This window comes from Constrictibacter sp. MBR-5, from assembly GCF_040549485.1.
Classification (GTDB): Bacteria; Pseudomonadota; Alphaproteobacteria; order JAJUGE01; family JAJUGE01; genus Constrictibacter.
Window position 1 is genome coordinate 1 of record NZ_JBEPTK010000020.1, and the last position, 80789, is coordinate 80789.

Genomic DNA, 80789 nt, shown 5'->3' on the forward strand with positions numbered 1-80789 from the left:
GGGCAGGAGATGTTCCGGCTGGCCGCGATCAACCCGCTGAAGAACGCGCTGTTCGGCACCAACGCGCCGACGCTCGACAGCATCGGCGGCATTCTTGGGAGCGCCATCGGCGGCATGTTCGGCGGCGGCGGTGCGGCAGCGTCCCAGCCGTCCACCTACGCGAACATGGACCTGAGCTACTTCTTCGCCAAGGGCGGAGCCTTCAGCAACGGGCGCGAGATTGTGCCGTTCGCCACGGGTGCCATCGTCACGGGGCCGACGCTGTTCCCGATGGCCGACGGTCGGACCGGTCTGATGGGTGAGGACGGCGAAGAGGGCATCATGCCTCTGGCACGGACGCCGTCCGGTCATCTCGGCGTGCGCGCGATCTCGGCGCCGCGGTCGGCAGCTCCGGAAGCCGCGCCGGCGGGACCGTCCTACTACATCGACGCGCGCGGCTCGTCGGATCCCGGCGCGGTCGAAGCCGCGGTCGACCGTGCGATGGCGCGCCGGCTGCCCGCGGCGATGAAGGCGACGAAGGCCGGAGCTGTGGCGGAGGTGCGTGACCAGTTCAGCCGCGGCAACTGGCGGAGGGGCATGTGATCAGCGACGCGCCGAAGCCGAGCGCCACCATCGCCCTACTGGCCGGCTACCGCGAGCAGGCCGACCGCGTCCACGAAATGCTGCGGATCGGGACGTTCGACAAGATGCCGAAGAAGGCCCGGCGCGAGCTGGTGCGCCATCTGGCCACCTCGCTCGACATCGTGGCCAGCAACGCCGCCGAGCAGCATGCGGCGACGCTGGAGCACCTCGCCGCCCGCGAACGTCGGATGGCCGACGGGATATCGGCGGCAACGTCCGTCCTGGGGCTGAGGGACAGCATCACGGCCTTCCTCGCCGAGATCCGGGATTGCCACGCCATCGGGCCGGAGCGGATCGACGCATGCGTGGCCGCCGTCGAACGCCACTTCGCCGCGGTCCCGGCTCCGGCGCCGGTGGACGCGATCGGCGAGACCAGCGGCAGCGCGTGACGTCGGCGACACCGATGCCACCGCGAAGGTACTGACCGATCTGTCGGTACCCTGGGGCCGAAAGGGGGTGGCAGAAGTGTCATCCCCTTTGGCGCTGAGAGGGGGTATTGCGGCCATATCCCCCAAGGGGCGACCACCACGGCATCCCCTTCGCCCTCAATGCCGGGAAATCCGGCGATGACGTACGCGAAGGGAGGGCCACCACGGCCCGCCCTTGGCCGTGTCCGTCACCAACACGGCCGAAGGCATCCGCGTGACACGGACACCTCCGCACTGAACGGCCCGTTCAGTGGGCGCCGTTGGAAGTGGGAATCTCCCACTTCGATGCGCCGAGCCGCAAATATGCCCCTCGGGCACATTTCGGCGGGGCGGGCTTCCGAAGTGGACAATTCCCACTCCGCATATCGTGGGGAAATCCCACATTAACCTGAGCCTCGCACAGGTTCTGCGGCGTCGGCACGGCCTGGGGCAACGTTGCGTCAGCCTGACGCGAAACCCGACCATTGTCCCAGTCTGGCGCAATGGTCGATAACCTGCCGCACGGTCAGGTTTCGGCCGTCGCCCGCTACGTCTTTGGCGGAGTGCCCGGCTTCAGCCGATCGGGAATCGGCTTTTCCGCATCCTCGACCGCGCTGATGAAGTTCGGGGAGGTGACGTTGACGATCTCGCCCGGGGTCGTGCTGGCCGAGAAATACTTATCCGCATCGAAGTGCTCGGTGGCGAACTTGACCATCGGATGCTCATACTTCTCGACGGTGCGCCACATGGCGGTTTCGTCGCCGCCGATGATCATCCGTATTTCGTACCGCTTCCCGATCTCGAACATCGTCTTCCCCATGTTGGTCTTTGGTTGTGATGGGATGCTGCCGCAGGAAGGGCGCAACGATAGAGGCGCGCCTTAGAGGATCATCACGGTAGGATCGGGCGGCTCCCGCTGGTCCTCGCCTTCCGCGATCACGGCGTCGATCGCCTCAATCGCGAGGTGGACCTGACCAGCCTTTTCGATCCCCTCGTCGTGCTGCGCGCTCCCGATCCGATACGCTTCCTCGCGTCGGCGCTCGACCAGTTCTGCGCGTAACGTCTTAAGGTCGTCGATCGTCTTCAGCATGTGCTCACCTCCTACTTCCTCAACCGCACCCCCGGCCCGCCGCCGTTCTCGGCGATGAACTCAACGCCGGCCGATTCCAGAGCGGCGCGGACGGCGGCCGACTAAGATCCTGAGTAATTGTAGTTGTCCTCTTCGCCAAAACCGGGGAGCGGTTTAGCTGGCCGTTCTCGGGTGGCGGGAAGAGATACGGGTACTGCAAAGCGCACCCGACTAATCGCCTCAGTGGCAACCTCCTTTACGGCACTTCCGCCGAATGATAGCGAGACCACCCTTAAGCTGGCCTTGCCAGAGCCGCCAATCTTATCCCGAACCGTTACCGCGACGTCGAAGTCGACGTTAATACATCCTGTGTGCGCCTGGTACTCGCCGAATGGATTTACGCGAGCCGTCTCATGTCCGGCGAACACTCTACCGGCTTCTTCAACCCCTTGGATGATTTGGGTCAGGGTATCAGAGACGAATGTTCTGAGCTCCATGCCATCGTCAGCCATGACTCACCCTTTCAAGTGTCCGTTCGCCCGCAGCCACTCGACCAGGATCTTCTCGACCAGCGACGACACCGAGCGCATGTCGTCCTTCGCAGCTCGCTCCAGCGCGGCTTTCACTTCCGGGTCTAGCCGCATACTCGTCGGCGCCGTTCGGGCCATTGCGCTGCCTTCCGTAATCCGCATTGACGACACCTCCAGTGTAGTGCAACGTAGTCGGCGGCGCTACAGCGCAGACGGCCGAGCGGGTGTTTGCCGCACCGCGCCCGGCCTGACCACAATCCAAGCTGGATAGGAGCCCGGATCATGGCTGATTCCGACAATACCCGAACCTTGCCCACGCGCCGCGCAGTATTGCTCGGCGCCGGTGCGGCGCTTGTGACCGGCATCACGGCGGCCGGCGCGGCAGTCCCGCTCGATGCCGACATGACCCGCCCGCTGGTCGCCGACGACGACGCCGAGCTGCTGGAGCTGGAGCGCGAATGGCTGGCGCCGCAGCCGGAGATCCGCCGGCTTGATGACGCCTATGGCGTCGCGATGGAAGCCGCCATCGACCGCATCGGCGACCGGAGCATCGACGCCAACGTCGACCTGTTCCGGCAGTTCATCCGCGATGCCGGCTACAGCGACGCGGATAGCGCCCGGCACGACGCCTTGCAGGACCGGACCTGCGAGATCGAGTCCCGCCTGATGGAAATGCCGGCCCACGGCGCGGCCGGGCTGGCCGTCAAGCTGCGCATGCTGGCGCGCAACTCCTGGCAGCGGGTGCCGAGCCCCGGCGGCCTGATCCTCGACATCCCGTTCGATGACCTGGATTGGCCGCATAAGTGGACCGTGCTGATTCTGCGCGAGGCGGAGCGCATGGCAGGCGAGGTGCAGTCATGACCGGCAAGCTGCGCGACGTTCTCGATGAGATGGAGCGGCCGCTCCGTGATCTGCAAAACCTCAACGTCCTGATGTTCATGCTGACGGACGGGATGGACAGTCGCAGCGGAAAGGCCCTGCACGTCATCGCAGATACGATGGAGCGGCATCTCGCGAACCTGGAAACCCGCTTCGATGAAGCGATGGAGCAGTTCGCCGATGATACGCCCGCCGCCGGACAGGTGACGTCATGAGCGCGCCCGTTCCCGAGCCGATGACCTGCGACCTTACGGCCCTGTCCGAGGGCGAGCTACTGGACCTCGCGGACTGGCTAAGCGACCAGTCGCTCGACCTCCTCATCACCGATCCGGAGTGGCAACCGATGCTCGACCGCTTCGGCGCGGCGGAAGCCGAAATCAAGCGGCGCCCGTCCCGGACCTATCGCGGCATCCGGCGGAAGATCGAGATGCTGGTGACGGGCTGGCCGCCGATTCCGGACGATCCGGAGTTCGCCGCCTTCAACGCGGCGATGGCCGACCTGCATGCCGTGTGCGAGGGGGAGCCCGCCGGCTGATCTATCTGTTCACGGTGAACAGATGCCGAGGCCCCGCTGGCGATGCTGGCGGGGCCTTCCCCCAAACAACGTGCGGCGTCATTTCGCTTGCCATCCCCCAAACCACTCTCTACGTTGTTTGCGGTATGGGAGGCGCCCGACGTGCTTGATCGAGACAAAGTCCTCAACTGGTGGACCGGCCGGATTTCAGACGCCGAACTCGCCGAGTGGTCCGGCATGGCCCCGCGCGCGGTCGCCATTGTGCTGGGGCTCCCCAGCATGCGCGGCCACGTTACCGGCGGTGGGCGAGGTAGCCGTCATACGCGGCGCATCGCAAAAAAAGCCAAGGGCGCCGTTGCGATCATCCACGCGCTCAGTGAAGCGGGCCTCTCGCTCGAACTGGCTTCCAATATCGTCGACACCACATCGGTTATCGCCAGCCAAGTAATCGAAGCGGTCGATTACATACCGGATTTTGGGGGCTTTCGCTCCCTGTGTTTGACTGAGCCGGACGGCCGTTGGCTTCCGACTGATGTTGTCCATGCCCGCCTTTGGGGGCGCTTCGTTATTCCGTGCCGTCGGATCGATGATCCGAACCCGTCACCCGGCAGCATCATTCCGATTCCGGAGGAGGAATTTTCCCCGAACGAACGCGGCACGATGATCATCCATTCGGTCGAATTGGTTCCGCTTACAGACAAACCGGTCTACGCCGGCGAGTACGATCCGATCGGACTTTACGAGCGCGCCAACAGCCGCCCCGAAGCCATCCCAGCCCTCGACGAGCATCTGCTCATTGTTGATGGGCGGTGGATCTTCTCGCGGTCGCCGGACCCGAGCCCTTTAGAAACCCTGTATCGGATCCACAACGATGGCGAGGTGCCAAAGCCGACGTTTCACTTAGAGCCAGTCTCCCTGATCGAGCCGGACAAGAAGACCGTCCGCGTTATTGCCTGGGGGAGGGACCCCAAGGCGCAGGATCAGGCACGGCGCCGACTGGAGAACTACGAGAGCCTGCTCGACGTCAACTTGACCTTGCCGGTGCGGCGAATGAAGCGGCGCGCCTACGGGCTCCCCGTCGAGGTGGATTGATACCCTATGGCCAAGCGGCCCGCGCCAGTTGCACAGGCTGACGTGACCCGCGCCCTCAAGGGCGTGCTGGCCGCTGGAATGCCGCTGGAGCGCATCACGGGCGTCCGCGCGACCAAGGACGGAGTAGAGATCCTATTCGGCGAGCCCGGCCGCGCCGAGAATGCCTCTCTCAACGAATGGGACGAGGCCTCCAGATGACACCGCGCCGGCTACCCAAGTACGTCTCCGAGTTCGCCGACCGACACGGCAAGATCCGCGTCCGCTTCCGCCGCAAAGGGCAGGAGGCCTATTACTTCACGGCCGCGCCCTGGACGCCGGCCTTCATGGCCGAGTACGAGCGGTGCCTCTCCCGCGAGGCTGCGCCCGCCGTGCAGCCTGGAGCGGACCGGAGCAAGGCCGGCACCATGTCGGCGCTGATCGCCTCCTACTACCGCACGGCCGAGTTCACCGGCCTGGAGCGCAGCACGCAAGCGGCATACCGCAACGCGATCGAGAGGTTCCGCGAGAGGCACGGCGAGAAGCGGGTGGCGATGCTCGAGCGCCGGCACGTGAAGGCGATAGTGGGCGGCATGCACGCGACGCCGGCCGCCGCGAACAATCTCCTGAAGCGGCTTCGCACGCTGATGAGGCTGGCGGTGGACCTGGGGCTCCGGCCGGACGATCCGACGCACGGCGTCCGCGGCTTCCGCACCGCTGGCGACGGCTTCCACACCTGGACGGAAGCGGAGATCACCAAGTTCGAGGAGCGGCACCCCGTGGGATCTAAGGCCCGTCTGGCGCTTGCTCTGATGCTCTGCACCGGGCAGCGGCGATCCGACGTTGTGCGGATGGGCTGGCAGCACGTCGAGGGTGACAAGATCCGCGTTCGGCAGGTGAAGACCGACGCGCACCTGATCCTGCCCATGCACGCCGACCTGCTGGCCGTGCTGGCGGAGGCGCCGCGGGGCAACATGACCTTCATGGTCACCGCCTACGGCAAGCCATTCACGCCCGCCGGCTTCGGGAATTGGTTCCGCGAACAGTGTGACGCCGCCGAGCTCCCGCACTGCTCGGCGCACGGGCTGCGGAAGGCGGCTTCCCGGCGGCTGGCGGAGGCGGGATGCAGCCATGAGCAGATCAAGGCCGTGACCGGGCACCGGACCGACGCCGAGGTGACCCGCTACGTCCGTGCAGCCGACCAGTCGCGGCTTGCCGAGCAGGCGTTCGAGCGCATGCGCGGGGCAGACCGGGAACAGCCGATGTCTAACCACGCGGGCGGGTTAGACAGTTCTGTCTCTAACGTCTTGAAGATGAAGGGGAAATAAATGCGCATGGTGATCCCACCGGGATTCGAACCCGGGTCGCCGCCGTGAAAGGGCGGTGTCCTAACCGCTAGACGATGGGACCAGCGCGGGACACGAAATAGTCGGAAGGAGCCGGAAAAGCAACCCGTTGCGTGGCCTTCCGGGCAATCTCAGGAAGGATGGGCGGCGTCCGTCACGATCAGCTGCACGCCGCGGTTTCCATTCCAGTGATCAGCGCGCAACAGGCCGGCCACATGTAGGGGAGCGCCACGGGCGGCGAGCAGCGCATCGCCCATCGGCGTGCCGACGCAGCGGAAGGCAATTGCCTTGAGCGCGCCGCCGCCGGCGTCCGCGAGGCGCAGGCGTACATGCCGCTCGCCGACGATGTCGGCTCGCGCGATGCGTGCGGCGGACAGGGCAAAGCGCGGTTCGTCATGGCCGCTGCCGTAGGGGCCGATGCGGTCGAGCAGGTCGAGCAGATCGGGGGTAGCGGCGCGCGGCGTCACGAGACCGTCCAGATCCAGCGGACGGGCCACTGCGGCGCTCGCTGGAAGCTCCCGCTGCAGTCGCTCGGCCAGAAAGGCACGCAGATCGTCCAGCCTCTCCTCCCGGATGGTGAAGCCCGCCGCCATGGCGTGGCCTCCGCCAGCCTCCAGCAGTCCCGCCTGCCGCGCCGCGACGATCGCGGGACCGAGAGCGAACCCCGGAACGGAGCGGCCGGAACCCTTGCCGACGCCGTCCGTAAGCGACACGACGCACGCCGGATGGTGCAGCCGCTCCACCAGACGTGCTGCGACGATTCCGATGACACCGGGATGCCAGTCCGTGCCGGCGACCAGAGTGATCGGCGCGTCGCCATGGGCTGCGGCCTGCTCGAGCGCGGCCTCCACGACGTCGGCCTCCAAGGCGCGTCGGTCGCTATTGTAGACATCCAGGCGCTCGGCGATGCGCCGCGCTTCTTCGGGATCGTCGGTCGTCAGGAGACGGGCGCCCAGGTCCGCCTGGCCGACGCGGCCACCGGCGTTGATGCGGGGGCCGAGGAAGAAGCCGAGCTGGTCCGCGCTGGGGAGGCCGTTCAGGCGGGCGACGTCCGCGAGTGCCGAGAGGCCGGCGTTCCGACGCGCCCCCATGATCTTGAGCCCCTGCGCGACGAACGCCCGGTTGAGGCCGGTGAGGGGAGCGACGTCGCACAGTGTGCCGAGTGCGACGAGGTCCAGCCACTGCATCAGGTCGGGTGCGCCGGTGGCGCGCTCCGCGAACCAGCCGTCGTCGCGCAGCAGGCGATTGACTGCGACCGCGAGCAGGAAGGCGACGCCCACGGCGGCCAGATGCCCGAGGCCGGGCATCTCGTCCAGGCGGTTCGGGTTCACGACGGCGTGGGCGTGGGGCAGGCCGACCTCGGCGACATGATGATCGACCACGATCACGTCGAGCCCTACCGCAGCGGCGGCATCGAGTGCCTCGAACGCGGTGGTCCCGCAGTCGAGCGCGACGACGAGGGTCGCGCCCTGCTGCTGGAGCTGGCGCATCGCCGCTGCGTTCGGACCGTAGCCCTCGTCGATGCGGTCCGGAATGTAGATGGCGGTTTCGAGGCCCGTCGCCGACAGGAACCGCCGCAGCAAGGCGACCGAGGAAGCGCCGTCGACGTCGTAGTCGCCGAACAGCACCACTCGCTCGCCCGCCTTTACGGCAGCCGCCAGCCGTGTCGCAGCCTTGTCCATGTCCCGCAGGCACGATGGATCCGGGAGCAGACTGCGCAGGCGCGGCGCCAGGAAATCTTCCGCATCCTCGACCCCGACGCACCGTCCCGCCAGCACCCGGCCGACGATGTCCGGCACTGCGAGCCGTTGGGTCAGTGCGAGCGCCAGACGCTCGTCACAAGGTCGCGCGCGCCACGCTCGCCCGGTCAGCGAGCGCTCGACACCCAGGAACGCGCCCCCCGCCGAAGAGCCGGCAGGGGGCGGTACGTGGGAAAGCAGGGTGTCCTGCATTCCGGCCCTAGCGGTCGACCGGATCGAAGCCCGTCTTGCGCGTGAAGTTGTGTTCCGCCTCGATCACCCGGACGGTCCCGCTCTTGGAGCGCATCACCATGGAGTGGGTGACGGCGCCACCGGCGAAACGGCGCACGCCCTGGAGCATTGTGCCGGTGGTGACGCCGGTGGCAGCGAACATGACATCCCCGTGCGCCAGGTCGAGCATGCTGTACTTGCGGTCGAAATCGGTGATGCCCATCCGGCGTGCGCGGCCGCGCTCGTCGTCGTTGCGGAAAAGCAGTCGGCCCTGCATCTGGCCGCCGATGCAGCGTAGCGCCGCTGCCGCCAGCACGCCTTCGGGCGCGCCGCCGCTGCCGATATACATGTCGACGCCGCTACCGGGGCGGGCCGTGGCGATCACGCCGGAGACGTCGCCGTCCGAGATCAGCATGATGCGGGCGCCGGCGTCGCGGATCTTCGCGATCAGTTCTGCGTGGCGCGGCCGATCGAGGATGCACACGACGAGATCTGAGGGCTTGGCTCCCTTGGCCTTCGCCAGTTCGCGAAGGTTCTCTTCGGGTGCCCGGTCGAGGTCGACCACGCCCTCCGGAAGGCCGGGACCGACGGCGATCTTGTCCATGTAGGTGTCGGGGGCGTTCAGGAACCCGCCGGCTTCCGCCATGGCGATGACCGCGAGGGCGTTCGGGCCGCCCTTCGCGGTGATCGTCGTACCCTCCAGCGGATCGAGGGCGATGTCGATCTTGGGACCGTTCCCCGCGCCGACCTTTTCGCCGATGTAGAGCATCGGCGCCTCGTCGCGCTCGCCTTCGCCGATCACGACGGTGCCCTCGATCGCGAGGCTGTTCAGCGCCCGCCGCATCGCGTCGACCGCCGCCTGATCTGCCGCCTTCTCGTCACCGCGCCCCATCCAGAGGGAGGCGGACAGTGCCGCCGCTTCGGTCACGCGGACAACCTCCAGCGCGAGGTTGCGGTCCATTGCGGCCGTCTGCTCGTCCGCTGCCATTTCGGGTGTCTCCTAGAGCGTTTCGATTCGAATGAGCCGTGGCGGTTCGACCACCGCGTCGTGTTCCCCGATGCGCGCCACGGCGCGCAGCATCGCGGCTTCCTCGGTATCGTGGGTCACCAGCACCAGAGGAACGATTTCCTCCGGATCGCGACCGCGTTGCAATACGGACTCGATGGAGACCGCCTCCTCGCCGAGCACGCGGGCCACCGAAGCCAGGACGCCGGGCCGGTCGATCACCATGAGGCGCAGGTAATAGGCGCCGACATGCATCGAGAGCGGTGAATCGGTCAGCGGTTCCAGCGCATCCGCGGGTAGGCCGAACATCGGCGTGATGCGCCCGCGCGCGATGTCGATGATGTCCGCCACGACGGCGGACGCAGTCGGTCCGGCGCCGGCGCCGGCGCCGACCAGGACCGTCGACGGCATGAAGTCGCCCTCGGCGACGACCGCATTCAGGACCCCTTCCACCCCGCCGATCGGACTGGCGCTGCGCACCATGCAGGGATGAACGCGCTGCTCGATGCCGTGGCGTGTGCGACGGGCGATCGCGAGAAGCTTGATGCGATAGCCGAGTTCCTCGGCGAAAGCGATATCGAGGGCGGATACGTGCCGGATGCCTTCCGCCTGCACCGCGTCGGATTCGACGCGCGTACCGAAGGCCAGGCTCGTGAGGATGGCGAGCTTGTGTGCCGCGTCGATGCCGTCGATGTCGAAGGTCGGGTCGGCCTCGGCATAGCCGAGCCGCTGCGCCTCGGTGAGGACATCCTCGAACGGGCGCCCCGACTCGCGCATGGTAGAGAGGATGTAGTTGCAGGTACCGTTCAAGATGCCGTACACGCGCGACAGTCGGTTGGCCGCCAGTCCCTCGCGCAACGTCTTGATTACAGGAATGCCGCCGGCGACCGCGGCCTCGTAAGCGAGGGTGAAGCCGGCCGCCTCGGCGCGCTGCGCCAGGGCAACACCGTGCCGCGCGATCAGCGCCTTGTTGGCGGTAACGACGTGGCGGCCGGCGTCCAGGGCCGCTTCGCACACGGCTTTCGCCGGGCCGTCGGCGCCGCCGATCAGTTCGACGACGATGTCGACCTCGGCGGTGCGCGCCATGGCGACGGCGTCATCGTGCCAGTTCAGCCCGGTAAGCGGAATACCGCGGTCGCGCGTCCGGTCGCGCGCCGAGACATCGGTGACCACCACCGGGCGTCCGCAGCGCCGCTCGAGCAGGTCGGCCTGCGTCGCAACCAGCTTGAGCGCGCCGGTGCCGACGGTTCCGAGGCCCGCCAGGGCTATTCGTAATGGTGTCGCGTTCGGTCGTGTCATCGGTTCAGCGGCCAAGGGCGTCGGGCGATCCAGGCGATTGTACCGGCCGCAACGCCACGAAAGCGTTGCCGCCGGAAGGGCCGATGAACTTATAGCGGCTTTCGGGCCGGGGGCGAGACGCTTTCAGACAGATCGCATGCTGACGGCCGATGTCCGGGGCATCGGCGTCGGCCGTCACCCGGCAGCGCGCTGCGATAGCGGCTGCGGCGGCTGCACCGGTGGCCGGGGCGCCAACGGCGTCCCGGGGGTGAAGCCCGCGGCTCGCGTCGTGGACGGTCGCGCTGCCGGAGGCTCCTGGGCTGCCGGCTGCGCCGCTGCGGGCCCAGGCACCGGCGTCTCGCGCGGTGCCGTCGTGGCGGCTGGCGCGGGCTGAGGCCTTTCCGGCTGCGCGCCAGCCGGTGCAGGCGCCCGCGCAGACGGCGCTGCCGCATCGGGCGGCAGTGCGAGCGATGCCGTCGGCCGTTCCACCGGCACTGCGCCGGGCCGGGGCTGCGGCAGGGAGGGCGGCTGCTGCGTAACCATAGGCTGCTCGCGCCGCGCCACCTCGGCCTCGGCACGCCGATCGAGAGCTGCGGCGTCTGCCTGCGCTTCGCCCGACTCACGGCGCAGTGACGCCACCATGTCGCGCCGCGCCGCAGGATCCAAGGTCGGCGCCGGGCGGTCTGGGACGCTGGCCAGGTTGGGGAACGTGTCGGCACGTTCGGCCGGCAGCGGCGTACCGACGACGCTCGGTGCGGCTTCACCGGAAGTCGGTGCGGGGTCGCTCGACAGCCATGAACTGGCCGAGCGGTACCATTCGGCGGGATTGACCTCGTCCGGCACGGAGGAGCAGCCGGACGCGCCCAGCAGGAGCAGGGCGGTAGCAGCCCTTATCGTCGCCGATCTGACACCAGCTTTTCGCATGAAACCACCCCACCGGATTAGAAATCAGCGTGTTGCGGCTGTAGTATCACAAGGACGCCGGATCGCGGAACGCCGCAGACCCGCTTGCCGGTGAGAACAGTTCAGGGAGCCTCAGATGGCCGAACCGCAGAGCCCGAGCACCCAGGCGGACCCGGCCGAGTTGGCCGCCAACTTCGCCAAGATCGCCGAGCAGAGTCAGCGGATCATGACCGAGTTCCTCAGCCGCAATGCCGAGGAAGTGCAGGCGACCGGCACGGATCCGCTCGGCGTCGGGCGCGCCTTCATGGAGTTGACGGGGCATATGCTCTCCAACCCGATCCGGCTGGCGGAGGCGCAGACGCAGCTCTGGCAGGACTATATGAAGGTCTGGCACAGCGCCGCCCGCCGCATGATGGGAGAATCCGTCGAGCCGGCGGCCGCCCCGCGCAAGGGCGATTCCCGCTTCAAGGACGCGGCGTGGGAGGAGAACTTCCTCTTCGACTACATCAAGCAGTCCTATCTCGTCACGTCGCGCTGGCTGCAGTCCACCGTTCACGACATGGACGATGGACTGGATGACAAGACGCGGCGCAAGGTCGAGTTCTACACGCGTCAGTTCGTCGACGCGATGGCGCCCTCCAACTTCGTGATGACCAACCCGGCCGTGCTGCGTGCCACCGTGGAAAGCCGCGGCGAGAACCTCGTCAAGGGGCTGAACAACCTGCTGCGCGACCTGGAGGCCGGCAAGGGACAGCTGAAGATCAGCCAGACCGATACGGCGGCGTTCCAGTTGGGCCGCAACATCGCCGTTACGCCGGGGAAGGTGGTCTATCAGAACCAGCTGATGCAGCTCCTCCAGTATGAGCCGACGACCGAGGAGGTGCACAAGCGACCGCTGGTGATCATCCCGCCGTGGATCAACAAGTTCTACATCCTCGATCTCCGCCCGCAGAACTCGTTCATCAAATGGGCGACCGACCAGGGTCACACGGTCTTCGTGATCTCCTGGGTGAACCCGGATGGCGACCTCTCCGCCAAGAGCTTCGCCGACTACATGCACCAGGGGCCTCTCGCAGCCCTCGATGCCGTCGAGAAGGCGACGGGGGAGCGGGACGTCAACGCCATCGGTTATTGCCTCGGCGGTACCCTGCTCGCGTCCACGCTGGCGTGGATGGCGGCGAAGGGCGACGACCGCATCAAGAGCGCGACCTACTTCGCCGCGATGGTCGATTTCGGCGAACCCGGCGAACTCGAGGTCTTCATCGACGAGGACCAGCTGCGCGCGCTCGAGGACAAGATGAACGAGCGCGGCTATCTCGAAGGCTCGGAGATGGCGACGACCTTCAACATGCTGCGCGCCAACGACCTGATCTGGTCGTTCGTCGTGAACAATTACCTACTGGGAAAGGATCCGTTTCCGTTCGACCTGCTGTACTGGAATTCCGACTCGACCCGGATGCCGGCGGCGATGCACAGCTTTTACCTGCGCAACATGTACCAGAAGAACGCGCTGTCGCAGCCGGGAGGCGTCGAACTCGACGGGGTGCCCATCGACCTCGGCACGGTGAAGACCCCGACCTTCCTGCTGGCCAGCCGGGAAGACCACATCGCACCATGGCACGGCGTCTACCGCGGCACCCAGATCTATGGCGGCCCGGTGAAGTTCGTCCTCGCCGCTTCGGGGCACATCGCGGGCGTGATCAACCCGCCGGCGGCAAACAAGTATGCCCACTGGACCAACGCCAAGACGCCGGCGGACCCGGAGGCATGGTTCGCGGGTGCGACCGAGCATCCGGGGTCCTGGTGGCCCGAGTGGCAGAAATGGGTCTCGCGCTACGCCGGCAGCAAGGTTCCGGCCCGCAAGCCCGGCGACGGCGAGCTTAAGGCCCTGGAGGACGCGCCTGGGAGCTATGTGGCGGTAAAGTCCGGGTGAGGGTAGAGGCGGATCCCACCACCCGATTCGGGACATCGGCTGCACCCCTCCACGCGCGGGGTCGCAGCGGGTGTCGCCGGATGGAATGGCCGGCGACACCCGCTGTGAGTGGAAAGGGTGGCTGGCGTCGCACCCGAGTCGCATAGGGGAGCGACGACGCGGTCTTCCCGTCGACTCACACGGGAGATTTCGAGAGCCGCGGACGGATGCCCGATGCTCGATCGTCGGTTCCTATCGCCGGCCGTTCGCGCCGACCCGACATGAAACCGGGACGGCGCGAACCGGAGCGCAGCGGTGCGTTTCCGCGGCAGGTTACTCAGGCATTCAGGCGCGCGGCCTGCGCCATCACTTCGACGGCTTCGTCCTGCTTGGTCCGAACGGTCAGAGACGTTGCGCCCGAATCGGCCCAGGCGCCGTAGCGCTGCCTGATGCGTGCGGCAGGGCCGACGAGCGATTTCTGGTCGACCCACTCGTCGGGCACCGCATTCGTCGCCTCATCTTTGCGTCCGGCCAGATAGAGTTCCTGGATCCGGTTGGCGGCGTCGCCGAAACCGCGGCGGATCATCATCTCCTTGTGGAAATTCTTGTCCTTGTGGCCCATGCCGCCGACGTAGAGCGCCACCTCGGGCTTCAGCTTGTGCAGGGCCGTCTTAACGTCATCGTTCACTTCGACGTGCACCGAAGCTGCGATCTCGAAGTTCGCGAGCGACTTGCCGCCGCCGGCCCGGGCGAAGCCTTCCTCCAGCCACGGCAAATACTCGTGCAGGCTCCCGGGCACGAAGCCGAGCGGCAGCCAGCCGTCGGCGATTTCCCCCGTCAGCCGGACGGTGGCGGCGTTGCCGGTCCCCAAATAGATCGGGATGTCGGGGTTCATGTGGAGAATCGACTTCAGCGGCTTGCCGACCCCGAGGGCGCCTTCGCCGGTGTAGGGCAGGGATATCTCCGCACCCTCGTGCGTCACCGGTTCCTCGCGACGGAACACCTTCCGCATGATCGCGACATAGTCCTTGATCCGGTGGTAGGGCCGGCCCCACGGCTGGCCGTACCAGCCTTCGACGATCTGCGGGCCGGAGACCCCCAGGCCGACCACGAATCGCCCACCGCCCGCCATGGCGTCGACGGTGGCGGCGGACATGGCGGCGTTTGCCGGCGTCCGCGCCGCCAACTGCATGATCCCAGTGCCGAGCCGGATGCGCTGTGTCTTTGCGGCGAGATAGGCGAGGGGAGTGACGGCGTCTGACCCGTAGGCTTCGGCCGTCCAGACGATGTCGTAGCCGAGTTCTTCGGCGCGCTGCACCCGTTCCACGGGAAGCGCCATTTCGGCACCCGAATAGCCGATGGACAGTCCGAGCTTCATCGTTCCTCCTCCTTCGCCGTCTGTCGCGGCAGGGTCACTTTGCGACAATAGCCGCCGCCGGGTGCGGCCGGCTATGGGGTGCCGGGGATAGAGCCGGGGGAAGAGGCCGTGGCTCCCGTCCAGTGGATGCGGGCATCGGCGAGCACATCCTGGCCGGCGAGATAACGTGCCGCCGCCGCGCCGGCGCCGATCGTCAAAGCGATCTCCAAACCGTGGATCAGGTCGTAGGGATGGTGCGGCAGCGCCGACGCCTTCAGCGCGCGATCGAGAGCCGCGCTGAGCATGACGGCACTGAGCCGCGTACCCTCCGGTCGCGGGATCTGGCTCGGCGTGACCGTTTCGGGTGACTCGAAGGCGTGGGTGCACGCGTCGAGGTCCCGACTCGCATAGCCACGGCAGCCGAACGGCCGGTCCTCGTAGATCGTACAGAGCCTGTCTTCGCCGAGCAGCGGGCAGGGCTGCTGCAGGAGCCAGCGTTGCATGGGATCGCGGCCGCGCGTCGCGGCGAGAGCGTGGCGAATTGCGGCACGGCGCCTGCCACGCGCCGGCGGCTTCAGCGCTGCGACTCGTGCCGCGATGACGAGGATCTCGGCCGCAGTGGCCGATACCTGCTGATGGCAGCAGAAGGCGCATCCGGCGGCGCAGGCGGCAGGCTCCGCCGCCGCGGCGATTCGCCGGTCGGCCTCGTCGTGAGCGGCCCGGACGATCGCGGGGAGCGCCGTACGGCCGCCGCGACGGAACATCGCAGCCAGCCCGTCGCCGATTCGCACCGCGACGTCGAATGCAGTGGGGCGGCTGCCCCGGGGCGTGTCTGCCATCTCTTCATCCGGTTTCGGGCGCGGCGTTCGGCAGCGTACGGCACGTGGCGGTGGGCAATTCGTCCGTCCAGCCTATCCTAGGCGGGGGTCGCCCTGCTGTGAACCGCGGGGTCCGGCATGGCCATGTCATGACGTTCTGTTCGGCGCGTCATGAAAGGATCATGTTGACACGCCGAACGGCTCCGATTACGTCATGCCCCGCCCTGCCCCGGAGCCCAGGTGGCGGAATTGGTAGACGCGCAGGTTTCAGGTACCTGTGGCCGCAAGGTCGTGGAAGTTCGAGTCTTCTCCTGGGCACCACTGCCGATCCCTGATGGGACGGCATTCGAGCAGGGCGGTTTTTCCGAATGACGGTCTATCTCCATAGCGGCGACCTGCCGGCCGACGTCGCGGCGGCGCTCGCCGCTGGCGGCAGTGTTGCGGTCGATTCGGAAACCATGGGGCTGCGGCCCGATCGAGATCGGCTTTGCGTGGTCCAGCTCTCCGGCGGTGACGGCAACGCGCACCTCGTGCAGTTCCCGGCCCCTGGAGCAGGTACGTCGCCGAACTATGCGGCGCCGAACCTCAGGCGGCTTCTCGCTGACCCTGCAGTTCTCAAGCTGTTCCATTTCGGCCGCTTCGACATCGCGGTGATCCAGCGATATCTGGAAACCGTCTGTGCACCGGTGTGGTGCACGAAGATCGCGTCCAAGCTGGTGCGGACCTATACCGACCGTCACGGCCTCAAGGATCTCTGCCGGGAGCTGCTGGAGATCGACCTCTCGAAGCAGCAGCAGTCGTCGGACTGGGGCGGGCCGGTGCTCTCGCAGGCGCAGCAGGATTATGCCGCCTCCGACGTGCTCCACCTGCATGCGCTCCAGGCTGAACTGCGGCGCCGGCTCGAGCGGGAGAACCGCCTCGCCTTGGCCGAGGCCTGTTTCGCTTTCCTTCCGACGCGTGCGCAGCTCGATCTCGCGGGCTGGCCGGAAGAGGATATCTTCGCGCACTGACGGGGGCCGGCGGGCGGCCCGCGTTGACGGTGCCGAGCGCGACGACCATATACCGCCTCCATAACGCAACACTGCCGCGTCGGATATGAGCCCGGACCAGACCGCGCCCGAAGCGGCGTCCGCGCCGACGGACGCCGGAGATTCAGCTTTGGAATCGGCACGCCGTGTCCTGCGCCTGCAGGCACAGGGGGTGACTGCGCTCGCCGATCGCCTCGATGGCGATTTTCTGGCCGCCCTCGAACTGCTGTTCGACGTGGAAGGGCGGGTGATCGTCAGCGGGATGGGCAAGAGCGGGCATATCGCGCGGAAGATCGCAGCGACCCTGGCTTCGACGGGAACGCCGGCCCAGTACGTGCACCCGGGCGAGGCGAGCCACGGCGATCTCGGCATGATCACGCGGCGCGATGCGGTGCTGGCGCTGTCCAACTCGGGCGGTACCGCCGAACTTGCCGACATGATCGCCCATACCGCCCGCATCGGCATTCCGCTGATCGGCATGACAGCGCGTGCCGGCAGTCCCCTGGCAGGGGCGTCCACTGTCGCCCTGATCCTGCCGTCCGTGGAGGAGGGGTGCCCGATGGGATTGGCGCCGACGACCTCGACGACGATGATGCTCGCGCTTGGCGATGCGCTGGCCGTAGCGTTACTCGATCGCCGCGGCTTCTCGACCCGGGACTTCCAGCTGCTGCATCCCGGCGGCTCGTTGGGGCACAAGCTGAAGCGCGTGCGCCAGATCATGCACACCGGCGACAAGCTGCCGCTCACGGGACCGGAAGCGGCGATGTCCGACGCGATTGTCGTCATGTCGGCCTGCAGCTTCGGCTGCGTGGGCGTGGTGGATCCGCACGGTGCGCTGATCGGGATATTGACCGACGGCGATCTCCGCCGGCACATGGGTCCCGACCTGCTCGGCCGCACCGTCGGCGCCGTCATGACGCCGCGTCCGAAGGTGATCCGCCCCGATGCGCTGGTGGAGGAAGCCGTCGCCACGATGAACGCCGGCAAGATCACGAGCCTCTTCGTCGTCGCGGACGACCGTCCCGTCGGCATCGTGCACGTCCACGACTGCCTGCGGGCAGGAGTGACGTGAGATGGCGGACGAGTCGCCGACACCCGAGACGACCGAAGCGCGCCGACCTGTGGATTTCGACTACGAGGCGGCACCGCGGGCGCTCGACCGCACCTACTCGCGTTACGTCCGCGGCCTGAAGGTCATCCTGCCGGCCACCGCGGCCCTGATCGTCATCGTCGTGTTCGCCTGGCCCCAGGTCCAGCTTCGGGAACAGTTGCCGGACCCGGACGCGCTGCGCATCAAGCCGGAGGACACTGCCGACCTGACGGTGCTGGGCGTTCGCTATGTCGGGGTCGATACCCATGACAGACCCTATACGGTGACCGCCGCCTCGACCCGCCAGACGACCACCGCTTCCGACGAGGTGGTGCTGGAAATGCCGGAGGCCGACATGCGCCTGCGCGACGGCCGCAGGGTGGAGCTCAAGGCCCAGAGCGGCGTCTTCGACCGCGAGCATCGCGCACTGACCCTGAGCGGCAAGGTCCGGTTCACCCACGATGGCGGATTCGAGATCGCCACCGACCGCGCGTCGGTCGACTTCAGGCAAGGCGAGGCCGCGGGTGACGAGCGAGTGTCGCTGCGCGCGCCCGACGGCACGGGCAGCGGCGACGGCTTCCGGATACTCGAAGACGGAAGCCGCGTGCTGTTGACCGGCAAATCGTCGCTGCAGCTGAACGGGCGGCCGCACGGGGACGGGACATGAACGCATCCATGCGGCGGACCCTCGCAGGGGCGCTGCTTCTGGCGACCGTCGCAGCGGGCCCCGTGATTGCGTCCGATTTCGCTTCTCTGGACGAGTCGGCGCCCCTGAACGTCGAGGCGAGCCAAGGCATCGAGTGGCGCCGGGAGGAGGGCGTATTCATTGCGCGTGGCGATGCCCGCGCCGTGCAGGGCGCGACCGACGTTCGGGCACAGACGCTGACGGCGCACTATCGCGACACGCCCGCGGGCGGCAGCCGCATCTATCGGTTCGAGGCGGAGGGAAACGTCCGTGCCGCACGGGGCGACACGCGTCTCTTCGGACCAAGGATCGTCTATGATCTGGAGAAGTCGCTCTTCACCGTTTCCGGCGGGGAGACAAGGCTGGAGACGCCCGACGAGACGATTATAGCGCAGTCCGGAATGGAGTTTCGCGAGCGCGAACGCGTGGCCGTCGCGCAAGGCGATGTAATCGTGATACGCGACGGCCGTAAGTTGCAGGGCGACCGGGTGACCGCGTATTTTCAGGACCGGAAGGGCGGAGGCATGCGCATCGCGCGCCTCGAAGCGAGCGGAAACGTTCTTATTGCGACCGCGAAGGAGGTGGTGCGCGCCGACAAGGCGGTCTACGATCCGTCGCGAGAAGTCATCGAACTCGATGGTGATGTGCGGATCACCAGGGGGCGTAGTGAGCTCGCGGGTGCGCATGCCTTTCTCGACCTTCGAAGCGGCGTCAGCCGTCTTGAGGCGGGGCGAAGCGCCACGGCCAACGGGCGAGCGCGGGCGCTATTCGTTCCGGAGAGCCGTGGCCGATAGCCTCCGGCATAGACGCAGTCAGGAAAGCGGACGGTCTTGAATAAGGGCGCTCAACCCCCCGGCGATGGGCTCGATACGGCACCTCGACCGCGCCTCGTGGCCGACAACAAGGGGCTGGTGGCGGAGAACATCGGCAAGCGCTTCAAGAAGCGGCCGGTGCTTCGTGGGGTGTCGCTGTCGCTCAACCGCGGAGAGATCGTCGGCCTGCTCGGCCCGAACGGTGCCGGCAAGACCACCTGCTTCTACATCGTGACCGGCCTGATCGCCGCGGACCACGGTCGTATCGTTCTCGACGGCGAGGATATCACGGAACTTCCGATGTATCGCCGCGCGCGCCTGGGCATCGGCTATCTTCCCCAGGAACCGTCGATTTTCCGTGGTCTCAACGTCGAGGCGAACATCCGCGCCGTCCTCGAAGTCAGCGAGCGCGATGCGGGCAAACGCCGCCGCATGCTCGACGAACTGCTCGCGGAATTTTCGATCGAGCACCTGCGGCGCACGCCAGCGCTCGCACTGTCGGGTGGCGAACGCCGCCGCGTCGAGATTGCGCGGGCCCTGGCGGCGAAGCCTGCCTTCATCCTTCTCGACGAACCCTTCGCGGGTATCGATCCCATCGCAGTGTCCGACATACGCGAACTGGTTCTGCACCTGCGCGATCGCGGTATCGGGGTCTTGATCACGGACCATAACGTGCGTGAGACGCTCGAACTCGTCGATCGCGCGTACATCCTGCACGACGGAATCGTGCTCAGGGAGGGCTCACCTGCCGACATCGTTGCCGACGAAGCCGTCAGGCGGGTTTACTTGGGCGAAAGGTTTAGCCTCTAAGGCTTTAACCATGATCGCACGGGACCGTTGATGGCTCTTTTCCAGCGTCAGGAGATTCGCCAGACTCAGGGGCAGAGTCTGGTCATGACCCCGCAGTTGCAGCAGGCGATAAAACTGCTGCAGCTGTCGACGATGGAGCTTGCCGCATTCGTCGAACAGCAGCTTGAGCAGAACCCTCTGCTCCAGCGGGCAGACGGCGCAGGTGAGGTCGGGACCAATGAACCCGTGGAAGCGCCGCAGCCGGAGATCGTCTCGGCACCGGCTGCGGAAGATCTCGCCGGCCTCACCGAAGCGATCGACGCGGATTTCGGCAACGTATGGGATGCGGAAGGGCCGACCCTGCCCAGCTTCTCGTCGGAATCGGGGCGGGCAGGCGGGTCGTTCGACGGCGACGAGGCGAGCCTCGAGCAGGTTCTTGGCGAGATGCCCACGCTCCGCGACCATCTGGTCGCGCAGCTGCAGTTGGACATCCTCGATCCCGCCGACAGGATCGTCGCCCTCTACCTGATCGACATGCTCGACGCCGCCGGCTACCTGTCCGGTGCCCTCGACGAGGTCGTGGCGGCGCTCGGCTGCACTGTCGAACGCGCAACCAGCGTGCTCGAGCGGCTACAGCGCTTCGACCCTCCGGGCATCTTCGCCCGGAACCTGTCCGAGTGCCTGGCGTTGCAGTTACGTGACCGCAACCGGTTGGATCCGGCGATGCAGGCGTTGCTGGACAATCTCGATCTCCTCGCGCGTCGGGATTTCGCCGAACTCCGGCGCGTGTGCGGTGTCGACGACGAAGATCTCGCGGAGATGGCGCGGGAGATCCGGCGGTTGGACCCGAAGCCGGCGCTCCGGTTCGAGTCAGAGCCCGTTCAGACGCTCATTCCCGACATCTACATGCGAATGCACCCGGAGGGCGGGTGGATCATCGAGTTGAACACCGAGGCACTCCCACGCGTCCTCGTGGATTCGCACTATTACGCGCGCATCCGGAAGTCATGTCATTCGCGACAGGACAAGGATTACGTCGCAGAACAGTACAATGCGGCGAATTGGCTGGTTAAGTCGCTGCATCAGCGTGCGACGACGGTGCTGAAGGTCGCCACCGAGATCGTGCGACAACAGGACGCGTTCTTCGTGCATGGCATCGAGCACCTGCGGCCTCTTACCTTGCGCGACATCGCGGAAGCGATCGACATGCACGAGAGCACCGTCAGCCGCGTGACCGCGAACAAGCACATCGCGACACCGAGGGGCTTGTTCGAACTGAAATATTTCTTTACGTCCGCCATCGCCAGCGCGACGGGAGGAGAGGCGCATTCGGCGGAGGCTGTACGCCATCGCATCAAGATCCTGATCGACAACGAACCTCCGGCAGAAGTTCTGTCCGACGACCGCATAGTGGAGATTCTACGTCGATCGGGCATCGACATCGCCCGGCGAACGGTGGCGAAGTACCGCGAGGCGATGCGTATCCCGTCCTCAGTGCAGAGGCGCCGAGAGAAAGTCGCCGGTTTGGCGGCCAATTGAGAGCGCTTGTACGATGATACGATGACGACCCGTTCCCAACCCGAAAACCCGAGTGCCGCACCAAGCGGCCGAAAGGATGCTGTTAGAGCGATGCACGTCACCGTAACAGGCAAGCAGATCGACGTCGGCGACGCCCTGCGGACCCGCGTGATCGACGAGCTGAGCGCGGCCGTGGAGAAGTACTTCAGCCGCGCCATCGAGGCCCAGGTGAGTTTCTCCCGCGATGGGGCGGCGTTCTACCGCTCGGATATCGCGGTGCATGTGGGACGTGGGATCGACCTCTATGGCCATGCGACGGCGAACGACCCCGTCGTCGCGTTCGAACTGGCGCAGGAGCGCATTGCAAAGCGCCTGCGTCGGCACAAGCGGCGGCTGCGCGATCATAAGGGCGCGAACGGGGAGGCGGCCGAGACGCCCGATCAGGCCGACGGCGCGGTGTTCTCGCAGTACGTCATCCAGGCCCAGGACGATGTGGATGACGAGGGCCATGAAGACGAGGAGGTCCGCGAGGACGGCGGCGAAGCGAGCGACCAGCCGGTGATCATCGCGGAGACATCGACCTCTGTACCGCGCCTCGCCGTGGGTGAGGCCGTGATGCGTATGGACCTGGCGGATGCTCCCGTCCTAGTGTTCCGGAACGGCGGCCATGGGGGGCTGAACGTCGTGTATCGGCGCGAGGATGGGAACATAGGTTGGATCGATTCCGGCCCCCCCGGGAAGTCCTGACGGCGGGCGGGGACAAGATGGAAATCACCGAGATCCTGAAGCCCGAGCAGGTTCTGCTCGGCGTGCGGGCGGCCAGCAAAAAGCAGGTCCTCGAGGCGTTGGCTGAACATGCCGCTGAAATGACAGGCGAGTCCGAGCGGGCGATATTCAACGTCCTGCTCGAGCGTGAGCGGCTGGGAAGCACGGGTGTGGGGCGTGGTATCGCGATCCCGCACGGCAAGCTCACGGGCATCGATCACCTCTTCGGCCTGCTGTTCCGCCTGCAGGCACCGGTTCCGTTCGACGCCGTCGATGAGGCGCCGGTCGACATCGTCGTTCTGTTGCTGGCACCGGAAAGTGCCGGCGCGGACCACCTTAAGGCGCTGTCGCGTGTGTCCCGCATCCTGCGGGACCGTGCCGTTTGCGACCGTATCCGGGCGGCGGCGACACCGGAGGATGTCATGGTCGCCGTGCGTGGCGCGCCCGCGGCCAGCCACGCGGCCTAGTCTCCTACAGGAACGCCTACCCGTTCGGCCGCCGCGCGGCAAAGAAGGCCCGAAGCAGATCCGCCGACTCCCGCTCGGAAATCCCACCATAGACTTCCGGGCGGTGGTGGCAGCTGGTCTGGGCGAAGATGCGGGCGCCGTTGTCGATGCCGCCGCCTTTCGGATCCTCCGCCCCGTAGTAGACGCGGCGGATCCGCGCGAACGCCAGGGCCTGGGCGCACATGGGGCAGGGCTCGAGGGTTACATAAAGGTCGCACTCTGTCAGGCGGGGGCTCCCGAGCATCGATGCAGCACGGCGAACAGCCAGCATTTCCGCATGTGCGGTAGGATCCGGCGTCGTTTCGACCTCATTGTGCGTCCGCACCAGTATGCGGCCGGTGGGTGCATGAACCAGGACGGCGCCTACGGGGACTTCATCGCTAGCCGCGGCGGCGCGCGCCTCGTCGAGCGCCGCTCGCATGAAGCGACCTAGGAGCAGTGGGTCGTCTCGTCTGAATTCCATGCGCCCGATCATTCGGCTAGACTGCGCGCAACGCAAAAAGCACCCGGGAGACCGTCATGACCGTCGACAGCCAGCATCCTGAGACGATCGTCCTGCATGCGGGCTATCGCGCGGACCCTGCGACGGGTTCGGTCGCGGTTCCGATCTACCAGACGACATCCTACCAGTTCCGCGACACTCAGCATGCCGCCGATCTGTTCGCCCTCAAGGAACTCGGGAACATCTACACCCGGATCATGAACCCGACCTGTGACGTGCTCGAAAAGCGCGTCGCGGCACTGGAGGGCGGCGTCGCCGGTCTGGCGCTCGCGTCCGGCCAGTCGGCATCGGCGATGGCGCTGCAGAACATCGCGCACGCGGGCGACAATGTCGTAAGTTCTACAGACCTTTACGGGGGAACGTGGAACCTCTTTGCGAACACGCTGAAGGATCAGGGGATAGAGGTTCGCTTCGTCGATCCGAGCGACCCCGAGAACTTCAGGCGTGCGACAGACGACCGGACGCGCGCCTACTATGCCGAGACGCTCCCCAATCCGAAGCTAGCCGTCTTCCCGATCAAGGAGGTCGCGGATATCGGGCGGCCCCTCGGTATCCCGCTGATCATGGACAACACGGCAGCGCCGATCCTCTGCCGCCCGCTCGATCACGGCGCGGCGGTGGTCGTCTATTCGACGACCAAGTATATCGGCGGCCACGGGACCTCGATCGGCGGCCTGATCGTCGACGGCGGCAAGTTCGATTGGGAGGCCGTGCCGACACGCCAGCCCTATCTTAACCAGCCCGACCCCAGCTATCACGGCGCCGTCTGGACCCAGGCGGTCAAGGGCATCGGCCCGGTCGCCTACATCATCAAGGCCCGGACCACGCTGTTGCGTGACCTGGGCGCCTGCATGAGCCCGTTCAACGCCTTCGCTTCCATCCAGGGGCTCGAGACGCTGCCGCTGCGGATGCGCGAACACTGCCGCAACGGCATGGCGGTGGCGGAGTTCCTGAAGGGCCACCCGGCCGTATCACGGGTGATCTATCCCGGCCTGATGGACGGCGAGGCACGCCGCAGGGCTGACACCTACCTGAAGGGCGGCTTCGGCGGACTCGTCGGCTTCGAGCTGTCGGGGGGCCGCGATGCCGGCCGGGATTTCATCGATGCGCTGAAGCTGCTGTATCACGTCGCGAACATAGGCGATGCGCGCAGCCTCGCCATCCATCCGGCCTCGACGACCCATTCGCAGCTCGAACCCGAGGAATTGGCCGCGACCGGCGTGTCCGACGGCTATGTTCGCCTCTCGATCGGCCTGGAACATATCGACGATATCCTGGCCGACCTCGGCCAGGCGTTGCACGCGGCGACCGGCATGCGCGCCGCCGCGGAATAGGAGATGGGTATGGGCATAGCCGCGCGGCTCTCCGCCGCTTTGATTGTGTCGGCGGTGGCGATTTCGGGCGCGGCTCCCGCCATGGCGGGTGTGCCGGAGGGCAAGGCTGCGCTCGATCGGTTCGATTATCGCGCTGCCATGTCGGAGTTTTCCGACGCGGCAGCGATGGGCGATGCCGAAGGCCAGTATCAGCTGGGGCTGCTGTACATGCTCGGCCATGGCGGTATTCAGCAGGACTACGGTCGCGCGGCGCAGTGGTTTCAACGCGCGGCCGCCACGGGTCATCCCCGCGCGATGTATATGCTCGGCAACCTCTATGCGACCGGCAACGGCGTCGAGCGCAACTACGAGGAGGCCCGCAAGCTGATGCTGACGGCGGAGCCGGGCCTGCGGGACGCGACGCGGCTGTCTGCCCGTGCGACCGCGGTCATGATCGGCGAACTGCTGGAGGCGCGGCGTCGCGGCGTTACCGTGACGCCCGTGGCTGCGACGCCCGGTATCGCCAAGCCCCAAAGCCAGCCGCGTCCGCGGCGCTAGCGCACAGGCACCGCCGCGCGTGCGACTTCGATAAGATCGACCATTCGCGCCACATATTGGTCGCGGATGACGAACGCGCTGTCGCCGGAGCCGGTCAGTTCGCGTTCCAGCGCATCGACCAGCCGGTTCAGCCTGCGTTGGTGCATCCCGAGGTGCACCTGCAGCGGGTCCGTGATGACGCCGGCAAACGATGCCGCCAGCGCCGGAATCAGCAGCAGCCCGCCGGTTATCCCCGCCGCGAGGAGGGGCGACGCCGCGGCCGGTGCTGCGGCGAACCAGACCCTGGCGCCCGTCCCGAGCGGCAGCGCCAGTCCTGCAGCCCGCTGCGCCACGACCCGCGCGATCATCGGCCCCAGGGTCAGCGCCCCCGGCGTCCATTGCCGGAAAGCGAGGGCCCCCACGCCGGCGTGGAGTAGGGTGCTCGCCATCTCGACCGCGGCAGCGCGGGTGGATGCATATGCCTCCATCGTCTCGGTCAGCCAGCGGCGGTAGCGCTCGTCTCCCGCCCGTCGTCCCACCTCCGCCAGGGCGGCCAGCAGAACTGGCCCCACGGCTGGATCCGCCAGGATCTCTTCGGCGAGCGCATCGTGCGCGCTTCGCCGAGGCGGCTTGGCATGGGGCTGCTCGTATGGCAGCTCCAGCAGGTCGGTCAGGAGGCGCCACTCGACCTCGCGTGCGACGTCGGTGGCGATCGCCAGTCGTGGCGCACCCAGCCGCTGCGCGGCGGCGCGATATCCGGCAGCCCGAGCTCCCTGCGCTGCGGCATAGCGCATCATGGCGGGGACGGCCGCCAGCGCGTTCGCCGGTGCCCTTACGAGATCCCAGCCGACGGCCGTGCGATGCAGCGACAGGGCGCCCCGCCAGCCGAAGGTTCGGCGCGCGAAGGGGCCTATGCGCTGGCGCCTCGCAGCAATGTAGCGGCCGATGGCGGCGTCGGCCGCCCGCACCACGGCAGCGCGTTCGGGGGCGGGAATCGGCGTGCCCGCTGTCACGCCGACGGCCGACGGTGAGGATCCTGGTTCGCTGTCCATGCTGCGTGAACGTCCGGGTGCCTCCATAGTGGCGCGGTCTCCGGGCATCCGATGCAGATGTTTTTCGGGTGGCGGGGTGGCCGTCGGATCCGTTTGCGGCCATCATCCCGGCCTGGCAAGCGCATACGTAACCGGGAGATCCGGTGCCCATGAAAAAAGTCGCTATCGGTATCGGCGCGTTGATCGTCGTCATCGTCGTGGCACTGTTCGCCGTCCCGGCCCTGATCGACTGGAACGGCTACAAGCCGCAGATCGCCGCGGCCGTGAAGGACGCGACCGGCCGCGAGTTGGTGATAGAGGGCGACCTCGCGATCTCTGTCTTGCCGAGCGTGCGGTTCAGCGCCGCCGGCGTGAAGTTCGCAAACGCCACCGGCATGGAGCCGGCCTACATGGCGAGCGTGCAGCGGATCGAGGGCGAGGTAGCGCTACTGCCTCTGCTCGGCCGCACCATCGTCGTGAAGCGGCTGCTGGTCGAGCAGCCCGAAGCCGATCTCCGCGTCGATGCCGCGGGCAATCCGAACTGGGTCTTTTCGGGTTCGCCCGCAGATGCGCAGGATCGTCCCGAGCCGCAGGGCGAGGAGGCGGGCTTCGGCGGGGAAGTGCGCATCGAGAACGCGCGTATCGTCGGTGGCCGCATCGGGTTCGCCGACGCGCGCACCGGCCAGAGGATCGACGCGGTCGACGTCGGTGTCGACCTGTCGGTGCCTGGGCTGTCGGATGTCGCCACTTTCGACGCGCGCATGACGCTGAACGGCGATCCCGTCACGGCGCGCTTCTCCTTGGACACGCCGCGCCGGGTGATCGACGGTGAGAAGGCGCAGGCCGTTGTTGCGCTGGAGTCGCCGAAAGCCCGCGCCGGCTACACGGGCGGCGTCCAGAACCAACCGGTCCCCGGTCTCGATGGGACCTTCGACCTCGATATCCCGTCGGTCGGGTCTCTGGTGGGATGGCTGGGCCGGCCCTTGCCTGCGGGCCAGCCGGATCCGGGACCGGTGAAGGCGCACGCGGTCTTCGCCGCTGACGGTCCGCGCATGGCGCTGACCGAGGCAGTGCTCCAGGGACGAGACCTGGACGCGAAGGCGTCCGGCAGCGTCGATCTGTCGGGTCCTGCGCCGAAGGTGGCACTCACCGTGGAGAGTGGCGTCATCAACGTCGACCGTTATCTGCCACCCCCGCCGAAGGAGACGCTGAAGGCTCCGCCGTCGAAGGCCGGGCCCCGGGACGGCCCGATTGCAAGCCTGCCGGACGAGGCGCTCGATCTCGAAACGCTGCGGCAGGGCGAGGCGGACATTCGCGTGCGCATCGCCGGTATCAGAGTGATGGGCTTCACCGTCGGGCAGACGGATTTCACCGCGACGTTGAAGGACGGCAAGCTCGCTGCGGACCTCGATCAGCTGCAGATCTACGGCGGCACCGTCCAAGCGCGCACGACCCTGGATGCGTCCGGTCCGGCGCTGGCACTCGCCGCGAGCGGCAAGGTCGACAAGGTCGACGTCGGTGCGCTCGCCCGCGCGGCATCGCCGAAAGAGCAGCCACCGGTCGCGGGCGTCGTGTCCGCGACGCTCGAAGCCGATGGGCATGGTGAAAGTGTCCGCAAACTGGCCGAGAGCCTCAAGGGTCGGCTGACCGCGGACCTGGGCGGGATGAATGTCGCCAACGCAGCCGCTGGGGCACTCTCCGGACTGACGCTGGACCTGACCCTGCCCGGATTGGACAGGGAGCCGACGCTGGCGGCGACGTTCGTCTACAACCGGGAGAAGGTCTCGGTTCAGGCGCAGACCTCGCCGCTGCCGCAAATCGTGTCCGGCGACCGCTTCGATCTCGATGCATCCGTGAAATCGGCCGTAGTCACAGCGGGCTACGACGGTGCGGTGATCAAGGCGCCGGTCGCCGGCCTCGACGGGACCTTCACCTTCTATGCGCCCTCTGCCGCGCGCATGGCTGCCTGGCTCGGCCGGCCGATCGAAGGTCAGGATCCCGGACCGATCAAGGCGCGCGCCGTGTTCGCCGGCGACGGTGCAAAGATCGTCCTGCGCGAGGCGACTATCGCCTCGGCCGGTCTCGACGCGACCGCAAAGGGTTCGTGGGAGCAGAAAGGCGCCGTCACGCAGCTTGCGCTGGACGTGAAGGGCGGTGTCCTCGACGTCGACCGCTATGTGGGGCCTGCTGCACCGGCCGCGTCGCCAGCGGGGACCGGACCGGCAGGGAATCCCTTCGCCACATTACCCAACGAGCCCGTCGACCTCTCCGCGCTCCGCAATCTCGATGCCGACGTGAAGGTGGACCTGGCGGGCGTGAAGGCGGCAGGACAAAGGCTTGGCCGCGTGGCGTTGACCGCTCGGGTCGATCGGGGCATCGCGACGATGAAGGTCGACGAACTCGCACTGTACGGCGGGCGGGTCGGCGGCACGGTGAAGGCCGATGCATCCGGCAAGGTGCTCGCTCTCGATGCGGACTTGAAGGCGTCCGGCGTGCGGGTCGACGAGCTGCTTCAGGCGTCGGGTGGACCACCGGTACTCGGTGGGACCGCTGCCCTCGACCTGACGGCACAGAGCCGCGGCGCATCTGCACGCGCCCTCGCCGACGCGCTTTCCGGACGGCTGACAACCCGCCTCGCTGGCGGCGGACAGGGGCAGATCCCCCTGTCGGACCTCGACCTGAGCCTCGACCTGCCGGGAATGGCCAAGCAGGCCTCGCTCCAGGTCGCGGCGACCTACAACGGGGAGAAGGTGACGGCCACCGCTACTGTGAAGGATCCGCGCGCAGCCCTCGGCGGCAACCGTTTTCCGGCGTCCTTATCGCTTTCCGCGGCACCCGTTACGGCCGGCTTCGACGGTACGGTGCAGCAAGCCCCCCTGCCGGGACTGGACGGGAAGGTCGATCTCGACGTTGCGTCGGTCGCCCGCCTCGCCGCTTGGCTGGGGCAGCCACTCGACCAGCCGGACCCGGGCCCCCTGAAGGTGACGGCGACGTTGGCCGCCGATGGCCCGCGGATCGCACTCAAACAGGCGACGATCGACGGCAAGGCGCTCAAGGCCACTGCCGAAGGCAGCATCGACACGACATCGATGCCCCGACGATTCGACGCGAAGGTCGTCGTTCGCGAGGCCGACCTCGACGCCTATCTGCCGCCGTCCGTCACCGCTGCGCCGCAGAAACCGACGCCCGGACAACCGACCGCCACGACCGGCTGGAACGAGGAGCCGATCGACCTCGCAGCATTGCGCGAGAACACCGGCAAGGTTGATGTGACGCTCAATGCCGTCCGCTATCGCGGCCTCGTCGTCGAGACGGGGCGGATGACGGCGACCCTGGCGGGAGGAACATTGACCACGGCGTTATCAGACGTCCGGACCGCGGGGGGCAGCATCGCCGGAAAGGCTTCGCTCGCCGACACCGGGCGCGGGGTCAAACTCGATTACGACGCCTCGGCTTCGGGTCTCGCGGCACGCCCCCTTCTGACCGCCTTCGCCGGTACCGACCGGCTCGCCGGCACCGCCAGCTTCGCCGCGCAGGGGACGGGCACGGGCCGAAGCCAGAAGGACCTCATGTCCAGCCTCGACGGCGCCGGCTCGTTCAAGTTCCTCGACGGCGCGGTCTACGGCATCAACATCGCGGCGGCGTTGCGCAAGGTCGGTGCCGCTGGCCTGGACCAGGCGGCAGGAGCCGAGCAGAAGACAGACTTCGCCGAACTCTCCGGCACCTATGTGATCCGCGACGGGATCGTGGAGAACAAGGACCTGAAGATGCTGGCGCCGCTGCTGCGTCTCGGCGGCGGCGGCACGGTCGACCTGCCACGGCAGACCGTCGACTACACGGTCGATGCGACGCTGGTGGCGAGCCTGAAGGGGCAGGGCGGGAATGAGGATCTCGCCGGGATCCCGGTGCCGATCCGCATCACCGGCCCCTGGTCGGCGCCGCGATACGACGTGCAGTGGGACCGGATGCTGCAGAATCTCGCCAAGGATCCCGAAAAGCTCAAGAACCTGCCGGGGTCGTTGAAGGATCTCGCTGCCGGAAGCGGCGTCAAGCTCCCCATCCCCGGCCTCGGAACCGGAGACGGTACTGGATCCGGCGCGGGCGGGATCGGAGGGCTGCTGCAGGGCCTCACCGGCCAGAGGGCGGCCCCGAGTGCGCCTGACGGTGCCCCGACCGGCGGCACGTCGGCTCCCGCCGCACCGACGCCGCCCAAATCGCCGACGGCACCCCAGGCACCGACGACGCAGTCCGCACCGTCGAGCACTCCTCAGGCCGGGCAGCCGAAGCCGCGGCAGGAAAGCGAGCCCGAGAAGCTGTTGCGCGGGCTGTTCAACCGATGAACTGAGGGGGCGGTCGCCGGCCTTCGCCGCCGGTGGCCGCCTGCCGTCGTGCTCGTCGCGGCCTCAGGCGCGCGCCGGGCGCTCGACGGCGTCCCGGCCGAGTGCCATCAGTGCGGTCGCGACGATGCCTGCAGCGTCGAGGCCGGCGATCTCGTACTGCCGTTCCGGCTTGTCGTGATCGACGAAAATGTCCGGCATGACCATCGGCCGGACCTTCAGGCCGGCGTCGAGCAGGCCCTGGTGGGCGAGAAGGTGGAGAACCTGCGTCGCGAAGCCGCCGATCGAGCCCTCCTCGATGGTGATCAGGACCTCGTGCTCGCGGGCGAGCCGGCGCAGCATGTCTTCGTCGAGCGGCTTGGCGAAGCGTGCGTCGGCGACTGTGGTGGAAAGGCCGCGTGCCTGGAGCTGGTCGGCCGCGGCGAGGCATTCCTGGAGGCGCCCGCCGTAGCTGACGATCGCGACAGTGGTGCCCTCGCGCAGGATCCTGCCCTTGCCGATTTCCAGTGGTGCGCCGATGGCTGGCAGTTCGAGACCGATGCCTTCGCCACGCGGATAGCGGAGGGCGGAGGGGCGGTCGTCGATGCGCGCGGCAGTGGCCACCATGTGCCGCAGTTCGACCTCGTCGGCCGCCGCCATCAGGACGAAGCCGGGCAGGCATCCGAGATAGGCGACGTCGAACGAGCCGTGATGCGTGGCACCGTCGGCGCCGACATAGCCGGCGCGATCGATGGCGAAGCGAACCGGCAGTTGCTGGATCGCGACGTCGTGCACGACCTGGTCGTAACCGCGCTGCAGGAAGGTCGAGTAGATCGCGGCGAACGGCCGGAACCCTTCCGAAGCCAAACCGGCCGCGAACGTCACGGCGTGCTGCTCCGCGATACCGACGTCGAAGGCGCGGTCTGGGAAGCGCTTGGCGAAGGCGTCGACACCTGTGCCTCCCGGCATCGCCCCGGTGATCGCCACGATGCGCTCGTCCCGCTCCGCCTCGGCGATGAGGCTTTCCGCGAAAACCTTCGTATAGGCGGGCGCCTTGGCGGTCGACTTGGCCTGGACCCCGGTGACGACGTCGAACTTGGCCACGCCGTGATACTTGTCGGCGGATGCTTCGGCCGGTGCGTAGCCCTTGCCCTTCTGGGTAACGGCATGCACCAGGACCGGCCGCGTCTCCCGGCTGTCGCGCACGTTGCGCAGGACCGGCAGCAGGTGCGAGAGATTATGCCCGTCGACCGGCCCGATATAGTAGAAGCCCATCTCCTCGAACAGGGTGCCGCCGGTGAGTAGCCCGCGGGCATATTCCTCGGCCCGGTGAGCCGCCTTCTTGAACGGATCCGGGAAATGCTCCGCCATCTGCTTGGCCACGTGGCGGAACGAGCGGTACGACTTCGACGAGATCAGGCGCGACAGATAGGCGCTCATGGCGCCGACCGGCGGCGCGATCGACATGTCGTTGTCGTTCAGGATGACGATCAGGCGCTTGTTCATCGACCCGGCATTGTTCATGGCCTCGTAAGCCATGCCGGCGCTCATCGCGCCATCGCCGATCACCGCGATCACGTCGTTGTCGGCACCTTGCAGGTCACGCGCCACCGCCATGCCCAGCCCGGCGGAGATAGAGGTCGAACTGTGCGCCGTGCCGAAGGGGTCGTATTCGCTTTCGGCGCGCCTGGTGAAGCCGGACAGGCCGCCGGCCTGGCGAAGCGTACGGATGCGGTCGCGGCGCCCGGTCAGGATCTTGTGGGGGTAGGCCTGGTGCCCGACATCCCAGATCAGCCGATCGCGCGGCGTATCGAACACGCTGTGAATCGCCACGGTCAGTTCCACCACGCCCAGACTGGCCCCGAGGTGACCACCCGTCAGCGAGACGGCGTCAATCGTCTCCTGCCGCAGTTCGTCGGCCAGCAGCGCCAACTGCTCATCGTCCAGGCGGCGAAGGTCCTCGGGCCACGTCACGCCGTCCAGAAGGGGGGTCTTCGTGTTGGGAATCGTCACGGTAGCTTGGCCCTCCCTTTATGACCTTCGCTCGACCACGAACCTGGCGGCGGCCCGGAAAGGATCGGCGCCACTGCCCAGGCCGTCGAGATGCGCGACCGCCTGGTTGGCGAGCATGACAGCGTGCTGACGTGCCGCCTCCACGCCCAGCAGGGCGACCACCGTCGCCTTGCCGGCGCCCGCATCCTTGCCGACCCGCTTGCCGGTTTCCGCTTCGCTTCCTTCGGCATCCAGCAGATCGTCGGCGATCTGGAAAGCGAACCCGAGGTCGTGGGCATAGGCTGCGAGAGCCGCCCGGACTTGGCTTCCGGCATTGCCGAGCACCGCGCCGGCCGAACAGGAGAATGCGATGAGCGCGCCCGTCTTCAAGCGCTCGAGCCGGGCGACCGCACCGATGTCGAAATTCTCTTCTGCCGCACGCAGGTCCAGCATCTGGCCGCCGACCATGCCGCGTCCGCCAGCCGCAGCGGCGAGGTCGCGCACAAGGTCGCAGCGAACCTGCGGATCCCAGTGCGTGTCCGTATCCGCGAGGACCTCGAACGCCAGGGTCTGCAGCGCATCGCCGGCAAGGATCGCGGTGGCCTCGTCGAAGCGACGGTGCACCGTCGGGCGCCCGCGTCGCACGTCGTCGTCGTCCATCGCCGGCAGGTCGTCATGCACCAGCGAGTAGGCATGGACGAACTCCACCGCAGCCGCCACCCGCAGCGCGCTCTGTTCCTTGACGCCGAACATGCGCGCCCCCGTGAGAACGAAGAACGGGCGCATCCGCTTGCCTGGCCCCAGGACGGCGTAGCGCATCGCTTCGAACAGAGGGGCCTCCGGTCCGGTCGGCTCAGGCAGGAGCCTGTCGATCACCGCGTCCACGGACGCAGCTGCGTCCGAGAGAGCGGACCTGAAGATCGCGGAGGTGTTCATGCTGGGCTCGGTCGGGTCGTCAGAACGGAATGTCGGACGGCTCGGCCCGCACGGTTCCGTCCGGTGACAGCGAAATACGCTCGACCCGTTCCTGTGCCTCGCGCAGCTTGGCCTCGCACTGCCGCTTCAGTGCGACGCCGCGCTCATACGATTCGATGGCCTGGTCCAGCGTGACCTGACCGCGCTCGAGGCTCGTGACGATGGCTTCCAGCTCCTTCAGCGCGGCCTCGAAGCTCAGGCTTTCCGGAGCAGCTCCTACCGTCTCTTCCTGCATACGCTCGTCCAACTCGCTCGATGCCGCACGATCCGCGGCGCGATGGATAGACATAATGCCCTTTGAACGCCATCGCGACCCCGGTGTTGCCAATCTCGGGCTTTAGGCGCGATTCGGACCTATGCGGCCATCAATACGCGGACGTGAGCGGCTGCGCTCGCGGCGAGGGATTCGAGATCGTAGCCACCTTCGAGCGTCGAGACGATGCGTCCCGCGCAGTGGCGCGACGCCAGTTCAACCAGCTTTTCGGTCACCCAGGCGAAGTCGTCGGCGACGAGGTGCAACTGGGCGAGGGGATCGGCCGCATGCGCATCGAACCCGGCCGATATCATCAGCAGATCGGGGCGAAACTGCTCGAGTTCCGGCAGGATCCGCTCCGCAAAGACCAGGCGGAACGTCTCGCCAGCCGCGCCCGGAGGCAGGGGTGCATTGAAGATGTTGCCGACGCCGCGCTCCGCTGCTCGTCCCGTTCCTGGGTAGAGCGGCATCTGGTGGGTGGATCCGAAGAACAGGCGCGCATCGTTCTCGAATGCGGCCTGCGTGCCGTTGCCGTGGTGGACGTCGAAATCGACGACAGCGACCCGGTCCAGCCCGTGGACAGCGAGCGCATGAAACGCGCCGACGGCGATGTTGTTGAAGAAGCAGAAACCCATCGCCCGGTTAGGCTCGGCATGGTGGCCGGGCGGGCGAACGGCACAGAAGGCGTTCGTTGCTTCTCCGCCCATGACGGCATCCACGGCAGCGCGGACGGCCCCGGCGGCTCGCACCACCGCGTCGCGCGAACCAGGCGACGCGATGGTGTCGTCGTCGAATCGAACGTAGCCGTCGGTCGGCATTCCGGCGAGCACGGCCGCTACATACTCCGCGCCGTGCACGCGCGCGAGTTCCGCAGGCGTCGCCTCCGGCGCTTCGCGCAACGCCAGCGCCTCGAATTCCGGGCCGGAGAGGGCTGTCAGAACCGCCTGCAGCCTGGCCGGCCGCTCTGGATGTCCGAGCGCGGTATCATGGCCGAGGCATGCCTGATGAGTGATCAGAAGCGTGGTCATGTCCGCTCCCCGCTGCCGCACCTGGTCCGAAGGCGATCCCGGCCGGGACGCGGCGCACCGTCAGTTGATCCTGGTATAGGTGAAGGGTCCGAGTTCCATGTAGCCGAGCTCCGGTTGGCCGACGACGGCCATCGTCTCGAGCAACTGGTCGCCGTCCCGATCGTAGAAGCAGATCCCCTTGGCAGTGGGAATCGACAGCCGCGGATTGCCCGTGAAGGCGCACCAGGCCGTCGGTGAGCCCGTGCCGGAAGCGGTCAGCTCGAGCCCGTCATCGATCTCGACGCGCCCCATATCGCCGAACGACCGATAAAGACGGCCGTGGAGGCGGACCGATTGCGGCTGAACCACGGCGGGGGCCGCCATCGCTGGGGTGGCAGCGGATGCGCCGCTGTCGGTTGGGGCCGGCGAGAGCGTCGTAGCGACGACCACGGGTCCCGTTGTCGAGACTGCCGCCGGGCGAGCAGGGGGGGGCGCAAGGTTGACCGGCTCACGCTCCAGCAGGGGCTCCGCGACGGCAGTCGCATTCTGCCGGGGAGTAGCGGCCGCTGGGGCGAGGGGTGTCGCGGCATCCTGGCTTGGCGGCGGCGGCGGCGGCGGTGGCGCCGGACGAGGGGAAGGGGCAATCGCAGGCACCGCTGCGCTTCCATACCAGGTGGATGAGCCGTCCCAGGCGCTGACGCCCCCAGGACGGGAGAAATCGCATCCCGCGACCGCGGTGGCAGCAAGCCAGACAGGTAGGAGATGAGCCCATCTCAGCCTTGCCCGGAGCGCTGTTGTCTTATGCGGCATGTATGGCCTGCCCTTTCGTCCCGATCCAACAGGGGTAGTCAAAAACGAGCCGAAAAGCCACAGGATCAGCGTGCTTCAACTTTCGTCATCCGTCTCAATTCCGCCGCATATGGACGATGATGTTGGTCGGTAGACGCAGGGCGGCCACCACCTATATCCGGTTAGGGCGGTATGTGGGTCCCGTCACCGCGAGCGGTACGACTTAGAGAAATTTTGGACCTGACACGGCTCTTTGGGCGTTGCTGCGGAAGAGAGGCTTGTTCTCTCATTTTGAGAATACGATAGTATGTCCGAGGACATGCGGCATTTACATGTGGGTTGGTGGCTTCGATGGTCACACACTATGGGATCACCCTTCCAGGCGTTCACTCGCCGCGTCATCCGGGCGACCTGCGGTGGCCGGCACGGCACGTCGCCCTCGCGCTGATGCTGTATCTGGCTCTCGCGTGGTCGGCGCTCAGCCTGATCGTGATGTTGCTGGTGTGAGTGGCTGGGCCCTGGGGCTGATCGCAGCGTACGGCGCCTTGTCCAGCGTGGTGACGTTGGTGGGATACCGGTTTGGCCGTCAGCCGTTCTTTCGCGCATGCCTGCTCGGTGCGGCATGGCCGCTATTGGCGGCTGGCGCCTTTATTTCGGTCAGTGACGATGCCCGCTCCTGAGGATCGGAGACGATGAAGAATGGATCGGCCGGGGCCGGTTCGGGAGGCCCCTCCGGGAACGACGGCGAGGACGCCCGACGCGAGGCGAGCCGGACCTATCATCGGGAGTACAATCGGCGGAGGTTTGCCGAGGATCCCGAGTTCCGTGAACGCAAGAACCGGAACAATCGCGACTATTACCGTCGCCGCTGGGAAGCCGATCCCGCGTTCCGCGAGCGCAAGCGCGAGGCGAACCGCAAGTCGCAGGAACGGCGGCAGTCGAGCCGCGAGGGCGAGCCCAGGCTCGGGCGGCGGCGCGGGCCGACGGAGATCGACCGTCATGTCGGGAGCAGGGTGCGCGACCGCAGACGGGCACTGCGGATCCCCATCGACGAGGTGTCGGATCTGCTCGGGGTGAAGCGCCGTCAGGTCGCGCTCTACGAGCGCGGCGAGACGACCCTCACGTCCAGCCAGCTCCACCAACTGGCACAGCGTTTCGCGGTTGCCGTGGACTGGTTCTTCGCCGAACTCGACGACGATGCCCCCGCCGGCAGCGCGGCCAGTGAGGTGTTGCCGCCGGAGTCCCCGGAGACGGAGGAGGTCGCCCGAGCGTTCGCCGCGATTACCGACGAGGTTTCGCGGTTACGAATGCTCAGCCTCGTCCAGAGCCTGTCCGAAATCCGGAACTGACGCCCCGATCGGTCAAAGCGTGAACAGGTGGCCTCTGTGACCTAGGCGCCGTGGGTCGACGCCGGCGGCAGTCAATGCTCCCCACATCGAGGTGGCGATGCTATCGAACATCATGATGCCGGTGCGCGCCTCCAGGGCGGGGGTGGACGTCGCCGCATCCATGTTTGTGCACAGGACGGTGATCCCCTGCGGTCCCGTTTCTGCGACTTCCGCAACCATCCGTTCGATCCGGGGCGCCGTTACGTCGGCAAAATGGAAGTTCCGGCTTTCGCCGGCGTGCCGTTCACCGGTACAGACGAAGCCTTCCTTGGCCATCGTCTCGACGATTCGTGCCTGCACGTCCGAGGTGTAAGGCGATACCAGACCGAATCGCTGGACCGCAGCCCGTCTGAAGAGTTCGACGAGTGACAAAACCGCTGACGTTGCCGGAATCCCGGTGCGTTCGGTGATGGCTGCGCACAGTCGTCTATCGCTGTCGAGCCCCATCCAGCCCGCAGAGGTTCCGTTCCAGCAGATGGCGTCTACCTTCGCATCCGCGAGCAATTCCGCGGCCCCCAGCATCGGCGCCATGTCGAACTGCCCCAGCGCCGCGTCGCGTAGCGAGATCTCCACCACGCGGAATCGCCCGAAGTGAACGGATACCTCGGGCAAGTCGGCGACAAGGGCGGCACACACTGGTTCGAGCACGGTGTTCGACGACGGCGTGAGCATCCCGAGACGGATACGGTCGGGCACGGCAATAGCCTCCGGATCTGCGGATCAGTCGATCGGGACGGTTCGTCCGGTCGGATCGTATCGCACGAGGGCGCCGTTCTGCACCGTCTGTCCCGTGAGCGCGCGGATTACGCCCCAATGCGTCACGACTGCGACCCGTCGCCAGTCTTCACGCTCGACCATACGGTCGCGGAAGGTCGTGCATCGCGCTTCGAGCAGGGCCTCGGGCTCGTCCTCGTGATGCCACCAGCGTTCGTCGAGATGATCGAACGCATGCGCCGGCCATAGCGCCGCCAGCTCGGATCTCGCCGTCCCGATGTCGCAGGCGAAGCCCATGCGCTCACGGATCAACGGTTCCACGCGGATTGGCAGGTCCAGCTCCGCTGCAATGATCGCCGCCGTCTCGAGCGTGCGCCGATAGGGGCTGACGACCAGCTCCACGACGTCCTCTCCTGCCAGCGCCGCCGCCGCAGCAGCAGCCTGGGTGCGCCCGATATGCGTCAGGCCCGGATCCTCTATCCCTGGATCCTGCCGCGTCGCACCGAAATGAAGGTTGAAAAGAGTCTGGCCGTGGCGGATCAGGATCATGGCCGCGTCGGTCTCGCCCATCTGCACGGCGGGAAGAAGTCGCTAAGTTAGCACGGCCCCTCAGGTCGCCAAAGCATCGCGACTCTCGGAGCCGCGATGGCCGGCGTCCGGTACTTGCGGCAGCCTGAGCGTCACGCAGGTTCCCTCGTCGGGGCGGCTCTCGATATCCAGCGTCGCACCGATCATGCGGGCCAGCCGGTCGGCGATAGCCAGGCCGATCCCCATTCCTGAACCCGAACGTGAGGTCAGCCCGCCGAATCCGTGAAACGCCTCGCGTACATGCGGCAGCCGGCTGGTGTCGATGCCAGGCCCGTTATCGGTGATGCGCACCCAGACCTCCTCGCGGCCGTGATCCGGCTCCCGACTGCACAGCGCCTCCAGTTGGACTGCTCTTCCCGGAGGGGTGTAGTTCACAGCGTTGTCGAGAAGGTTCGTCAGAAGCTGTCGTAGTGCGCCCGCGTCACTCACCACCCGACCTGCATCGGGGCAGATCCGGCGCGAAAACACGAGCCGCTTCTGCTCGATTCGTCCGGCGAAGCTGTCCGCGACGTCTGCCGTCACTGCGTTGAGGTCCACCGGCTCTGCCGTGACGGCACTGCCTTCGATGCGTGACAGTTCCAGCAGGCCGGTCAGAATGCCGAGCAGATGCCGGCTGCTCCCGGCGATGTCGCGGACATAGCCCTGGTTTCGCCCGCCGATCGGGCCGAACATCTCACTGTCGACCATGTCCGCGAAACCGATGATCGCGTTCAGCGGCGTCCGCAACTCATGGCTCATATGAGCCAGGAACGCCGTCTTCGCCTGACTAGCCCGCTCAGCCCGCGCCATCGCCTCTTGAAGAAGCGTTTCCGAGCGCCGGCGTTCGATGGCTATGCCCGCTACCTGGGCCGCATTCTCGATGAAGTCGAGGTCGTCCTGAGAAGGCGCCCGCGGGGTCGCATAATACGTCCCGAAAGAGCCCAGGCAGGTGCCGTCGCTCGCGAATACCGGCTCGGACCAGCATGCCCCAAGCCCGGCCCGCGCCGCGAGATCGCGAAAGTTCTTCCAGAGCGGGTCGGCCTGGATATCGATCACGACGACGCGCTGCCGCAAATGGGCGGCGGTACCGCAGGAGCCGACGGCGGGACCGATCTCGGTCCCATCAATCGCCCGACAGTACCAGTCGGGAAGACTGGGGGCCGCTCCGTGTTTCAGGCGGCCGTCCTGGACCAGGAGGATGGAGGCGATCATGCCGGGCGCTGCACTCTCGGCACCGCGAACGAGCGTCTCTAGGACCTCTTCAAGGGCTCCGCCTCGGGCGAGCAGCCGCAATGCGCGGTTCTGCCCATGGAGTAGCCGGTCGTGCGCCGGATGCCTGTCATGCCGCGGCTTGCCGAGGTCGTCGGGCCGGCAGCCGGGGGTAAGCGAAACCTTGCTGTCGACCGTGGTCATCTGCTGCGATGTACCGATCTCGTTCTGCACGTGCAGGCATGCTCAATGAGGGTATTGCACCACGGTCCGATTAAGAACCCTTCAATAGAGGGATCAAGTCAAAGCAGCAGCACCAGGATGCCGCCGATGACGAGGAGGATTCCGACGATCTCCGTTGGATTGGTTCGTTCCCGAAAGACCATGACGGAGGCGATGAAGGTGAAGACGAGCTCGATCTGACCCAGCGCCCGCACGTGGGCCGCATTCTCGATCGTCATGGCGGTGAACCAACCGGCAGAGGCCGCCATACCCGATACGCCGACCCAGATCGAAACCCGCCACGAGCGGGCAACGGCGGTCAGTTGCCCCGGCTCGCGGATGCGCATGTAGACGGCCATCACCACCGTCTGCAGGATCAGTACGAAAGCCAGCGTGAAGGCGGCGCGGATGGCGAAGTTGCCGCTGTCGAGCGACAGCGATGCAGCCCGGTACGAAACAGCCGACACGCCGAAGAAAGCGCCCGACGCCAGACCGATGAGGGCGGGCTTGTCGAGCCAACTCGTCAACAGGCGCCGCGCCGTGAGTTCGGTTCGCGCCACCGACAGGGCGATCACGCCCGCCAGGCTGATCAGGATCGCCGCCAAGGCCTGCGTCGAGACGGCATCGCCAATGACCAGTGCGCCGATGAGCGCCGTCTGCACCGTCTCGGTCTTGGAATAGGTGGTGCCGACCGTGAAATTACGGAACGAGAAGAGGTAGACGAGCAGCGCGGTCGCTGCGATCTGCGCGAGACCGCCGACCGCAGCATAGCCGGCGAAGGTCCAGTGCAGATCGGGCAGCGGATCGCCGCTCACCTGCGCCACGCCGGCCAGATAGAGCCATGCGAACGGCACGGCATAGACGAAGCGGGAGAAGGTGGCGCCGGAGGTGCTGAGCCTGCCTTTGAGGTGCTTCTGGAGCGCCGACCGCAGGTTCTGGCAGAACGCGGCGAAGACGGTGATCGGGATCCAGAGTTCCATTAGGGCAATCCCTAGCTGATCGGCCGCGGACACGGCCGGGGCGTGGCGGCCACGATGGGCCGCTGACGATGTTGGAGACGGATTGGAGGCTTAGGGCTTGCCGCCGCCGACCCGAAGCTGCGCGCCGGCCACATAGGAGGCGGCATCCGAGAGCAGCCAGACGACGGCCTCGGCGATCTCTTCCGGTCGGGCGGCGCGGCCCATCGGCACGCCGGCGCCGACGCGGCGCGCGCGATCCGGCCCCGGCATGTCGGTTTCGGTTATGCCCGGCAGCACGCCGTTCACCCGAATGCCTTCGCCTGCGACTTCCTGCGACAGGCCGATGGTGAGACTGTTCAGGGCGCCCTTCGACAGGGCATAGAGCACCCCGTCGCCGGGGTTGCCGATATAGGCAGACCCCGACGACACGTTCACGATGGCCCCGCCCTTGCCGCCGTGCCGCGTCGACATGCGCGCGATCGCCTCCTGCGCACACCAGATGCAGCCTTCGACATTGACCGCCAGCACCTGCCGGACATCGGCCGGGTCGAGTGCATCCAGCCGGCCGCGCGGGCCGTGGATCCCGGCATTGTTCACCAACGCCGTCGCCACGCCGAGGTCGCGGTCCACGGTCTCGAACATGCGGCGAACGGCATCCCGGTCACCCGTGTCCGCCTGCACCGGGAAGCCGCGCCCGCCGGCGGCGTCGACGTCGCGGGCGACCGCCTCCGCCTCTGCCCTGCCGCTGCGATAGTTGACGGCGACGCTCCAGCCGCGCGCCCCGAGCAGTCGGCAGACCGCCGCACCGATGCCTCGGCTGCCTCCTGTGACGATCGCTGTTCCAGTCATGATTCCCCCCGCGCATCGTGTCGTCGTGGTGCCCGCTCATGCACGCGCCGAGCCGGCGGGTGCCACGGGCTGCATCCGGCGGCTCGCCGCCTGCGCTCGTCCCATGATCCAGGCCGGGAGCACGGCGAAGATCGCGAGGCCGGCGGCCGCCAGGAACGTGTCTTGAAAGGCGAGGGCGCTCGCCTGCGCGTACACCACCTGTCCCAGATAGTGCAGCGCACCGGGCATCTGCTGCGTTTCCGCAACACCCGTCTGCGCCAGGATTTCCTCCACTGAATGGAGCAGGGCGCGGCTCGTCGCGTTGGCGTAGTTCTGCGTCGCGGTCAGCGCCTCCGCATGGAATCGCGTCCGCATCTCGAGGAAGACGACCAGCAGGTTCACGCCGCACGCGCCGCCCAGCATCCGGACGAAATTGATGGCTCCCGATCCCTGGCTCACCTGGTCCGGGCGCAGCGAGCGCAGCGCGGCCGTGTTGAGCGGCGGCATCGTCATGGCGAGGCCGAACCGGTTGACCAGGGTGAAGACGACGAACGTCCAGAACGCCGTGTTGGCGTCTGCTCCCGCCATCATGATGAAGCCGAGCCCGAAGAGCGATTGCCCGATCATGATCGGGATGTAGGCGGGGATGGTGTCGACGATCCGCCCCGCCAGCGGAAAGATCATCGCCATCATCAGGCCGCCAGGCATCAGCAGGAGGCCGGCGCGCGTCGGCGTGTAGCCCTGCACGGTCTGCACGAACAGCGCCGTGATGAAGATCGAGCCGAACATCCCGAAGCCGAAGATGAAGCCGACGACGGCAGCCGAGGCAAACTGCGCATTCTTGAACAGGTTCAGATCGAGCAGCGGCGAGCGCGCGTGGAACTGCCAGGCGATGAAGCCGAGGACGGCGAGCGCACCGGCGGTCAGCTGCAGGACGATGATGTCCGAGGACCAGCCTTCGCGCTGGCCGCTGGCGAAGCCATTGAGGAGGCAGGTCAGCGCCGTGACCATCAGCAGGAAGCCGAGATAGTCGAACGGACGCGCCGCGGTCCCCGGCGTCTTCATCGGCATGAAGATCGAACCGAGGGCCAGTGCGATCCCGCAGAGCGGCAGCGGCAGGTAGAAGACTGCGCGCCAGCTGAACGTGTCGATGACCAGCCCGCCGAGCGTCGGTCCGAAGGCGGGCGCCAGGACGACGCCGAGGCCGAACAGTCCCATGGCCGTTCCGCGGCGTTCCGGCGGAAAGACCGTGAAGATGGTCATCATGGAGAGCGGCTGGATGATCCCCGCACAGCCGCCCTGCAGGACGCGGGCCAGGATCACCGTCTCCAGATTCTGGGCGAGGCCGCCGATGAAGCAGGACACGATCGCGACGGCCAGCGTCCCGATGAAGGTCGCGCGCTGGCCGAACACCGACACGAGCCAGGCGTTCAGCAGCATGGTCGCGACCTGGCTGGCGAAGAAGGCCGTTGCGATCCACTGTGCCTTGTCCTGGCCGACGCCGAAGGCCCCCATGACGTTGGGCACGGCCACGGCGACGCTGGTCGACGAGAGCACCATCGAGACCATGGCCAGCAGCACCGCGCCGGTCACCAGCCACCGATAGGCGGGTCCGTAGCGGGCTGTCAGAACGTCGACGGTCTCGGCGGTCAAAGCGTGTCCCCGGAAGCGCGGCCGATCCCGCGCCGCCGCGATGCTCGCAGGAGCGGCGCCGGGCGGCAATGGCCGGAAGCGCGGGCCCGCCATGCGTGCTGGGCTGGGTCCTCCTGTCGGCGCCACGGCCGTGTTAGGTTAGCCTGGACATTTAGAACGAGGATGAAGCGTGACGATGGACAAACCGGTGGCGCCGGCACGGCTGGCTTCGACGATCCTGCTGGTGCGCGACGGCGGCCGCGGCCTGGAGGTCTTCATGGTCGTGCGCCACCACGAGATCGACTTCGCCTCGGGGGCACTGGTGTTTCCGGGCGGATCGGTCGATGCGGCGGACCGTGATCCCCGCGTCAGGACCATGACCTCGGGCTGCGAGGGATTCGACGACGACGATCTCGCCTTCCGGGTGGCGGCCATTCGCGAGGCGTTCGAGGAGTGCGGCGTGCTGCTCGCCCGGCCGCGCGGCGCTCCGGCGCTCGTCGATGCCGGACGACTGAAGCACCTGGAGGACATGTATCGCGCGGCACTCGAGCGCGGCGATGTCGGTATCGCCGACATGCTGGAGCGCGAGGACCTCGAACTTGCCTGCGAATTGCTGGTGCCGTATGCGCGCTGGATCACGCCGGTCCAGCTTCCCAAGCGCTTCGACACGATGTTCTTCGTCGCAAGGGCACCCGAGGATCATGTCGCCATCCATGACGGCCGCGAATCGGTCGATTCCGTCTGGATCCATCCCGACGAGGCGTGCCGGCAGGCGGACGCGGGCGAGCGCACGGTGATCTTCCCCACGCGACTGAACCTGGAGAAGCTTTCCCGGACTGGCGCCTCGGTCGAGGCCGTGTGTGCCGCCGCCGCCGCCGCCCCGGTCGTCACGGTGCTGCCGCGCATCGAGAAGATCGAGGGCGGCCGGATCATGCACATTCCGATCGAGGCCGGTTACGGCGACTCCCGTTTCCCCATCGAAGGCAGCCCGGGAGCCGGCAGCGCGCGCCGCATGCAACTCGCACAACCCCTTGGAGATACGAATGCCGGCTGATGCCGCACGCCCTGCCGCCGTCCCCACGCGCCAGGTGGACAACGACCGCGTCTGCGTCACCGAATGGCGCTTCGCCCCGAACGCCGCGACCGGATGGCACCGCCACGCGCACGACTACGTCGTCGTGCCCCTGATGGACGGAAAGCTCCTCCTGAAGCACCCCGACGGCAGCGAGACGACGGCCGACCTGAAGGCCGGGGTCTCCTATTTCCGCGAGACCGGCGTCGAGCACGACGTCATAAACGCGAGCGGCCACGAGTTCGCCTTCGTCGAGATCGAGATGAAATAGCGCCGGCGCCGATGCACTTTCGGTCGGGCTTCAAGGGAACGACGGCCCCGGTTCGCGCTTTTCCTGGCGGGCAGGGGAGGGTACACCGGGCGTTCCGGCAACTGGAGCAGATGGCATGGCTGACGTAACGCAGGATCGACGGCGCATCGCCGACACGACGGCGGGTATCCTGCTGGAAATCGGGGCCATCCTGGCGAATACGGACGAACCCTTCACCTTCACGTCCGGCAGCCGCAGCCCCGTCTACGTCGATATCCGCAAGCTGATCGGCTACCCGCGTGCCCGCGCCAAGATCATGGACATGGCCGTCGAGGTCATCGGTCAGGAGATCGGCTACGAGTCGATCGACGCGATCGCCGGAGGGGAGACGGCCGGCATTCCGTTTGCCGCATGGATCGCCGAACGGATGGGGCTGCCCATGGTTTATGTCCGCAAGAAACCCAAGGGGTTCGGGCGGATGGCTCAGATCGAAGGTGAGCTCCGTGAGGGGCAGCGCGTGCTTCTCGTCGAGGATCTGGCCAGCGAAGGCGGCAGCAAGATCGCCTTCTGCAACGCCTTGCGGCAGGCCGGGGCGGTCGTCGGTCACACGTTCGTGGTCTTCCACTACGGCATTTTCCCCGAGAGCATCGACCGCCTGCGGGAGATGGGCGTTCGGCTGCATGGTCTCGCGACCTGGGCCGATGCCATCGACACGGCCGAGAAGCGCGGCTACTTCCCGCCGCCCGTCGCCGCAGATGTGCGCCGCTTTCTCGACGATCCCCGCGGCTGGGCCGCTTCCCGGGGCCTCTGAAACCAGGATCCGAAGCCATGACGCGCTTCAGTGCGAACATCTCGATGATGTTCACCGAGCGGCCGCTGCGGGAGCGGTTCGCGGCGGCGGGCGCTGCGGGATTTCCCGGTGTGGAGATCCAGTTTCCATACGAACTGGCCGCCGACGATATGGCTCGGCTTGCCCGGCTCGCCGGTGTCGAGATCGCCAGCTTCAACACGCCGATCGGCAACCGTGCCGCCGGCGAGGTCGGCATCGCGTCGTTGCCCCGTCGCGAGGCGGATTTTCGCCAGCATGTCGTGCTGGCACGGGACTACGCGACGGCCGTGCGCTGCCGGAACGTCAACGTGCTGGTCGGAGTCTGCTTGGACGGCGGCAATAAAGACCGCTGCATCAATGTCTTGTACGACAATCTCTACTACGCCGCTTCGGAACTGCAGGCCGCCGGCATCCGGCTCACGATCGAGCCCATGAACACGACCGACCGTCCAGGCTACCTGATCAACACGCTGGACGAAGCGTCGGCCGTGATCGACCGCATCGGCCACCCCAACCTGAAGATCGAGGCCGATCTCTATCACATGGCGATGATGGAGGAGGACATCCCGGCCTCGTTGCGCCGCAACCTGCACAACATCGGGCACGTGCAGTTCGCCGACTGGCCGGGTCGCCACGAACCGGGCACCGGCGCGTTGGACCTCCCGGCGATCGTCGCTCTTCTGGAGGCGGGAGGGTACGGTAGCTGGTTCAGTGCCGAATATGTCCCGAGCGAGACGACGGAGAGGACCCTGTCTTGGTACGAGCCCTGGCGATCCGCCGCGACATGACCGGGCGCGCGGCGCGAAGGCTTTTGGCTTTCGGGCTGATGCTGGTCATTGCCTGCATGTGGGGCCGCAGCGCCGATGCCCGGGACCGACTGGTGGTCGGCATCACGCAGTACCCGTCGACGTTTCACCCCAACATCGATTCGATGCTCGCCAAGAGCTACGTTCTCGGCCTGGCCCGCCGGCCGGTCACCGTCTACGACCCGTCCTGGGAACTGGTCTGCATGCTGTGCACGACCCTTCCGACGATCGAGAACGGCGGCGCGAAACGCGAGCAGCGTGCCGACGGCGGGGAGGGAATCGCGGTCACCTATACGCTTCAGCCGGAGGCGCGCTGGGGCGACGGCACGCCCGTTTCGACGAAGGACGTGCTATTCACCTGGGAAGTCGGACGCCATCCCAAGGCTGGGATCGCGAACGCCGAACTCTACCGGCGGATCCTGTCGATCGACGTGCAGGACGAAAAGACCTTCACGCTGCATCTCGACAGGATCGAGTTCGAATACAACGCCATCAACGATTTCGGCCTCTTGCCGGCGCACCTTGAGAGACCGGTTTTCGAGAAGGATCCCGCGACCTACCGCAATCGCACCCTCTACGACACGAAGACGGACGAGCCTGGGCTGTATTTCGGCCCCTATCGCATCGTTGAGGCCGTGGCCGGCTCGCATGTGGCGCTGGAACGCAATCCGACATGGTGGGGCAAGAAGCCGGCGTTCGACCGTGTCGTCGTGCGGATCCTCGAGAACACTGCGGCGCTCGAAGCCAACCTGCTGTCCGGGTCGATCGACTATATCGCCGGCGAGTTGGGTCTGGCATTGGACCAGGCACTGGCGCTGGAGAGGCGACGGGGCGGGGACTTCCAGGTCGTCTACAAGCCCAGCCTCGTCTATGAGCATGTCGACCTCAACCTGGAGAATCCGGTGCTGGCGGATCGTCGGGTGAGGCAGGCACTGCTCTACGCGCTGGATCGGAAGATGCTCACCGAGCGGCTGTTTGCGGGGAAGCAAGCGGTCGCGGACAGCTTCGTGAACCCGCTCGACTGGGTTCATTCCGGCGATCTTCCCACCTATCCGCACGATCCCGGCCGCGCCGCGGCGCTTCTTGATGCGGCCGGCTGGACGGAGATGCGACAGGGCATAAGGCACGATGCCGAGGGCAAGCCGCTGTCGCTGGAGCTGATGACGACAGCCGGCAACCGAACCCGGGAGCTGGTTCAACAGGTGCTGCAGAGCCAGTGGAAGGCCGTCGGCGTCGATGTCCGCATCAACAACCAGCCCGCTCGTGTCTTCTTCGGCGAGACGATGTCCAAGCGGCGATTCTCCAGCATGGGGATGTACGCCTGGATGTCCGCGCCGGAGAACGTGCCGCGGACGACCCAGCATTCCAGCATGATCCCGTCCGACGACAACGGGTGGTCGGGCCAGAACTACCCGGGCTACGTCAATGCGGAAGCCGATCGGCTGATCGACGCGATCGAGGTCGAGTTGGATCGGGACAAGCGCGCCGGCATGTGGGCCGAACTCCAGCGCCTCTACATGCAGGAATTGCCGGCCCTCCCGCTCTACTTCCGCTCGGAGGCGCACGTGATGCCGAAATGGCTGCGCGGGGTCGTCCCGACCGGTCACCAGTATCCGGTGACGCTCTGGGCGGAGGACTGGCGTGCCGAGTGAGGGCGAGGGGGGATCGCAGGGGCACTCCCTTGCGGTCGTCCCCACTGGGAAGATCGCGGCGGTGGTGACGCATCTCGAGATGCTGGCGCCGCCACTCGCTCTGTCCGCGCCGGCAGCGCACGCGAACCTGGCCGTCGAGCGCGTGGCGATGCCCGACATCGACTGGTACCGGGGCATCTATCGCGCCGTCGGCGAGGACTGGCTCTGGTATACGCGGCTGGCGATGGACGATGCCGAACTGGCGGCGAGCATCCGACAGCCCGGCATCGAGATCTATCGGCTCGTGCGAGAAAACGCCGATATCGGTTTGCTGGAACTGGATTTTCGCTTCCGACCGGACGTCGAATTGGTGTTCTTCGGGGTGGTTGCCGACGCGATCGGGACGGGAGCCGCCCACATCCTCATGCGGCACGCGATCCACCGCGCATGGCGCGACGCGCCGAGGCGCTTCTGGGTCCACACCTGCACGCTGGACCATCCGCGTGCGCTGCGCTTCTACGAGCGAAGCGGCTTCCGCGCCTATAAACGCGAGATCGAGATCGACGACGACCCGCGACTGACCGGCGTCCTGCCGCGGTCGGCCGCCCCGTGGTACCCGATCGTCGAATAGAACGAGCCCCTCAGGTGGCGGCGCTTTCCCGGCGCTTGGCCTCCTCCCAGAGCGTCTCGAGTTCGTCGAGCGAGCAGGCATCGGCGCTCTTTCCCTGCGTGCCGAGCATCTCCTCGATCATCCGGAATCGTCGTTCGAACTTCGCATTCGCCCGCCGCAGCGCAGCTTCGCCATCGATCTTCAAGTGACGCGCCAGATTGGCGGTGGCGAACAGCAGGTCGCCGACCTCGTCTTCGAACCTGTCGGCTCCGGCCCCGGCATCGATTTCCGCGCGCACTTCGGCGATTTCTTCCTCGATCTTGTCGAGGACGCGGCGGGGCTCCGCCCAGTCGAAGCCGACGCGCGCCGCGCGCTTCTGGAGCTTCTCGGCCCGTATCAGGGCGGGCAGGGCGAGGGCGATCCCGTCCAGGATACTCGCGCGCCGGCCGGAGGCCGCAGCCTTGGCGGCACGTTCCTCCGCCTTGCGTGCTTCCCACGCCTGGGTCTGGGCGGCTGCGCCGCGGATCTCGGTATCGCCGAACACATGCGGATGCCGGGCGACCATCTTGTCGGCGATGGCCCGGGCTACCGCGGCGAAATCGAACTGGCCCATCTCGGCCGCGATCTGCGCGTGATAGACGACCTGAAGCAGCAGATCGCCCAGTTCCTCGCGCAGTGCCGGCATGTCGGAACCGGCGATCGCGTCGGCGACCTCATAGGCCTCTTCGATCGTGTAGGGCGCGATCGTCTCGAACGTTTGCTCGATGTCCCAGGGGCAACCGTTCTGCGGATCCCGAAGCCTCCGCATGACATCCAGGAGGCGGGTCATCTCATCCGCGGGGGGGCGTTCCTGATCCGGCATTTCTAAGTCGGATAATATATATTCTTGCGATACTGCGGAACCGTATGTTCTAGGCATGTTCGCGTCGGCTATTTACTGCGTCGGACGCATCGTTCGATCTTGTCAATTCCGCAATTACTATGCTCTCGATCTTTTCGATTACTGCAATCGCCTTCTGCTCTTTGTCGCGCGTGAGAAGCCAGCGCATTCGATGCAGTAGCACAAGCTCGGGAGGAAGTCCCAAAAGTTGAGCAATGCGAAGGGCAATGGCGGCGCTAGGGAAAATCTGGCTGCGGCGATAGTCCGATACCGCCTGACGCCTAACGCCTAGCAGTTGCGCTAAGGCGTAATCCGACGTGATGCCGTGCTGGCGCATTACGCGGTCAAGGTAGCCGTTCGGCGTGTCCATTGTCGTCTCCGTGGGGGGCGGAACTGCTTGACGTACAGTAAACGGCGAGTGTCCCATCAGGTTAGGCTTTTGTTAGTGACGCAACTCACATGGTCGATGGAACTTGACGGATGCCAGATATAGCCGGCGTCATGGGCGTGCGCTTCGGCGCGGTCGTCGGGGGGCGGCCTGGGGAACCGGCCGCGAGTCGGTTCCCCAACCCCCCGCGAGTTCACCCCCCGGTGTTTCCTCACCCGTTCACTAGGGGGGCGTTGGCGGCGGAGCCGCGCCGGCCTCGGGCTCTTATCCCGCCCGGCGCGGCACGCACCCCCAAAGGGCGCATCCGCCGCTAACCCGCAAAACGGGTGGTAAGCGAGCGCAGCGAGCGCGGAAAGCGGAGCCACATGGAAGTCGGAAAGCTAGTCGAACATCTGCACGAGCGGGCCGGACAGTTCTTCCGGGGCGCGGTGAGCCTGGACGCGGTGCCGGGAAAAATCCTGATCCTGCCCACGGCGAAGCACGGCGAGCGGTCGCCGGATTTCGTCGTCAAGATGGAACGCCACAATCCGACGACGGGCGAGGTGATCGAGCCGGTCGTGGCCGGCGCGGCGTGGTGGCAGGTGGGGCAGCGCGACGGGCTCAAATACCTGTCGGTGAAGTTCCAGCGGCCGGAACAGCCGAAGCCGATCCGGTGCGCGGCGTTCTTCCGAACCGAAGGCGCGAGCAAGGGGCTCGACCTTCCGCCGGTCGAGGGACGCGAATGGCGCCTCGTGTGGCGTCCGCCGGGTGTGCGGCCGGTCGCGGACGGCGCCGAGGCGTCGCCGGATCTGGATGACGATATTCCGTTCTGACGATGGAAGCCGGCGACCTGCACAACCCGCTGTCCGTCCTGTTCGCGACGAACGGGGCGGAGGCAACGCGGCGGTGGGTCGGCCTCGCCTATGACTGCGGCCTATTCGTGCGCCTCGGTAGCTTCGATGAGGTGGCGGACTGGTCGCAGCAATGGGCGGCGGGCTTCGCGGACGGAACCGTTGACTTTCTCACAATCGAGCCGGTGACACGCGCCACGGCGGCGCGGGTCGAGGAATGGGCGGCGACCTGTCGAAAGACGGGCGGGCCGATCCTCGCGCCGGATTGGAGGTCGGGCAGATATGGCGAGAGCTTTGGAGACGTTGGAGCGGGAACCTCTGACGGTGGTGGAGGAGACGGGCGGGGTGCCGCTCTCGGCGCAGATCGTGGCGGCGGGCGTGATGATCGAGGAGGCGGAGGCGCGCTATCGAGCGGCGCGAGGATGGGAGCGGGAACCGGCCTGGAAGGTTCTCCAGACGCTGCGGAGCATCAACCGGACGCTCCGGGAAGTGGCGGACAGACGCGGCATGCGCTTGCACTGATCTGAGGGGAGAGGGGGGTAATTCGTAGCACCCCCCTCTAGGTCTACAGGGGACAGGTGGAACGGTTGGAAACGCTCTATTGCGGCTTTGACGGGCTCGACGTGGCTTTCGAGGGTTGGCTACCGGATGCGGCGCTGGCGATGCTGGCGGATCGCAAGGAAGCGGCGCAACTCGACGGGAAGCCGGTGCCGCACGACCTGGGCGGCGTGCGCGGCTTCGTCGGCGCGACGGGGCGGCCGGGCTTCGCCTATCGTTTCGAGACGGGCGACGACGGCGAAATCTGGTGGTTCCAGCGGAACACGTCGAAAAATACGTGGCGGATATTCGTCTCTGTCCGTTCGCTGGCGCTGGCGGTGCACGGCCTGGACCGGGTGCGTGACCGGCTTTATCAGCGGCTTGAAGCGTTTGGCGCCACGGTCCTAAAGGAAAGCATTAACCGCGCGGACCTCGCGATTGACTTTCGCGCCGAAGGCTTTGGGCCGGACCCGGCGGCGATCATCGCGCATAGCCATGCGACCAAGGCGGCGGAGTGCGACGCGGACGTTCCTTCGGTGCACTGGACGGGGCGGCGCGTCTCGTCGGTGACGGTCGGCCGGATGCCCGGCCGTCAAGTCATCCTGTATGACAAGCGGCGCGAGGCGGTGCAGACGAAGAAATTCCACTGGTTCGACTTCTGGGGCGTGCCGGATTGGCGCGCGGATCGCCGGCCGGTGTGGCGGATCGAGGTGCGCGCCGGCAAACAGGCGTTGAAGAAGTATGACGCGACGACGTGGGCCGGGCTGGCGGCATCGTTCGCCGATTTCACGGCGGATATTATGGGCGCGGTGCGGCTGACGGTGCCGGCGCGCGACCTGAACCATTCCAGGTGGCCGGTTCATCCCGTATGGGCGGCTGCATTAGACGGGCTCCTATCATACCTCGCCGGGGCGGATATGACGCGCTCGGGCGTGGTGCCGGTCCGCAAGGTGGTCGGCCGGCGGGCGGTTCTGCGGGATATGTACGGCGGCTTGATTGCCGGGCTGGCGGCGAGCCTGGAAGCGGTCGAGGACCGCGACGGCCGCGGCGGGCTCGATATTCCCGGCGCCGTGGCGGATCTGCTGCGGCGCGCGGCGACGGAGCAACCGGCCGAATGGGCGGCCAAGGTAGGGCGGGCGCGGTCGCGTCTCTGGATCACGGAGGAGAGTCACAGTGTCGAAAGAGAACCTCGCGGAGTTCGGGGCGTCGCTCCAGGCGTTGGCGGACGCGAGCATGATCGGGAAGGCGGCGGCGGCGGAACGGTGCCTCGCGTCGCTGCTCAACACGCTGCAGGGTTTCAATGACCGCCTGGAACGGATCGAGGCGGCCGAGGTCGAACGTAGCGGCGGCGCCGGTCTCGCGGTGATGCGCGATGGCTGAACGCGAGATCAAATGGCGGCAGGCGTGCGAAAACTGCAAGCTGCCGGTGGCGGTGCGGCTGACGATCAACGGTCGGGCCTATTACCGTTGCCACGGCGAGCTATCGGACAACGGCGCCCATTGCGGGCACCGTGTCACGTTCGGCAAGCGCGCGACGGATGAGCGGTTGGCGCGCATTGCGCCAGCCAAGGAACAGAAACCGGCCGATCCCCCCGCGGCCAAGTCGGACGACGGGGGCAAGAGTGACGGTAGCACCATTTCTGACCGACGAGCCGGCACCGGCGGATGGGGGCTCGGCTCCTGGTGACGAGGGCGCGTTTCTCGATGCGCTGAATGTCGAGGACGACGGGCAGGGCGGCGGCCCGGCCGAGGATGCGGCGCCGGTCGATCCTGGCGCACCGGCGGACGGCTTCATCGGCACGGATGCGTTCTTTGCCGGGTTCAAGGTGACGCACCAACTCGCGGGCCTGGGGACCGGCCTGCGATCCCTGCAAGAGGGACCGGACGCGCCGGGGGCGCGCGAGGCGTCTGACGCGATTTATGCCTGCCTGTACGATACACCGTCGCTGCACTTCCTGATCCAGCCGGGCTCGCTTTGGATGCAACGGGCGGCGGTGATCGCGGCCTATGCGGTGCCGCTCGGCATGTCGTGCAAGGTCGAACTGGCGCAGCGGCGCGCGGCGCGGGCAAAGGCGGCGGCGGAGCGGCAGGCGACCGCTCGGGCGGCGGCGGCGTCGCGGCCGGGCGCGGCGGCACCGGCGGCGACGGGCGAACGGCCGGTGCACTGGCAAGAGCCTATTCCGTGATCGGCAAGGATGCGCGCTGCATCGCAGTGTTCGGCCGGCGCGGCGCGGGGAAATCGACCCTGGTTAAGTCCCTAGTGGCCGGCGCCGGGCGGCTCGTCGTGTTCGACCCGATGGGCGAATATGCGCGGATGCCCGGATACCGGCGCGCGGCGAGCGTCGGCGAGGTCCGCAAGATCCTGCGGGCGTCCTGGGGGCGCGGGTTTCGCGTCGCGTTCGTGCCGGAGCGCGAGCACGTCAAGGCGCTGCACAGTCTCTCGGCGCTGTTGTGGGGGGCGCAGATCGCCTATGACGACGGCCGCGATACGCGGAAGCTGCTGCTCGTGGTCGAGGAAGCGAACCTAGGCTTTCCCAATCGGCCGATGCGTCCGGGCGAAGATGCGTTCCTGCGGCTGATCCTACAGGGGCGTCACCGCGGTATCGAGATTATCGCGGTGACGCAGCGGCCGGCGCTGGTCTCGCCGAATTTCCGCAGCAATGCAGCGGAGACATACTGCTTTGCGCTGTCGGATGAAATCGACCTATCGACAATGCGGCGGATGGTGGGCAAGGCGCGCGAGGCGGAATTGCGCGCGATGCCGGTGCACCATTATTTCCGGGTGTCGAACGGCACGGTCGAGCGCGGCGTGAACCGCCTGCCGCGTATTACAGAAACCTCTATGAAAGCCGGCGGCGCGCAGTCGAAAAAACCGCTTGCAACATCGCGCGGTGCGGCTCGATCTTCGGAGAGCAACAGGGCATCGGGGCGCGCGTGAGGCTGAAAACAGACATGCTGGTAACGGCAGTTGTAGCGGGGCTGATCGTGGCGTTTCTGTCGCGGGTCATCTTCAAGGGGGAAGAAGTCACATGAACGTCAATGGTCTCGTTAAGTCGGTGGTGCCGGTCATCATCGGCGTGTTTCTCGCCGGCTACATCATGAACGCGCTCCGCGACAATTCCATTGTCGCCAGCGCAATCGACGGGTTCGACGGCTGATCTAGCCGGCGGCTTCACCTTCGGCCGGCGTCCCCCCGCGCATGGCCTCAACCGTTCGACAATCGGGGGCACCCGTGCAGATCCAAGTCAAGCTCCCCTCTTTCGAGGGTATCGGCGCGGGCCAGACCGCGACCTGTCGCCTGCCCATCGGCCGGCGCTACCATGAACTCCAGCTCGTCTATTCCGGTGTCACCCTGGCGCAGATGACGGAAATCCGCATCATCGCGAACCAGAAGGTGATCCATCGCTATTCGGCGACGGAACGCGACGTGATGAACCAGTTCTTCGGCCTCACGGCCGCGGCGGGCATCCTGCGACTGCCGTTCGACCGGCTGTTTCTGAAACAGCGGCAGGCCGAGGAAGTCACGGCGCTGAATACCGGGAGCAAGGACAAGAACGGCCGTTTCATCGGCTCGCTGCACGTCGAAATCGACGTTGCGGCGGCGGCGGTGGGCACGGCGCTCGCGCTGTACGCCACACAGTCCAACGCGGTGGCCGGCGGGCCGGGCGTCGTGGGGCATATCCGCAAGTACAGCCGCACGGCGGCCGGTGCGGGCGAGTACGAGGTCTCCGACCTGCATTTCAACACCCCCACGGCGCAGGCGATCAATTCGCTGTTCATCAACGATGCCGGGAACCTCAACGGGCTGGTGATCGAGCGCGGGCTCTACAAGGTGTTTGAGCGCGATACGGCGCTCAACGAACTGATCCAGTCGGATCATGGGCGCGTGCCGCAGACGAATTGGTGGGTCTATGACCCGGCCGAAAAGGGCTATGGCGGCGAACCGCTCGATCTCGTCGGCTATTCGGATTTCCGGCTGCGGCTCGATATGGCGGCCGGGGCGACCATGCCGATCATCGTGGAATATCTGGGCCAGTTGGGCGACTGACCGGCAGGGGGCGCCCGCGCGGGCGCCCCCATCATTCCGCGAGAGGTGGGGGCAGGCATGGCAACAGAAAACGATCCGCTCTGGTATCTGAGCGACCCGCTCGGCGCGGTCGGCGCTTTCGAGACGGGCAAGGATGCCGACGCGGGCGGCGGCTGGTGGTCGAGCGGGTGGGACTGGCTCGATGGGGTGGCCGGGACGGTCGGCGACACGATCGGCAACCTCGCCGACAGTGCCGCGAAACTCTGGTCGGTGGACTATCTCACGGACAAGTTCGGCGACGGCAAGGCGCGGCCGGAACTGGTCTGGGACGGGCGGCAGGTGGTGCCAGCGACGGGAACGCCCCTCACCGGCTACAGCAGCGGCAGCAATAACCTGCTGATCGTCGGCGGGCTGGCGGCGGTCGGGCTGGCGCTGGTTTTCATGGGGCGCAAGTAATGCCGGTGCCGCTGCTATGGGTGGCGGCCGGTGCGGCGGGCATGTGGGCCTTCGGCAATGTGGCTGAGGAAGTCGCAAAGCCGGTGAAATGGGCCGCGCTCGCCGGTGCCGCCTATGTCGCCTGGAAGGCGCTGAAATGACGCCACAGGGTGCACCCCCGCTGCAAATCGCGGGCGGGCCGGCGCAGTCGCGGGCGAGCGGCGGCGCGGTCGAGAGCATCTTTTCGAGCGCGCCGGCCGTGTTCAATTTCGGGCCGGGTTCGACATCGGCGGCCGGCGGATGGGCGATCTACGCGGCCATAGCGGCGCTCGGCGTGGTCGCCTGGATGGGGCTACGCAAGTGAGCCGCGAGCCGGTGGCGCGGCGCTGGTCGGACCATGCCGCGGCGATCCTGGCGCCGGCCTTGGGCGAGGATGCGCCGCTGGTCGCGGCCGACGTGGCGGCGGGCAGGGCGTTCCTTTGGGAGCATCCCGGCGCCGGCTATGTCGTCACGCGATGGGACCGGGCGGCCGGCGGCCGGGAACTGGTCATCGTCGCGGGCGCCGGCTGCGATCTCGCCGGATGCGTGCCGCACTGGCAGGCGCATGGGCGGCTGTATGGCGCGGTGGCGGTGCGCGCCCATGCGACGCGGCCGGGGATTGCGCGGATGCTCGGCGGGCTCGGCTTCGTGCCGGTGGAAACCGTTTGTCGCTGGAAGGTGGAATAATGGGCGGCAAGTCTGAATCGAAGTCGAGCCAAGCGACGACGAACACCAACGAGGAATATTACCTAAACGTCGTGGACTATGGCGAGGGCGAGGCGCCGAAGTCTCAGACGGCGGCGATGATTACCGACAATTCGGGTACGGTGTCGATAGTCGCGACCGATCAAGGCGCAATCCAGACCGGGCGCGATATCGCTCTGGCTGGAATAGATTTCGGCCGCGGTGCGCTTGAAGAAACACTTTCGACCTTCGGCACGCAAACGTCGGCCGTTATCGAGGGCGCGTTGGCGGCCAATCGCGACGCGACCGAAGAACTCATGGGCCAATTCATGAGCACGGTCTCAACGGTGGCGCTCGGCGGCGCTGCGTTGTTCGCGCTCTCAAAGGTGATGAAATGACGGCACCGCGTGACTTTCCGCTTTCGCTCGATGCGGGCGTGCCGCAGACCTTGCGCGTCGCCGGCTATTATTTCGGCGTGATCTCGGCGCCGGCCGGGCCGGTGCAACTGGCGTTCGACGGCGGACCCTTTATCGAGCGGTCGGCCGGCATGGGCGGCGGCGGCCGTTTCTCGGAAATCATCATCAAAAGCGTCCTGGCGCAGACGGTCGTGCTGGCCGTCGTCATGGATGAGGGCGGCACGCTGTATGACAGTCGGGCGACCGTCAACGCGGCGATCACGGCGCCCATTGAGGTGTCGAATACGATCCTGGCGCTTGCCGATGTGACGGTGCCGGCCGGTGCAACGGCGGCGCTGGTGGCGGCCGACACGGCGCGCAAGGAACTGATCGTCAAGCTCCCATCGACGGCGGCGGCGGCGGTGCGGCTCGGGGCCCCCGCCAATGTCGCGGCCGGCGTCGGTTTCCGCCTGGAACCGGGCGAGAGCATCGTTCTGCCGACGACGGCGGCCGTGACGGCCTATTGCGAGGGCGTCGCCGACGAAACGGTGAGCCTGACCGAAACGAGGTTCGTCTAATGGCCTTCGGTACGAGCGTAGGCGTTCCACATCATAAGCCGCGCACGGATGCGCTTGCGGCGACCATCGCGGCCAATGCGCTGGCGGATGCTTCGGCGCTGGCGGACCTGACCGCGCGGCTCGATGCCGAGGGGGTGGTTAATCTCAAATGGGCGGGGGCCGCGGCAGACGGCGTGACCGACGATACGGCCGTTCTGATCGACGCGCTGGCGACTGGCAAACGGGTCTACGCGCCGGCCGGAACCTACCGGCTGACGGCCGGGATCAGCCTGCCGGATGGTGCGGTGATCGAGGGCGACGGGCCGCGGCGAACGCTGTTCGACTTCGGCGACGCGCCGGCTTCAAGCTATTTCGTTGCGACCGGCGCGAGCGTGCTGGCGCCGTTGCGCGGCCTGCGGCTGGCCGACTTCGGCACGGTGCAGGGCACGCGGACGGGCGTGGGCGTCATGGCGGCCGTTGAGTTCCGTTTTGTCGCGGCAAGTGCGGTCGAGCGGCTGCATATCGACGGGGCCGAGGATATCGGCCTCTGGTGGATCGACTGCGACGGATGCGTTGCGCGCGACGTGCTGGCCGAAAATGTCGCCTATGTCGTCAACTGGGACGGCTGTTCGGCCTGCTATGGCGAGCGGCTACGCGGGCTGGACATTTCGCTACATGCCTTCGCGATCCTGGCGGACGACGGGTTGGCGCCGGCGCCGAGTAACGAATCCTCGAGCGTGCGGGCGCGCGAGGACGCGGGCGGCAACGTGCTTATGGCCTGTTCGGTGGATCGTTTCGAGGGGCACGCGGTCACGCTGAACGCCTGCGACGGGAACGCGGTGATCGGTATGCAGGCGCGCCACTATGTCGGCGCGGAAGCGGATCGCCCGGCCTTCCAGAACAAGCACACGACGAACGACGAGAGCCGGCGCAACAAGTTCATCGGCTGCGACGGCTACGATCTCGGCGGCGGCTTCTACAGTCAGGACGGCGCCGGGATGATCGTCGTCGGCGGCACGCTCGACACGGTGAGCGGCAACGGCTGTTGGGCGAACAGCGCGCCGGGCACAGTGTTTTCCGACGTGACGATGCGCGGCATTGGCGGCGACGTGCTGCGGCTTGAGGCATCGCCATACAGCCGCGCACGCGGCATCGCGTCGGCGGCGCCGGGCGCCGCGGCGCGCGGCCTGATCCTGATCAATTCGAGTTATTGCCGGGTTGACGATTTCGAGTTGACGGACCTGCACGCGACCGGCGCGAGCATCGACAGTCTGTCGGGCAGCACGACCCTGGGGGGCGGCGTGCGGCTCGGTTCCTCGCCGCTGGCGGACGCCAGCACGACGACGAAATACCCGTTGGTCTATCAGGCGGTGGTCGATACCGGCGCCATCGGGCAGACGGTGCTCGGCGTGCCGCCGCGCGGAATGTGGGTCGGTCGGGCGCGGGCGATGGTGGCGGAGGCGCCGACGAGCGGCGATCCGGCGATAAGGGTGGGGTCGGTCCTCTCAACGGGCATGATCGCGGCGCAACAGACGTTGGGATCGCTGGCGCTCGGCGCGGTGAACCTGCTGACACTGGCGGCGGCCGATGCGGGCACGGCGCCGGTCCTGTCCTGCAATGTCGGCGTCGCGGCGACGGGCGGAAAACTGGTCGTGTCCGTCGAAGGGCTGCACAGGATCTAGGGGGCGGGCATGGCGATGAGTCGCGAGGCGGTGGTGGGCGGCCTGTTCCTGGCCGGCGCGGCATGGTTCGCCTTGCGGCGCTCGCCGGCACAGGTGGCGGCCTATGGCGGGCAGGCGGGTTTCGATCTCGACGTGTTCGGCCGCGTCGCCGATTGGGGGGCAAGCCTGCTCGGCGCCGATTTCTGGGAGCCGCGCGGCGACGTCATCATCGGCGAGCCGATCTTGCACGGCATGGATGGAGAGACGGTATTGGAGGGCAGCAACGGCGGCGACAACCTGTCGGGCTGGAACCCGCCGGTCGCGGCGGCGCCGTATATGGCGGCGATCACGCTGGCGGAGCGGGTGCACGGTATCCCGCACATGCTCTTGGCGCGGCTGCTCTATCAGGAGAGCAAGTTCCGGCCGGAGGTGATCTCCGGCGCGAAGTCGTCGGCGGCCGGCGCCAAGGGCATTGCGCAGATCGTGCCGCGCTGGCATCCGGGCGTCGATCCGCTCGACCCGGCGGCGGCCATCGACTACGCGGCGCAATATCTGCGGGCGCTTTACGACCGTTTCGGCACATGGTCGCTGGCGCTCGCCGCGTACAACTGGGGGCCAACGGCGCTCGCCAGCAACGGGTTTGCGGCGGCGCCGAAGGAAACCCGCAACTACGTGGCGCAGATCACGGCCGATGTACCGGTGGTGTGACCATGCAAGACGAGATCGGCGCCGGGCTGGCGCTGCTGCAAACCGCCGTGCTGATCGGCATTTTTTTCAGGCTCGGCAAGCTGACCGAGGCGGGCGAGGCGATCCGCGCGCGGGTGCGGCGCCTGGAGGAATGGGCCGAGGCGCATGTTCTCGGCTTTCACAAAGGAGGGTGACTTGTCGAAATGGATGCGCGGGCGGTTCGCGGAGCCGTCCACCTATGCCGGGCTCGGCGCGGTGGTCGCCGGTGTCGGGCAGATCGCCGGGGCGCCGGAACTCGGCGCCGTGGCGCAGATCGTGGCGGGCGAAAGCTCGCCGTGGGGGCTGCTGGCGGCGGCGATGGGCCTCGGGGCCATGTTTCTGAGGGAGAAGGGGGAGCGATGAATGGCGAAGGGCAGAACATCATCGGGACGGCTGAAGAAGGGCTACCGGATGACGAAGGGCGGGCGCGTCGTGAAAGCGAAGTCCAAGCGGCGGCGCCGGTAGAGCCGGCGGCCGGCCGCGACGCGCGGGCCGCGCGGCTGCGGCGCCGGGCACGGTAGCCGGCACGCGGACGAAGTAACGGCGCCTCTCGGGGCGCCGTTTTTCGTGGTATTCGCGCGACCAGGCGGCGACCAGGCGTCGCACCCGGGCCAGTCGCGGGCAAGTCATCGCGGCGCCTGGCGCACAGTAACGGCCGGGCGCCTGGCGCGACGGGGACTTGCGCGACGACTAGGCGCCGATCTTGCGGCCGGCGGCGGCTGCTTTCACTTCACTTCGGACGATCTTGCCGACCTGATAGCCGGACAGGCCGACGAGCCGGCCAATGGCGGCGTTCGACAGGCCGGCGCGGGCGTGGCGCATGATCTCGCGGTTGCGCTCGGCGCGCTCGGCGGCGGCGGCGGCGCGGGCGTGCCGGTCGAGGTATGCCGCGACGGTGCCGGCCGGAACGTGCATCTCGGCGGCGATCCTGTCGGCGGCGGCGTCGTGCGCGGTGCCGGCGGCGACCAGGGCGGCATGCCGGGCCGGGATCTCCCGCGACCAATAGGCGACGCCGCGCACGGCCGCGGTCTCGCGGCTGGCGCGGCTGGCGGCGAGGCTTTCCAGGTGGTGCGCGAGGCGCCGGTAATAGCTGGCGAGTCGGTCGAGGTCGGCGGGGTCGAGTCGCTCAATCGAGCTCATGAATAGCGATTGATCGGGCATCATCGGCCGGCGCTCCTGCGGTCAACCTGTCCGGCGCCGCTTGCCGGGCGCTCCAAACCGGCAGTTTTCCACAGGTTTCTTGCAAATTGGTCAATCAGAGTGTCGGATAATATATATTATGGGAAATAGCGCATGTGCCGACGTCGGTCATTCCGGCACCTCCAGTACCAGACCGTCATAGCCCGGCTCGACCCCGTCCGGCAGTCGGTCCCGCAAAGTCCGGTAATCCATCAGATGGTTCATGTGCGTCAGCACCGTTCGGCGCGGCTTCAGCCGGTCGACCCACTCCAGAACCCGATCCAGGTGCGCATGGCATGGATGCGGCTCCTCGCGCAGGCAGCCGACGATCCAGACCTCGATCCCCGCGAGTTCCGCGAAAGCTGCCTCGTCCAGATGCACCACGTCCGTCGAATAGCCGAAGGCGCCGAAGCGAAATCCGGTCGTTCGGCACACCATGTGGTCCTGGTCGAATGGCGTGACCGCCACCGGGCCGACCGTGAACGGACCCGAGATCGTGTGCGCCCTGAGCTGCGGCCGGTACATCTCCGAGCCTTCCGGCAGCAGCTCGAAGACATAGCCGAACCGCTTGCGGATCGGTGCCAGAGTGGCTTCGGTACCCCAGGCGTCGATCGGCCGGCCCGTGCGGTAATTGAAGGCTCGCAGATCGTCGATGCCGTGAATGTGGTCGGCGTGAGCGTGCGTGAAGAGGATGCCGTCGAGTGCATCGCATCCTGCATCGATGAGCTGGTCCCGCATATCGGGGCCCGTGTCCACGAGGATGCGCGTTCCCGCGCTTTCGACGAGGATGGACGGCCGCCGTCGACGATTGCGCGGCTCTCTCGGATCGCAGTTGCCCCAGGTGCCGTCGGACAGTGGCACGCCGCCGGAACTGCCGCAGCCGAGGAGCGTGACCCGCATCATGCCGCCGCCGGCCTCGCGACCTTGCTGAAGATCCGAAAAAAGTTGTCGGTGGAAGCCTTTGCGAACGCTTCCTCGGACATGCCCTTGAGCTGTGCCGCAGCCGCCGCGGTATGCCGGACCAGCGCCGGTTCGTTGCGCTTGCCGCGCTTCGGTACCGGCGCCAGGAATGGCGCGTCCGTTTCGACCAGAAGCCGGTCGACCGGGACCACGTCACGGACGGCGTCTCGGATGGTCTCCGCCGTCCGGAATGTCAGGATGCCGGAGAGCGAAACGTACATTCCCAATTTGACGGCGATCTCAGCAAGATGCGCCGACGCACTGAAGCAGTGCAGCAGGCCCGGGACCGGCCCGTCGGCCATCGCCTCCGTGAGAACCGCCGCGGTGTCCTCTTCGGCATCGCGCGTATGAACGATGAACGGTAGCCCGGTCCGCCGCGCCGCCTCGATATGGACCCGGAAGCTCTCCTTCTGCTGCTCGCGCGGGCTCCGATCGTAGAAATAGTCGAGGCCGGTCTCGCCGATGCCGACGACGCGTGGGTGCGACGCGATCTCGACGAGGCGCTCGACGGTCGGCACGCCCTGCTCCGCCACGTTGTGCGGATGGATGCCGACGGCACACCAGACACTCGGATAGCGCTCCGAAATGGCGAGAACGTTGTCCAATGCCGTCAGGCGGGTGCAGATCGTGACCATGACCCCGACGCCGGCGGCGTTCGCCCGCGCCACGACCTCGTCGAGTTCCCCTGAGAACTCGTCGAAATCCAGATGGCAGTGACTGTCGACCAGCATCATGCGCCCGCGTCCGCCTCCTCGACGAAGCGCGGAAACACGCCGGCGGGCTTCGGCAGCGCCGCGCCGGGTACCAATCGCCCGCCCTGCCCCACGGCCGCGAAACTGCGCTGCTCCTGGTCGACCCCGACCTGATCCAGGATCGCATCCGAGGCGGTGGGCATGACCGGCAGCGTATAGAGGGCGAGATTGCGGATGGTCTCCGCGAGGACATAGAGAACGGTGCGCATGCGGGGCTCGTCGGTCTTGCGCAGCGTCCAGGGCGCCTGGCGATCGACATAGCCGTTCGCCGCGCGCACCACGACCCAGACGGCCTCGAGAGCCTCGTGGAACAGCTGAGCGTCCATGATGGTACGCAGCTTCGGCAGCAGGTCCGCCACGGCGCCGAGCAGTTCTTCGTCTTCGCCGGTCAGCGGCCCCGGCTCCGGTACCAGGCCGCTGCAGTTGCGTGCGATCATGGACAGCACGCGCTGGACCAGGTTGCCGTAGTCGTTCGCCAGTTCGCTGTTCATGCGCTGCACCATCGAGCGGTGCGAGAAGTCCCCGTCATTGCCGAAGGGAACCTCGCGCAGCATGAAGTAGCGCACCTGGTCGAGACCGTAGCGGCGGACGAGGTCGTACGGATCGATCACATTGCCGAGCGACTTCGAGATCTTCTGGCCTTCGTTGGTCCACCAGCCGTGCGCGAACACGCGCTTCGGCGGCTCCAGCCCAGCGCCCATCAGAAAGGCCGGCCAGTAGACGGCGTGAAAGCGCAGGATGTCCTTGCCGACCATGTGAAGATCGGCCGGCCACAGCTTCGTGTAGTCCGCCGAAGCGATATCGGGATAGCCGACGGCGGTGATGTAGTTGGTGAGGGCGTCGAGCCACACGTACATCACGTGCTTCTCGTCCCCGGGCACCGGAATGCCCCAGGAGAAACTGGTCCGCGAGACGGACAGATCCTGCAGGCCGCCGCGGACGAAGCTCATCACCTCGTTGCGCCGGCTCTGCGGTGCGATGAAGTCGGGGTTGTCCTCGTAGAGTTTCAGCAGGCGATCCTGCCAGGCCGAGAGGCGGAAGAAATAGCTCGGCTCTTCCACCCATTCGACCTCGGCGCCGCTCGGGGCGATCTTCTTGCCCGCCGGGCCGTCGCGCAGTTCGCTCTCGCCATAGAAGGCCTCGTCGCGCACCGCGTACCAGCCCGCATAGGTGTCGAGATAGATCTCGCCGCGCTCGACGAGCGTCGTCCACAGCGCCTGCGCCGCGCGGACGTGCCGTTCCTCGGTGGTCCGGATGAAATCGTCGTTCGTGAAGCCCCACGCCTTGGCCAGGGCGCGGAAGTTCCCCGACACGCGGTCCGTGAAGGACTGCGGGTCGACGCCGGCCTTCTCCGCCGCCTTCTCCACTTTCTGGCCGTGCTCGTCGGTCCCCGTCAGAAAGCGCACGTCGTAACCGTCGAGGCGCTTGAAGCGCGCCAGCACGTCGCAGGCGAGCGTCGTGTAGGCGTGCCCGATGTGCGGATCGTCGTTCACATAGTAGATCGGGGTCGTGATGTAGTAGGGCTTTGCCCCGGGCATCGACGCATCCTCATGCCACGTTCGCAGCTGCCACCTCAGCGTACAGCAACGGCTCTGGGCGGACGAACGGCGGTCCGAAGGGCCAGTAGGGCGTTGAGCACCACCTGCCTGCGGTCGAGATTCAGAGCGTCGCCGCGATCGAAGAGGCGGCCGGTCTTCTCCCATAGCTCGAGCCAGCGATCAAGGTTGGCGGCCGAACCCAGTCGGGCGACGAGGGCCGCCTCGCCGGCAACCAGGTCCAGCGGCTCACCGGGGTGCGCCGGCGCTTCGGCGCCACCGACCCTGACCAGCCGGGCCAGCCACCAGCGGAAGAGCGCCTGGAATACCTCGAAAGCCCCTGCCCCGTTCGGCCCCGCGAAGCGCTCCGCCATGGCGTGCGCCTTCGGGATGTCGAGATCGGGAAGCGTGCCGCAGAGCGCGATCAGATCGCGAAACAGCTGAAGACCGCCCTGTTCGGCGAGAGCCAGTGCGTAACCCGGCCGCCCTTCGGAGATCCGCGCCAGTGTCGCGGCGTCATCCACTCCGATGTCCGGACGATGGGTGCCGATCACGGCGCAGGTCGCCTCCGCGTCCAGCGGCTGCAGCGTCAGCCGCCGACAGCGGGATCGTATGGTCGGCGGCAGCGTTCCGGGACTGTGGCAGACCAGCAGAAGCATAGCGTTGCGCGGCGGCTCCTCGAGAATCTTGAGGAGCGCGTTCGCGCCGTTCCGGTTGAGATCATCGGCGCAATCGACGATGACCACGCGCCATCCGCCCTCGAAGGCGGTCCGATGGAGGAATTCGGTGATCCGCCGTACATCCTCGACCGCGATCCCCGACCGCACCTTGCCCTTCGCATCGACCCCGCGCTCGACGGTGAGCAGGTCGGAATGGCCGCCGGCAGCAATGCGGTTGAACAGGGCAGAGTCCGCGGTGACAGCCAGCGTCTCCGGTACATCGGCACCGGCCGGTTTGGGATTGGAAAGCAGGAACCGTGCGAAGCGATAGGCGAGCGTGGCCTTGCCGATGCCGCGAGGGCCCGAGATCAGCCAGGCGTGATGCGGACGCCCGCCTGCCCAAGCCTGGAGCAGGGTCGCCTCCGCCGCGCCGTGGCCGATGAGGACGGCGGTGCGCCGGGGCGACCACTTCTCCTCGGTGCCGTCAGCCATTCGCGATCGGTCCCAGCCGCGCCTCGATTGCGGCGCGGAGCCGAGCCTGGACCGTCCAGACGTCGGCGTCGGCCGAGATGACGATACATCGCTCCGGCGCGCCTTCGGCGATCGTCCGGAAGCCCTCGTGCACCCGACGATGAAAGGCCCGGTCCATCTCCTCGTAGCGCCCGCCGTCTCCGGTCCGTGCGGCGATCCGGGCGAAGCCGAGTTCCGGATCCAGATCGAGAACCAGCGTCAGGGCCGGCCCCTCCGACCCGACCACCGTGTCATACAGCCCCTCGATGAAGTCGGCTGCGACGCCCTGGCCGAAATGCTGGTAGGCCATCGTGGAGTCGGCGAACCGATCGCACACGACCCACCTGCCCTGCGCCAGCGCCGGACGGATGGTTGCGCGCAAATGCTCTCGCCGTGCAGCGAAATGCAGGAGCGTCTCCGAGATCGGGTCCCAGCGCTCCGCGGCACCGGTGATCAGGAGGCTGCGCAGTGCCTCGCCCTGTGCAGAACCGCCGGGCTCTCGGGTCACCAGCGTCCGGCGGCCACTGGCCTCCAGCCATTCCTTCAGCAGGAGCGCCTGCGTCGATTTGCCGGCCCCCTCCCCGCCTTCGAGCGTGACGAAGAAACCGCGCGTCTCTCCGGCGTCCGATACGGCGCCCCGCGTCAACTGTCGATTCCGACCACGAGATAGCGCACGGCGGCAAACAGTCGCCCGAACATGCCGAGTTGGTCGACATCGGTTCCGGCGACGAGCGGGCGCTCGATCGGCGTCAAGCCGGGCGCCGTCACGCGCAGCGTCCCGACCGGCGTGCCCTTCTTGATGGGCGTGGTGATCGGGCTCGAGTAGCTGACGGAGACCTTCATGTCGTCGCGCAGGTGGCGCTTCAGCGAAACCGACAGGTCGCTCTCGAGCACCAACGGCACCGTCGGCACCTCGCCGAGCCAGGCGGGCGCCGCTTCGACGGTTTCACCGGCCTTGAAGAGATCGAAGGCGCCGAACTCGCGGAAGCCCCACTGCAGGAGCCGCTCGGTTTCGCGCGATCGTTCGTTGACGCTCTTCAGGCCGTTGACGACCAGCACCAGGCGCCGCCCGTCACGCTCGGCCGATGCGGTGAGGCCGTAGCCGGAATCCTCGGTGTGGCCGGTCTTCAGACCGTCGACGCCCATGTCCTTGTAGAGCAGTGGATTCCGGTTGCCCTGCTTGATGTTGTTATAGGTGAACTCCTGTTCGGAGTAGAAATGATAATACTCAGGAAAATCCTCGATCAGGTGCTGCGCGAGCGTCGCGAGATCCCGCACCGTCGTCAGATGTTCAGGATTGGGCCAGCCGGATGCGTTCCGGATGGTCGTGTTGGTCATGCCGAGTTCTTTCGCCCTGCGGGTCGCGGCACTGGCAAACGCCTCCTCCGTCCCGTAGAGACCTTCGGCGACGACGACGCAGGCATCGTTGCCCGACTGGATGACGATCCCGCGGATGAGATCTTCGACCTTCACCCGGCTGTTCACCTCGACGAACATCTTCGACCCACCCATCCGCCAAGCCTTTTCGCTGACGGTGAAGGTGTCCTCCATCGACAGACGCCCTTGCTTGATGCGGTCGAAGAGCATGTAGGCCGTCATCAGCTTGCTCATCGACGCCGGTGGCGTGAGTTCGTCCGCCGCCTTTTCGAACAGGACCGTGTGCGTCTTCAGGTCGATCAGAATGGCGTGCTTGGCAATCGTCTCCATCGCCACCTCGCCGTAGGCGAAGGATGCATGGACGACGACCAGAAGGGCGGCAATGGCGCCGCGAAAGAAACGAACCATGGAAGCTTCCCGGCTGACGGATCCCAGCCCGCGCATCCGGAGTGGGACGCAGGCCCTACTCGACCACAATCTGCGCCAACGAGTAGCCGTTCCGCTGCAATGACGAAAGCGTAGAATCTGCTGCTGCGACATCGGACAGTGGCCCCAGCCTCACCCGATGCAGATTGCGTCCGCCTGCCGCCACGGTGTCGATGCGGGTCTTGCCGAATCGTGAGAGCGCCGCGCTGAGGCGGACCGCATTGTCGCGCTGCACGAACGCGCCCGCCTGGATGTAGAGGTTCGAATCCTGGACGGCCGGCGCATAGCTGGCTGCGCGAATCACCGCATCGTCGCTCGCCACCGTCGAGACCGCGCCGCGTTGCTGCCCACGCACCGCGTCGCCGAGCGCCGCCATCTGCGTCTCGACATCGGCGCCGTCGCGCGCGAGTTCAGCCACTTTGCGGCTTTCCTCGGGCATCACGTCGATCCGGACCTGCGTCGTTCCCTGTCGGGCGAAGCCGAGCGCTTCCGCTGCGGCATAGGAGAGGTCGATCGCACGGCTGTTCGCAAAGGGGCCACGGTCGTTGATCCTGACGACCACGGCGCGACCGTTCTCCAGGTTGGTCACCCTGGCGATGCTCGGAAGCTGCAGCGTCGGGTGGGCTGCGGTCAGCGCGTACATGTCGTACTTCTCGCCGTTCGCAGTGGGCATCCCGTTGAAGTCGGCGCCATACCAGGAGGCGACCCCGACCTCGGAATGGGCGAAATTCTCTTTCGGCGTGTACCAGACCCCGAACACGCGGTAGGGCCGCCCGACCTTGTAGGACCCGCGTTCCTCGTAAGATGACGTCGCGATGGACGAGCCGGAATTCCAGGCGCCGCCGTTCGCTCCCGATCGCGGGCCGCCGGCCCCGCTGCACCCGACCAGCAACGCCATCGCAGCGACACCGGGGAGAATGGCCACGCGCATACCGCTCATCCCGCCCTCATCTCAAGACGCTCTCGAAGTCCCGAGCCGGCCGTCCGTAGGCTCGGCATTCTCAAGCCCCCATTGCTCCTCCGGCGAACGGCGCGGTGGAATCGCGCCGCCTGCCGCACCCTCCATAAGGGAGGGGCTGGAGTCTTCTGCCATACGAGCCCGACTCCGGCAATATCGTGTTACGGCGAATCCCGCCGTCACGGCGCCGCCGGGACCGGCAGCCGATCACTGTCCCGTGAACTTCGGCTCGCGCTTTTCGGAGAACGCCCGCATGGCTTCCTGGGAATCGGCGTGTCCGCCGAGTTCCACCGTCATGTTCTGCTCGTAGCGATAGCCGTCGCGCAGGCTCATCTCCTCGATCGTGTTCAGCGCCTGCTTTGCCAGACGGACGGCCACCGGGCTCTTCGACGCGATCTCCCGCGCAAAGCCCATCGCCGTCTCGATCAACTGGTCCGGCGGCACGCACGCCTCGGCGACGCCCAACCGGTAGAGTTCGGGTCCCGGCACCCGATAGCCGGTGAGCATCATGCGCCGCGTGCGCGAGTGCCCGAACAGCCGCATCGCATGCCGGCCGCCGCCGAGAAGCCCGACATCGATCTCGGGCAGACCCAAGAGTGCCGTCTCGGACACCACAAGGATATCGCAGGAGGCCGCAACCGCCAGGCCGGCCCCGAGTGCCGGACCGTTGACGGCCGCGATGACCGGCTTCTTGCATTCCATGATCGAATGGAAGCACTCGCGGGCACGGCGGTTGTGCGCCCACGCCTCGCCCGGCTCCATGGTCTTGCCGGCGCGGCCCTTGATGTCGGCCCCCGCGGAGAAGCACTTGCCGGCTCCGGTCAGGACGGCGACCCGCACATCTGCCCGATCACTGATCTCGTCGAAGACGGCCATCATGTCTTCGTGGAACTGCCGGTTCTGCGCGTTGACGGGCGGCTGGTTCATGGTGACGAGCGCGATGTGATCACGGACGTCGCAGAGCACGGTTTCGCGGTTCATGCAGATCTCCGGTTGGTCTTTCGGTCGCGGCGATCATGGTCAGGACGGGACCGCTCGGCAACCCGGCGTCAGCGGACCCGCACCACCGTCTCGCCGGTGCGTCGCAGCTCTGCACCGGCTCCCGCACGGACCAACTCAGCGCGCGCGACATAATCCCCCGGCGGCCAGGGACTGCGCGCCCTGTCTCCAACGAAGCTGAAGTAGAAGATCTGCGTCCGACGCAGCCTGTCCTCCTTGGACACGACTACGCTGCCGTCCGGGGCCGTCAGCGAGAGACGCAGGATGTCTCCCTCCCTCACGCCGACCAGCGTCGCCCATGCCGCCAGTAGCGGCGAACCCGCCGGCAGAGCCGAGGCCGCGAGCGTGCCCGCCTTCGCCTTCTCTGCGGACGGCATCGTCCCGGTCACGCCGACCGCGAGGATATCGACGGGCGAATAGTCGAGCGCAGCCCGGGCCCCCGCGTTCCACAGCGACTTCGCGTTCGATCCGCATCCGGTCGCGGGTACTGGACCGGTGAATGGATCGATCGCCTTGCCCTCGTGCCGGACCACCAGTTCCACATGCGGAAACTGCGTGCGGCCGGACAGGCCGACCGTTCCGAGCGTGTCGCCGGCATCGACCGCCTGCCCCGGCCTGACGCGAATGCTCCCCCGGCGCAGATGGCAGTACTGCGTTTCCCAGCCGCCGCCATGCGTGACGGCGACCCCGTTGCCGCAATCCTTGCCCTTCAGGGCCGCGCTGTCGCCGGGCTCGAAGAGCCGGTCGGCCATGCCGTCGCGCACCGCCCGCACGGTGCCCGGCGCCGCGGCGACTACCCGCACCCCCTTCTCGATCTGGGCTGCATCCCGCAGGGCGAAATCGGTGCCCGTATGTCCGTCGTAGCTCCTTGCGCCGCAGGCATAGTCCCGCGCGCCAGGGCTCGGATCGTGGTCGAAATACTGGAAGGCCCAGCAGTCGTCGCCAATCGCGCATGCGATCGGAATCGACAATGACGGTCCGCCGCTGCCGTCGGCGGCTTGGGCGCCGCCGCGCGTCCCCAGGAGGGCTGCCGCCAAGACGGCCGCGGCTGCCACTCGAACTCCCCAGGCCGCCACCGGCTCAGTCCTCCCGCATCGCCCGGCCGAAGCTGGTGGTGAGCGGGCGCATGATGTAGGACAGCGCGGTCCGCTCGCCGGCGATGATCATCACCTCGGCCGGCATGCCGGGATAGAGCTCGAGCCCACCGAGCCGCTCGCGCTCCTTCTGGTCGAACACGATGCGGGCTGTGTAATAGGTCATGCCGGTCCGTTCATCGACGAGCGAATCGGCCGAGACGCGTTCCACATGCCCCTCGATCATCTCGACGTTCCGAGCCGTGAAGGCGCTGAACTTGACGTTGGCGCGCAGGCCGGGATGGACGCTGTCGATGTTGCTGGGGTCCACCCGCGCCTCGACGACCAGGTCGTCGTCGACCGGCACGATCTCCATCAGCGGCTCGCGCGGCGCGATCACGCCGCCGGCGGTGAATATCTTCAGGTTCACCACGGTACCGGATACGGGCGAGCGGATGACGGTGCGGGTCATGATGTCTTCGGCCGCGCGGTTTCGCTCCCAGAGGTCGGCCACCTCCGCCTGAACCTCCCGCAGCTCCTCGTTGACCTCGCGGTTCATGTTCGTGGAGAGGTCGATGATCCGCAGTTCGGTCTCGCCGATGCTCTGTTTGGCCCGGGCGACGAGAGCCCTGTTGCGAGCACGGCTTCCCTCGATGTCTGCCGCCTGACGCTGCAGCTGCAGGAGCCGCGAGCGCCGCTCGAGGCCGCGGTTCACGAGGAACTCCACATCCTTCACCTCGTCGGCGATCAGCCGGAGCTGTTCGGTCTCCGCCTTGATCTCGGAGTTCAGCCCCGAGATCTCCTCGCGATACTGCGCCACACGCTGCTCGAGGATGGAGGTCTGGCTCTCGATCGAACTCTTCCGGCTTTCGAAGATGCGCCGTTGAGAGGCGACGATTTCCGCCACCTCCGGATTTGTTCTGCCCTCGGCGACCAGCCAGTCCGGAAACGTGATCGTCTCGTGCTTTTCGCGCTCGGCGATCAGCCTCGCCTCGCGCGCCGCAGCGTGGTGGAGCCGCACGCGGACCATGCCGAGCGTGGACTCCGGCTGCGTCTCCTCGAGTTCGACCAACGGGTCGCCCGCCTCCACCTGACTGCCCTCGCGCACCAGAATCTGCCGCACGATTCCGCCTTCGAGATGCTGAACGACCTTCCGATTGCTGCCGACGACGACATGGCCGCCGGCGATGGCCGCGGTTTCGAGATCGGCAGAGGCCGCCCAGATGCCGAAGACGCCGAAGAAGATCGCGACCACGACGAGCCCGAACGTCGCGGTGCCGTGCAGCCCCATCGCCCGCATCGAGACGGTCGGGGTATCGCCCTGGCCGGCTTCGTCCTCATCGAGCTCGTACTCCGCGGGCCGCCGGCGCGCCAGGGCACCGCGAACGCGGTCTTTGAATGCGCCGATCATGCGGGCCGTCCAGGCGTTTCGGTCGCGGTCGCGACGAGGCTGGGGCGAGGCGGCGAGCGCAGTCCGGGCGCGACCTTGGCCATGACCTCGTCGCGCGGACCGAACGTTTCGACACCGCCCTGACGCAGGACGAGGAGCTTGTCGACCTGAGCGAGGATCGAAGGCCGGTGCGCCACGATGACGATCGTCGTGCCACTCGCCTGCAGCCTGCGGATCGCGTTGGTCAGGGCCTGTTCGCCGTCGCTGTCGAGGTTCGAGTTGGGCTCGTCCAGGACGAGGAGGCGCGGCGAGCCGTATGCCGCCCGGGCGAGCGCGACGCGCTGGCGCTGTCCGCCCGAGAGCTTGAGGCCGCCGTCGCCGATCTGGGTATCGTAGCCCTGCGGCAGCCGGAGGATCATTTCGTGCACGCCGGCGAGCTCGGCCGCCGCCACCACGTCTTCGTCGGAACCCTCCTGAAGGCGCGCGATGTTCTCGCGCACCGTGCCTTCGAAGAGTTCGACATCCTGCGGCAGGTAGCCGACGTGCCTGCCGCGATCGACCGCCTCCCATACGGCGACGTCGGCACCGTCCAGCCGAACGTGGCCCGCGGTTGGCGCCCAGCTGCCGACCAGCAGTCGAGAGAGCGTCGTCTTCCCGGCCGCGGAAGCACCGATCAGGCCGAGCACCTCGCCGGCTTCGAGCTGGAAGGAGACGCCGCGCAGGACCGGCTCCCGCGTACCGGGCGGGACGAAGCTGACGCCCTCCACCGACAGTCTCCCGGTCGGACGAGGCAGGCTCATCCCCTCCCCGGTTGCCGGCGTCCGCTCGAGCAGCGTGCAGATCGAGCGGAAGGCGTTGCGCGCGGCGACCAGCCCGCGCCAGGCGCCGATCGACTGCTCGATCGGCGCCATCGCCCGGCCGAGGATGATCGACGCGGCGATCATGCCGCCACCGGTGAGTTCGTGCCCGGTCACCAGCCACGCCCCGTAGCCGAGCATGCCGATCTGGATCAGCATGCGCGCGAGCTTCGCCATCGAGGTGATCATGCTGCCGCGGTCGCTGGCCTCGACCTGCTTGACCAGTCCACCTTCATTGTCCCTGGACCAACGCCGGATCAGATCGGGCATCATGCCCATGGCGGCCACGACATCGGCATTCCGCACGACGGCGTCGGCCTTGTAGAGCGAACGGGCGCTGACCGCGTTGGCTTCCTTGAGCGGAGTCCGCGTCGTGATGTCGTTCATCACGGCGCAGGCGAAGACGACGATGCCTCCCACGACCGCGATGACGCCCAGGTGCCAGTGCAACAGGAAGATGATGAACACGAAGATCGGCACCCACGGCGCGTCGAAGAGCGGGAAAAGGCCCCCGCCCGTCAGGACGGACCGGACGCTGGCGAGTTCGCGCAGTGGCTGCGCCCCCCGCAATCCTCCAGCGCGCAGCGAATCGTTGAAGGCGCCGGCGAGGATCGGCCCGCTGAGTTCGCGGTCGAACCAACTCGCCAGTCGAACCATGAGCCTGCCGCGGACGCCCTCCAGGGTCGCCATCACGGCCAGCGAGACGATGGCGATGAGCGACACCCAGAGCAGCGTGTCGACATTGCGCGTCGGTACGACGCGATCGAACATCTGCATCATGTAGAGCGGGACGGTGAGCATCAGCAGGTTGATGCCGAGGCTGAACACGGCCACGAACCAGAAAGCCCGCCGCGTCCCCGCTATCGCCCGCGCCAGTGCCTGCTTAGGCTGCATCCGAAGCTCCCCTAAGGTCTCACGCTTCGCGTCATTCAGCCCGTTCACGTCGCGCAACGGGGTTGGCGCGATGCAGTGAGCCGATGTTTTTGACAGCGAGCGGCCGTCGGCTGCCGCCGCTAATACCGGACCGCGAACGCGTCCGCTGAAACTTAGTCAATTCCAACCTGTTTCGACAGTACCTGCGACCGCAGCCACGACCGTAACGCCGTCACGTTAAGATCCTGTTAGGGCCGTTGCGATCGCTCGCGGCGCAGGCGTCCGAGGGCGACCGCAGCGGAGAGGCCCAACGCAGCGCCGCCGATCACCCCGGCGATGGTCAGGAGCGCAGTGCGGTGATCCGGCTCGTCCGTCGCTGCTGGCGTTTCGATCTCGGGCCGTTCCAACCCCGCGAGGCCGGAGGTAGCGCCCGATTCATCCCGCACGCCTTCCGCCTGTCGCACGGCGGGCGGCGGGGGCGGCTTTGTGCCCGGCCGGTTGCACAGGCTCGCCGCCGTATAGAGGATCCATGGCGTCGCCTCGTAGGTTAGCATTCGGGGATCGTTCAGAACGGTCTTGGACAGTGCCTCGTGCAATCCGGCGGCACCGGTCGCGTCGACGCACTCGCGATAGGCGTCGTCACGCGCCGTATCGTGAGCGAAAAGCTCCACGAAGCCCGTCAGGTAGGCGCCGCGTTCCCGGTCGGACAACTCCAGGAAATAGGTTTCGAGCGTGATCGCGACGGCCGGCGAAGCGGTCGCCGCCAAGGCGACGCACAGGACGGTGACCCGTGCGGCATCGCGAAACGAAATGAGACGATGGGCCGCGCGCATACACAATCCGTCAACCATTTGCCGTCAGTATCGCTTCATTGTGGGGCCGAACGATGGCCTGGATTGAACGCACGGAGCGGAAAAGGTGCTGGTGCTGGGCTGGCAGCTCCTGATCGGAGCATTCTGCATACTCGGCGTCGAGACGTTCGCCTTGGGCGAACTCGGCGGTTCCCCGCCCATTACGGTGGAAACGCTCCTGGAGGCAATGGGCGTCGGTCACCTCGGCGAGTTGGCATCCTACTACTCCGATATCCCCTTCTGGCTGATGACCAGCCCGCTCTGGCCCCTGCTCTGCCTGCTCGGCGGCTGCTTCGCCGCCGTGGGCCACCTCCGCCTCTGCCGTGGCTACGCCGCCTGATCGATAATCCACCGGCGGCGTCATCGCATTCGGGCGCCTTGCCTCGCCGGACCTGACACGGTCGCTGCAACGGCTCAAGCCTTCGCCTCGGCCCGTCCGGAAACGAGACGCCAAGCCAGCACGCCTCCGCCGCAGAGGTAGGGCAGACCGCCGACGACCGTCATCAGCACCCCGCCGAACTGCTGATCCTCGAGGGGATCAAAACCGAACGCGCCCCGGCAGATGTCCGCCGCGTACAGCGGCTCCCGCGCCAGCGTCAGCAGGATGCCCAGCATCGTCATGTGCATGAAGGTCGTGAGCATCGCCAGCAGGCCAGCCCCTGCGGCGGCGCGCGAGCGGTCCGCGAACCCCACTCCCCAGACGGCGAGACCGGCGACGAGGAAACTCGCCTGCTGCACAGCAAAGTAGGCGGGCTGGCGGGCCGCCAACGCGTGCAGCCCGGGCGCGTGCCAGCCCCACACGACGACGAACTCCAGCAGCGAGGCGGCGACGGCCCAACCGACGGTGACGCCCCGGTGCGGCAGAAGGCGGGCGCGGATCAGTCCGAAGGCGAGCAACGGCGCGGCGGCGCCCACGACGCCCAGATGCAGGATCATGTGCGGCGAGAAGGCGATGCGGCTCATCGCCGGCAACGGCCCGCACCAGAGCGCGGCGAGCAGCAGCACCGCCGCCATGAGAGGCCACCAGCACACGAGGCTTGCACGACGGACCGCCACGCGAGCGGAATCCGTATTCGGCGCAACGGTCTCATAGTGCGGTCTGGTCAATGCGGCTCCCCGACCCCGGACACCGTCCCGTACGGTGGGGCGATGCACAGGTTCCGTCCGGCTCTTGCGGGTGCCCGCCTCGCGTGAAAGCATCTTCGCAACGAACAAGCAGAAACGATCCAGGAGACGCCGCCATGGACGTCGGCATGATGATGGTCTTCGCCAGCTACGGCTGGGACGACTGTCCCGACCATCGCGTGTGGGACGAAGAGATCCGGCTGGCGCGGATCGCCGCCGATTCCGGTTTCGACTGCCTCTGGTCGGCTGAGCATCACTTCAACGACTACTCCTTCGTCCCCGACAACATCCACCTGATGACCCATCTGGCCGCGCTGTGCCCGAACGTCGACGTGGGTACGGCCGCGGTCATCCTGCCCTGGCACGATCCGCTGCGCATCGCGGAGAACGCGGCGGTGCTCGACATGCTGAGCAAGGGCCGACTGCGCCTGGGCATGGGCCGCGGCCTTGCGCGGCGCGAGTTCGACACGTTCCGGATCAGCATGGACGAATCGCGCGGCCGCTTCGACGAGGCGGCGCCGATGATCATCGAGGCGCTGAGGACGGGCTTCATCGAAGGCGACGGGCCCTACTACAAGCAGCCGCGCACCGAGTTGCGGCCACGGCCGCAACATTCCTTCGACGGCCGCATCTATGCGGTGGCGTCCAGCGAGGATTCTATCGACTCCGCGGCAAAGCTCGGCGCCCACATGGTGATGTTCGCCGACCGGCCCTGGGAGATGCGCGCACCCGGCATCGAGCGTGGCCGGGAACTGCACCGCAAGTACCACGGCACCGAGCCGCCCTGCCCCATGCTGACCGATTTCGGCGTCTGCGGCACCGACCTGGCAATGACCGAGGAAGAGGCTCGCCGTTACCAGGGGAAGTTCGTCGAGAGCAACTTCTACCACTACGAATTCCTGGGCGAGCACTTCAAGTCGGTGAAGGGCTACGACTCCTATCAGCAGAAGGCGGAGATCGCCCGCAGCGGCGGCCTCGAAGGCGCTACGGCCGGCTTTATGAAGGCCGCGAGTTGGGGCACGCCGGAAAAGATCCTGCGTGACCTGGAACAGCGCCGGAAGGTGGTCGGCGACTTCGAACTGAACATCGCCTTCCGCTTCGGCGGCACGCCGTACGAGGTGGCGGAGCGCGGCCTGAGGCTGTTCGCCAAGGAGGTCCTGCCCGTGCTCAAGACATGGGGACCGACGAAGGCGGCGCATGCCGCCGAATAAGGGTCTTCGTTCGCCTCGCCCGGAACCAACCGATCAATCAGGAAGAGAAGAGGGTGCGTCCATGGCTACCGTTACAGCAGCCTCCCCGGAACCGAGCCTCGCCAAGCACGCCGAGGGCATGGCCGCCTATCGCCAGGAGGGGATGCGGCGTGCCGCCGAAATCGGAAACCGTGGTCCCGTGCGCTTCGACGCCGAGGGCCGCCTGCATCCCGACATCCTCGCCGCCTACTGGAAGCACGGCTTCTATATCTTCGAGGGCGTCGTCGGCGCCGACGAGATCGCCGAGCTTCGCCGCGAGGCGACGGACATGCTGGAGCGCGCCCCCGTCGCCCCCGGCGCCACGCTCGACGCGAAAGGCCGCGAGGCGCTCGGGCTCGATGCGAAGCGCAACCCCTACAACCTGATCCGTCCCCTGTCGGATCCCGTCGGCGGTACCGAGCTTCTCGGCGGGCGGCACCCCAGCCGCATGGCGGAGCCGACGCCGGAAAGCGACGCGCCCGCCTACGTCGTGCACCAGATGCGCGGCATGTGCCAGTACATGCCCGCCGGTCTGCGCCTCTACGGACACCCGCAGCTTCTGACCATCGCCGAATCCATCAACGGCGAGGACTTCGTGCCCTTCAACGACGTGATCTTCGTCAAGCAGCCCGGCCTCGGCGGCTCGGTCGCCTGGCACCAGGACGGCGTCACGCACTGGAACGCGCCGAACTGGGACGAAGGCATCCACGGCTTCAACTTCCAGGTCCAGCTCTACCCCACGACGGCCGGGAACGCCCTCTGGGTCATGCCGGGCACGCACAAGCTGGGCCGCGCCGACATCAAGCGTATGGTGGCGGAGAACGGTGGCAGCGAGCAGCTTCCCGGTGCCGTGCCGCTGATCTGTGCCGCCGGCGACGTCACCATCGTGAACCGCCAGACGCTGCACGGATCGTTCGCCAACACTTCGCCCGACATGCGTATCTCGATCACCTTCGGCTTCCACCGCCGCAGTTCGGTGCTAGGCGCCAAGGCGGCGCTCAGCATGCAGCAGTACGGCGAGGCGACCTACGACGAGCAGCGCATCGCCGACCGGGCGGCGGTCATCGCCGTCGCCATCGACGCGCGGCGGCAAAAGCATCCCGAAGAGACTCCGTTCCTCTATCGTCCCTTCGCCGACCGTATCGACGAATTCCGCTTCAACGACGAGACGTTCGGCAGGGTGCTTCGCGACTACTGCCTGAAGGACCTGGCCATCTGACGGTCGGTAACCGCTGCCGGCCGTCAGATATCCGGGAGCGCCTCGACGAGTATGCCCCGCCGTTCGTCAATGTGCAGGGTCACAGGGGTTCCGCCGCGTGTGGCCGGCAGGGAAGCGGTACGCCCGGCGCGCGTGACGGAGCCAAGATCGCCATAACCCCGGGCGCGGAGCCGCTGGTCCAGTGCCGGCGGGCCGCCGTCCGGAAGCCATTCCCCGGCAAGCCGAACCGCGACGTCCTCGCGCTCGCCCGCTGCGGTGAACTGCCGACCGTCGATCGCGATCCCCTTCACCCGCTCGAACCCGAGCGCCGCCAGGGCCCCCGCCACCGCCTGTTCGCTCCGTTCCCGATCGTGCATGGCAGCGCTCAGACCCGGGCTGTCCACCGTCCCGGTGGTCGAACGGCTGGCACCGGAGAGCGCGGTCACGGCCGTCGTTCCCGTACCCACGAGCGCTGACGCCCCGCCGTTTCCGGCGTTCGGGCCGCAGCCCGCACAGATGAGCGCAACCAACAACGACGTCGTTTGGCGAAGCATTTGAACTTCCATGAATCGAGAACCGGGCCAGCATGATGCTGTCAGGCAGCTGAAACTCGCCCCTTTTGGGTGGGTTCCGTCCTCACCGGGCGACCCGGCTTCTCCCGAATGCACTGGCTGGATCGCCGCGCGTCCAAACGGGCCGGCCCGAGCGAACATCTTCGCGGCTGACACGTTGGAAATCCTCATACCCACCCCGAGGCGCCACGCGTGGCGCGGATTTTCCGAAGAAGGCGGTCGGCAGGGATGACGGGAAGAGGTTGGTTCGCGCGCAGGTTCGATGCGCTCAGGCGCATGGCGCGGGTTCTCGGCCGCCCGGTCCGTCGTGCCGCGCGCGGCGGCGGGGGTGTCGCCGTTCTCGTCTATCGCGGGTACGGTTCGGCGACGGAGATTTTCCTGATCGGCCGCGTATTGCACCAGTATGGCGGGCCGCCCAGCGGCGCCGCCTTCGCCGACCTCGTGCGCCGGACGCTGCAGCGCGGGGTGTCCGGCGCCGACCTCACCGCCCGGTTCGGCAGGGACGAAGCACGCATATCGACCGATCGCGACGGCTATTTCCGCATCCACCTCCGTCTTGAGCGACCGCCGCCCGCGGCTTGTTGCTGGCACACCGTGGAGGTGACGCTGGAGGGCCGGGAGCCCGTCGTCGCGCAGGGCGAGGTGTTCATACCGCCGCCGACCTGCCGGCTCGTCACCATCAGCGACATCGACGACACCGTCGTCTACACCGGGGTCGCCAACAAGGCGAAGATGCTGTGGCGCCTGTTCATGCAGGATCCGGCCGACCGGGTCGCCTTCCCCGGCACCGCCGCGCTGCTGAGTGCACTGCATCGCGGCCGCACCGGCGACGAGATGAACCCGATGCTCTACGTCTCGCGCGGGCCCTGGAGCATCTACGAACTCCTCGACGAGTTCTTCAATCGCCACGAGATCCCCGTCGGGCCGATCCTGTTCCTGCGCGAGTGGGGACTGACGCTGGCCAACCCCCTGCCCCGCCGCGCCAAGGGCCACAAGCTGGCACTCATCCGGAACATGCTGGAGCTGTACGACACGCTCCCCTTCGTCCTCATCGGCGACAGCGGCCAGAGGGATCCGGAGATCTACGCCCAGATCGTGGAAGAACATCCCGGGCGGGTCGAGGCGATCTACATCCGCGACGTCACCCGGAGCGCCGAACGGGACGAGGGCATCGCGGAACTCGGTCGCCAGGTCGAAGCGGCGGGCAGCACCCTGCTCGTCGCCGCCGACAGCATGGTGATGGCCCGCCATGCGGCGGCGCGCGGGCTGATTGCGCCCGCATTCGAGGCGGAGGTTGCCGAGGAACGAGCCGAAGCGGCCTCATCATAGGGGCGGATGCTTCCGGCGCCGGCCATCCGGACGGTGGTGAGACGCTGCGCCGCAAGAAACTGCCGCGATCCGGGCGCCACACGGGGCGGTAACCGGCGGCCTCTCGACCGATGTACGCTCCGATGATACGCGTTGAGACAAGACGAAAAACATCGGAGGAAACACAATGCGCTCACGTCTTTCTCTGTTGCTCGGTGCGGCCCTGATGGCGTCGGCTCTGCCGGCGGCGGCCGATGTGTCCGGGGACGTCGTGCGGATCGGTGTCCTGAACGACCAGTCTGGCCTGTATGCCGACAATACCGGTCCCGGATCGGTGATCGCCGCGCGCATGGCCGTGGAGGATTATGGCGGCAAGGTGCTCGGCAAACCGGTCGAGGTCGTCTTCGCCGACCACCAGAACAAGGCGGATATCGGCTCCAACATCACGCGCCAGTGGGTAGACCAGGAGGGTGTCGACGCGATCGCCGACGTCGGCAACTCCGCAGTTGCGCTGGCCGTCCAGGCGATCACGCGCGAGAAGAACCGCATCCACCTGAACACCGGCGCCGCCTCGTCCGACCTGACCGGCAAGGAGTGCTCACCGACCGGCTTCTCCTGGGCCTACGACACGTATGCGCTCGCCTCGGGAACCGGCAAGGCACTGGTGAAGCAGGGCGGCGACACCTGGTTCTTCCTCTCCGCCGACTATTCCTTCGGTCAGGCTCTGGAGCGCGACACGTCGAAGTTCGTCAAGGAGGCGGGTGGCACCGTCCTCGGCTCCGTGCGCGTGCCGCTGAACACGTCGGATTTCTCCTCCTTCCTGCTGCAGGCCCAGGGCTCCGGCGCAAAGGTCATCGGCCTTGCGAACGCCGGCGGCGACACGATCAACTCGATCAAGCAGGCCTCCGAGTTCGGCATCGTCGAAGCCGGCCAGCGGCTCGCCGGCCTGCTCGTGTTCCTGCCGGACATCCACTCCCTCGGTCTCAAGACGGCGCAGGGGCTGGTCATTACGACGGCCTTCTATTGGGACCAGAACGACGAAACACGTACCTGGAACAAGCGCTTCCAGGAGAGGCACGGCAAGCCCGCGACCTACATCCAGGCCGGCACCTACAGTGCCGTCGCCCACTATCTGAAGGCCATCGAAGCGGCGGGCACGGACGAGGCCAAGGCGGTTTCGGCCAAGATGAAGGAGATGCCGGTCAACGACTTCATGACCAAGAACGCGAAGGTTCGCGAAGACGGCCGCGTGGTCCGGGACATGTATCTGGTCCAGGTGAAGACACCGGCGGAGTCGAAGGGTCCGTGGGACTATTACAAGATCCTGACGACGATTCCGGGCGACGAGGCCTTCCGGCCGCTCGCCGACGGCGGTTGCCCGTTCGTCAAGAAGTGATGCGGCGCGGGGGGGGGGGGGGCCCCCCCCCCCCCCCCAAACAATCGAGTGTAGGGTGCGGGGGCGGGTCGCCCCAACACCGCCGCAAAACCGGCACTCA

General features: G+C 67.2%; 90 protein-coding genes and 2 tRNA genes. 52 read left to right on the plus strand and 40 right to left on the minus strand.

Features of this window, described 5'->3' with window-relative positions; genetic code table 11:
- Together ABIE65_RS24700 and ABIE65_RS24705 are read left to right on the plus strand one after the other, a co-directional pair.
- The coding region (locus tag ABIE65_RS24700) for a phage tail tape measure family protein (protein ID WP_354081455.1) at positions 1 to 582 on the plus strand (582 nt) is incomplete at its 5' end.
- Positions 579 to 1010 (plus strand): hypothetical protein, encoded by a 432-nt coding sequence (locus ABIE65_RS24705; RefSeq protein WP_354081456.1) that lies wholly within the window; start codon positions 579 to 581, stop codon positions 1008 to 1010. The genes ABIE65_RS24700 and ABIE65_RS24705, both read left to right, overlap by 4 nt.
- A gap of 565 nt (positions 1011 to 1575) precedes the next feature.
- Here the strand turns inward: ABIE65_RS24705 and ABIE65_RS24710 are convergent.
- The 4 genes from ABIE65_RS24710 to ABIE65_RS24730 all read right to left on the minus strand — a co-directional run bounded on the left by ABIE65_RS24710 (position 1576) and on the right by ABIE65_RS24730 (position 2789).
- Positions 1576 to 1803, minus strand: a complete 228-nt coding sequence (locus ABIE65_RS24710) for a hypothetical protein (protein ID WP_354081457.1) — start codon at positions 1801 to 1803, stop codon at positions 1576 to 1578.
- Between the two features lie 105 nt (positions 1804 to 1908).
- Entirely contained in the window at positions 1909 to 2118 is a 210-nt protein-coding gene (locus tag ABIE65_RS24715; protein WP_354081458.1) for a hypothetical protein, read from the minus strand.
- 101 nt (positions 2119 to 2219) lie between these two features.
- Positions 2220 to 2609, minus strand: a complete 390-nt coding sequence (locus ABIE65_RS24725) for a PH domain-containing protein (RefSeq protein ID WP_354081459.1) — start codon at positions 2607 to 2609, stop codon at positions 2220 to 2222.
- Positions 2610 to 2612: 3 nt separating this feature from the next.
- Positions 2613 to 2789, minus strand: a complete 177-nt coding sequence (locus ABIE65_RS24730; RefSeq protein ID WP_354081460.1) for a type II toxin-antitoxin system antitoxin — start codon at positions 2787 to 2789, stop codon at positions 2613 to 2615.
- 120 nt (positions 2790 to 2909) lie between these two features.
- Between ABIE65_RS24730 and ABIE65_RS24735 the strand changes: the two genes are divergently transcribed.
- From ABIE65_RS24735 to ABIE65_RS24760, 6 genes are all read left to right on the plus strand, one after another.
- The gene (locus ABIE65_RS24735) at positions 2910 to 3488 is read left to right on the plus strand and encodes a hypothetical protein (RefSeq protein WP_354081461.1); all 579 of its coding nucleotides are present in this window, start codon (positions 2910 to 2912) and stop codon (positions 3486 to 3488) included.
- Positions 3485 to 3721: a hypothetical protein gene (locus tag ABIE65_RS24740; protein ID WP_354081462.1), complete on the plus strand. Its 237-nt coding sequence runs from the start codon at positions 3485 to 3487 to the stop codon at positions 3719 to 3721. Before ABIE65_RS24735 ends, ABIE65_RS24740 begins: the two co-directional genes overlap by 4 nt.
- Positions 3718 to 4041 carry a hypothetical protein gene (locus ABIE65_RS24745; RefSeq protein ID WP_354081463.1) on the plus strand — a complete coding sequence of 108 codons (324 nt, stop codon included), beginning with the start codon at positions 3718 to 3720 and terminating at the stop codon, positions 4039 to 4041. The genes ABIE65_RS24740 and ABIE65_RS24745 overlap by 4 nt, the downstream gene beginning before the upstream one ends.
- A 141-nt stretch (positions 4042 to 4182) precedes the next feature.
- Positions 4183 to 5112, plus strand: a complete 930-nt coding sequence (locus tag ABIE65_RS24750; protein WP_354081464.1) for a hypothetical protein — start codon at positions 4183 to 4185, stop codon at positions 5110 to 5112.
- A 6-nt stretch (positions 5113 to 5118) separates the two neighbouring features.
- Positions 5119 to 5310: a hypothetical protein gene (locus ABIE65_RS24755; RefSeq protein WP_354081465.1), complete on the plus strand. Its 192-nt coding sequence runs from the start codon at positions 5119 to 5121 to the stop codon at positions 5308 to 5310.
- Entirely contained in the window at positions 5307 to 6416 is a 1110-nt protein-coding gene (locus ABIE65_RS24760) for a tyrosine-type recombinase/integrase (protein WP_354081466.1), read from the plus strand. Before ABIE65_RS24755 ends, ABIE65_RS24760 begins: the two co-directional genes overlap by 4 nt.
- A gap of 7 nt (positions 6417 to 6423) precedes the next feature.
- Here the strand turns inward: ABIE65_RS24760 and ABIE65_RS24765 are convergent.
- The 4 genes from ABIE65_RS24765 to ABIE65_RS24780 all read right to left on the minus strand — a co-directional run bounded on the left by ABIE65_RS24765 (position 6424) and on the right by ABIE65_RS24780 (position 10709).
- Positions 6424 to 6498 (minus strand) — tRNA-Glu (locus ABIE65_RS24765).
- A 67-nt stretch (positions 6499 to 6565) separates the two neighbouring features.
- Entirely contained in the window at positions 6566 to 8386 is a 1821-nt protein-coding gene (recJ, locus tag ABIE65_RS24770) for a single-stranded-DNA-specific exonuclease RecJ (RefSeq protein ID WP_354081467.1), read from the minus strand.
- A gap of 7 nt (positions 8387 to 8393) precedes the next feature.
- Positions 8394 to 9365 (minus strand): class II fructose-bisphosphatase, encoded by a 972-nt coding sequence (glpX, locus tag ABIE65_RS24775; protein ID WP_354081541.1) that lies wholly within the window; start codon positions 9363 to 9365, stop codon positions 8394 to 8396.
- 39 nt (positions 9366 to 9404) lie between these two features.
- The gene (locus tag ABIE65_RS24780) at positions 9405 to 10709 is read right to left on the minus strand and encodes a homoserine dehydrogenase (protein ID WP_354081468.1); all 1305 of its coding nucleotides are present in this window, start codon (positions 10707 to 10709) and stop codon (positions 9405 to 9407) included.
- Between the two features lie 1018 nt (positions 10710 to 11727).
- Between ABIE65_RS24780 and phaC the strand changes: the two genes are divergently transcribed.
- Positions 11728 to 13524: a class I poly(R)-hydroxyalkanoic acid synthase gene (gene phaC / locus ABIE65_RS24785; protein WP_354081469.1), complete on the plus strand. Its 1797-nt coding sequence runs from the start codon at positions 11728 to 11730 to the stop codon at positions 13522 to 13524.
- A gap of 316 nt (positions 13525 to 13840) precedes the next feature.
- On the opposite strand, the gene ABIE65_RS24790 is transcribed toward phaC, so the two are convergent.
- The gene (locus tag ABIE65_RS24790; protein ID WP_354081470.1) at positions 13841 to 14881 is read right to left on the minus strand and encodes an LLM class F420-dependent oxidoreductase; all 1041 of its coding nucleotides are present in this window, start codon (positions 14879 to 14881) and stop codon (positions 13841 to 13843) included.
- A 71-nt stretch (positions 14882 to 14952) separates the two neighbouring features.
- On the minus strand, positions 14953 to 15699 hold the full coding sequence (locus tag ABIE65_RS24795; RefSeq protein ID WP_354081471.1) for a YkgJ family cysteine cluster protein: 747 nt from the start codon (positions 15697 to 15699) through the stop codon (positions 14953 to 14955).
- 213 nt (positions 15700 to 15912) lie between these two features.
- On the opposite strand from ABIE65_RS24795, the gene ABIE65_RS24800 reads away from it, so the two are divergent.
- From ABIE65_RS24800 to ptsN, 9 genes are all read left to right on the plus strand, one after another.
- Positions 15913 to 15999: transfer RNA gene (locus ABIE65_RS24800), tRNA-Leu, on the plus strand.
- A 47-nt stretch (positions 16000 to 16046) separates the two neighbouring features.
- Positions 16047 to 16688, plus strand: coding sequence for a ribonuclease D (locus ABIE65_RS24805; RefSeq protein ID WP_354081472.1), 642 nt, complete (start codon positions 16047 to 16049; stop codon positions 16686 to 16688).
- An 85-nt stretch (positions 16689 to 16773) separates the two neighbouring features.
- Positions 16774 to 17778 carry a KpsF/GutQ family sugar-phosphate isomerase gene (locus tag ABIE65_RS24810; protein WP_354081473.1) on the plus strand — a complete coding sequence of 335 codons (1005 nt, stop codon included), beginning with the start codon at positions 16774 to 16776 and terminating at the stop codon, positions 17776 to 17778.
- 1 nt (position 17779) lies between these two features.
- Positions 17780 to 18463, plus strand: coding sequence for an LPS export ABC transporter periplasmic protein LptC (lptC, locus tag ABIE65_RS24815; RefSeq protein WP_354081474.1), 684 nt, complete (start codon positions 17780 to 17782; stop codon positions 18461 to 18463).
- Positions 18460 to 19275, plus strand: a complete 816-nt coding sequence (locus ABIE65_RS24820) for an LptA/OstA family protein (RefSeq protein WP_354081475.1) — start codon at positions 18460 to 18462, stop codon at positions 19273 to 19275. Before lptC ends, ABIE65_RS24820 begins: the two co-directional genes overlap by 4 nt.
- 36 nt (positions 19276 to 19311) lie before the next feature.
- Positions 19312 to 20103: an LPS export ABC transporter ATP-binding protein gene (lptB, locus tag ABIE65_RS24825; RefSeq protein WP_502918571.1), complete on the plus strand. Its 792-nt coding sequence runs from the start codon at positions 19312 to 19314 to the stop codon at positions 20101 to 20103.
- A 30-nt stretch (positions 20104 to 20133) separates the two neighbouring features.
- Positions 20134 to 21621: an RNA polymerase factor sigma-54 gene (gene rpoN / locus ABIE65_RS24830; RefSeq protein ID WP_354081477.1), complete on the plus strand. Its 1488-nt coding sequence runs from the start codon at positions 20134 to 20136 to the stop codon at positions 21619 to 21621.
- A 21-nt stretch (positions 21622 to 21642) separates the two neighbouring features.
- The gene (hpf, locus tag ABIE65_RS24835) at positions 21643 to 22347 is read left to right on the plus strand and encodes a ribosome hibernation-promoting factor, HPF/YfiA family (RefSeq protein ID WP_354081478.1); all 705 of its coding nucleotides are present in this window, start codon (positions 21643 to 21645) and stop codon (positions 22345 to 22347) included.
- Positions 22348 to 22364: 17 nt separating this feature from the next.
- Entirely contained in the window at positions 22365 to 22832 is a 468-nt protein-coding gene (gene ptsN, locus ABIE65_RS24840; RefSeq protein ID WP_354081479.1) for a PTS IIA-like nitrogen regulatory protein PtsN, read from the plus strand.
- A gap of 16 nt (positions 22833 to 22848) precedes the next feature.
- Here the strand turns inward: ptsN and ABIE65_RS24845 are convergent, their stop codons facing one another.
- On the minus strand, positions 22849 to 23346 hold the full coding sequence (locus ABIE65_RS24845) for a nucleoside deaminase (RefSeq protein WP_354081480.1): 498 nt from the start codon (positions 23344 to 23346) through the stop codon (positions 22849 to 22851).
- A gap of 44 nt (positions 23347 to 23390) precedes the next feature.
- Between ABIE65_RS24845 and ABIE65_RS24850 the strand changes: the two genes are divergently transcribed.
- Positions 23391 to 24707: an O-acetylhomoserine aminocarboxypropyltransferase/cysteine synthase family protein gene (locus ABIE65_RS24850; protein WP_354081481.1), complete on the plus strand. Its 1317-nt coding sequence runs from the start codon at positions 23391 to 23393 to the stop codon at positions 24705 to 24707.
- A 9-nt stretch (positions 24708 to 24716) separates the two neighbouring features.
- A complete protein-coding gene (locus ABIE65_RS24855; RefSeq protein ID WP_354081482.1) occupies positions 24717 to 25244 on the plus strand; it encodes a tetratricopeptide repeat protein in 528 nt (175 codons plus the stop codon).
- Here ABIE65_RS24855 and ABIE65_RS24860 read toward each other — a convergent pair.
- Positions 25241 to 26275, minus strand: coding sequence for a DUF6635 family protein (locus tag ABIE65_RS24860; protein ID WP_354081483.1), 1035 nt, complete (start codon positions 26273 to 26275; stop codon positions 25241 to 25243). The two genes, ABIE65_RS24855 and ABIE65_RS24860, sit on opposite strands and share 4 nt — an antisense overlap.
- A 149-nt stretch (positions 26276 to 26424) precedes the next feature.
- Between ABIE65_RS24860 and ABIE65_RS24865 the strand changes: the two genes are divergently transcribed.
- Positions 26425 to 30594, plus strand: a complete 4170-nt coding sequence (locus tag ABIE65_RS24865) for an AsmA family protein (protein WP_354081484.1) — start codon at positions 26425 to 26427, stop codon at positions 30592 to 30594.
- Positions 30595 to 30657: 63 nt separating this feature from the next.
- Here the strand turns inward: ABIE65_RS24865 and dxs are convergent, their stop codons facing one another.
- From dxs to ABIE65_RS24890, 5 genes are all read right to left on the minus strand, one after another.
- Positions 30658 to 32577: a 1-deoxy-D-xylulose-5-phosphate synthase gene (dxs, locus tag ABIE65_RS24870; RefSeq protein WP_354081542.1), complete on the minus strand. Its 1920-nt coding sequence runs from the start codon at positions 32575 to 32577 to the stop codon at positions 30658 to 30660.
- Between the two features lie 24 nt (positions 32578 to 32601).
- A complete protein-coding gene (locus ABIE65_RS24875) occupies positions 32602 to 33498 on the minus strand; it encodes a polyprenyl synthetase family protein (protein WP_354081485.1) in 897 nt (298 codons plus the stop codon).
- A 19-nt stretch (positions 33499 to 33517) separates the two neighbouring features.
- Positions 33518 to 33772 carry an exodeoxyribonuclease VII small subunit gene (locus ABIE65_RS24880; RefSeq protein WP_354081486.1) on the minus strand — a complete coding sequence of 85 codons (255 nt, stop codon included), beginning with the start codon at positions 33770 to 33772 and terminating at the stop codon, positions 33518 to 33520.
- Between the two features lie 119 nt (positions 33773 to 33891).
- Positions 33892 to 34818 carry a histone deacetylase family protein gene (locus tag ABIE65_RS24885; RefSeq protein ID WP_354081487.1) on the minus strand — a complete coding sequence of 309 codons (927 nt, stop codon included), beginning with the start codon at positions 34816 to 34818 and terminating at the stop codon, positions 33892 to 33894.
- 60 nt (positions 34819 to 34878) lie between these two features.
- The gene (locus tag ABIE65_RS24890) at positions 34879 to 35181 is read right to left on the minus strand and encodes a hypothetical protein (protein WP_354081488.1); all 303 of its coding nucleotides are present in this window, start codon (positions 35179 to 35181) and stop codon (positions 34879 to 34881) included.
- A gap of 756 nt (positions 35182 to 35937) precedes the next feature.
- Here ABIE65_RS24890 and ABIE65_RS24895 point away from each other — a divergent pair.
- A complete protein-coding gene (locus ABIE65_RS24895) occupies positions 35938 to 36093 on the plus strand; it encodes a hypothetical protein (protein ID WP_354081489.1) in 156 nt (51 codons plus the stop codon).
- Positions 36094 to 36278: 185 nt separating this feature from the next.
- Positions 36279 to 36935 carry a helix-turn-helix domain-containing protein gene (locus ABIE65_RS24900; protein ID WP_354081490.1) on the plus strand — a complete coding sequence of 219 codons (657 nt, stop codon included), beginning with the start codon at positions 36279 to 36281 and terminating at the stop codon, positions 36933 to 36935.
- 12 nt (positions 36936 to 36947) lie between these two features.
- On the opposite strand, the gene ABIE65_RS24905 is transcribed toward ABIE65_RS24900, so the two are convergent.
- The 6 genes from ABIE65_RS24905 to ABIE65_RS24930 form a co-directional block, all read right to left on the minus strand.
- Entirely contained in the window at positions 36948 to 37670 is a 723-nt protein-coding gene (locus ABIE65_RS24905; protein ID WP_354081491.1) for a maleate cis-trans isomerase family protein, read from the minus strand.
- Between the two features lie 24 nt (positions 37671 to 37694).
- Complete coding sequence (locus ABIE65_RS24910; protein ID WP_354081492.1) at positions 37695 to 38258, minus strand: histidine phosphatase family protein; 564 nt, start codon at positions 38256 to 38258, stop codon at positions 37695 to 37697.
- A 39-nt stretch (positions 38259 to 38297) separates the two neighbouring features.
- A complete protein-coding gene (locus ABIE65_RS24915) occupies positions 38298 to 39698 on the minus strand; it encodes a sensor histidine kinase (protein ID WP_354081493.1) in 1401 nt (466 codons plus the stop codon).
- A 68-nt stretch (positions 39699 to 39766) separates the two neighbouring features.
- Positions 39767 to 40666: an EamA family transporter gene (locus ABIE65_RS24920; RefSeq protein WP_354081494.1), complete on the minus strand. Its 900-nt coding sequence runs from the start codon at positions 40664 to 40666 to the stop codon at positions 39767 to 39769.
- A gap of 90 nt (positions 40667 to 40756) precedes the next feature.
- A complete protein-coding gene (locus ABIE65_RS24925; RefSeq protein ID WP_354081495.1) occupies positions 40757 to 41494 on the minus strand; it encodes an SDR family oxidoreductase in 738 nt (245 codons plus the stop codon).
- Positions 41495 to 41530: 36 nt separating this feature from the next.
- Positions 41531 to 43219 (minus strand): DHA2 family efflux MFS transporter permease subunit, encoded by a 1689-nt coding sequence (locus tag ABIE65_RS24930; protein ID WP_354081496.1) that lies wholly within the window; start codon positions 43217 to 43219, stop codon positions 41531 to 41533.
- 82 nt (positions 43220 to 43301) lie between these two features.
- On the opposite strand from ABIE65_RS24930, the gene ABIE65_RS24935 reads away from it, so the two are divergent.
- The 6 genes from ABIE65_RS24935 (at position 43302) to ABIE65_RS24960 (ending at position 48324) form a co-directional block, all read left to right on the plus strand.
- Complete coding sequence (locus tag ABIE65_RS24935; RefSeq protein ID WP_502918572.1) at positions 43302 to 44159, plus strand: NUDIX hydrolase; 858 nt, start codon at positions 43302 to 43304, stop codon at positions 44157 to 44159.
- Positions 44149 to 44448, plus strand: a complete 300-nt coding sequence (locus ABIE65_RS24940) for a cupin domain-containing protein (protein WP_354081498.1) — start codon at positions 44149 to 44151, stop codon at positions 44446 to 44448. The genes ABIE65_RS24935 and ABIE65_RS24940 overlap by 11 nt, the downstream gene beginning before the upstream one ends.
- Before the next feature lie 115 nt (positions 44449 to 44563).
- Positions 44564 to 45238 (plus strand): orotate phosphoribosyltransferase, encoded by a 675-nt coding sequence (locus tag ABIE65_RS24945; protein WP_354081499.1) that lies wholly within the window; start codon positions 44564 to 44566, stop codon positions 45236 to 45238.
- A gap of 17 nt (positions 45239 to 45255) precedes the next feature.
- Complete coding sequence (locus ABIE65_RS24950) at positions 45256 to 46044, plus strand: hydroxypyruvate isomerase family protein (protein WP_354081500.1); 789 nt, start codon at positions 45256 to 45258, stop codon at positions 46042 to 46044.
- Entirely contained in the window at positions 46011 to 47714 is a 1704-nt protein-coding gene (locus tag ABIE65_RS24955) for a peptide ABC transporter substrate-binding protein (protein WP_354081501.1), read from the plus strand. The genes ABIE65_RS24950 and ABIE65_RS24955 overlap by 34 nt, the downstream gene beginning before the upstream one ends.
- Entirely contained in the window at positions 47704 to 48324 is a 621-nt protein-coding gene (locus tag ABIE65_RS24960) for a GNAT family N-acetyltransferase (RefSeq protein WP_354081502.1), read from the plus strand. Before ABIE65_RS24955 ends, ABIE65_RS24960 begins: the two co-directional genes overlap by 11 nt.
- 10 nt (positions 48325 to 48334) lie before the next feature.
- Here ABIE65_RS24960 and mazG read toward each other — a convergent pair whose 3' ends face one another.
- Positions 48335 to 49132: a nucleoside triphosphate pyrophosphohydrolase gene (gene mazG / locus ABIE65_RS24965; protein WP_354081503.1), complete on the minus strand. Its 798-nt coding sequence runs from the start codon at positions 49130 to 49132 to the stop codon at positions 48335 to 48337.
- Positions 49133 to 49214: 82 nt separating this feature from the next.
- Positions 49215 to 49553: a helix-turn-helix domain-containing protein gene (locus ABIE65_RS24970; protein WP_354081504.1), complete on the minus strand. Its 339-nt coding sequence runs from the start codon at positions 49551 to 49553 to the stop codon at positions 49215 to 49217.
- Positions 49554 to 49936: 383 nt separating this feature from the next.
- Between ABIE65_RS24970 and ABIE65_RS24975 the strand changes: the two genes are divergently transcribed.
- From ABIE65_RS24975 to ABIE65_RS25060, 18 genes are all read left to right on the plus strand, one after another.
- Positions 49937 to 50383 carry a DUF736 family protein gene (locus ABIE65_RS24975; protein WP_354081505.1) on the plus strand — a complete coding sequence of 149 codons (447 nt, stop codon included), beginning with the start codon at positions 49937 to 49939 and terminating at the stop codon, positions 50381 to 50383.
- A 300-nt stretch (positions 50384 to 50683) separates the two neighbouring features.
- The gene (locus ABIE65_RS24980) at positions 50684 to 50923 is read left to right on the plus strand and encodes a hypothetical protein (protein WP_354081506.1); all 240 of its coding nucleotides are present in this window, start codon (positions 50684 to 50686) and stop codon (positions 50921 to 50923) included.
- A gap of 65 nt (positions 50924 to 50988) precedes the next feature.
- Positions 50989 to 52242, plus strand: coding sequence for a hypothetical protein (locus ABIE65_RS24985; RefSeq protein WP_354081507.1), 1254 nt, complete (start codon positions 50989 to 50991; stop codon positions 52240 to 52242).
- A 68-nt stretch (positions 52243 to 52310) separates the two neighbouring features.
- Positions 52311 to 52625, plus strand: a complete 315-nt coding sequence (locus ABIE65_RS24990; protein WP_354081508.1) for a hypothetical protein — start codon at positions 52311 to 52313, stop codon at positions 52623 to 52625.
- Positions 52561 to 53124, plus strand: coding sequence for a hypothetical protein (locus tag ABIE65_RS24995; protein WP_354081509.1), 564 nt, complete (start codon positions 52561 to 52563; stop codon positions 53122 to 53124). Before ABIE65_RS24990 ends, ABIE65_RS24995 begins: the two co-directional genes overlap by 65 nt.
- The gene (locus ABIE65_RS25000; protein WP_354081510.1) at positions 53121 to 53876 is read left to right on the plus strand and encodes a helicase HerA domain-containing protein; all 756 of its coding nucleotides are present in this window, start codon (positions 53121 to 53123) and stop codon (positions 53874 to 53876) included. Before ABIE65_RS24995 ends, ABIE65_RS25000 begins: the two co-directional genes overlap by 4 nt.
- Before the next feature lie 91 nt (positions 53877 to 53967).
- Positions 53968 to 54096, plus strand: a complete 129-nt coding sequence (locus ABIE65_RS25005) for a hypothetical protein (protein ID WP_354081511.1) — start codon at positions 53968 to 53970, stop codon at positions 54094 to 54096.
- Between the two features lie 74 nt (positions 54097 to 54170).
- Positions 54171 to 54986, plus strand: a complete 816-nt coding sequence (locus ABIE65_RS25010; RefSeq protein WP_354081512.1) for a major capsid protein P2 — start codon at positions 54171 to 54173, stop codon at positions 54984 to 54986.
- A 57-nt stretch (positions 54987 to 55043) separates the two neighbouring features.
- Positions 55044 to 55421: an LPXTG cell wall anchor domain-containing protein gene (locus ABIE65_RS25015; RefSeq protein ID WP_354081513.1), complete on the plus strand. Its 378-nt coding sequence runs from the start codon at positions 55044 to 55046 to the stop codon at positions 55419 to 55421.
- The gene (locus ABIE65_RS25020; RefSeq protein ID WP_354081514.1) at positions 55421 to 55561 is read left to right on the plus strand and encodes a hypothetical protein; all 141 of its coding nucleotides are present in this window, start codon (positions 55421 to 55423) and stop codon (positions 55559 to 55561) included. The genes ABIE65_RS25015 and ABIE65_RS25020 overlap by 1 nt, the downstream gene beginning before the upstream one ends.
- Positions 55558 to 55764 (plus strand): hypothetical protein, encoded by a 207-nt coding sequence (locus tag ABIE65_RS25025; RefSeq protein ID WP_354081515.1) that lies wholly within the window; start codon positions 55558 to 55560, stop codon positions 55762 to 55764. The genes ABIE65_RS25020 and ABIE65_RS25025 overlap by 4 nt, the downstream gene beginning before the upstream one ends.
- Entirely contained in the window at positions 55761 to 56126 is a 366-nt protein-coding gene (locus tag ABIE65_RS25030; protein WP_354081516.1) for a hypothetical protein, read from the plus strand. The genes ABIE65_RS25025 and ABIE65_RS25030 overlap by 4 nt, the downstream gene beginning before the upstream one ends.
- Complete coding sequence (locus ABIE65_RS25035; protein WP_354081517.1) at positions 56126 to 56521, plus strand: hypothetical protein; 396 nt, start codon at positions 56126 to 56128, stop codon at positions 56519 to 56521. Before ABIE65_RS25030 ends, ABIE65_RS25035 begins: the two co-directional genes overlap by 1 nt.
- A gap of 50 nt (positions 56522 to 56571) precedes the next feature.
- Positions 56572 to 57096, plus strand: coding sequence for a hypothetical protein (locus ABIE65_RS25040; RefSeq protein WP_354081518.1), 525 nt, complete (start codon positions 56572 to 56574; stop codon positions 57094 to 57096).
- On the plus strand, positions 57096 to 58757 hold the full coding sequence (locus ABIE65_RS25045; protein WP_354081519.1) for a glycosyl hydrolase family 28-related protein: 1662 nt from the start codon (positions 57096 to 57098) through the stop codon (positions 58755 to 58757). Before ABIE65_RS25040 ends, ABIE65_RS25045 begins: the two co-directional genes overlap by 1 nt.
- A 9-nt stretch (positions 58758 to 58766) precedes the next feature.
- Positions 58767 to 59444, plus strand: coding sequence for a lytic transglycosylase domain-containing protein (locus ABIE65_RS25050; RefSeq protein WP_354081520.1), 678 nt, complete (start codon positions 58767 to 58769; stop codon positions 59442 to 59444).
- Between the two features lie 2 nt (positions 59445 to 59446).
- Entirely contained in the window at positions 59447 to 59617 is a 171-nt protein-coding gene (locus tag ABIE65_RS25055) for a hypothetical protein (RefSeq protein WP_354081521.1), read from the plus strand.
- A gap of 1 nt (position 59618) precedes the next feature.
- The gene (locus ABIE65_RS25060) at positions 59619 to 59825 is read left to right on the plus strand and encodes a hypothetical protein (protein WP_354081522.1); all 207 of its coding nucleotides are present in this window, start codon (positions 59619 to 59621) and stop codon (positions 59823 to 59825) included.
- Positions 59826 to 60152: 327 nt separating this feature from the next.
- On the opposite strand, the gene ABIE65_RS25065 is transcribed toward ABIE65_RS25060, so the two are convergent.
- The 13 genes from ABIE65_RS25065 to ABIE65_RS25125 form a co-directional block, all read right to left on the minus strand.
- Positions 60153 to 60626 (minus strand): hypothetical protein, encoded by a 474-nt coding sequence (locus ABIE65_RS25065; RefSeq protein ID WP_354081523.1) that lies wholly within the window; start codon positions 60624 to 60626, stop codon positions 60153 to 60155.
- Between the two features lie 144 nt (positions 60627 to 60770).
- Complete coding sequence (locus ABIE65_RS25070) at positions 60771 to 61544, minus strand: MBL fold metallo-hydrolase (protein WP_354081524.1); 774 nt, start codon at positions 61542 to 61544, stop codon at positions 60771 to 60773.
- Positions 61541 to 62332 (minus strand): TatD family hydrolase, encoded by a 792-nt coding sequence (locus ABIE65_RS25075; RefSeq protein WP_354081543.1) that lies wholly within the window; start codon positions 62330 to 62332, stop codon positions 61541 to 61543. The genes ABIE65_RS25070 and ABIE65_RS25075 overlap by 4 nt, the downstream gene beginning before the upstream one ends.
- Positions 62332 to 63891, minus strand: a complete 1560-nt coding sequence (metG, locus tag ABIE65_RS25080) for a methionine--tRNA ligase (RefSeq protein WP_354081525.1) — start codon at positions 63889 to 63891, stop codon at positions 62332 to 62334. Before metG ends, ABIE65_RS25075 begins: the two co-directional genes overlap by 1 nt.
- Before the next feature lie 35 nt (positions 63892 to 63926).
- On the minus strand, positions 63927 to 65039 hold the full coding sequence (locus ABIE65_RS25085; RefSeq protein ID WP_354081526.1) for a DNA polymerase III subunit delta': 1113 nt from the start codon (positions 65037 to 65039) through the stop codon (positions 63927 to 63929).
- Positions 65032 to 65703 (minus strand): dTMP kinase, encoded by a 672-nt coding sequence (tmk, locus tag ABIE65_RS25090; RefSeq protein ID WP_354081527.1) that lies wholly within the window; start codon positions 65701 to 65703, stop codon positions 65032 to 65034. The genes ABIE65_RS25085 and tmk overlap by 8 nt, the downstream gene beginning before the upstream one ends.
- On the minus strand, positions 65700 to 66842 hold the full coding sequence (locus ABIE65_RS25095) for a D-alanyl-D-alanine carboxypeptidase family protein (RefSeq protein ID WP_354081528.1): 1143 nt from the start codon (positions 66840 to 66842) through the stop codon (positions 65700 to 65702). Before ABIE65_RS25095 ends, tmk begins: the two co-directional genes overlap by 4 nt.
- A gap of 55 nt (positions 66843 to 66897) precedes the next feature.
- Entirely contained in the window at positions 66898 to 67800 is a 903-nt protein-coding gene (locus tag ABIE65_RS25100) for a septal ring lytic transglycosylase RlpA family protein (RefSeq protein ID WP_354081529.1), read from the minus strand.
- Positions 67801 to 68025: 225 nt separating this feature from the next.
- On the minus strand, positions 68026 to 68799 hold the full coding sequence (locus ABIE65_RS25105; protein WP_354081530.1) for an enoyl-CoA hydratase/isomerase family protein: 774 nt from the start codon (positions 68797 to 68799) through the stop codon (positions 68026 to 68028).
- A 68-nt stretch (positions 68800 to 68867) separates the two neighbouring features.
- Positions 68868 to 69872, minus strand: coding sequence for a M23 family metallopeptidase (locus tag ABIE65_RS25110; protein WP_354081531.1), 1005 nt, complete (start codon positions 69870 to 69872; stop codon positions 68868 to 68870).
- 25 nt (positions 69873 to 69897) lie between these two features.
- Positions 69898 to 71301: an HlyD family type I secretion periplasmic adaptor subunit gene (locus ABIE65_RS25115; protein WP_354081532.1), complete on the minus strand. Its 1404-nt coding sequence runs from the start codon at positions 71299 to 71301 to the stop codon at positions 69898 to 69900.
- The gene (locus ABIE65_RS25120; RefSeq protein WP_354081533.1) at positions 71298 to 73031 is read right to left on the minus strand and encodes a type I secretion system permease/ATPase; all 1734 of its coding nucleotides are present in this window, start codon (positions 73029 to 73031) and stop codon (positions 71298 to 71300) included. Before ABIE65_RS25120 ends, ABIE65_RS25115 begins: the two co-directional genes overlap by 4 nt.
- Before the next feature lie 227 nt (positions 73032 to 73258).
- Positions 73259 to 73843, minus strand: coding sequence for a hypothetical protein (locus ABIE65_RS25125; RefSeq protein WP_354081534.1), 585 nt, complete (start codon positions 73841 to 73843; stop codon positions 73259 to 73261).
- Positions 73844 to 73928: 85 nt separating this feature from the next.
- Between ABIE65_RS25125 and ABIE65_RS25130 the strand changes: the two genes are divergently transcribed.
- Positions 73929 to 74201: a hypothetical protein gene (locus tag ABIE65_RS25130; RefSeq protein ID WP_354081535.1), complete on the plus strand. Its 273-nt coding sequence runs from the start codon at positions 73929 to 73931 to the stop codon at positions 74199 to 74201.
- Positions 74202 to 74275: 74 nt separating this feature from the next.
- Here ABIE65_RS25130 and ABIE65_RS25135 read toward each other — a convergent pair whose 3' ends face one another.
- Entirely contained in the window at positions 74276 to 75061 is a 786-nt protein-coding gene (locus ABIE65_RS25135) for a cytochrome c oxidase assembly protein (protein WP_354081544.1), read from the minus strand.
- A 41-nt stretch (positions 75062 to 75102) separates the two neighbouring features.
- On the opposite strand from ABIE65_RS25135, the gene ABIE65_RS25140 reads away from it, so the two are divergent.
- On the plus strand, positions 75103 to 76197 hold the full coding sequence (locus tag ABIE65_RS25140; protein WP_354081536.1) for an LLM class flavin-dependent oxidoreductase: 1095 nt from the start codon (positions 75103 to 75105) through the stop codon (positions 76195 to 76197).
- 61 nt (positions 76198 to 76258) lie between these two features.
- The gene (locus ABIE65_RS25145) at positions 76259 to 77434 is read left to right on the plus strand and encodes a phytanoyl-CoA dioxygenase family protein (protein ID WP_354081537.1); all 1176 of its coding nucleotides are present in this window, start codon (positions 76259 to 76261) and stop codon (positions 77432 to 77434) included.
- A 23-nt stretch (positions 77435 to 77457) separates the two neighbouring features.
- On the opposite strand, the gene ABIE65_RS25150 is transcribed toward ABIE65_RS25145, so the two are convergent.
- Entirely contained in the window at positions 77458 to 77859 is a 402-nt protein-coding gene (locus ABIE65_RS25150; RefSeq protein WP_354081538.1) for a hypothetical protein, read from the minus strand.
- Positions 77860 to 78213: 354 nt separating this feature from the next.
- Between ABIE65_RS25150 and ABIE65_RS25155 the strand changes: the two genes are divergently transcribed.
- Positions 78214 to 79314 carry an App1 family protein phosphatidate phosphatase gene (locus ABIE65_RS25155; RefSeq protein ID WP_354081539.1) on the plus strand — a complete coding sequence of 367 codons (1101 nt, stop codon included), beginning with the start codon at positions 78214 to 78216 and terminating at the stop codon, positions 79312 to 79314.
- A 166-nt stretch (positions 79315 to 79480) separates the two neighbouring features.
- Positions 79481 to 80689 (plus strand): ABC transporter substrate-binding protein, encoded by a 1209-nt coding sequence (locus ABIE65_RS25160; protein ID WP_354081540.1) that lies wholly within the window; start codon positions 79481 to 79483, stop codon positions 80687 to 80689.
- The last annotated feature ends 100 nt before the right edge of the window (positions 80690 to 80789 follow it).

Bases quoted from the DNA above. Each gene is read 5' to 3' on its own strand.
- ABIE65_RS24710 (WP_354081457.1), bottom strand. From the start codon at position 1,803: ATGATCATCGGCGGCGACGAAACCGCCATGTGGCGCACCGTCGAGAAG.
- ABIE65_RS24715 (WP_354081458.1), bottom strand. From the start codon at position 2,118: ATGCTGAAGACGATCGACGACCTTAAGACGTTACGCGCAGAACTGGTC.
- ABIE65_RS24725 (WP_354081459.1), bottom strand. From the start codon at position 2,609: ATGGCTGACGATGGCATGGAGCTCAGAACATTCGTCTCTGATACCCTG.
- ABIE65_RS24730 (WP_354081460.1), bottom strand. From the start codon at position 2,789: ATGCGGATTACGGAAGGCAGCGCAATGGCCCGAACGGCGCCGACGAGT.
- ABIE65_RS24735 (WP_354081461.1), top strand. From the start codon at position 2,910: ATGGCTGATTCCGACAATACCCGAACCTTGCCCACGCGCCGCGCAGTA.
- ABIE65_RS24740 (WP_354081462.1), top strand. From the start codon at position 3,485: ATGACCGGCAAGCTGCGCGACGTTCTCGATGAGATGGAGCGGCCGCTC.
- ABIE65_RS24745 (WP_354081463.1), top strand. From the start codon at position 3,718: ATGAGCGCGCCCGTTCCCGAGCCGATGACCTGCGACCTTACGGCCCTG.
- ABIE65_RS24755 (WP_354081465.1), top strand. From the start codon at position 5,119: ATGGCCAAGCGGCCCGCGCCAGTTGCACAGGCTGACGTGACCCGCGCC.
- ABIE65_RS24760 (WP_354081466.1), top strand. From the start codon at position 5,307: ATGACACCGCGCCGGCTACCCAAGTACGTCTCCGAGTTCGCCGACCGA.
- recJ (WP_354081467.1), bottom strand. From the start codon at position 8,386: ATGCAGGACACCCTGCTTTCCCACGTACCGCCCCCTGCCGGCTCTTCG.
- glpX (WP_354081541.1), bottom strand. From the start codon at position 9,365: ATGGACCGCAACCTCGCGCTGGAGGTTGTCCGCGTGACCGAAGCGGCG.
- ABIE65_RS24780 (WP_354081468.1), bottom strand. From the start codon at position 10,709: ATGACACGACCGAACGCGACACCATTACGAATAGCCCTGGCGGGCCTC.
- phaC (WP_354081469.1), top strand. From the start codon at position 11,728: ATGGCCGAACCGCAGAGCCCGAGCACCCAGGCGGACCCGGCCGAGTTG.
- ABIE65_RS24790 (WP_354081470.1), bottom strand. From the start codon at position 14,881: ATGAAGCTCGGACTGTCCATCGGCTATTCGGGTGCCGAAATGGCGCTT.
- ABIE65_RS24795 (WP_354081471.1), bottom strand. From the start codon at position 15,699: ATGGCAGACACGCCCCGGGGCAGCCGCCCCACTGCATTCGACGTCGCG.
- ABIE65_RS24805 (WP_354081472.1), top strand. From the start codon at position 16,047: ATGACGGTCTATCTCCATAGCGGCGACCTGCCGGCCGACGTCGCGGCG.
- ABIE65_RS24810 (WP_354081473.1), top strand. From the start codon at position 16,774: ATGAGCCCGGACCAGACCGCGCCCGAAGCGGCGTCCGCGCCGACGGAC.
- lptC (WP_354081474.1), top strand. From the start codon at position 17,780: ATGGCGGACGAGTCGCCGACACCCGAGACGACCGAAGCGCGCCGACCT.
- ABIE65_RS24820 (WP_354081475.1), top strand. From the start codon at position 18,460: ATGAACGCATCCATGCGGCGGACCCTCGCAGGGGCGCTGCTTCTGGCG.
- rpoN (WP_354081477.1), top strand. From the start codon at position 20,134: ATGGCTCTTTTCCAGCGTCAGGAGATTCGCCAGACTCAGGGGCAGAGT.
- hpf (WP_354081478.1), top strand. From the start codon at position 21,643: ATGACGACCCGTTCCCAACCCGAAAACCCGAGTGCCGCACCAAGCGGC.
- ptsN (WP_354081479.1), top strand. From the start codon at position 22,365: ATGGAAATCACCGAGATCCTGAAGCCCGAGCAGGTTCTGCTCGGCGTG.
- ABIE65_RS24845 (WP_354081480.1), bottom strand. From the start codon at position 23,346: ATGATCGGGCGCATGGAATTCAGACGAGACGACCCACTGCTCCTAGGT.
- ABIE65_RS24850 (WP_354081481.1), top strand. From the start codon at position 23,391: ATGACCGTCGACAGCCAGCATCCTGAGACGATCGTCCTGCATGCGGGC.
- ABIE65_RS24855 (WP_354081482.1), top strand. From the start codon at position 24,717: ATGGGCATAGCCGCGCGGCTCTCCGCCGCTTTGATTGTGTCGGCGGTG.
- ABIE65_RS24860 (WP_354081483.1), bottom strand. From the start codon at position 26,275: ATGGACAGCGAACCAGGATCCTCACCGTCGGCCGTCGGCGTGACAGCG.
- ABIE65_RS24865 (WP_354081484.1), top strand. From the start codon at position 26,425: ATGAAAAAAGTCGCTATCGGTATCGGCGCGTTGATCGTCGTCATCGTC.
- ABIE65_RS24875 (WP_354081485.1), bottom strand. From the start codon at position 33,498: ATGAACACCTCCGCGATCTTCAGGTCCGCTCTCTCGGACGCAGCTGCG.
- ABIE65_RS24880 (WP_354081486.1), bottom strand. From the start codon at position 33,772: ATGCAGGAAGAGACGGTAGGAGCTGCTCCGGAAAGCCTGAGCTTCGAG.
- ABIE65_RS24885 (WP_354081487.1), bottom strand. From the start codon at position 34,818: ATGACCACGCTTCTGATCACTCATCAGGCATGCCTCGGCCATGATACC.
- ABIE65_RS24890 (WP_354081488.1), bottom strand. From the start codon at position 35,181: ATGGCGGCCCCCGCCGTGGTTCAGCCGCAATCGGTCCGCCTCCACGGC.
- ABIE65_RS24895 (WP_354081489.1), top strand. From the start codon at position 35,938: ATGGTCACACACTATGGGATCACCCTTCCAGGCGTTCACTCGCCGCGT.
- ABIE65_RS24900 (WP_354081490.1), top strand. From the start codon at position 36,279: ATGAAGAATGGATCGGCCGGGGCCGGTTCGGGAGGCCCCTCCGGGAAC.
- ABIE65_RS24910 (WP_354081492.1), bottom strand. From the start codon at position 38,258: ATGGGCGAGACCGACGCGGCCATGATCCTGATCCGCCACGGCCAGACT.
- ABIE65_RS24920 (WP_354081494.1), bottom strand. From the start codon at position 40,666: ATGGAACTCTGGATCCCGATCACCGTCTTCGCCGCGTTCTGCCAGAAC.
- ABIE65_RS24925 (WP_354081495.1), bottom strand. From the start codon at position 41,494: ATGACTGGAACAGCGATCGTCACAGGAGGCAGCCGAGGCATCGGTGCG.
- ABIE65_RS24930 (WP_354081496.1), bottom strand. From the start codon at position 43,219: ATGGCGGGCCCGCGCTTCCGGCCATTGCCGCCCGGCGCCGCTCCTGCG.
- ABIE65_RS24935 (WP_502918572.1), top strand. From the start codon at position 43,302: ATGGACAAACCGGTGGCGCCGGCACGGCTGGCTTCGACGATCCTGCTG.
- ABIE65_RS24940 (WP_354081498.1), top strand. From the start codon at position 44,149: ATGCCGGCTGATGCCGCACGCCCTGCCGCCGTCCCCACGCGCCAGGTG.
- ABIE65_RS24945 (WP_354081499.1), top strand. From the start codon at position 44,564: ATGGCTGACGTAACGCAGGATCGACGGCGCATCGCCGACACGACGGCG.
- ABIE65_RS24950 (WP_354081500.1), top strand. From the start codon at position 45,256: ATGACGCGCTTCAGTGCGAACATCTCGATGATGTTCACCGAGCGGCCG.
- mazG (WP_354081503.1), bottom strand. From the start codon at position 49,132: ATGACCCGCCTCCTGGATGTCATGCGGAGGCTTCGGGATCCGCAGAAC.
- ABIE65_RS24970 (WP_354081504.1), bottom strand. From the start codon at position 49,553: ATGGACACGCCGAACGGCTACCTTGACCGCGTAATGCGCCAGCACGGC.
- ABIE65_RS24975 (WP_354081505.1), top strand. From the start codon at position 49,937: ATGGAAGTCGGAAAGCTAGTCGAACATCTGCACGAGCGGGCCGGACAG.
- ABIE65_RS24980 (WP_354081506.1), top strand. From the start codon at position 50,684: ATGGCGAGAGCTTTGGAGACGTTGGAGCGGGAACCTCTGACGGTGGTG.
- ABIE65_RS24990 (WP_354081508.1), top strand. From the start codon at position 52,311: ATGGCTGAACGCGAGATCAAATGGCGGCAGGCGTGCGAAAACTGCAAG.
- ABIE65_RS25005 (WP_354081511.1), top strand. From the start codon at position 53,968: ATGAACGTCAATGGTCTCGTTAAGTCGGTGGTGCCGGTCATCATCGGC.
- ABIE65_RS25015 (WP_354081513.1), top strand. From the start codon at position 55,044: ATGGCAACAGAAAACGATCCGCTCTGGTATCTGAGCGACCCGCTCGGC.
- ABIE65_RS25020 (WP_354081514.1), top strand. From the start codon at position 55,421: ATGCCGGTGCCGCTGCTATGGGTGGCGGCCGGTGCGGCGGGCATGTGG.
- ABIE65_RS25025 (WP_354081515.1), top strand. From the start codon at position 55,558: ATGACGCCACAGGGTGCACCCCCGCTGCAAATCGCGGGCGGGCCGGCG.
- ABIE65_RS25035 (WP_354081517.1), top strand. From the start codon at position 56,126: ATGGGCGGCAAGTCTGAATCGAAGTCGAGCCAAGCGACGACGAACACC.
- ABIE65_RS25045 (WP_354081519.1), top strand. From the start codon at position 57,096: ATGGCCTTCGGTACGAGCGTAGGCGTTCCACATCATAAGCCGCGCACG.
- ABIE65_RS25050 (WP_354081520.1), top strand. From the start codon at position 58,767: ATGGCGATGAGTCGCGAGGCGGTGGTGGGCGGCCTGTTCCTGGCCGGC.
- ABIE65_RS25055 (WP_354081521.1), top strand. From the start codon at position 59,447: ATGCAAGACGAGATCGGCGCCGGGCTGGCGCTGCTGCAAACCGCCGTG.
- ABIE65_RS25065 (WP_354081523.1), bottom strand. From the start codon at position 60,626: ATGATGCCCGATCAATCGCTATTCATGAGCTCGATTGAGCGACTCGAC.
- ABIE65_RS25070 (WP_354081524.1), bottom strand. From the start codon at position 61,544: ATGATGCGGGTCACGCTCCTCGGCTGCGGCAGTTCCGGCGGCGTGCCA.
- ABIE65_RS25075 (WP_354081543.1), bottom strand. From the start codon at position 62,332: ATGCTGGTCGACAGTCACTGCCATCTGGATTTCGACGAGTTCTCAGGG.
- metG (WP_354081525.1), bottom strand. From the start codon at position 63,891: ATGCCCGGGGCAAAGCCCTACTACATCACGACCCCGATCTACTATGTG.
- ABIE65_RS25085 (WP_354081526.1), bottom strand. From the start codon at position 65,039: ATGGCTGACGGCACCGAGGAGAAGTGGTCGCCCCGGCGCACCGCCGTC.
- ABIE65_RS25095 (WP_354081528.1), bottom strand. From the start codon at position 66,842: ATGGTTCGTTTCTTTCGCGGCGCCATTGCCGCCCTTCTGGTCGTCGTC.
- ABIE65_RS25100 (WP_354081529.1), bottom strand. From the start codon at position 67,800: ATGAGCGGTATGCGCGTGGCCATTCTCCCCGGTGTCGCTGCGATGGCG.
- ABIE65_RS25105 (WP_354081530.1), bottom strand. From the start codon at position 68,799: ATGAACCGCGAAACCGTGCTCTGCGACGTCCGTGATCACATCGCGCTC.
- ABIE65_RS25115 (WP_354081532.1), bottom strand. From the start codon at position 71,301: ATGATCGGCGCATTCAAAGACCGCGTTCGCGGTGCCCTGGCGCGCCGG.
- ABIE65_RS25120 (WP_354081533.1), bottom strand. From the start codon at position 73,031: ATGCAGCCTAAGCAGGCACTGGCGCGGGCGATAGCGGGGACGCGGCGG.
- ABIE65_RS25125 (WP_354081534.1), bottom strand. From the start codon at position 73,843: ATGCGCGCGGCCCATCGTCTCATTTCGTTTCGCGATGCCGCACGGGTC.
- ABIE65_RS25135 (WP_354081544.1), bottom strand. From the start codon at position 75,061: ATGCTTTCACGCGAGGCGGGCACCCGCAAGAGCCGGACGGAACCTGTG.
- ABIE65_RS25140 (WP_354081536.1), top strand. From the start codon at position 75,103: ATGGACGTCGGCATGATGATGGTCTTCGCCAGCTACGGCTGGGACGAC.
- ABIE65_RS25145 (WP_354081537.1), top strand. From the start codon at position 76,259: ATGGCTACCGTTACAGCAGCCTCCCCGGAACCGAGCCTCGCCAAGCAC.
- ABIE65_RS25155 (WP_354081539.1), top strand. From the start codon at position 78,214: ATGACGGGAAGAGGTTGGTTCGCGCGCAGGTTCGATGCGCTCAGGCGC.
- ABIE65_RS25160 (WP_354081540.1), top strand. From the start codon at position 79,481: ATGCGCTCACGTCTTTCTCTGTTGCTCGGTGCGGCCCTGATGGCGTCG.